This window comes from Streptomyces sp. NPDC004658 (assembly GCF_040609555.1).
In the GTDB taxonomy this organism is placed as follows: domain Bacteria; phylum Actinomycetota; class Actinomycetes; order Streptomycetales; family Streptomycetaceae; genus Streptomyces.
This window is the reverse complement of record NZ_JBEXKG010000001.1, coordinates 112893-222524: the sequence shown is the minus strand read 5'-3', so window position 1 is coordinate 222524 and position 109632 is coordinate 112893. Positions and strand designations below refer to the sequence as shown.

Genomic DNA, 109632 nt, shown 5'->3' with positions numbered 1-109632 from the left:
GGATGCGGACGACGACCGGCAGCTTGACCTTGCCCAGCGAGCGGGCGTGCATCTTGGCGAGCTGGGTGACGATCTGGTCGTAGGCCGGGAAGACGAAGCCGTCGAACTGGATCTCCACCACCGGCCGGTAGCCGCGCAGGGCCAGGCCGATGGCGGTGCCGACGATGCCGGACTCGGCGAGCGGGGTGTCGATGACCCGGCTGTCGCCGAAGTCCTTCTGGAGTCCGTCCGTCACCCGGAAGACGCCGCCGAGCTTGCCGACGTCCTCGCCCATGATCAGCACCTTGGGGTCGGTGTCCAGGGCACGGCGCAGCGACTCGTTGATGGCCTTGGCCATCGCCATCTTCTCGGCCATCTCAGTGACCCCCTTCATCGGCGAACGACGCCTGGTAGGCGGCGAACTGGGCGCGCTCCTCGTCGACGAGCGCGTGCCCGTCCGCGTACACGTTCTCGAAGATGGCGAAGTGGTCCGGGTCGGGCATGGCGCGGACCGCTTCGCGCACTCGTCTGCCCAACGCCTCGGACTCGGTCTCGAGTTCCGCGAAGAATCCCTCGTCCGCGTGGTGTGACGCCTCCAGGTACCGGCGGAGGCGCAGGATCGGGTCCTTGGCCTCCCAGGCCAGCCGCTCCTCGTCGCCCCGGTAGCGGGTGGGGTCGTCGGAGGTGGTGTGGGCGCCCATGCGGTAGGTGTAGGCCTCGACCAGGGTGGGGCCCTCGCCGTTGCGGGCGCGCTCCAGCGCCCACTTGGTGACCGCGAGGCAGGCCAGGACGTCGTTGCCGTCGACCCGGACACCGGGGAAGCCGTAGCCCTGCGCGCGCTGGTAGAGCGGGACGCGGGTCTGGCGCTCGGTCGGCTCGGAGATCGCCCACTGGTTGTTCTGGCAGAAGAACACCACGGGGGCGTTGTAGACCGCGGAGAAGGTGAACGATTCGGCGACGTCACCCTGGCTGGAGGCGCCGTCGCCGAAGTAGGCGATGACCGCCGAGTCCGCGCCGTCCTTGGCCACGCCCATCGCGTAGCCGGTGGCGTGCAGCGTCTGGGAGCCGATGACGATCGTGTACAGGTGGAAGTTGTTGCTGTTCGGGTCCCAGCCGCCGTTGTTCACGCCCCGGAACATGCCGAGCAGGTTGGTCGGGTCGACGCCGCGGCACCAGGCGACGCCGTGCTCGCGGTAGGTCGGGAAGACGTAGTCGTCCTCGCGGGTGGCCCGGCCGGAACCGATCTGGGCGGCCTCCTGACCCAGCAGGGAGGCCCACAGGCCCAGTTCGCCCTGGCGCTGCAGGGCGGTGGCCTCGGCGTCGAAGCGGCGGGTGAGCACCATGTCGCGGTACAGGCCGCGCAGCTCTTCGGGGGTGATGCCGGCGACGTAGGCGTCGTACTCGGCGTTCTTGACCCGCTTACCCTCGGGCGTCAGCAGCTGGACGAGCTCCGGCTCGGTGCTCTTCTTGACGGTGCTGCGGGTGGTACGGGTGGTGCGCTTGGTGCCGGTGGCCCCGGTCGCGGCGCCGGTGGTGCCGGTCTTGCCGCCGGTGGTGCCGGCCTTGCCTGCGGCGGTGCGTCGCGGCTTGCGCGCGGCACTGCTCTCCACGGTCACGTGTGCTCCTCCGTCGTTCCGGCCCCCGGGGTTGCCGGTAGGCCAGTGCGGCTCACCTGTTTCGACCACCGGGCACGGGGTGGGTGCCACTCGGCCGGGAACAGGCGTGACAGGTGCCCCGGCGAGCGCCCTGCAACCATCACGTTACCCAGTGCCCCACATTTCTGTGAAACCCCGTTTGACCTGCGATTTTGCTTGGATTTCCAAGTAAATCGAGGTGGTGTGAAAGCGCGCTGGTCACAGCCTTGCGGCAGTCCGGAGCACCCGCACGTTATCCCGCGCACCCAGGTCACGGGAAGAGTTTCATGTGAGACCGGCCTCGCACACGAAAGCGGAAAAGTCCCGCTATTTCTACTGCATACGGATGAGGGCTTCGGCCGTGCGCGGAGGAAGCCGGGGGCCGCACCGGGGGGGAGCCCTCGCCAGGGCTCCCCACACCGACAGAAAAGCCCATCTCGTGACCGAAAGCGACCACCGGCGACTGACTGTGACAAGCCCCAGCTCACAGGGTCCGCGCGTGCCCTAGCATCTGGCGCGTGCCGCGCTCATGTGTACCACCCCCCGTGCCCCACGCACTCCCCCTGGGCGCCCTGCTCCGCCTGTACGCCGCCGGCACCGCCCTCACCTGTGAGCCGGTCGACCAGGGCCTGCTCAACCGCGGCTACCGGCTGTGCACCACGAGCGGCCGTTACTTCCTCAAGCACCATTTCGACCCGGACACCGCCGACCCGGCCGCCATCGAACGCCGGCACCTGGCCACCCAGCGCCTCGCCGACCTCGGCGTCCCGGTCGCCGTACCGCTCGCGCACCGCGGGGGCCGCACCGTCGCCGTCGTCGGAGGCCACGCCTACGCCCTGCACCCCTGGATCGACGGCAGGCACCGGCACGGCGGCCAGCTCACCCGCGGGGAGAGCGGGCGCCTGGGGGCGCTGCTGGGCGCCGTGCACGCCTGCCTGGAACGCGTGATGCCCCCCAAAGGGCGCACGCGCCCGGCGACGAGCCCCCACCCGGTGGAGAGCGCGGACCCGGCCGACACCTTCGCCCTCATCGACGACCTGCTCGCCCATGTGCACCGCCACCGCCCCGCCGACGCCTTCGACGAACTCGCCCGGCACCGGCTGCTGGAACGCCGCGCGCTCCTGGAACAGCACGCGGACCGGCGCCCGCCGCGCGGGGGTTCGGTGGGCTGGGTGCACGGCGACTTCCACCCGTTCAACCTGCTCTACAAGGACGACGCCCCGGCCGCCATCGTGGACTGGGACCGGCTCGGTGTGCAGCCGCGCGCGGAAGAGGCCGTACGCGCCGCCGTGATCTTCTTCGTGGCGCCCGGGGGAACCCTGGACCTGTCGAAAGTGCGTGCCTACGCGCGCGCGTACCGGCGCGCGGCCGGCGCCACGCCCTCCGAGCTGGCGGCGGCCGTGCACCGGGTGTGGTGGGAACGGCTGAACGACTTCTGGATGCTGCGCTGGCACTACGAGCGCGGCGACACGCGCGCGGACACCCAGTTCCCGGCCGCGTCGGCCCTCGCGGTGTGGTGGACCCGCGAGTACGACGCGGTGTGCGACGCGTTCGTGCAATAGGCGCCGGGCCCGGAGTCCCCGACGGACGAGCAGCCCCGTGCGGGCGGTGTCACCTCAGGGGGACGCCGTCCCGGCCACCGTGGGTGTCCTTCAACCGGTGGTCGTACCGGTGCTGCCGTCCGTCGTGGTGCCCGCGTCCGTGCCGCCGACGTCACCGGTGCCCGCGTCCGTGCCGCCGGCGTCACCGGTGCCGGCATCCGTGCCACCGGTGTCACCGGTGCCCGCGTCCGTGCCGCCGTTCGTCGGGTCCGTCGGCTGCGACTGCGAGGTCTGCGGCTGCGACGGCTCGGTGCTCGGGGTGGAACTGGCCGTCTTCGACGGGGTGTACGACGGCGTGGTCGCCGGCGGCCAGCCGGAGCCGGTGCCCGTGCCGGAGCCGGTGCCCGTCTCGGGGTCCGAGGGGCCCTGGTCGGTCTTGTCGTCGGACGGGGTCGGGGTGGGCGACTCGTGCTTGGTGCTCTTGGAGTGCGTCTTCGTCGGCTGGACGTCGGTGTCGTCGCCGCCGCTGCCGCCCGCGCCCTTCACCGCCAGCGCCACGCCCGCCGCGATCGCGATGACCGCGAACACGGCGAGGAGCCACAGCTTGCCGCGCCCGCCGCCCTTGTTGCCGTGCCCCTCGAAGCCGCCGTCGTCACCGCTGCCGTAGCCCGCGGGCAGGACCGGCTGCGGGATCTGCGCGGTGCCCGAGGCGTCCGCCGGGTGCGGCATGACGGCCGTCCCGGCGAAGCCGCCCGCCGGGGTCTGCCGGCCGTCGTGCGTCTCCACCGGCCCGGTGTTCCAGGTGCCGGTGTGCCCGCCCTGGTCGTAGAGCATCTGCAGCCCGTACTGGACGAGCCCGCGCATCTCCTCGGCCGTCTGGAACCGGTCGTCGGGCTCCTTGGCGAGGGAGCGCATGACCAGGCCGTCCAGCTCCGGCGGGCAGGCCCCGTCGGACACCTGCGACGGCGGCACCGGCATGTCCTGGACGTGCTGGTAGACCACCGACAGCGGGGTCTCGCCGGTGAAGGGGGGCCGCAGCGCGAGGAGTTCGTACAGCAGGCAGCCGGTGGCGTACAGGTCGGAGCGGTGGTCGACGGCCTTGCCGAGCGCCTGCTCCGGGGAGAGGTACTGCGGGGTGCCCATGACCATGCCGGTCTGCGTCATCGTCGTCGACGCGCCGTGCAGGGCGCGGGCGATGCCGAAGTCCATCACCTTGACGGCACCGCTGTGCGTGATGATCACGTTCGCGGGCTTGATGTCCCGGTGGACGATGCCGTGCTGATGCGAGTAGGCGAGCGCCTCCAGCACGCCGGAGACGATGATCAGGGCCTGCTCGGGGCCCGGCGCCTCGGCGTTCATCAGCAGGTCGCGGATGGTGCGGCCCTCGACCAGCTCCATGACGATGTACGGCACGGACTGGCCGCCCACCGTGTCCTCGCCGGAGTCGTACACGGCGACGATCGCGTGGTGGTTGAGGCCGGCGACCGACTGTGCCTCGCGGGTGAAACGGGCCTTGGAGACCGGGTCCTCGGCCAGGTCCGCGCGGAGCAGCTTGACCGCGACCGTCCGGCCCAGACGGACGTCCTCGGCCGCGAACACCTCGGCCATGCCGCCCCGGCCCAGCCGGTGCGTGAGCCGGTAGCGGCCGTCGCCGACGAGCCCGCCGTTGCCCCACATCTCCGGCGCGTCTGACATGCCGCCGCCAGTCGCCTCGGGGTCGGACGGGCCCTGAGAGCGCTGCGTCTGTGCCATCAGTCCTCGCCGTCGTTTCTGCCCGCGGTGCGCGCGGTGTTGTTACGGTCTCCGTCCGCCACGCTACAGCCTCCGCGGGGGCCACCGGTTCGGAACGGCAACCGGGACCGACCCGAGACGGACCGGTCATGAAACCTCTAGCACGCGCTGTCGTGCAAATTCCGTGGGCCGGTCGTACGCCCGCTGTAACGCTTGCGCGACGCTTCTTGCGCGTACGGTCACGGAACGGGCACCGCGCTTGACGTGTCAGGGCCCTCGGGCAGACTTGGCCGGGAATGACACATTCGATCAAGGCCTGTTCGCCGGCTGACGGCGCCGCACGGCCGGTGGGGGACGCGGAGAGATGAGCCAGGACGGCGCACACGGCCGGTACGCGGGGCAGGCGCTGGCCGGGGGCCGCTACCAGCTGCGCGACTTGCTGGGCGAGGGCGGCATGGCCTCCGTGCACCTCGCGTACGACGCCGTCCTGGACCGCCCGGTCGCCATCAAGACGCTCCACACCGAACTCGGCCGGGAACAGGCGTTCCGCGAGCGCTTCCGCCGCGAGGCGCAGGCCGTGGCCAAGCTCACGCACACCAACATCGTCTCCGTCTTCGACACGGGCGAGGACGAGTTGAACGGCATGGCGACCCCGTACATCGTCATGGAGTACGTCGAGGGCCGGCCGCTGGGCTCGGTTCTTCAGGAGGACATCCGGCAGTACGGCGCGATGCCCGCCGACAAGGCCCTGAAGGTCACCGCCGACGTGCTCGCGGCCCTGGAGATCAGCCACGAGAAGGGGCTGGTGCACCGCGACATCAAGCCGGGCAACGTGATGGTGACCAAGCGGGGCGTGGTCAAGGTCATGGACTTCGGCATCGCCCGCGCCATGCAGTCCGGCGTCACCTCCATGACCCAGACCGGCATGGTCGTCGGCACCCCGCAGTACCTCTCGCCCGAGCAGGCCCTCGGCCGCGGCGTGGACGCCCGCTCCGACCTGTACTCGGTCGGCATCATGCTGTTCCAGCTGGTCACCGGGCGGCTGCCGTTCGACGCGGACTCGCCGCTGGCCATCGCCTACGCGCATGTGCAGGAGGAGCCGGTGGCGCCCTCCTCGGTCAACCGCGCGCTGCCGCCCGCCGTGGACGCGCTGGTCGCCCGCGCGCTCAAGAAGAACCCGAACGAGCGCTTCCCGACCGCCGAGTCCATGCGCGACGAGTGCCTGCGGGTCGCGGCCTCCGTCCAGCCGGCCCCGCCGAGCATCGTGCCGGGCGCCGGTCCGACGCAGAGCGGCTCGGGTGTCGGCTCCGCGGTGTTCCCGCCGGTCGACCAGGCGACCCCGGCGCCGCACGGACAGGTGCAGACGCCGTACCAGCCGGCTCCGGCACCGGTCCCGAACCCGTACGGCCGGCCGGCGCCCGCCCCGGGCTACGGCTATCCGCAGCAGGGCGGCTACCAGACGGCCCCCGTGGGCTACGGCACGGCTCCGACCCCGCCGCCGTACACGATGGCGCCCCAGCAGGCCGCGGGACCCGGCGGCGGCCGGAACAGGCGGCCGGTGGTCGTCGGCTCGGTCGCGGTGGCGGCCGTCGTGGCCGTAGGCCTGGCCGTCGCGCTCACGCTGAGGCACACCGGCGAGGACACCGAGGGCGGCAGCGGCGGATCGAGCGCCTCGGCGTCCGCGTCCCACCAGGCGGGCTACCGCGGCCCGGACCCCACCCGGCGGATCGACAAGACCAAGTGCACCGATCCGCAGGAGTCCTACAGCGACCCGGACAAGATCGAGCTGCCCGACTTCCGGTACAAGGACATCGGCTCCGTGAAGCAATGCCTCCAGGCCGCCGGCTGGAAGTGGAACATCAAGCACCAGGATGACAACACCTGGGGCGAGGGGACGGTCCTCAACCAGTTCCCCGCCCAGGGCACCGACGTCGACCAGGACGAGGTGGGCACCATCGAGCTGAGCGTGTCGACGGGCAACCCGCCGCAGTGAGCCGCCCGGCGGTTCGGCGTGACAGGCCGGGCCCGGCGGTCGCCCGCCGGGCCCTTGGTGTGTACGCCCGAATCCGGAGTGCTTACAGGTAGGGGCCGCCCGAGCGGCCGCCGGTGTGGTGGTCGTCGCCGCCCTCGTGGCCGGCCACGCCCGGCGGGAGCGCGCGGCGCATCTGCTCCAGCTGGGCCCGGGCGGCCATCTGCTGGGCGAACAGCGTCGTCTGGATCCCGTGGAAGAGGCCCTCCAGCCAGCCCACCAACTGCGCCTGCGCGATCCGCAGTTCCGCGTCGCTCGGAGTGGCGTCGTCGGTGAACGGCAGGGAGAGCCGTTCCAGTTCCTCGACCAGCTCGGGGGCCAGGCCGTCCTCCAGCTCCTTCACCGAGCTGGCGTGGATCTCCTTGAGCCGCACCCGGCTGGCCTCGTCGAGGGGAGCCGCCCGCACCTCCTCCAGCAGCTGCTTGATCATGCTGCCGATCCGCATGACCTTGGCCGGCTGTTCCACCTGCTCCGTCACCGGGGTCTCACGGGAGTCCTCGTGCCCGTCGCCACCGCCGAGCGCCATCCCGTCCTGACCCACGACAAGGATCTGGGGGTTCCCCGGCGACCGTTCGTTCCTCGGCATCTCCATGCCGCCATTCTCTCGCACGCCACCACCTCATCACCGTGGTGCCCCCTTGTGGGGCTGATCCACCGTTTAGACCCGACGGCCCAATCCGGAATGCCGTCCTTGGCATCGAATGTGAGGCTTGTTCCCGTCGGTTTTCCATCGGTCACGGCACCTGGGCCCCGGGAGGTCACCGACGTGACTGCACGCCCACGACTCACGCTGCGCTGTCTCCGGCTGCTCGTCGTCCTCACGGCGACGGCCCTGCCGGCGCACGGCACCGCCGTCGCGTACGGCGCCCCGTCCGTCCTCGCCGCTGAGCCGGACACCGCCCGCCCCTCCACCACCGGGCACCGGGCGCAGACCGGCACGCGGCAGGGAATCAGGCAGGGCGCGGCCCCGGAGCACGCGCCTCCTCTGACGGCCGTCCCGGAGCACGCGCCCCCCGAGGGCACGGCTCCCGAGCACGCCGCCCCGGACCGCGGCCGCCCGGACCAGGGCCCCCCGCAGGAGGCTTCCCCGGAGGAAGCGTCCTCGGACGAGTCGTCCCCGGACGAGACACCCTCGGAGGACGAGTCGTCCCCGGACGAGACACCCTCGAAGGACGCGTCCGCCGCCGTCCCGGTGCCGTCCGACTCCGCCTCGGCGTCGCTCCACCCCTCTCGTCCCCTCGCCTCCGTCGAGCCGTCCCGGGCGGGCAGCCGGGCCGGCGAGGGCCGGATGCGGCCGGGGCGGCCGGACGGGCCCGAGATCGAGGACCAGGACGACGACGACCCGCCTCCCGCCACCCCCGCCGCCCAGCCGGAGGAGCCGGAGACCGCGGAGGTGCCGAGCGTCTCCCCGTCACCCCTGGAGACCGGCCCGGACCCCACCGGATCCCCGCAGGGGCCCGCCGCCGAGCAGGCGGCCCAGCAGGCCGGGGCGCCCACGGAGCCGGTCTCGCGGGTCCTCCCGCTCGGCAGCGGCCTGGTCCTCGTCGGTCTCGGCCTGGGGCTGGCCCTCCTCGGCCTGAGACTCCGCAAGAGCTGACCGCCCCGGACCGCCCACGTCACTACGGCGCGACCAGCAGCACCTTGCCGACGTGACCGCTCGCCTCCACCAGCCGGTGCGCCTCGGCCGCCTCCGGCATCGGCAGCTCCCGGTCCACGACCGGGCGGACGTGCCCGCCGGCGAGCAACGGCCACACGTGCTCGCGTACGGCGGCGACGATGGCCGCCTTCTCCTCCAGCGGACGGGCGCGCAGCGAGGTCGCGCTGATCGCGGCCCGCTTGCTGAGCAGCGTGCCGATGTTCAGCTCGCCCTTCACACCGCCCTGCATGCCGATGATCGCGAGGCGTCCGTTGACGGCGAGCGCCTGGACGTTGCGGTCCAGGTACTTCGCGCCCATGTTGTCGAGGATGACGTCGGCGCCCGCGCCGTCGGTGGCCTGCTTGATCTCGGCGACGAAGTCCTGCTCGCGGTAGTTGATCAGGACGTCCGCGCCCAGTTCGGCGCAGCGGTCGAGCTTCTCCTTCGTCCCGGCGGTCACCGCGACCTTGGCGCCGACGGCCTTGGCGAGCTGGATCGCCATGGTGCCGATGCCGCTGGAGCCGCCGTGCACCAGCAGGGTCTCGCCCGGACGCAGATGGGCGACCATGAACACGTTGGACCAGACCGTGCAGACGACCTCGGGCAGTGCGGCGGCGCGCGTGAGCTCCACGCCCTCGGGCGCGGGCAGCAGCTGCCCGGCCGGTACGGCGACCTTCTCGGCGTAGCCGCCGCCCGCGAGCAGCGCGCACACCTGGTCGCCGACGGCCCAGCCGGAGACGCCGGGGCCGAGCGCGGCGATCCTGCCGGAGCACTCCAGGCCGGGGTAGGGGGAGGCGCCGGGCGGCGGGTTGTAGAAGCCCTGGCGCTGCAGGATGTCGGCGCGGTTGACAGCGCTGGCCGCCACCTCGACCAGCACCTCGCCCTCACCGGGCACCGGGTCGGGGACCTCGTCCCACACCAGCGCCTCGGGACCACCAGGTTCGGGAATCGTGATCGCATGCATGCCGGTGACGCTACTCCCCCAGGGATCGGTCATCCGGGTGGCAGGGGGCGGATGTCCGGGGTGACGCGGGTCTCGGGGGTGGCACGGACGATGGTGATGAGCCGGTCCGTCAGCTGGAGGGTGCCGACGGACGGATCGTCGTAGCCGAGCACCCGGTGCCCGCGGACGACGCTCACCACCAGGTCGTCCGTCTCGCGTGGCGTCTTGCCGACCTCGCCACGGATCACCGGCCGTTCGACGAGGTCCAGCCCGCTGCCCTGCTGGATCAGGTCCTCCATGACCATGCCGGCCGCGGGGCTGAGCACGGACAGGCCGAGCAGGCGGCCGGCCGCACCGGAGCTGGTGATGACGGCGTCGGCGCCGGACTGCCTGAGCAGCGGGGCGTTCTCCTCCTCACGGACCGCGGCCACGATCTTGGCGGTGCGGTTGAGCTGGCGGGCGGTCAGCGTGACGAGGACGGAGGTGTCGTCACGCTGTGGGGCGACGATGATCTGCCGGGCCTTGTGCACCTCGGCCCGTTTGAGCACGTCACTGCGGGTGGCGTCGCCTATGACGCCTGCGTAGCCCTCGGCGGTGGCCGCGTCGATCGCCTTGGAGCTGGGGTCGACCACGACCACCTGCTCCTTCTTCAGCCCGGTGACGCAGACGGTCTTGATGGCCGACCGTCCCTTCGTGCCGAAGCCGACGACGACGGTGTGGTCGCGCAAGGTGGACCTCCAGCGGTTCAGGCGCCATTCCTCACGGGTGCGTTCGGTGAGGACCTCCAGCGTGGTGCCGACCAGGATGATCAGGAACAGCACGCGCAGGGGCGTGATGACGAGGATGTTGGTGAGCCGGGCGCTGTCGCTGACCGGGGTGATGTCGCCGTATCCGGTGGTGGAGAGGGTGACGGTCGCGTAGTAGAACGCGTCGAGCAGGTCGACGGGGCCGTCGGAGCTGTCGCGGTAGCCCTCGCGGTCGGCGTAGACGACCAGCGCGGTGGCGACCAGCACCACCAGGGCCATGACGAGCCGCTTGACGACCTGGCGGATCGGACGCTCCACCACTTTTCTCGGGAGTTTCACCCGATGGGTCACCAGATGTTCGCCCGCTTGGCGGGCGATGGCGTCATGGCCCGGAAGTTTCACGTGAAACACACCCCGATTCCGGCGCTCGCCCATGGCAGGTCCAGCAGCTCGGCCTCCTCGCCCTGTAAGGCCCCACCCGGCGGTACGACGGCCAGCGCGTCGGCGGCGGCGATGCCCCGCAGCATGGCCGGACCGTTGTAGTGCAGCGGCATGGCGTGGTCACCGCGCAGCACCACGGGGATGAGCCGGGTGTCGTGCGGGTGCCCGTGCACCGCTTCCCTGAGCGGCAGCGTGTACGGCTCGGGGGCGGGGCGGGCGGCGAGGGTCCGTAGCAGCGGTTCGGCGAGGGTGAGCAGCCCGGAGACGGCCGCGAGGGGGTTGCCGGGCAGGCCGACGAGGTGCTGCTGGTCCTTGGTGCGGGCCAGGAGCATGGGATGGCCGGGGCGCACCTTGACGCCGTCGACGAGGAGTTCGGCGCCAACGCGTTCCAGGACGGGGTGGACGTGGTCGACGGGACCGGCCGCGGTACCGCCCGTGGTGATGATCAGGTCGGCGGTGGAGCGGGTGACCGCCTTCTGCAGGGCCTTGGCGTCGTCACCGATCCGGCGTACGGCGATGACGTCGGCACCGAGCGCGCGCAGCCAGGACGGCAGCATGGGGCCCAGGGCGTCCCGGATCAGCCCGTCGTGCGGCAGACCCTCGGTGAGCAACTCGTCGCCCAGGACGAGGACTTCGGCGCGGGGACGCGGCACGACGGTGACCGTGTCGTAGCCGGCCGCCGCGGCGAGGCCGAGGACGGCGGGGGTGACCAGGGTGCCGACCGGCAGCAACTGGTCGCCGCTGCGGCATTCCTGGCCGCGCGGGCGGATGTCCTGGCCGTGGAGCATGTCGCGGGTGGTGTGCAGACGGCCCTGGGCGTCGATCCGGCCGTGTTCGGTACGCAGGACGGCGGTGGTGTCGGCGGGGATGCGGGCGCCGGTGGCGATGCGCACCGCCTCGCCGTCGGTGAGCGGGTCGGGCTGCGCGTGCCCGGCGAGCACGCCCTCCTCGCGCACCTGCCAGGGTCCGGGCCCGGCGACCGCCCAGCCGTCCATCGCCGAGGTGTCGAAGGAGGGCAGGTCGGTGAGGGCGTCGAGGGGCGCGGCCAGGGCCAGCCCGAGGGCGTCGCCGAGCGGCACGGAGACGGGGGCGCGGCGGGCGCGGGAACGCCCGGCGCGCGCGGCGGTCTCCCGGGCCTGGGGCCAGGGAGTGGCCCGGTGCCGTCCTGCGGGCCGTCCACCGGGCGACCGGTCGGCCGGGACGGACGCCTGGCCCGCGCCGTCGTCGGCGCTGTCGTCCCTTGGCTCCCTGCGGGCATCCCTCACGAGCGCCAGAGCCTCCTCGACGTCGAGGTCGTCGGTGTCTTCGGCGGGTGCCTCGGACCGGGTGCCGGGGGCGGTCATCCGGCGTCCGGGGCGCTCGGGCCCCCGCTCCTGGCGTCCGTGCCGCCCCCACCGTTCTCTTCCTCCCAGCGCAGCGCCAGCGCGGCGGCCCTGCGCGCGGCCTCGGCGACGGCCTCGGGGCCGCCCTTGCCCTGGGCGGCGGCGTAACCGACGAGGAAGGTGGTCAGCGGGGCGGCGGGCCGGGCCACACCGTGCGCTGCGTCGCGGGCCAGATCGAGGAGGACGCCGGTGTCGACGTCCAGTTCGATGCCCAACTCGTCCTTGACTGCGGAGATCCATTCATCCAACACGGATCCATGCTCCCTGATGCGTGCCCTGGCCGTCGCGATGTCGTCCCAGGTGTCGCAGTCGAAGGAGGCGAGCGCGTCCGGGACACGGGTGAGGCGGAGGGCACCGGTCAGCCGGCGCAGGGGCAGCCCGGTGAGGCCGCCGTGCGTGGCGGCGAGGGCGCCCAGCTCGCGGCGCAGGGCGGCGGTGCGGTAGGCGGCGACAAGCGGCTGGTCGCGGCCGTCGGCGTCGGTGAGCAGCGCGCCGTCGGCCCCGGTGTCCTGCAGGGCGCTCAACAGGCGCCACAGCGTGGGCCGGCCGAGAAAGGGCAGGTCTGCGGAGAGGACGACGGTGTGCGCGGCGGTGGTGAGCCGCAGGCCGGCCTCCAGCGCGGCGACCGGTCCACCGCCGGGCGGCTCCTCGCGCGCCCAGCGCACCGGGCGGACGGTGGGCCGGGGCGCGGCCACGACGACGGTCGTCCCGGCGTCCGCACAGGCCCCGAGCACCCGGTCGAGCAGCGCGCGGCCACCGACCCGGAGCCCCGGCTTATCGGCCCCGCCGAGCCGCCGGGCGGCACCGCCGGCCAGCACGACGGCGTCGTACGGCGCGGGAGCCCGGGGGGTGCGGGTCCCGGGAGCGGCGGGGGCGGTGTCGGTCACCCTCCGAGTATGTCCTGCTGGTTCCTCCTTCCGAACCCGTGTCTCACGGGAAGCCCGTTCTCACAGGGTGCGCAGCAGCACCGCCGGCTGTTCCACGCAGTCCGCGACGTACCGCAGGAAGCCGCCCGCCGTACCGCCGTCGCACACCCGGTGGTCGAAGGTGAGCGAGAGCTGGACGACCTGGCGGACGGCCAGTTCGCCCTCGTGCACCCACGGCTTGGGGACGATGCGGCCGACGCCGAGCATGGCCGCCTCGGGGTGGTTGATGATCGGGGTGGAGCCGTCGACGCCGAAGACGCCGTAGTTGTTCAGCGTGAAGGTCCCGCCGGTGAGTTCCCCGGGGGTGAGCGTCCCGGTGCGGGCGGCCTCGGTGAGCCGGGCGAACTCGGCGGTCAGCGACTCCGCGTCGCGCGCGTGGGCGTCCCGCACGACGGGCACGACGAGGCCGCGCTCCGTCTGTGCGGCGAACCCGAGGTGGACCTGGTCGAGCCGGACGACCTCGCGGGCCTCGGTGTCGACGAAGGAGTTCAGCTCGGGGAACCGGGCGAGTCCGGCCGTGCAGATGCGGGCGAGCAGCGCCAGGAGGGAGATCTTCGGGCCTCCGGCCGCGTTCATCGCGGCACGCGCGCGCATGAGTTCCGTCGCGTCGGCGTCGACCCAGCAGGTGGCGTCCGGGATCTCCCGGCGGCTGCGGGAGAGCTTGTCGGCGACGGCACCGCGCACGCCCTTGAGCGGGATCCGGGTCCCGCCGCCCTGGGCCGCGGGTGCCGCGGTGGTCCGTGCGACCGGCTCCTCGGCCGTGCGGGCCGGTGCGGTCTCGGCCCGCAGCGCGTTCTCGACGTCCGCGCGCAGGATGAGCCCGTCCGGTCCCGACCCGGCCAACTGCCGCAGATCGACGCCGTTGTCCCGGGCCAGCCTGCGCACGAGGGGCGAGATCACGGGGACCGGCCCCTCGGCGTGCGTGGCGGGCGCGGCGGTGGGCGTGGCGGGTGCGGCGGCGGGTGCCTGCTCCACCGCCGGTGCGGCCGCACGCGCGGGGGTGTGGGCGTCGCCCGGGCGCCGGACGCCCTGTCCGTCGACCGCACCCGTACCCGCCCGGACCCGGCGCCGGCGTGCCGCCGGGGCCTGGGTGCCGTAGCCCACCAGGACGTTGCCGGAGCCCTCCGGTTCCGGTTCCGGTCCGCCCACGGCCACCGTCAGCAGCGGGGCGCCGACGGGCAGTTCGGTGCCCTCCTCTCCGTAGCGGGCGGTGACCACGCCGCCGTACGGGCAGGGCACCTCGACCATCGCCTTGGCCGTCTCGACCTCGACCACCGGCTGGTCGACGGCGACCACGTCACCGACCTGGACCAGCCAGCGGACGATCTCCGCCTCGGTGAGCCCTTCGCCGAGGTCGGGCAGCTTGAACTCCAGCACCTGAGCCATCAGCCCTCGGCCTCCCACTGCAGCCGGGCCACGGCGTCCAGGATGCGGTCGACGCCGGGCAGGTGGTGCCGCTCCAGCATGGGCGGCGGGTACGGGATGTCGAACCCGGCCACGCGCAGCACCGGCGCCTCCAGGTGGTGGAAACAGCGCTCGGTGACGCGGGCCGCGATCTCGCCGCCCGGTCCGCCGAATCCGGTGGACTCGTGGACGACGACGGCACGGCCGGTGCGCCGGACGGACGCGCAGACCGTCTCGTCGTCGAACGGCACCAGGGAGCGCAGGTCGACGACCTCCAGGTCCCAGCCCTCGGCCTGGGCGGCCTCGGCGGCCTCCAGGCAGACCGGCAGCGACGGGCCGTAGGTGATGAGCGTGGCGCTGCGGCCGGTCCGGCGGACCACGGCCCGGCCGATGGGCTCCACGTCCGTCGGCTGCTCAGGGTTCCAGCTGTCCTTCGACCAGTACAGCCGCTTGGGCTCCAGGAAGACGACCGGGTCGTCGGAGGCGATGGCCTGGCGCAGCAGGCCGTAGGCGTCGGCGACGGTGGCGGGGGTGACGACATGGAGGCCGGGCGTCGCCATGTAGTAGGCCTCGGAGGAGTCGCTGTGGTGCTCGACGCCGCCGATGCCGCCGCCGTAGGGGATGCGGACGGTGAGGGGCAGGGGCATCCTGCCGCGCGTGCGGTTGCGCATCCGGGAGACATGGCTGACCAGCTGCTCGAACGCCGGGTAGGCGAAGGCGTCGAACTGCATCTCCACCACGGGCCGGAGGCCGTACATCGCCATGCCGACGGCGGTGCCGAGGATGCCGGCCTCGGCGAGGGGGGTGTCGGTGCAGCGGTCCTCGCCGAACTCCTTGGCCAGCCCGTCGGTGACGCGGAAGACCCCGCCGAGGGTGCCGACGTCCTCGCCCATGACGTGCACGGTCGGGTCGGCGGCCATCGCGTCGCGCATCGCGCGCGTGAGGGCCTGCGCCATGGTGGCGGGCTTGACGGCGACGGTGGTCATCGGGCGCCGCCTTCCCGGGCGCCGGGCTCGCCGTGCTGCTCCTGCTCGGCCTCCAGCTCGGCCTCCAGCTCGGCCCGCAGCAGGGCGCGCTGTTCGCGCAGTTGGGCGGTGGTCTCGGCGTAGACGTGGTCGAAGAGGTCCATGCAGTCGAGTTCGGGGTCCTGGTTCATGCGTTCCCGCAAGGCTGCGGCCATCGTCTCGGCGTCCTGGCGGGCCGCCTCGATGCCGGCGTCGTCCAGCAGCCCGCGTGTGGTCAGTTCGCGTTCCAGCAGCTCGATGGGGTCGTGGGCGCGCCAGGCCGCGACCTCCGCGTCGCCCCGGTAGCGGGTGGCGTCGTCGGCGTTGGTGTGGGCGTCGACGCGGTACGTCACCGCTTCCACCAGGGTGGGGCCGCCGCCCGCGCGCGCGTGCCGCACGGCGTCGCTGAGGACCTCGTGCACGGCGGCGGCGTCGTTGCCGTCGACCAGCCGGCCCGGCATGCCGTACCCGACGGCCTTGTGGGCCAGGGAGGGTGCGGCGGTCTGCTTGGCGAGCGGGACGGAGATGGCGAAGCCGTTGTTCTGGACCAGGAAGACGACGGGTGCCTGCCAGACGGCGGCGAAGTTCAGTGCCTCGTGGAAGTCGCCCTCGCTGGTGCCGCCGTCGCCGACCATGGCCAGCGCGACCACGTCGTCGCCCTTGAGGCGGGCGGCGTGCGCGAGGCCGACGGCGTGGGGCAGCTGGGTGGCGAGCGGGGTGCTGAGGGGGGCCACCCGGTGGGCGTAGGGGTCGTAGCCGGTGTGCCAGTCACCGCGCAGCAGGGTGAGCGCCTCGACGGGGTCCACACCCCGGGCGACGACGGCGAGCGTGTCGCGGTAGCTGGGGAAGAGCCAGTCGCGCTCCTCCAGCGCCAGGGCGGCGGCGATCTCGCAGGCCTCCTGGCCGGTGCTGGACGGGTAGACGGCGAGCCGGCCCTGCTTGGTCAGCGCGGTGGCCTGCGTGTTGTACCGGCGCCCGCGCACCAGCTGGGCGTACAGCCGGCGCAGCAGGCCGGGGTCGGCCTTGCCGGCCGCCTCCGTTCCGAGGACGCGGTAGGGCTCGGCGTCGGGCAGCAGCGGCGCGGGGTCCATACGGGGCTGCCAGGCGGGCGGCGGCGATGGCCGGTACGCGCCCCGCTGCTCCAGAACCGTCATGACGGCACCTCCTCGTGGGAGTGGCTACGGGAGGCGTGTCGCCTGTGACCCGCCTCACCAACCGATTGTTCGGTCGTCGGCACATTTTGGCTACAGGTGCCTCCAGGCTGTGGACAAACGGTTCTCCACAGCCTGGAATGACCGCAGGACGTCCACGGCGAGGAAGCGGGAGGACATGGGAGCTGAACAAATGGCCGCCGGGCCGCAGGACGGCGCCGCGCTGCCGCCGCCGCGCCCGCTGGACGCCATCGACCAGGACATCCTGAAGATCCTCCAGGCGGACGGCCGGGCCTCGATACGGTCGGTGGCCGAGCGCGTGCACGTCTCGCGCGCCAACGCCTACGCGCGCATCAACCGGCTCGTCGAGGACGGCGTGATCCGGGGCTTCAGCGCCCGCGTGGACCATGAGCGGGCAGGTCACGGCACATCGGCGTACATCACGCTGAAGATCGTCCAGAACAGCTGGCGCACGGTCCGCGAGCAGCTCAGGCAGCTGCCCGGCGCCTCCCACATCGCTCTGGTGGGCGGCGACTTCGATGTGCTGCTGCTGGTGCACACGCCCGACAACCGGGCGCTGCGCGAACTGGTGCTGACCCGGCTCCAGGCGATCCCCGAGGTGCTCAGCACGCGCACCCTGCTGGTGTTCGAGGAGGAGGACCTGGAGCCGGACGGCTGAGGTCAGTCCCGGCGCAGTCCCGAGAACACCAGCCGGACGACGGCGTCGGCCACCTCACGGTCGCTCGCGCCCCGCACGTCCGGCCGGTACCACTCCACGATCGAGTTGATCATCCCGAAGACCAGCCGGGTGGCCAGGCGGACCTCCACGTCGCCGCGCACGTCCCCGTCGGCCGCCGCCGCCTTCAGCAGCTCGGCGACCCGGTGGTCGAAGTCGCGGCGCCGCTCCAGCGCCCAGCGCTCGGTCTCGGTGTTGCCGCGCACGCGCAGCAGCAGCGTCACATAGGGCAGCTCGGCCGTGAGCACCTCGACCATGCGGCGCACGACGTGCTCCAGCCGGTCGGCCGGACGCCCCACGCGCGCGTGCTCCTCGTCCAGGATCGCGAACAGGCCGTCCAGGGCGCGGCTGACGGCCCGGCGCAGCAGCTCCTCCTTGCCGCTGACATGGTGGTATATCGACGATTTGGAGATGCCGGCCGCCTTGGACAGGTGCTCCATGGAGGTGCCGTCGTAGCCGCGCTCGTTGAAGACGCGGACGGCGACGGAGAGCAGCGTCTCGGGGGTGTAGGTGTCGCGCTTGGCCGTGGTCATGAGGTGCCCTCCCGCTTGTCCTGGGCGTACGAGTGGCGGTAGAGCGCCAGGGAAGGCGCGTAGCGGCCGGAGGGGTCGCGCTCGTGCAGCTCGTCCAGCAGTTCGTGGGCCCAGGCGCGGGGCAGGCGGCGGCTCCACTCGAAGGGCCCGAGCGGGTAGTTGACGCCGAGGCGCATCGCGGTGTCGACGTCCTCCTCGGTGGCGACGCCCTTGGCGACGGCGTCGTGCGCGAGGTCGATGATCCGGGCGACCGTGCGGGCGACGATCATGCCGGGGATGTCGCCGATGACGCTGACCTGCTTGCCGAGCGCCTGGAAGAGGCCGGTGGCCTCGGCGAGGGTCTGCGGCAGGGTGTCCTGGGCGGTGGACAGGGCGATGCGGGTGGCCTGGCGGTAGTCCAGGGCGAGGTCGAAGAAGACGACGTCGCGGAACTCCACGGAGGTCTGGCCGTCGGCGAGGGCCAGCTGGCCGCCGCCGGGCAGCACCAGGCGGGTGCCGTTGTCCTCGTCCTCCTGGCGGACCTGGATGCCGGCCTCGCGGATCATCGCCAGCAGCTCGGCGGCCGGGCCCAGGTCCCCCTCGGCGATGACGTAGGCGGGCGGCTGCTCCTTGTCGGCGGTGTGCGGCTCGGGCCGCTCGGCTCCCTCGGCGTAGTCGTACCAGCCGCGCCCGCTCTTGCGGCCGAGCCGGCCGGACTCCACCAGCCGGCGCTGGGCCAGGGAGGGGGTGAAGCGCACGTCCTGGAAGAAGGACTGCCACACCGAGTGGGTGACGGACTCGTTGACGTCCTGGCCGATCAGGTCGGTCAACTCGAACGCGCCCATCCTGAAGCCGCCCGACTCGCGCAGGACCGCGTCGATGGTCGCGGGGTCGGCGGCCTGGGCCTCGTACACGGCGAACGCCTCGGCGTAGAACGGCCTGGCGATGCGGTTGACGATGAAGCCGGGAGTGTCCGCGCAGGCCACCGGGGTCTTGCCCCAGGCGCGGGCGGTCTCGTACGCGCGCGTGGCCGACGTGACGTCGGTGGCGAACCCGGAGACCACCTCGACCAGCGGCAGCAGCGGCGCCGGGTTGAAGAAGTGCAGGCCGACGAAGCGCCCGGGGTGGCGCAGGGCGCCGCCGATGGCCGTCACCGACAGCGAGGAGGTGTTGGTGGCGAGCAGGCAGTCCTCGGCGACGATCTCCTCCAGCTCGCCGAAGAGCCGCTGCTTGACGTCCAGCCGCTCCAGGACGGCCTCCACGACCAGCCCGCAGCCGGCCAGTTCCGCGAGGCTGTCCACGGGCGTCAGGCGGGCGCGGGCCGCCTCGCGGTCGGCTTCCGTGAGCCGGTCCTTGGCCACGAGCCGGTCGAGGCGGGCGCCGATCGCTTCGGCCGCGTCCCGGGCCCGCCCGGGTGCGGCGTCGTAGAGCCGCACGGGGTGCCCGGCGACCAGCGCGACCTGGGCGATTCCCTGGCCCATGGTGCCGGTGCCGACGACGGCCACGGGGCTGCTGAGGTCGAGTGCTGTCATGTGCGCGATCCTCCCGCACGGGGTTTTCCACAGATGCGGCGGACCCCCTTGAACCGACCGATCGTTCGGTTACTCTAGCTCTGACCGTCCCATCCCGCTGCTCTTTCTGCCAGGTCCGAACTCGACGACGAGTTCTCCAGACGAGGAGTTGGTCCCGCATGGCCGCCGAACTGACCGCACCCGGGCTGATCGAGAAACACCGGCCCACGCTCGACCAGGCCCTGGAGGCCATCCGCACCCGCGCGTACTGGTCCCCGCACCCCGAGCACCCCAAGGCCTACGGCGAGAACGGCAGCCTGGACGCCGCGGCGGGCAAGGCCGCCTTCGACGCCCTGCTGGGCACCCGCCTCGACCTCGGCCAGCCCGGCACGGACGACTGGGTGGGCGGCGAGGTCTCGCCGTACGGCATCGAGCTGGGCGTCACCTACCCGCACGCGGACGTCGACGTGCTGCTCCCGGCCATGCGGGCCGGGCAGCGGGCCTGGCGGGACGCGGGCCCGGAGGTCCGCGCGGTGGTCTGCCTGGAGATCCTCAAGCGGATCAGCGACCGGACGCACGAGTTCGCGCACGCCGTCATGCACACCAGCGGGCAGGCCTTCATGATGGCGTTCCAGGCGGGCGGCCCGCACGCCCAGGACCGCGGCCTGGAAGCGGTGGCGTACGCGTACGCGGAGCAGGTCCGCACCCCCGGAACGGCGGAGTGGACCAAGCCGCAGGGCAAGCGCGACCCGCTGGCGCTGACCAAGACCTTCACGCCGGTCCCGCGCGGGATCGGCCTGGTCATCGGCTGCAACACCTTCCCGACCTGGAACGGCTACCCGGGCCTGTTCGCCTCCCTGGCCACCGGCAACGCGGTCCTGGTCAAGCCGCACCCGCGCGCCGTGCTGCCGCTCGCGCTGACCGTCCAGGTCGCCCGGGACGTGCTGGCCGCCGCGGGCTTCGACCCGAACCTGGTGGCACTGGCCGCCGAGCGCCCCGGCGAGGGCATCGCGAAGACCCTCGCCACCCACCCCTCCATCAAGATCATCGACTACACGGGCTCGACGTCCTTCGGCGACTGGCTGGAGGCCAACGCCCGCCAGGCGCAGGTCTACACGGAGAAGGCCGGCGTCAACACGGTGCTCGTGCACTCCACGGACGACTACAAGGGCATGCTGTCCAACCTGGCGTTCTCGCTGTCCCTGTACAGCGGCCAGATGTGCACCACCCCGCAGAACCTGCTCATCCCCCGCGACGGCATCGGCACCGACCAGGGCCCCAAGACGTTCGACGAGGTCACCGCCGACCTCGCCCGCGCGGTCGACGGCCTGCTCGGCGACGACGCACGGGCGAACGCCCTGCTGGGCGCGATCGTCAACCCGGACGTCAAGGCCCGGCTGGAGGCCGCCGCCGGCCTCGGCGAGGTCGCCCTCGCCTCCCGCGAGGTCACCAACCCGGAGTTCCCGGGCGCGGTGGTCCGCACCCCGGTCATCGTCAAGCTGGACGGCGCCAAGCCGGACGACGAGGCGGCGTACATGAGCGAGTGCTTCGGCCCGGTCTCCTTCGCCGTCGCCGTCGACTCGGTGACGGACGCGGTGGAGCTGCTGCGCCGCACGGTCCGGGAGAAGGGCGCGATGACGGTCGGCGCGTACACCACGGACGCCGAGACCGAGAGGGCCGTCGAGGAGGTCTGCCTGGAGGAGGCGGCCCAGCTCTCCCTGAACCTGACCGGCGGGGTCTACGTCAACCAGACGGCCGCGTTCTCCGACTTCCACGGCTCGGGCGGCAACCCGGCGGCCAACGCGGCCCTCACCGACGGCGCCTTCGTCGCCAACCGCTTCCGGGTGGTGGAGGTGCGCCGGGAGGTCTGAGCGGCTACGCGCCCCCGGCGCTCCAGTGGTACAGCGTCATCGCCACGCTGGTGGCCAGGTTGTAACTGGAGACCTGCGGGCGCATCGGCAGGCGCAGCAGGTGATCGGCTCGGGCGCGGAGTTCCGGCGACAGGCCGGAGCGTTCCGAGCCGAAGGCCAGCACGGCGTCGTCGGGCAGCTTCGTGCCGCGGATGTCCTCGCCCTCCGGGTCGAGGGCGAACAGCGGCCCGGCGGGCAGCTCGTCGACGCCGAGGCGTTCGACGGCGGTCGCGAAGTGCAGACCCGCCCCGCCGCGCACCACCGTGGGGTGCCAGGGATCGAGCGTGCCCGTGGTGACCACACCGGTCGCCCCGAACCCGGCGGCGAGCCGGATCACGGCACCGGCGTTGCCCAGGTTGCGGGGGTTGTCCAGGACGACGACGGGCGCGGTGCGGGGCGTGCGGGCGAGCGCGCGCAGGTTGGCCTCGCGGGAGGGCCGTACCGCGAGGGCGGCCACACCGGTCGGATGGGGGCGCTGGACGAGGGAGGCGTACGCCTGGCCGCTCACCTCGACGAGGAGGGCGTCCAGGGTCTCGCGTACGTCCCCGGCCAGCTCCTCGGCGAGGGCCAGGGCGGCCCGCCGGTCGGTGGTGACCGCGACCGGCACCTCGGCCCCGAAGCGCAGCGCGTGCTTCAGGGCGTGGAAGCCGTCGAGGAGCACGGCGGTGTCCGCGTGCTCGCGCCAGCGGCTCAGCGGGTCGCTCATGCCGTGAACCCTACGTGGTCCGCCGCGTTCTCCTCCGGGGAGCGCGGCGCCGGGACCGTACGGCCGGCGCGCCGGGCGAGCCGCCCCCGCGCGCGCGCCGCCAGGTCGCCCAGCCGGCGCAGGAAGGACGTCGGCAGGAAGACCGCGTCGGCGGTGATCATGGCCAGCGAGAAGAACGGCAGCCCGAGGACGACCGCGATCACCGCGTGCTCGGTCATCATCAGCACCAGCAGGACGTTCTTGACCCGCCGGTTGAACAGGGTGAACGGGAAGGCGACCTGCACCATGACGGTGCCGTAGGCCACGATCATCATGATCGTGCCGCTGGACGACATCAGGTCGGCGAGGCCGGGCCAGGGCGAGAAGTAGTCCAGGTGGAGCGGGTAGTAGACGGCGGTGCCGTCCTGCCATCGCGAGCCCTGGATCTTGTACCAGCCGGCCGTGGCGTAGATCAGGCAGGCCTCCGCCATGATCACGACCAGGGCGCCGTTGTGCAGGATGTCGGCGATGACGTCCAGCAGCATCCGCGGCTGCTGCCAGGCCTCCCGGCGGCCGGCGACCCACCACAGCCCGAGCACCGCCCACACCGTCCACAGCAGCGCCGGGATCAGCCAGCCGTTGCCGAACAACCGGCCGGTCACCGCCGCCGTGCCCAGCGCGAGCCCGAGCACCGCCCACAGCACCGGCCCCACCCGGTCGGCGGGTGCCCGCTCGCCCCGCGCGCGTGCCGCCGCAGCGCGGGCCGCGCGCCGCGCGTCGAGGGACCAGACCTGCCCGCAGCGTGTGAACACCAGGTAGATGGCCATCAGGTGCAGGACGTTGTCGCCGCCGTCACCTATGAACACGCTGCGGTTCTGCAGCGACAGCACGCCCACCATGAAGAGCACGGAGGCCGTGCGGGTGCGCCAGCCGAGCATCAGGGCCGCACTGGCGAGGATGGCCAGCGTGTAGCAGCACTCGAACCAGAGCTGTCCGTCGGACCACAGCAGCGCCGTGAAGGCGTCGTTGTCCGCGGTGAGCTGCTTGGCGAGGTTCCAGCCCCACGGTCCGGAGGGGCCGTAGAGCTCCTGGCGGTGGGGGAACTCCCGCAGCAGGAACAGCATCCAGGTCCCGGCGAAGCCGATCCGGATCACGGCGCTCTGGTACGGCCCGAGGGCCGCCCCGGTGACCCGGGCGACACCGCGCGACAGCGTCAGGGAGAGACGGTTCACCGCACACCTCCGGCGGCCTCGTCGGCGGTCACGGACCACCAGGGCAGCAGGCGGTAGGCGGGCTTGTCGGACACCCGCTCACGGCTCCACGGCGGCGGCTGGACGTTGGTGGTGCGGGCACGGACCTGCACGCGCTGTATCACGCCGTCCCGTCTCGTCGGATCGTCCCGGTACAGGCGCATCACCACGATCCGGCGCATGTACTGCTCGGACAGGGAGCCGCGCAGGCCGACGGGCCGGTTGTCGGCGGCGTGCGTGGCGGTGAGGAAGTCCCAGGCCCGGCGCAGTTCGTTCTGCTGGGTGTGGCTGGGCGCCAGGTTGCCGTCGATGGCGGCGCCGTCCTGGGCGGACAGGTCGGTCCACCCGGTGGTGCGCAGGCCGCCGTCCCGCATCCGCACCTCGGCGCGGACCTGTACGGCGATGTTCTGCTGCAGCGGGTTGGGGGCGAACAGCTTCCAGTTCTGCTCGAACTCCGGGTACACCCACTCCTCTATCGCCTTGCCGTGCTGCTTCGTCACGGTGTTCGCGGGCGCGAGGCTGAGGAAGACCATCAGCAGGTGCACACACGCGGCCACGGCGACCACGGCGAGCGCCAGCGCCGCGCCGATCTGGTAGCCGGGGGAGAGCGCGGCGACGCCGGTGCGGGGCCGGGGCGCGTCGGCGGGCGGCGGGAGCTGCGCGGGTTCTTCCGGGAGACGCGTCCCGGCCGACCCGTCCGGGCCCTGTGGGCCCCGCGAGTCCTCGTCGTACGCGTCCATTCCGTCCCGTCCCCCGTTTCGGCTCATGTGGCTGGTCGGTCGCCGGTCCCGTGCGGTCGTGCGGCCCGTCGTGCGGCCCGGGGGCCGGCTGAGCGGGGCGGCGCGGGAGCGCACCACCAGACGCAAGGGTCTCGTCGTTCTCGAACGCCACGTCTCGGCGCTCGCACGGAACGGTACTCAGCCCCGGGCCCCGGGCGCAGCCCCGGGTACGGACCGACCGCGGTGGTCCTCGCCACGCGGTACGGCCAAGGGCGCGGGCCGCGGGCACGGCCTGCCGTGCCCTGTCCGCCTTGTCCACAGGCTGTGGGCGCAGTTTTCCACAGCGGTTGACACCCACCGCGGCCCGGCACACCATGGACTACGCACGGACCGAACGATCGGTCGGGGCGCTGGCCGGGACACTGGCCGGGACGTACCGACCGGACCGAGTTCACCGAGAGAGCCCGAGGTCAGGGGGATCGCATGGCCACAGCAGCCGCGCAGCGCACGGCCCACGCCGAGGCGCACGGCGCACCGGACACCGCCGACACGACGGCCTTCGAGCGCGCCTTCGACGCGGCCGTGGCCGCCGACGAACGCATCGAACCCCGCGACTGGATGCCCGACGCCTACCGCGCGACGCTCGTCCGGCAGATCGCCCAGCACGCGCACTCCGAGATCATCGGCATGCAGCCGGAGGCCAACTGGATCACCCGCGCGCCCTCCCTGCGCCGCAAGGCGATCCTGATGGCCAAGGTCCAGGACGAGGCCGGCCACGGCCTGTACCTGTACAGCGCGGCCGAGACCCTCGGCACCAGCCGCGACGAGCTGCTCGACAAGCTGCACAGCGGCCGCCAGAAGTACTCCTCGATCTTCAACTACCCGACCCTCACCTGGGCCGACGTCGGCGCGATCGGCTGGCTGGTGGACGGCGCCGCGATCACCAACCAGGTCCCCCTGTGCCGCTGCTCCTACGGCCCGTACGCCCGCGCGATGGTGCGGATCTGCAAGGAGGAGTCCTTCCACCAGCGCCAGGGCTACGAGCTGCTGCTGGCCCTCAGCAAGGGCACCCCCGAGCAGCACGCCATGGCCCAGGACGCCGTGGACCGCTGGTGGTGGCCGTCGCTGATGATGTTCGGCCCGCCCGACGACGAGTCCCAGCACTCCGCGCAGTCGATGCAGTGGAAGATCAAGCGCCACTCCAACGACGAGCTGCGCCAGCGCTTCGTGGACATCTGCGTCCCGCAGGCGGAGTCCCTGGGCCTCAGCCTCCCCGACCCGGAGCTGCGGTGGAACGAGGAGCGCGGGCACTACGACTTCGGCCCGATCGACTGGACGGAGTTCTGGGAGGTCCTCAAGGGCAACGGCCCATGCAACGAACAGCGGATCACCCAGCGCAGGCGCGCCCACGACGAGGGCGCGTGGGTACGGGAAGCGGCCGCGGCCTACGCGGCCAAGCACACCGGCGGCACCGGTGGGACAGGAGAGACGCGAGCATGAGCACCACCGACTGGCCCCTGTGGGAGGTCTTCGTGCGCTCCCGGCGCGGCCTCTCCCATACCCACGCCGGCAGCCTGCACGCGCCCGACGCCGAACTGGCCCTGCGCAACGCCCGCGATCTGTACACCCGGCGCGGTGAGGGCGTCTCCATCTGGGTCGTCCCGGCCGCCGCCATCACCGCGTCCTCGCCGGACGAGAAGGACCCGTTCTTCGAGCCGGCCGCCGACAAGCCCTACCGGCACCCGACCTTCTACGAGATCCCGGAAGGGGTGAAGCACCTGTGACCGCCACCGGCTCCGACGCCCGCCCCGCCCCCGGCTCCGCCGTCCCGGTGACCGCCGCGCTCGCCCTCGGCGACGACGCCCTCGTGCTCTCCCACCGCCTGGGGCAGTGGGCAGGGCACGCCCCCGTCCTGGAGGAGGAGGTCGCCCTCGCCAACATCGCCCTGGACCTGCTCGGGCAGGCCCGGGTGCTGCTGTCCCTGGCCGGCGACGAGGACGAACTGGCCTATCTGCGCGAGGAACGCGCCTTCTGCAACCTCCAGTTGGTCGAGCAGCCCAACGGCGACTTCGCGCACACCATCGCCCGCCAGCTCTACTTCTCCACCTACCAGCAGCTGCTCTACAGCGAACTCGCCGCGGGCGACGGCCCGTTCGCGCCGCTGGCCGCGAAGGCGGTGAAGGAGGTCGCCTACCACCGCGACCACGCCGAGCAGTGGACGCTGCGGCTGGGCGACGGCACCGAGACCAGCCACGAGCGGATGCGGCGGGCCTGCGAGGCGCTGTGGCGGTTCACCGGCGAGATGTTCCAGCCGGTGGAGGGTCTCACCGCCGACTGGGCCCGCCTGGAGGAGCACTGGCTGGACTCCGTGACCGACGTGCTCGGCCGGGCCACCCTCCCGGTCCCGGAGGGTCCGCGCACCGGAGCCTGGTCGGCGGGCGCCGGCCGGCAGGGTCTGCACACCGAGCCGTTCGGCCGGATGCTCGCCGAGATGCAGCACCTGCACCGCAGCCACCCAGGGGCGTCATGGTGACCGCCACCGCCCTGGAGGAGCGGCTGCTGGAGCTGGCCGGCGCGGTGCCCGACCCCGAACTGCCGGTGCTCACGCTCCGCGAGCTGGGCGTGCTCCGCGCGGTGCGTGTCCACGGCGCCGACGCCGTGGAGGTCGACCTGACCCCCACCTACACCGGCTGCCCGGCCATCGAGGCGATGAGCCTCGACATCGAGCGGGTGCTGCGCGCCCACGGCATGCGCGAGGTCACCGTCCGCACGGTGCTGAGCCCCGCCTGGTCCACCGACGACATCACCCCCGAAGGGCGGGAGAAGCTCCGGGAGTTCGGCATCGCCCCGCCACGCGTGCGCCATGACGACGGCCCGGTGCCGCTGGCCCTCGGCCCCACCCGCACGCGCGCCGCGGACACCGCAACCGAGCCGGTCCGCTGCCCGCACTGCGGATCGGCCGACACCGAACTGCTGAGCCGGTTCTCCTCCACCGCGTGCAACGCGCTGCGCCGCTGCCTGGCGTGCCGTGAACCGTTCGACCACTTCAAGGAGCTGTGATGGCCCGCTTCCACCCGCTCCCGGTGGCCGCGGTCGACCGGATCACCGACGACTCCGTCGCCCTCACCTTCTCCGTCCCGCCCGAGCTGCGCGAGGAGTTCCGGCACGCACCCGGCCAGCACCTGGCACTGCGCCGCCGGGTCGACGGCACGGAGATCCGGCGCACCTACTCGATCTGCTCCCCCGCCCCCGACCCGGCCGGCGAGGGCCCGGAGAGCCTGCGGGTGGGGGTGCGGCTGGTCGAGGGCGGGGCCTTCTCCGCGTACGCGCTGAAGGAGATCAACGTCGGGGACGTGCTGGAGGTGATGACCCCGGCGGGCCGCTTCACGCTGGAGCCGGCACCGGGCCTGTACGCGGCGGTCGTCGGTGGCAGCGGCATCACCCCGGTGCTGTCCATCGTCGCCACGCTGCTGGCGCGCGAGCCGGCGGCCCGGTTCTGTCTGGTACGCAGCGACCGTACGGCCGCCTCGACGATGTTCCTGGAGGAGGTCGCCGACCTGAAGGACCGCTACCCGGAGCGGCTTCAGCTGGTGACCGTGCTCTCCCGGGAGGAACAGCAGGCGGGCCTGCCGTCGGGCCGGCTCGACCGGGAGCGGCTCACCGGGCTGCTGCCCGCGCTGCTGCCCGTGGGCGAGGTGGCGGGCTGGTTCCTGTGCGGGCCGTACGGGCTGGTGCGGGGCGCGGAACAGGCGCTGCGCGAACTGGGCGTGCCCCGGGACCGGATCCACCAGGAGATCTTCCACGTGGACGCGGGCCCGGCCCGGACGGGCACGGCTCCGGCGCCCGCGCACAGCACCGTCACCGCGCGGCTCGACGGTCGCGGCGGCACCTGGCCGGTGCGGGAGGGCGAGTCACTGCTGGAGACGGTGCTGCGCAACCGGCCCGACGCGCCCTACGCCTGCAAGGGCGGGGTGTGCGGGACCTGCCGGGCCTTCCTGGTCGCGGGCGAGGTGCGCATGGACCGCAACTTCGCGCTGGAGACGGAGGAGACCGAAGCCGGGTACGTGCTGGCCTGCCAGTCCCATCCGCTGACGGAAAGAGTGGAGCTGGACTTCGACCGCTGAGGCCGCAGGACCGTTCCCTTCTCCTAGAACCTGTTCTGTCTTGACGGGCCGTCAGACGGACAGGCCGGCAACCCGGCAGCCACCGACCGCCGCCCCCGGACCGTCGGACGAACGCAGGCCGGCCGTCCTGACGAGCGGACGACCGGACGACGGATCACCGGGCCCGCCAGGAGGACAGGCCGTGGACTTCACCTTCAGCGAGGAGCAGCAGGCGGCGGCCGAGGCGGCACGCGGGGTGTTCGCCGGGGTCGCGCCGGACGCGGTGCCCAGCCCGGCGCTCACCCCCGGGCGCCGTGGCCGAGGGCTTCGACCGGGCGCTGTGGTCCCGGCTCGCCGACGCGGACCTGCTGAGCCTGCTGCTCGGCGAGGCACACGGCGGGGCGGGCCTGGACGCGATCGCGCTGTGCCTGGTGCTGCGCGAGGCCGGCCGGGTGCTCGCCCGGGTGCCGCTGCTGGAGCACTGCGCCGCCGCGGCGGCCGTGCAGGCCTACGGCGGCCCGGAGCAGGCGGACCGGATGCTGGTCCGGGCGGGCCGCGGCGAGCTGGTGCTGACCGTCGCGGCGCAGGGCCGTACCGGCCACGACCCGGCCGAGCTGGCCGTCACCGCACGGCGGGAGGGGCGGGCCTGGCTGCTGGACGGGGTGCAGACGGCGGTGCCGTGGGCGTTCGACGCGGACCTGGTCGTCGTACCGGCGCACGTCGAGGGCACGGCCGGCGACCGGACGCTGCTGGCGCTGGTGCCGCGTGCGGCGGACGGGCTGGTGCTCGCCGAGCAGGTCTCCACCAGCGGTGAGCGGCTGGCCGAGCTGCGGCTGCGGTCCGTGCGGGTCGGGCCCGGCGAGGTGATCGAGGCCGACGGCGCCTGGGAGTGGCTGCACGGGCTGCTGGTGACGGGCACGTGCGCGCCGGCGCTCGGACTGGGCGAGCGGGTGCTGCGGATGACCGGGGAGTACACCGGCAAGCGGGAGCAGTTCGGGTACCCGATCGCGACGTTCCAGGCGGTGGCCGTGCAGGCCGCGGACCGGTACATCGACCTGCGCGCCATGGAGGCCACCCTCTGGCAGGCCGCGTGGCGGATCGCCTCCGGGGCGCCGGGGGCGCTGCCCGCCGCCGGGGACATCGCCGTGGCGAAGATCTGGGCGGCGGAGGGGGTGCGGCGGGTGGTGCAGACGGCACAGCATCTGCACGGCGGGTTCGGCGCGGACACCGACTACCCGCTGCACCGCCATCACGCCTGGGCCGAGCACCTGGAGCTGGCGCTCGGCCCGGCGGCGGCGTACGAGGAGAGGCTGGGCGACCTGCTGGCCACCCACCCCCTCGGCTGACGGCAGCCGGGAGTCCGGTGGCCCGGAGTCCGGTGGCCCGGAGTCCGGTGGCCGGGAGTCCTGTGGCCGGTGGTTTTGCCCGGTGATCAGTAACCCGTCTCCAGGAAGACCCGGGACCGCTGACCAGAAGAGCCGGGCCGCCGGCCTAAACGGCCCCGCGCTACAGGACGAAGCCCGGCTTGCCGTCGTCGGTGACGACCGGGCGGCCGGCGGCCTGCCAGTGCTGCATGCCGCCGTCGACGTTCACCGCGTCGACGCCCTGCTGGACCAGGTACATGGCGACCTGCGCGGAGCGGGCGCCCGAGCGGCAGATGACGTGGACCCGTCCGTCCTGCGGGGCGGCCTCGGTCAGCTCGCCGTAGCGGGCCACGAACTCGCTGAGGGGGATGTGCAGGGACCCCTCGGCGTGGCCCGCCTGCCACTCGTCGTCCTCGCGGACGTCCAGCAGGAAGTCGCCGTCCTTGAGGTCCGTGACCTGGACCGTGGGCACACCAGCTCCGAAATTCATGGTTCCGACGCTACCCGAAGCGAGGGGTCGGTCAGGCCTGGCCCAGCAGGGCGGCCAGTTCGGCCTCCCGCTGGGCGATGTCGGCGCGCAGCCGGTCGGCGATCTCGTCGAGCAGCCCGTCGGGGTCGTCCGGGGCGAGGCGGAGCATGCCGGCGATCGCGCCCTCCTCCAGTTCGCGGGCGACGAAGGTGAGCAGCTCCTTGCGCTGGGCGAGCCATTCGAGGCGGGCGTACAGCTCCTCGGCGGGGCTCGGACGGCGCTCGGGCGGTACCGGCCCGGCGGCCCACTCCTCGGCCAGCTCCCTGAGCAGGGTCTCGTCGCCGCGGGCGTAGGCGGCGTTGACCCGGCTGAGGAACTCCTCGCGCCGCTTCTGCTCCGCTTCCTCCTGGGCCAGGTCCGGGTGGGCCTTGCGCGCGAGCTCGCGGTAGAGCTTGCGGGCCTCCTCGCTGGGCCGCACCCGCTGCGGCGGCCGTACCGGCTGGTCGGTGAGCATGGCGACGGCCTCCGGGAACAGGCCGTCGCCGTCCATCCAGCCGTGCAGCAGCTCCTCCACGCCCGGCATCGGCATCACCCGGGCACGAGCCTCGGCGGCGCGGCGGATGTCCTCCGGGTCACCGGAGCGGGCGGCCTTCGCCTCGGCGATCTCCGCGTCCAGCTCCTCGATGCGGGTGTAGAGCGGGCCGAGTCGCTGTTCGTGGAGGCGGGCGAAGTTCTCGACCTCGACGCGGAAGGTCTCCACGGCGATCTCGTACTCGATCAGCGCCTGCTCGGCGGTCCGTACGGCCTGCTCCAGCCGTTCCTCGGGGCGGGGGGCCTGGGACTGGTCGGCTTCCGGGGTCGTCACCCGCCCAGCGTAGCCGCCGGGCCGGGGCGACCGGACCGGGCCGGGCGGCAGCGGTCCGCGAGCGTTCCGGCCCGCTGCCGAGTACCCGGTGCGCCCGCTGCCGGGTGCCGGGTGCCCGTGCCCGTCAGTGCGGCTCCCCGCGCCCTGGCACACCGCAAGCCGGAAAGCCGCAAGCCGGAAAGCCGCATGCCAAGAAGCCGCAGACCGGGAAGCCGCCGGCCCGCGGAAGCCGACGCCGTCACACCCCCATCTCGGCCTCGATCCGCCCCGTCTTGATCCCCGCGACCAGCTCGGCGTGGTCCGCCTCCGTGCGGTCGGCGTAGGCGACGGCGAACGCGGCCATCGCCTCGTCCAGCTCCTCGTTCTTGCCGCAGTAACCGGCGATCAGGCGGGGGTCGGCACTGTGGGAGTGGGCGCGGGCCAGCAGGGCGCCGGTCATGCGGCCGTAGTCGTCGATCTGGTCGGCGGCGAGGGCGGCCGGGTCGACGCTGCCCTTGCGGTTGCGGAACTGCCGCACCTGGTACGGGCGCCCCTCGACGCTGGTCCAGCCCAGCAAGGCGTCGCTGACGACCTGCATCCGCTTCTGCCCGAGGACCACCCGGCGCCCCTCGTGCGGCACCGCGGGCGCCTCGAAACCGGCCGTGACCAGGTGCGGGACGAGCGCGGAGGGGCGGGCCTCCTTCACCTGGAGGACCAGGGGCTCGCCACGGTGGTCGAGGAGCAGGACGACGTAGGACCGGGTGCCGACGCTGCCGGTGCCGACGACCCGGAAGGCGACGTCGTGCACGGCGTGGCGGGCGAGCAGGGGGTGGCGGTCCTCGCCGAGGGTGTCGACGTACGACTCCAGGGACGCGGCGACCGCCGCGGCCTCCGCGTCCGGTACGCGGCGCAGCACCGGCGGCGCGGGCACGAACCGGCGTCCGCCGTCCGGCACCGGCTCGGTCGACTTCGCCGCGAACCGGCCGCTGGTGTTCGCCCGGGCCTTCTCCGAGACCCGCTGGAGCGTGCCGAGCAGGTCGTGGGCGTCGGTGTGGGAGACGAGTTCCTCGTCGGCGATGGCGTTCCAGGCGTCGAGCACGGGGAGCTTGGCGAGCAGGCGCATGGTGCGGCGGTAGGCGCCGGCCGCGTCCCGGGCCGCGGCGCGGCAGGTGTCCTCGTCGGCGCCCGCCTCGCGGCCGGCGAGCACCAGCGAGGCCGCGAGCCGCTTGAGGTCCCACTCCCAGGGGCCGTGCGCGGTCTCGTCGAAGTCGTTGAGGTCGATGACGAGGTCGCCGCGGGCGTCGCCGTACAGCCCGAAGTTCGCCGCGTGGGCGTCACCGCAGATCTGGGTGCCGATCCCGGTCGTGGGGGTGCGCGCGAGGTCGTACGCCATGAGTCCGGCGGAGCCGCGCAGGAAGGCGAAGGGGGTGGCCGCCATCCGGCCCACGCGCAGCGGGGTCAGTTCGGGGATACGGCCGGCGTTGGACGCGGCCACCGCGCTCACCGCGTCGGGGCGGGCGGCGTCCAGGTCCAGCGTGCGGTGGGCGGAGCGCGGCACGCTCGACCGCAGCGCCTTGCCCTCCTCCTTCGGCGATCCCTGCGGCGGCCATGCGGCGAACCCGCGCACCCGGGGCAGGCGGCGCCCGCCCCGGTCCGCCCCGTCCGTCACTCCCACATCGGTTCCGGTCACCGAGACCGCCTCCCCCGCACGGTCCGTCCGCCTTCGAGCAGGCGACGGTACGAACATCAACTCGGGGAGACCGTACAACCGGTGGCCGAAACGCGTCAGACCCTGTGGACAACTCCGCGGCGCCGCACCGGCCGACGGTCCCCGGCCGGTGCGCCGTCTGCCGTCGTGTCACGTGTCACACCACCGGGAGTCCGGCCGCGATCACGACCGGAACCGGACGGCGCTCCACACCCGCTCCCGGCCCTGAGAGCTTCCTCACACCGCGACGCGCCGCAATACGACTACGGGCCCACCGTTTTCACGATGGGCCCGTAGCCTCTGTGTGCGCGAGGGGGGAGTTGAACCCCCACGCCCTTGCGGGCACTGGAACCTGAATCCAGCGCGTCTGCCTATTCCGCCACCCGCGCATTGGGTGTGTCTTCCGGCTCCGGCCCCTTCGGCCCGGCCCCTTCCGACACCCAGAACATTAGCACGTCGTACGGGGTGGATTCACATCCCTTCCCGCCGGCCCCCGCCCCCGGCCACCAGCCCCGGCGCACGCGCCACCCGCATCAACGACGCGCCCGCCGAACGCCGCACGTATCAGGGAGGCGCGCTTCTCGTATCAACCTCGTACCGGTCCGGGCCATCTCCCCGGGAGGCGGACCGGGTCCACAGCCGGGTGCGGGACACTGGACTTCGCCCGCCTCTACGATCCATGCCAGCAGGACACGCACCCGGGAGTTCGAAGGGGAGCCGCTGGGGGAACCGGCTGATTGGCGGGCGCGTAGATACGATCAGTGAGCAGTACCAGCAGTACCCGGCAGGCAGCCGCCCGAGCAGCGGCCGAGCAGCGGCCAAGGCAGCGGCCAAGGCAGCGGCACAGAGCAGGCAAGACGACGGCAGGGACGGAGGAGGTGCCCCATGGGAGTCCTGAAGAAGTTCGAGCAGCGTCTCGAAGGTCTGGTGAACGGCACCTTCGCCAAGGTCTTCAAGTCCGAGGTCCAGCCCGTGGAGATCGCCGGAGCGCTCCAGCGGGAGTGCGACAACAACGCCACCATCTGGAACCGTGACCGGACCGTCGTGCCCAACGACTTCATCGTGGAGCTGAGCGCGCCGGACTACGAGCGCCTCAGCCCCTACTCCGGGCAGCTCGGCGACGAGCTGGCCGGCATGGTGCGCGACTACGCCAAGCAGCAGCGCTACACCTTCATGGGCCCGATCAAGGTCAACCTGGAGAAGGCCGACGACCTGGACACCGGCCTGTACCGGGTGCGCTCGCGCACCCTCGCCTCCTCCAGCAGCCAGCCCGGCCAGCCGGCTCCCGGCGCCCCGGCGGCCGGCCGCCCCGCGGCGGGCGCCCCCGGTGGCTACGGCTACCCGCCGGCCGCCCCGCCCGCGGGCGCGCCCCCGATGCCGTCCGCGCCGCCGCCCGGCACCCGCCCCGGCGGGTACGGCTACCCGCAGCCCGCCACACAGCGGCCGGCCGCGGCCCCGATGAGCGGCGCGCGCACCCGCTACTGGATCGAGATCAACGGCACCCGCCACCAGATCTCCCGCCCGACGCTGGTGCTGGGCCGCAGCACCGACGCCGACGTGCGGATCGACGACCCCGGCGTGTCCCGCCGGCACTGCGAGATCCGGACCGGAACGCCCTCGACGATCCAGGATCTCGGCTCCACCAACGGCATCGTGGTGGACGGGCAGCACACCACCCGCGCTACGCTCCGCGACGGCTCGCGGATCGTCGTGGGCAGCACCACCGTTATCTATAGGCAAGCCGAAGGGTGAAGCGGGGGCAATGTCAGAGCTGACCCTCACGGTCATGCGGCTGGGTTTCCTGGCCGTACTGTGGCTGTTCGTGATCGTGGCCGTGCAGGTCATCCGGAGCGACCTGTTCGGTACGCGCGTCACCCAGCGCGGATCGCGTAGGGAGGCGGCCCGGCCCCAGCAGTCGGGCCGGCAGCAGACCCGGCAGCAGGCCGCGCCTCCGCCGCAGCGCGGCCAGCAGGGCGGCGGCGGCCGGCGTGGCCGCAACGCCCCCACCAAGCTGGTCGTGACCGAGGGCACACTGACCGGCACCACCGTCGCGCTCCAGGGCCAGACGATCACCCTGGGCCGGGCGCACGACTCCACGATCGTGCTGGACGACGACTACGCCTCCAGCCGCCATGCCAGGATCTACCCGGACCGTGACGGCCAGTGGATCATCGAGGATCTCGGTTCCACGAACGGCACCTACCTGGACCGGTCCCGGCTGACGACCCCCACACCGATCCCGCTGGGCGCGCCGATCCGCATCGGCAAGACCGCAATCGAGCTGCGGAAGTAGTGCTACGTCATGAATGAGCGCGAGCGGAGCGAGCACGCAGCGGCAGGCCGCAACCCGGTCTCCGGCGCGCTCCCGACCGGAGGGTGGGCAGTGTGGCTCGACACGACCGGCTGCATTCGGAGCCGACGGGCGAGGTGCGCATGAGTCTGTCACTGCGCTTTGCCGCCGGATCGCACAAAGGCATGATCCGGGAGGGCAACGAGGACTCCGGTTACGCCGGTCCGCGCCTGCTCGCCATCGCCGACGGCATGGGCGGCCAGGCGGCGGGCGAGGTCGCCTCCTCCGAAGTGATCTCCACCCTGGTCACGCTCGACGACGACGTGCCCGGCTCCGACATCCTCACCTCCCTCGGCCAGGCCGTGCAGCGCGCCAACAACCAGCTGCGCGCCATGGTCGAGGAGGACCCCCAGCTCGAAGGCATGGGGACGACCCTCACCGCGCTGCTGTGGACCGGCCAGCGGCTCGGCCTCGTGCACGTCGGCGACTCGCGCGCGTACCTGCTCCGTGACGGTGTGCTCACCCAGATCACCCAGGACCACACCTGGGTGCAGCGGCTCGTGGACGAGGGCCGCATCACCGAGGAAGAGGCCACCACCCACCCGCAGCGCTCGCTGCTGATGCGCGCCCTCGGCAGCGGCGAGCACGTCGAGCCCGACCTGTCGATCCGCGAGGTCCGGGCCGGCGACCGCTATCTGATCTGCTCCGACGGCCTGTCCGGCGTGGTCTCCCACCAGACGATGGAGGAGACCCTCGCCAGCTACCAGGGCCCGCAGGAGACCGTGCAGGAACTGATCCAGCTCGCGCTGCGCGGCGGCGGCCCCGACAACATCACGGTCATCGTCGCCGACGTGCTCGACCTGGACACCGGTGACACCCTCGCCGGACAGCTGTCCGACCAGCCCGTCGTGGTCGGCGCCGTCGCCGAGAACCAGCACCACCTGCACGACAACGGCATCATGCAGACCCCGGCCGGCCGCGCCTCCCACCTGGGCCGTCAGGGCCAGGGGCACGGCGGCGGCGAGTTCGGCCCGCCCGGCTCCGGCGACACCACCGGCTACATCCCCGCCGACGGCTTCGGCGACTACGCCGACGACGACTTCACCAAGCCGCGCAAGCGGCGCAGATGGCTGAAGACCTCGTTCTACGGCGTCCTCGCCCTCGCCGTCGTCGGCGGCGGCCTGTACGGCGGCTACCGCTGGACACAGACCCAGTACTACGTCGGCGCCAAGGACGAGCACGTCGCGCTGTACCGCGGGATCAGCCAGGACCTGGCCTGGGTGTCGCTGTCGGAGGTGGAGAAGGACCACCCCGAGATCGAACTCAAGTACCTGCCGCCGTACCAGCAGAAGCAGGTGAAGGCGACGATCGCGGAGGGCGGCCTCCAGGCGGCCCAGACGAAGGTCCAGGAGCTGGCCGTACAGGCTTCCGCCTGCCGCAAGCAGGCCGAGCGCCAGGCGGCCGAGCGCGCCCGGAACGACGCCAAGAAGGGCCAGGGCAAGACCGGCGGCACCACCGGCACGTCCACGGGTACCGGCACGTCCACGGGTACCACCACGCAGACCGCCTTCGTCAAGGCCACCCCGACGCCGAACACGACCCCGAACCCGTCGGCCTCGAAGACGTCCCCGGCGTCCCCTTCGAAGTCTCCGTCCACGACCCCGTCCGCGACCCCCAGCCCCGGCCCCACTCTCTCGGAGGATGAGCAGAAGGTCGTCTCGCTGTGCGGTAAGCAGTAGGCAAGCCGTGAGAGGCCCTGTCACACGATGAGCAGTACTACGAACTCGCCGACGCACCACACGTCCACGATCGGCGCGATCGGCGCGCCGAGCCGCCGCAACACCGAGCTGGCCCTGCTGGTCTTCGCCGTGGCCATCCCCGTGTTCGCCTATGCGAACGTGGGCCTGGCCATCGACGGCCAGGTCCCCGCGGGCCTGCTGAGCTACGGTCTCGGCCTCGGTCTGCTGGCCGCCGTCGCCCATGTCGTCGTACGGAAGTTCGCCCCGTACGCCGACCCGCTGCTGCTGCCGCTCGCCACCCTGCTCAACGGGCTCGGGCTGGTGTGCATCTGGCGGCTGGACCAGTCCAAGCTGCTCCAGCAGATCCACGTCGCGGGCGGCAAGGCGACCAACCAGCTGATCTACACGGCGATGGGCATCGCGCTGTTCGTCGCGGTGCTGATCTTCCTCAAGGACCACCGCACGCTCCAGCGCTACACCTACATCTCCATGGTGGCCGCGCTGTTCCTGCTGCTCCTGCCGCTGGTCCCGGGCCTCGGCGCGGACGTGTACGGCGCCAAGATCTGGATCTCGATCGGCAGCTTCACCATCCAGCCCGGTGAGTTCGCCAAGATCGTGCTGGCGGTGTTTTTCGCCGGCTACCTGATGGTCAAGCGGGACGCGCTCGCGCTCGCCAGCCGCCGCTTCATGGGGCTGTACCTGCCGCGCGGACGCGACCTCGGCCCGATCCTCGTCGTCTGGGCGATCTCGATCCTCATCCTGGTCTTCGAGACCGACCTCGGTACGTCGCTGCTGTTCTTCGGCATGTTCGTGATCATGCTGTACGTCGCCACCGAGCGGACCAGCTGGATCGTCTTCGGTCTGCTGATGTCCGCCGCCGGCGCCATCGGCGTGGCCAGCTTCGAGCCGCACATCAAGGTCCGTGTGCAGGCCTGGCTCGACCCGATGCGCGAGTACACGCTCAGCCGCACCCCCGGCGTCGCCGGCGTCCACTCCGACCAGCTCCAGCAGGCCCTGTGGGCGTTCGGCTCCGGCGGCACCCTCGGCACCGGCTGGGGCCAGGGCCACTCCGAGCTGATCCGGTTCGCCGCCAACTCCGACTTCATCCTCGCCACCTTCGGCGAGGAGCTGGGCCTGGCCGGCATCATGGCGATCCTGTTGATCTACGGCCTGATCGTGGAGCGCGGCGTGCGCACCGCCCTCGCCGCCCGCGACCCGTTCGGCAAGCTGCTCGCCATCGGCCTGTCCGGCGCCTTCGCGCTCCAGGTCTTCGTCGTGTCCGGCGGTGTGATGGGGCTCATCCCGCTGACCGGTATGACGATGCCGTTCCTCGCCTACGGTGGTTCGTCGGTCATCGCCAACTGGGCGCTGATCGGCGTGCTGATCCGCATCAGCGACACCGCCCGCCGCCCGGCGCCCGCCCCCGCCGCCAACCCCGACGCCGAGATGACCCAGGTGGTCCGCCCGTCATGAACAAGCCCCTGCGCCGGATCGCGATCTTCTGCGGCCTCCTCGTCCTCACCCTGCTGCTGCGGGACAACTACCTCCAGTACGTCAGGGCCGACAAACTCAAGGACGACCCCAACAACCGCCGCGTCACGATCGCCCGCTACGCCACCCCGCGCGGCGACATCATCGTCGACGGCGACCCCATCACCGGGTCCGCCCTGACCAGCAAGACCGGTCTGAACGACCTGAAGTACAAGCGGACGTACAAGAACGGCGCCATGTGGGCGCCGGTCACCGGCTACGCCTCGCAGGCCTTCGGCGCCACCCAGCTGGAGTCCATCGAGGACGGCATCCTCACCGGCGACGACGACCGGCTGTTCTTCCGCAAGACGCTGGACATGATCACCGGCAAGGAGCAGCAGGGCGGCAACGTCGTCACCACGCTCAACGGCGCCGCGCAGAAGGCGGCGTACGAGGGTCTGAAGCAGCGCGGCGGCAAGGGCGCGGTCGTCGCCCTGGAGCCCTCCACCGGCAAGATCCTGGCGCTGGCGTCCTACCCGTCGTACGACCCCTCGTCGTTCGCGGGCAACACCAACGACGACGCCGCGGCCTGGAAGAAGCTCCAGAAGAAGTACGACCCCAACGACCCGATGCTGAACCGGGCGCTGCGCGAGACCTACCCGCCGGGCTCCACCTTCAAGGTGGTCACGGCCGCCGCGGCGCTGGAGAACGGCAAGTACACCTCGGCCGACGAGAAGACCGACTCGCCGCTGCCGTGGACCATGCCGGGCACCACGACCCAGCTGAAGAACGAGGGCAACATCCCGTGCGAGAACGCGACCATGCGGGTCGCGCTCCAGTACTCCTGCAACACCGTCTTCGGCAAGATCGGCGCCGACCTCGGCAACGACAAGATGCTCGCGGAAGCGAAGAAGTTCGGTTTCGACGCCGAGCAGTTCACCCCGGTCCGCTCCAGCGCCTCGGTGTTCTCGGACGACATGAACCAGTCGCAGACCGCGCTGTCCTCCATCGGCCAGTACAACACCGCCGCCACCCCGCTGCAGATGGCCATGGTCGCCTCCGCGGTCGCCAACGACGGCAAGCTGATGAAGCCGTACATGGTCGACTCGCTCCAGTCCTCCAACCTGGACCCGGTCGCCACGACCAAGCCGGAGGAGCTGAGCCGGCCGCTGTCGCCGAAGAACGCGCAGATCCTCCAGGACATGATGCAGACGGTGGTCGAGAAGGGCACCGGTACGCGGGCGAAGATCGACGGCGTCACGGTCGGCGGCAAGACCGGTACCGCCCAGCACGGCGTCGAGAACAGCGAGAACCCGTACGCCTGGTTCATCTCCTACGCCAAGCTCAGCGACGGCAGCTCGCCGGTCGCCGTGGCCGTGGTGATCGAGGACGAGAGCGCCAACCGCGACGACATCTCCGGTGGCGGCCTGGCCGCCCCGATCGCGAAGAACGTCATGGAGGCGGTCATCGACTCCAAGAAGTGACCGCCGTCGGCCACCGGAAGTGACGCCGCTCACACCTCCTTCACATCGCCGCACGTTGCGATACCGGTCCTGTATCGGGTTACGGGCTTGGCCAGGTCACACAGAGCGAGCCGGGTACGGTAGGCCCGGATGGCAGCCTCCGGTCGCGCACAGGGGTGCGCGGCCGAGACCGACGGAGAGGGCTGGTAGGTAGCTATGGAAGAGCCGCGTCGCCTCGGCGGCCGGTACGAGCTGGGCCAGGTGCTCGGCCGCGGTGGCATGGCGGAGGTCTACCTCGCGCATGACACCCGGCTCGGCCGCACCGTGGCGGTGAAGACGCTGCGCGCGGACCTCGCGCGCGATCCGTCCTTCCAGGCCCGGTTCCGCCGGGAGGCCCAGTCGGCCGCCTCGCTCAACCATCCCGCGATCGTCGCGGTCTACGACACGGGTGAGGACTACATCGACGGAGTCTCCATCCCGTACATCGTGATGGAGTACGTCGACGGCTCCACGCTCCGCGAGCTGCTGCACTCCGGCCGCAAGCTGCTGCCCGAGCGCGCCATGGAGATGACCATCGGCATCCTCCAGGGCCTGGAGTACGCGCACCGCAACGGCATCGTCCACCGCGACATCAAGCCGGCCAACGTCATGCTGACCCGCAACGGCCAGGTCAAGGTGATGGACTTCGGCATCGCCCGCGCCATGGGCGACGCCGGCATGACCATGACCCAGACCGCGGCCGTCATCGGCACCGCCCAGTACCTCTCCCCGGAGCAGGCCAAGGGCGAGCAGGTCGACGCCCGGTCGGACCTGTACTCCACCGGCTGTCTCCTGTACGAACTGCTGACCGTACGGCCGCCCTTCGTGGGCGACTCCCCGGTGGCCGTGGCCTACCAGCACGTCCGGGAGGAACCGCAGCCCCCCTCGGTCTTCGACCCCGAGATCACGCCCGAGATGGACGCGATCGTCCTCAAGGCACTGGTCAAGGACCCCAACTACCGCTACCAGTCGGCCGACGAGATGCGCGCCGACATCGAGGCGTGCCTGGACGGCCAGCCCGTGGCGGCCACCGCCGCGATGGGCGCGGTCGGCTACGCCGGCTACCCCGACGACCAGGCGACGACCGCCCTGCGCTCGGAGCCGGCGGGAGCGACCACCATGCTCCCGCCGATGAACCCCGACGACGGCGGCTACGGCTACGACGAACGCCCGGACCGCCGCCGCCAGCAGAAGAAGTCCAACAGCTCCACGATCCTGCTGGTGGTCGCGGGCCTGCTGGTCCTGGTCGGCGCGATCCTCATCGGCATGTACGCGTTCGGCGACAAGGGCGCGGGCGACGGCAAGGTGCCCGTGCCGTCGTTCGTGGGCCAGCCGGAGAAGACGGCCCGCAAGATGGCCGAGAACGTCGACCTCAAGGTGACCGTCACCAAGAAGGCCTGCGAGGACCAGGCCACGGGCAACGTGTGCTCCCAGAACCCGGATCCGGGCCAGAAGGTCGAGAAGAACAGCACGGTCGACCTGGTGGTCTCCACCGGCGCGCCGAAGGTCACCGTGCCGGACGTCCGCGGCATCCAGTTCGACCAGGCCGAGGCCCAGCTCAAGGAGAAGGGCTTCCAGGTCGAGAAGAAGACCCAGGTGTCGACCCAGACGCCTGATGTCGTCATCACCCAGGACCCGGCGGGCGGCAGCAGCAAGGAGAAGGGCACCACGATCACCCTCACGGTCGCCAAGCCGGAGGAGAAGGTCACCGTCCCCGACGTCACCGGCAAGTCCTGCGACGAGGCGAAGGCCGAACTCCAGGCCAAGGGCCTCGCCCCGACCTGCAACGACACCCCGGTCTCCGACCCGGCGCAGGACGGCAAGGTCCAGAACACCAACCCGCAGGCGGGCCAGCAGGTCTCCAAGAACACGCCGATCGCGGTCAACGTCGGCAAGGCGCAGGAGCAGCAGAAGACGCAGGTCCCGGACGTCCGTGGCCGCACGGTCGCCGTGGCCCGGCAGATGCTGAACGCCGCGGGCTTCACGAACATCCAGTTCGCCCCGGGCAGTGACGGCAGCGACACCGCCTTCGTCATCGGCCAGGACCCGAAGCAGAACGAGAAGGTCGACGACCCGGCCGCCACCACGATCACCCTGACGACCACGGGGATCAACGGGAACAACGGCGGCGGCAACAACAACAACGGCGGCGGCGGTTTCTTCGGCGGCAACAACGGCTGACGCGTCCCGCACACACGTGGGCCCCTGCCGGGACTTCCCGGCAGGGGCCCACGTGTCACGTCACCGCAGTTCCCTCGGCGGCGTCCGCCGGGCGTCCACCTTCTCCACCCGGACCAGCTCCCCCCACACCACGTACCGGTAGCGGGAGGTGTAGACGGGGGTGCAGGTCGTCAGGGTGATGTAGTGCCCCGGCTTCCTCCTGCCGGACTCCCTGGGGACGGCCGAGAGGACCTTGACGTTGTACTTCGAGGTCTCGGGGAGGACCGAGTAGACCTTGTAGACGTACCAGTCGTCCCGCGTCTCGAAGACGATCGGGTCGCCCTTCCTCAGCTTGTCGATGTTGTGGAACTTGGCGCCGTGGCCGTCCCGGTGGGCGGCGACGGAGAAGTTGCCGTCCTTGCCGGTGGTGGGCAGCGTGGCCTTGACCGGATCCGTGTAGTAGCCGGCCACACCGTCGTCGAGGACGTCCGTGCCCGTGCCCTTCTCGACCAGCACCTCGCCGTTGTGCATCGCCGGCACGTGCAGGAACCCGATGCCGTCCTTGGTGTCGAGCGCGCCGGGATGGGACTGCTGCTGCTCGGCCCAGTGTTCGCGCACCTTGTCGGCCTGCCGGTCCGCCTTGCGGTCCGCTATCACGTTCGTCCACCACAGCGAGTAGACGACGAACAGGCCGAGCAGCACGCCCGCCGTGATGAGGAGTTCCCCGAAGACGCTGACCGCCAGCGCGATCCGGCCGGGGCGCCGGCGCGGGGCCGGTTCCGGATCCGGTTCGGACGCGTCCGTGGTCTCTTCGGTCTCGTCGGCGGTCGCTGCCACTGTGTCCTCTGCCCTTACTCGATGAGCCCTACTCGATGAGCGCGTCCGGCTTGCCCTTGCTGCGCGGGCGTTCCTGGACCATCTTGCCCCAGACGATCAACCGGTACTTGCTGGTGAACTCCGGCGTGCAGGTGGTGAGGGTGATGTAGCGGCCGGGCCGGGTGAAGCCGGAGCCCCGCGGGACCGGGTCCAGCACGCTGGTGTTCGACGGCGGGGTCACCGGAAGCATCGAGGTCACCTTGTACACGAAGTAGGTGTCCTGCGTCTCGACCACGACCGCGTCGCCGGGCCTGAGCCTGTTGATGTACCGGAAGGGCTCACCGTGCGTGTTGCGGTGCGCGGCGAGGCCGAAGTTGCCGGTCCTGGCGTCGGGCATCGCCGTCTTCAGCGGGGCCTCGCCGTAGTGCCCGACCATGCCCTTGTCGAGCACCCTCTTGTTGCTGACGCCCTCCGCGATGGGCGCGACCACGTCCAGCTTCGGGATGTGCAGGATGGCGAAGCCCTGCCCCGGTTCGAAGACCCCCGGATTGCGCTTGCCGCTGGCCCAGTCGTCCTGGAGCTGGTGCGTCTCGCTGCCGGCCTGCGCGTGCGCACGGACATTGGTCCACCACAGCTGGTAGGTGACGAACAGCAGCATCAGGACGCCGGTGGTGATGAACACCTCGCCGATCGCCCGGCTCGCGACGGTCGCCGGGCTCGGCTTGCGCAGCCGGGCCTGCCGCCGGGCCTCCACCCGGCTCAGAGGCCGCTGCGGGTCCCGCCCCGCAGGAGACGCCGCGGCGTCCCGGGCATCCCGGGCATCCCTGGCCCCGCCGTGCCGCCCACCACGCCGCTTGGCGGCCTTTCTCCGGGCCGCACGGCCGCCGGGTGTGACTTGGGTGGCGGAAGCGGCCGACGAGGCCGCAGACGCCCTTGCACCCCTCCGTGCGGTGTCGCTCTGCGCGCCGTACCCCGCCGGCCGCGGGATCCGCAGCGCCATCGTCTCCTCGTCGACGGGAGGCAGGGGTGCCGTGAGGTCCTCACCGACCGGAGGCGGCGGCGCCGTGAGGTCATCCTCGGTCAGCCGGGGCATCGGAGCCGTCGGCGGATCCTGCCGCCGCCCGGCGTACGGCCGCGCACCGCCGGAGGACTCGTACGGTCTGCCGCCGTCGTACAAGTCCTCGCGCTCGGGGCGCAGCGCGGTCACGCCGTGGCCCTGCCCACCACCGGGGCGAGCCCCGCCGACCTCGCAACGGCACCTTGGTCGCCGCACTCCGCCAGCCAGTTCGCCAGCATCCGGTGCCCGTGCTCGGTCAGCACCGACTCCGGGTGGAACTGCACGCCCTCCACCGGGAGTTCACGGTGGCGCAGGCCCATGATGATGCCGTCGTGCGTGCGGGCGGTCACCTCCAGCTCGGCCGGGACCGTGGCCGGTTCGGCGGCCAGGGAGTGGTAGCGGGTCGCCGTGAAGGGGGAGGGCAGGCCCGCGAAGACGCCCTTGCCCTCGTGCTCGACCAGCGAGGTCTTGCCGTGCAGCAGCTCGGGCGCCCGGTCGACCACACCGCCGTACGCCACCTGCATCGACTGCATGCCCAGGCACACCCCGAAGACCGGCACGCCGGTGGCCGCGCAGTGCCGGACCATGTCCACGCACACGCCCGCCTCCTCCGGGGTCCCGGGACCCGGCGAGAGGAGGACGCCGTCGAAGCCGTCCTGGGCGTGCGAGGTCGACACCTCGTCGTTGCGCAGGACCTCACACTCCGCGCCCAGCTGGTACAGGTACTGGACGAGGTTGAAGACGAAGCTGTCGTAGTTGTCGACGACGAGAATCCGCGCACTCACTGGTTGTCCACCGTCACATCGTTGAAGGGCAGCAGCGGTTCGGCCCACGGGAAGACGTACTGGAAGAGGACGTAGACCACGGCCAGGATCAGTACGAGGGAGATGAGGGCCTTCACCCACGCGTTGCCCGGCAGATGCCGCCAGATCCAGCCGTACATGCCGTCCCTTGCCGTCCCTTCCGTATCCCTACGGCACCAGACCCACGCCGTACGTCACCAGACTAACGGCGCAGAGCGCTCGGTCAGCGTCAGATACCGGCCCGGACGCCTGTACCCGGACTTACGGGGGACAGGGTCGATCACCTCGACGTCGGTCGGAACTGTTTTGTATGGGCCTTTGTCGATCCGATACGTGAACCAGGTGGTCCCGTCCGTGAGCACCACGACGTCACCCGGCCGGAGCGGGGGGAAGTCCTTGAAGGGGTCGCCGTACGTCCGCCGGTCGCCCGGCCACCGCGAAATCACCCGTCTGGCCGAGCCGCGCGGTACGCGCGTAGTGGCCGAGCCCCTTCTTCAGGGTGCCGGTGCCCTCCAGCACCGGCTTGTTCCACGTGAAACCGAGCCGCGGGATATACATGATCGCGAAGGGTGCGCCGGATTCGTACCTCTGATCGGCCTGCACACCCGTCCAGAACAGCGCATGGACGACGAAGAGCACGATCAGGGTGCCGACGGTGACGCACAGCTCGCTGACGGTCCTGACGATCACGCGCACCGGCGGCTCCCGGACGGACGTCTATCCCACTGGCTTCGCGTAGTGCAGATCCACTGTGCCGGAGTAGCCGGGAAGAGTCACCGTCCCGTCGTCGGTGACCTTCCAGCCGAGGCCGTAGACGTTGACGTAGACCATGTAGGTCTGGATCGCCTTGCTCGCGGCGAGCGCCTGCTTCAGCCGGTCGGGGTCCCCGACCGCCGTGATCTTGTACGGCGGCGAGTAGACGCGGCCCTGGAGGATGAGGGTGTTGCCGACGCAGCGCACCGCGCTGGTGGAGATCAGCCGCTGGTCCATGACCTTGATGCCCCGGGCGCCGCCCTGCCACAGCGCGTTCACCACGGCCTGGAGGTCCTGCTGGTGGATCACCAGGTAGTCGGGCTGCGGCTCGGGGTAGCCGGGGAGCTTGGCGGTGGCGTTGGGCGGGGCGTCGTTCAGGGTGACGGTGACGGCCTCCCCGGTCAGTTTCCGGGTGCCCGCGCTCTTCTCCAGCCGGCCGAGGTTCTCGTCCTCGGCCCTGGTGCTGCCGTCGTCGCTCTCGGCCAGCGACTCCACGCTGTGGCGCAGGGTCGCGTTGGACTCGTCCAGCTCCTTGTTCTTGCGGCTGCGCTGCTGGATCAGGTCGGACAGCTTCAGCAGCGAGCCGTCCTGGCGGATGTCGGTGCCCTTGGCCGTGTTGAAGCTGGTGAAGAAGATCAGCCCGGCGAGCGCGAAGACGGCCGCCGTGAGGATCCGCACGGGCCGCACACGCGGTCGGCGGACAGGGCCCGCACCCGTTGATCCCGTCCCGGGGGAGTCGGCAGAATTGCTCAACGTACCCTTATCTCCTTCGGCGCCACGGAAGCACTACGCTAACGGACGCCCGGGGGAGCACACAGAGTCGTCATGTTGGCCCCTTGTACGCTGCCCCGAGCCCGACCCAGTTACCTGCGCGGCCACGCAGCGCATCGACAGGAGAGACCCTCGTGCCGAAGTCACGTATCCGCAAGAAGGCCGACTACACGCCGCCGCCGGCGAAGCAGGCACAGGCCATCAAACTCACCAACCGCGCGTGGGTCGCGCCCGTGATGCTGGCCATGTTCCTGATCGGCCTGGCCTGGATCGTCGTCTTCTACGTGACCGACGGCTCCCTGCCGGTCGACAGCCTGGACAACTGGAACATCGTCGTCGGCTTCGGCTTCATCGCCGCCGGCTTCGGTGTCTCCACGCAGTGGAAGTAGCTCTGCCCAGGGCTATCCACCGAGTTATCCACAGGCCAGGGGTGCTGTCCACAATCACCCTGGGGAAAAGAAACTACGATCTGTGGATAACTCATCGGGCGTTGACGCCGGTGTGACCGGCCAACCGATCCACAGACATCTGTTCGCCCCCTGTCCGACCTGCGGAAACACATCCGAGCGACAGGGGGCGCAGCTGTGTCCGCACGCCGTGCACAAGATCCGGCACAGCCTGTGGACAACGGTTCGGTCTCAGGTGAGCTGAGCGGTCCTGACCAGGGCCAGCGCCACCGACAGCACCAGGACGACGGCACAGGTGCCGTACTGCACCAGCGCCCGCTTCTCGCGCGGCGCGTGGACCATCGCGTACCCGGTGACGACACCGGCGACGAGCCCGCCGATGTGCGCCTGCCAGGCGATGTTGCTGAACCCGAAGGTGAAGATCAGGTTGATCACCAGCAGCGCGATGACCGGGCGCATGTCGTAGTTCAGCCGGCGCATCAGCACGGCGGTCGCGCCGAAGAGCCCGAAGATGGCGCCCGAGGCACCGAGCGACGAGGTCTGGGGGGAGGCGAGCAGATAGGTCAGCGCGCCGCCGGCCAGGCCGGAGACGAAGTAGACCGCCAGGTAGCGGGCGCGGCCGAGGGCCGCTTCGAGCGGGCCGCCGATCCACCACAGGCTCAGCATGTTGAAGCCGATGTGCCAGTACTCCTGGTGCGTGAACATCGACGTCACGAAGCGGTACCACTCGCCGCCGGCGACACCCGAGGTCGGCGTGAACGGCTTCGGGGGCCAGGCGCCGTAGAGCACCAGGTGGTCCAGCAGGGAGCTGTCGGCCTGGACGGCGATGAACACCGCGAGGTTGATCCCGATCAGGATCTTGGTGAGCAGGCGGGGGTCGGCCGTGACCGTGCCCCCGGCGACCGTGCGCGGCCGGGCCGCCGCCGGTGCGTGCCCCGTGCCCGAGCCCTCGCGGACGCACTCCGGGCACTGGAAGCCGACCGAGGCACTGATCATGCACTCCGGGCAGATGGGCCGGTCACAGCGCGTGCAGCGCACCCCGGTCTCGCGATCCGGGTGCCGGTAGCACACGGGGACGCTCCGGGCGGCGCCCTGCGCGCTCCCTGCGGCCTGGTCCATCAGATCCCCTTGTTCGTCTGTTCGTCGTGTCCGTCCCGACGGTACCGTCCCGCCTCGCCCATCCTTACGGACGAGCGGGGTGTTTGGTTCCCCTCAGGCGTCGCGCGTCTCCACCACCACCGTCTCCAGGACGACGGCGGCCAGCGGACGGTCGTTGCGGCCGGTCGGCACGCTCGCGATGGCGTCTACCACCTTCTGGGACGCCGGGTCGGTGACCTCGCCGAAGATGGTGCACTTACCGTTCAGCCAGGTGCTCGGGGTGACGGTGATGAAGAACTGCGAGCCGTTGGTGCCCGGTCCGGCGTTGGCCATGGCCATCAGGTACGGGGTGTCGAAGGCCAGGTCCGGATGGCACTCGTCCTCGAAGCCGTAGCCGGGCCCGCCGAGGCCGTTGCCCAGGGGATCGCCGCCCTGGATCATGAACCCGCTGATGACGGAGTGGAAGACCGTGCCGTCGTAGAGCGGGTTTCTGCTCTTCTCGCCGGTGCCCGGGTGTGTCCATTCGCGTTCGCCGCGGGCCAGCTCGACGAAGTTTCTGACCGTGACGGGGGCGTGGAGGGGGAAGAGCCGCACCTCGATGTCGCCGAGGGTGGTCTTCAAGGTGGCGTACAGCTGCTCGGCCACGATCTGCCTTCCGTCGTCGTCCGCCGCGACACTCCGATCCTTCCACGGTCCGCTCCGCGCGTCGCCGGGCGGCCGTGACTTCCGCCGGGTGAGCGGCGCGCGCCGGTGATTCGTGGCAATGTCGACCACAAGCCCCCTTGCCCTGAATCAGGGCCGGAGGGGTCGACGGGGCACCCATATGCCCGTCCGCACATGCCACACCGGCCGCGGACAGGCATGATCCGTAAAAGGGTGGAAAGTCGAAATACCGTACGCCACCGAGGAGGAGGAACCCGTGACCCGCATCGACAGCGTGCGCGCCGCGACCGGCTCGGCGAAGGACAGCGTGCTGCACGCCGCGGAAGTGGTGGCGCCCTACGCCGACACGGCCAAGGAGCGTGCCGCGTACTACGCGCAGGAGGCACGCGTACGGCTGGCGCCCGTGGTGTCGCAGGCCGCAGAACAGGCCCGCGTGCAGTACGACGCCCGGCTCGCCCCGCGTCTGGAGCAGGCCCGCACGCATGTACCGCCGAAGGTGGACCTGGCCGCTCAGGAAGCCGCCGTCCGTACCCGGAAGGCCGCCCGGCAGGCCGCCGCCTACTCACGTCCGAAGCTGGAGCACGCCGTGGCCGCGGCCGCTCCGGTCCGCGACGAGGCCGCAGCTCGCGGTGCGGCGGCGCTGGCCGCGCTGCGGGGCCAGGTCTCGGCCCAGGACATCCAGAAGCTGGCCCGGCGGAACGCCCGGCGCTCCCGGACCGGCCGCACCCTGAAGGTGGTGGCGGTGCTGACCGCTCTGGCGGGCGGCGCCTTCGCGGCCTGGAAGTGGTGGGACAAGCAGGCCAATCCGGACTGGCTGGTCGAGCCGCCGGCGGCGACGGAGGTGCCGGACGAGGGCCGCATCACGTCCGTGGACGGCAGCGACGCGTCGGCCCTGGATCCCGAGGTGCAGGCGAAACAGGCGCAGGACGACGCGGTGGACCGCGACGACGAGGTCTGAGCGCCTGGCAGGCACCGGGACGGACACGAGAAGACCCTCCGGCCGTGATCGCGGCCGGAGGGTCTCGTCGTGCGGGTGGCCGGGCGGTGCCGCGGGGGCCGGGCGCCCCGGCAGTGCCGGCCCGTGGCGGATCACCCGTCGGGGGCGTGGGCGCCCCAGACCTCGCGCAGCGCGTCGCAGACCTCACCGACCGTGGCAGCGGCGGCGGCCACTGCGTGTGCGCCACGTAGGTGCCGGCCTGCCGGCAGCACTCGGTGAGCAGCTGCGCGTCGTAGCGTGCCGTCGGGGTGTCCTGGTCCGGGAAGTACGGGTGCGACAGCGGCAGTTGGGCACCGATGACGCAGGTGTAGGACCACACCGGCCCCGGCACAGGCACCGTTTAGGCTCGTTAGCGGGTACCGACGAGCAGGGGGATCAGGTGACCACGCAGGAACAGCGGCGCGAACTCGCCCAGTTCATCCGCAGCCGGCGGGAGCGGCGCAGGCCCGAGGACGCCGGACTGCCCGTCGTGGGTCACCGGCGCACACCGGGGCTGCGGCGCGAGGAGGTCGCCACGCTCGCCGGCCTCAGCATCACCTGGTACACGTGGCTGGAGCAGGCCCGGGAGATCCGGGTCTCGCGGCAGGTCCTCGGCAGCCTCGCGACGGCACTCGGCCTGGAGCCGGTCGAGCGCGACCACCTCTTCCGGCTGGCCGGCGAGGTGCCGCCCGGCGACACGCCCTCCCGCCCCGAACTCCCCGAGCAGTACGAGCTGCTGCTCACCCACCTGAACCCGAACCCGGCGTTCATCGTCAACCGGCGCTTCGACATCCTGGCCTGGAACCAGGGCTGCGAGCTGCTCTACGGCGAACTGGGCGCGCTGCCCGCCGAGCGTCGGAACGTCCTGTGGCTCACCTTCACCTCTCCCGAGGTGCAGGCCATGTCGCTGAACTGGGAGGAGGAGGCCTCCCACACCCTCGCGCTGTTCCGGACCCAGGTCGGCGAGCGCATCCTCGACCCCGACGTCGTCGAACTCCTCGACGCCCTGGAGCAGGCCAGCCCGGACTTCACCCGGCTGTGGCAGCTCAAGGAGCTGGCACCGTTCGTCCCGAAGCCGCGCACGGTCAACCACCCGCGGCTGGGGGTGATCGAGCTGGAGTACATCAAGATGCATGTCGCGGACGACGACAAGACCCTCGTGTCGTACCTCGTGAAGCCGGGCTCGGACCTGGAGCAGCGCATGGCCGGCCTGCTCCGCGAACGCGACGGCTGATCCGGCGCCGTCCGCGGCGGACACGGCGACCGCGGGCACGGCGACCGCGAGCCCGCACTGGCGTCGCTCCGGCGGGAGTGCGCCACTTACCGGACCGAACGGGCGGAAGAACACGGCGCCCCGCCGGAGGAGTTCCGGTGGGCGCGTCCGGGCCCCGGGGGATGGGGCCCGACCCTCGGAGCGGTACGGGTCAGGCGACGGTGTAGCCTCCGTCGACCGGAAGGACCGTGCCGGTCACGTACTCCGCTCCGACCAGGTAGGCGATCGCGTCCGCCACCTCGCCGGGCTTGCCGACCCGCTTGATCGGCAGGTCCTGCGACATCGCGGCGAACTGTCCCTCGCGCGCCTCCTCGGGCACGAACGACCACCAGGGGGTGTCCACGGCACCCGGCGCCACCGCGTTGACGCGGACCGGCGCCAGCTCCGCCGCCAGCGGCGGGACGATGCGCTCGGTGGCGCCGTTGACCGCGGCGAACGTCACGGTGCCCGGGGCGGCGGCCCGCGCGGTGGCCGCGGACACCATCGTGACGGAACCGGTGACCTGCGCCTTCTGGAGGGCGTGCAGGTAGGCGAAGAGCTTGCCGTCGAAGGCGCCCCTGATGTCGGCGAGGCCCAGGGAGGCCAGCGGGCCGAGGCCGAGCGCGCCCGGGCTGAAGGCGAGCACCAGGTGGTCGAAGGCACCCGTCCGCTCGAAGAACCCGGTCACCGCCTGCTCGTCGGTGCCGTCCACCTGCTCGGCGGCGGCGACCCGGTCCTTCACCGCGGCGAGCTTCCCGGCGTCGCGTCCGGTGACGATCACCTCGGCGACGGCCGCGGTCAGCTTCTCCGCCGTCGCCAGGCCGATGCCGGACGTCCCGCCCATGATCACAACACGCATCACTGCCTCCCGTCGTTCACCGCTTGCCCGACCGATCCTGGGCGGCCCGCGAGGCACCAGCCAGATGCGCGTTGTGCTGGTGGTGTCGCCACCAGGCAGCGGCAGCCGTGGAAGTCGGCGTCCTGGTCCCCGGCATGACCGACCCCTCGGGCGCCCCGCACGCGAGGGCGGCGCCCCTGCTGTGAGGGCAAGAAAAGCCCCTCCGACCGCGTTTCCACAGGTCAGAGGGGCTCGTGAGAAGTGGAGCCTAGGGGAGTCGAACCCCTGACATCCGCCATGCAAAGACGGCGCTCTACCAACTGAGCTAAGGCCCCGGGAGGGTGCGACCGGCCGGAGGGATCACCTTCCGGCGGGCGCCGCAGACCAGAGTACCGGGTCACCCCCCGTATCCCGCAAAAAGATTGGGGGTCCCCGCGGATGACCACTCTCCGTAAGATGCTCGACGTGGTTCGCTACAGCGAACCGCGGTTTTCAGGGGAAGCGATGGGGAGACGCAATGGACGCCGCACAGCAGGAAGCCACCGCCAGAGCGCGGGAGCTGCAGCGGAACTGGTACGGGGAGCCGTTGGGGGCGCTCTTCCGTAAGCTGATCGACGATCTCGGGCTGAACCAGGCCCGGCTCGCGGCGGTCCTGGGCCTGTCCGCGCCGATGCTCTCGCAGCTGATGAGCGGCCAGCGCGCGAAGATCGGCAATCCGGCGGTGGTCCAGCGGGTGCAGCTGCTGCAGGAACTGGCGTCCCAGGTCGCGGACGGCAGCGTCAGTGCCGCCGAGGCGACCGAGCGGATGGACGAGATCAAGAAGTCGCAGGGGGGCTCCGTGCTCAGCAACACCACCCACACCACGAACAGCTCGGGTGCGCCCACGGTCAAGCGCGTGGTGCGTGAGATCCAGTCGCTGCTGCGCTCGGTGGCCGCCGCCGGTGACATCATCGACGCCGCCGACACCCTCGCCCCGAGCCACCCCGAACTCGCCGAGTTCCTGCGCGTGTACGGCGCCGGCCGCACCTCCGACGCGGTCGCGCACTACCAGTCCCACCAGAGCTGACCGGGCGGCCGGTTCGGGTGGGGGCCCGGGCCGGCCGGACGCGGGATGCGTACGGCGGGGGTACGGGGGGTTCGTCGGACCAGGGGAGGAGCGGCGGCTGCCATGGGTGAGGTCTTCGCCGGCCGGTACGAGCTGGCCGACCCGATCGGGCGCGGTGGTGTGGGCGCCGTGTGGCGTGCCTGGGACCACCGCCGCCGGCGGTACGTGGCCGCCAAGGTTCTCCAGCAGCGCGACGCCCACTCCCTGCTCCGCTTCGTCCGCGAGCAGGCGCTGCGCATCGATCACCCGCACGTCCTCGCCCCGGCCAGCTGGGCCGCCGACGACGACAAGGTGCTGTTCACCATGGATCTGGTGGCCGGCGGCTCCCTGGTCCACCTGGTCGGCGACTACGGCCCCCTGCCACCGGCGTTCGTGTGCACGCTGCTGGACCAGTTGCTGTCCGGGCTCGCCGCCGTCCACGCCGAAGACGTCGTCCACCGGGACATCAAGCCGGCCAACGTGCTCCTCGAAGCCACCGGCACCGGCCGGCCCCGGCTGCGGCTGTCCGACTTCGGCATCGCCATGCGGCTGGGCGAGCCCCGGCTGACGGAGACCAACCTCGTGGTGGGGACGCCCGGTTACCTCGCCCCCGAGCAGATGCTGGGCGCCGAACCCGACTTCCCGGCCGACCTGTTCGCGGTCGGCCTGGTCGCCCTCTATCTCCTGGAAGGCGCCAGGCCCGACGCCAAGGCGCTGGTGCGGTACTTCCTGGAGCACGGAACACCCGGCCCGCCCAAGGGAGTTCCGGAGCCGCTCTGGCAGGTCGTCGCGTCCCTGCTCCAGCCGGATCCCGCGGACCGGTTCCGCACCGCCACGGGGGCGCGCAAGGCGCTGGCCGCCGCCGCGGAACTCCTGCCGGAGCCCGGTCCGGACGACGAGCTCATCGAGATCTTCGACCAACTCGGGCCGCTGCCGCCCGGGTTCGGCCCCGACGGCCCGCTCGGGCGGGCCTCCGGTGTGGCGTCGGACCTGGTTCCCGACGGGACGGACGCGTCCGAGGCGGCGGGTGAAGCGCTGCGGGACGGGACGGTCGAGCGCCTCGACGGCGGGCCGGCCGGCCGGGTTCCGGGCTCCGCGGCGCGGGCGCGTACGACACCCACCTCCACCGGTTCCCTCTCGGACACCGGAAGCTTCCGCCTGCCCCCACCCCAGCCCCCGGTCCCCGTACCGGCCCCGGACCCCCGTGTCGACACCGCCACCGCCGCCTACACCGCCCGCGACCCCCAGACTCCGCCGCCCTCACCACCCCCTGGCACCCCCACCCGCGCCCGGGGACGCCGGGCACGGCGCGCGGCCCGGCGCCCCGGTCCCCCCGCCAGGGCCGCGATCCCCCTCCTGCTCCTCGCCCTCGCCTGCTACGCCGTCGGCTTCTGGGCCCTGGCCCGGGTGTGAGCCCGTCGGGCCGTCGCGGTCCAGCCGCCGAGGAGCAGCAGCAGTGCGGTGCCCGTGCCGATCCCGCCGACGGCGATCAGCCGCATCGCCCGGTGGTCGGCCCCGTCCCCGCCGGTCCCGGTCAGCGCGGCCTCCCGGTCCTCGTCGGTGACCGTGAAGACGTCGGGCGGCGTGGGCCGGCCGGCGTACGCGGGCGCCGCCTGTGCCCGTCCGCCCAGCCGGACCCGCAGGGTCACCCCGAACGGCCCCTGTCCGAAGGTGCCGGCCAGCTGTGTGCTCAGGTGCAGGACCAGGTAGTACTCGCCGGCGAAACGCACGGAGGTCACCCCGGCGGGAACGGCGTACCGGTTGGTGTACTCCACCGGCGGGAGCGGTGCGAGGGCGGCGGACCTCGGGGCGCCGGTGTAACCGAGGGAGGCGTCGTCGACGTACCCGCGGACGGGGTTGTAGAGGGTGAGGTCCAGGGCGCCGCCGACGTAGCCGTGGCCCGGGGCGCCGTCCAGGTCGGCGGAGGCGTGCAGGTGCCGGCCCCAGTCCAGCGGCACCTTGTAGAACCGGGTCTCGCCGGGGGTGAGACGGGTGCGCCAGATCCCTTGGCCCACCGGGCGCGCGGTGGCGAAACCGGTGCCACCGGAGCGGTCCCTGGGGGTGCCGGTGAGGGGTTCGGGTGTGGCGGAGTCCCAGGTCGGCGGCGCGGTGGCGGGCCCGGCCTTCGCGAGGCCGGGTTCGGTGGCGGGTGCGATCTCCAGGTCCCACGGGCGGGGCGAGGCCGCCGCGCCGGAGCCTTCGGCGTCGAGGCGTTCCACGAGCAGGTAGTACGTCCCGCCGCCCTGGCACAGTGCCTTGCCGGCCTCGCGCTGGGCCAGGGCCGTGACCGGACGCGGGCTGAGCCCGGCGCCGATGCGGGCGGAGGCGTAGGAGCAGGAGGTGCCGTCGGCGTCCCGGAGCGAGACGCGGATGCCGTCGGTGGCGGAGACGGTGGCGTCCGCCGGTGGTACGGCGGTGACGGGGACGTACGCCGTGTCCGTGGCGGTCAGACGCAGGCGGTAGTAGAGCCGGCCGTCGCGTGGCAGGGAGCTGCGGTAGGTGCGGCCGGGGTCGAGCGGGACGGCGTCCGTGGTGCCCTGTGTGCCCGCGACGGTCCGGGCTCCGGGGGTGAACGCGTACGCCCCCGGGCGCGGGTCGGCGCCGGCCGGCACGGCGAAGGCGGCGCAGAGTCCCAGCAGCAGCACGATCACGGCACCCCGGGCGGCGACGGCCCGCCGCCGCGGCCCCGCCCCCGCGGGACACGCCGCCGACCATCCGGCCGGCCCCGCCCCCGCCGCCGTACCGCCCGCTCGGCCCCGCACGCGCCGCACCCCCAGTCGTCGGACGGGCCCGCACCGGACCGGCGGACCGCAGGCCCCATCCTGCCCCGGCCGGCGCTGCGCCATCCGGGCAACGCGTACGCCCGTCCGAAACGCCCGGGACCGTCCGGCACCGTCCGCCCGGCGCGTCTACCCCACCCGCCGGGACCCCGCAACACGTAGCCCCGCGAGGTCCCCGCGCGACAGGGCCGGGAAACGCGAAACCCCGACCGCGCAGGCGGCCGGGGTCGGTACAGATCGGGTATCGGGACTCACGAACCCGTGGGCACGGAGTCAGTCGCCTCCGTCCACAGATCCTGCTCGGCGCGATCCGCCTGGATCTGGCGGTACACGAGGAGCCCGCCGATGGCGGCCAGTGCGACCAGGAGCAGCTTCTTCACCGCGCGACCTCGTCTTTCCTTGACGTAGGGGACCTCTGGCGCCCGACTATACACACCGACCGATATCGATCGGTGACCTGCGTCGGGGCCCAACTCCCGCCCCGGCAGCGGCAGAGGTTCTTCGCCCCCGTGCACCCGTCCGAGTGGTGTTGATCTGAACATCGACGCGCCACGGGCGTCGGTCCACCACTTCCCGGCCCACATACACATCATGAGGAAAGTACGCAAATCGCCCAACCCGAAAGTGAGGGGCCATGACCGCCCAGAACAAGGTCATGAAGCTGTGGACCGCCATCGTCACCGCCTTCCTCGCGCTGTGCACGGCGCTCGGACTCGTCTCCGCCAGCACCACGACCGCCGCCGCGGCCGCACCCCGGACCGAGACCCCCAGCACCGGCACCGGCACCGCGCAGCGCACCACCCCGACGATCCCGGCGATGCGCCACTGGGCCTGGTCCCGTGCCAGGGCCCTGCCCCCCACGATGAAGCAGCGGATCCGGGCCGAGGCCCACGGCAAGACGCCCAGCTGCCGCCACCGCCCCCTCGCCGAGACGCAGACGGACACGCAGACGGAGACGCAGGCGCGGGTACCGGAGCAGTCGACCAGGGCCCACGACCACCACCTCTCGGACTCCCTCGACTGCTGATCCCTCCCCCACCGCAGTACCGCAACGTCTCGACCGCACGGCGACTTGCGTACGCACCAGTCGACACGGAAACAGACCCCCGGCCGGGTTCGGCCGGGGGTCTCGCGCTTTTCCCGGTAGGTCATCCTCGTACGGCAACGACCCGCACCCCACGAAAGGTGGTGAGCGCTGCCGTGAACCGGCGCGTCACCGTAGTCACCGCTGTCCACGGCCCGTCCGCCCGGTTCCTGCCGGACGCGTACACGTCCCTGTGCGCGCAGCGGCTGCCCGCCGGCTGGGAGTGGGAGTGGGTCGTTCAGGAGGACGGCACGACGGACACCGTCCGCCCCCATGTCCCGGACGACGCCCGCGTGAGCTTCCGCCAGGGCCGGCCGGGCGGGCCCGGGGTCGCCCGGACGATCGCGCTGGCCCGCGCCGGGGGCGCGTACGTCAAGGTGCTGGACGCCGACGACCAGCTCCTGCCGGGTGCGCTCGCCCGCGACCTGGCCGTGCTGGAGGCGGACCACACCGTCGGCTGGACGACGTGCCGCGTCCTCGACCTGCTGCCCGACGGCTCCACGGCCGCCTTCCCCGGCGATCCCGCCGAGGGCCCGATCGAGCGCGGAACCGTCCTGGACCACTGGAAGCGGAACGACTTCCTGGCCCCGGTCCACCCGGCGAGCCTGTGCGTACGGCGGGAGCTGCTCACCGCGCTGGGCGGCTGGATGGCGCTGCCGGCCTCGGAGGACACCGGTCTGCTGCTGGCGCTGGACGCGGTGAGCCGCGGCTGGTTCTCGGCGGAGCCCGGTCTGCTGTACCGCAAGTGGGAGGGCCAGGTCACGGCACGGGCGGCCCATGTGGACCCCGCCGAACGCGAGGCCCGCATGGCCGTCGCGGAGGCCCGGGCGCGGGCGCTGGCCGCCTTCGGCTGGACCTATCCACCGGCACCCGCTGCCGCTCGCTGACGACGGCCGCGCTACTCGGTGAGCACGATCGCCTGCGAGGGGCACTTCTCGGCGGCCTCCAGGACCGCCTCCCGGGTCCGCGGGTCCTCGGCCGCGTCCGCTGCGCCGGGCCGTACGACGCCGTACCCGTCCTCGAACGCGAACACGGCCGGCGCCCGGTGCGCGCACTCGGCGGAGCCGTAGCACAGGGAGCGGTCGACGGCGACCTTCATCTGTCCTCCAGTCGTGGGCGGTGCCCTCCGGGTGACCTTCAGGACGTCACTGCCCGGCCGCGCCCCTGCCGAACCGGACCGCCCGGCCCACCGGGGGCTGTCGCGGTCCGCCCGCCGCCGCGAGCCAGTGGGCCACCCGGCGGACCGTCGGTTCGTCGAGCCGGTCGGCCAGGGCGCGGACCGCCTGTTCGTCCTCGGGGCCCAGGTCGTACAGACCCGCCTTGCCCAGCCCGGCCATGAGCACCTGGTGCGCCGGGCGGGTTCCGGGGGGCCGGGCGCGGGCCGCTCCGGGCGCGACCGCCACCTCGTCCCCGCGCGCCCGCGCGGTCCGGGTCATGTCGTCGACGGCGTACAGCACGGGAGCGCGGCAGGGGGACTCCGCGCCGACCGTCCAGGAGTCGCGGGCGGGCTCGTGGAACATCGCGACCCAGCGTGGTTCACCAGGCGGTCGCGGGCACCGGGGACGCTGCTTCTCCATGGCACTCACCCCTTCCGGAACGACGGGCGAGCGAACCGTAGCCGACGGACCGTCAGATTTCCAGGTTCCCGCCCGTCCGGCACCGGTCCCTCCCCTCGTGGGGACCGGTGCCGAACGGTGCGGGGCTGTCGACCCACGCCAAGTCGGCGGAGCGGCGCGGGTCGAAGGACGGGGACGGTTTCCGGGGGTACGCGGGGCGACTCGGGCGGGGCGGGCGTACGTGCGGGGTGTGCGGGAGGCTCACCCGGCGGGCGCGACGCGAGGTGGCCGACTTTGACCGAGAACGTTCGGTGCCATGGGCGGTCTCTCCGAGCGCTGAGCCGGTGGCCTGTCCGGACGGTGTGTGACGGATCCGATACCGGGTTCGGATCCTGCCATCTGTCGCCGCCGCAGAGGAGGTTCCGGTCTCCGGTCCGGCCCTTAACCGCAGGTCAGACGTATAAGGTGAGTTTTCCGGTCCGGACGTCGCACGCGGAGGAAGTAAGGGGTGGGACCTTGAGTTCCGACTCAGGGGCACGCACAGCCTTCGCCGAGCGCCTCGCGCTGCTGTACAAGGAGGCCGGAAACCCTCCCCTCAAGAGCGTCGCCGAGGCGGTCGTACGGCTGCAGCGGACCGATGAGCGCGGCCGGCCGGTACGGGTGTCCGCGCAGCGGATCAGCGACTGGCGCCGGGCCAGGAACGTGCCCGCCCAGTTCGCCGCCCTCGCGGCGGTCCTGCACATCCTGATCCCGGAGGCGCGGCGCCTGCGTCCCGCCCCGGTCTCCGCCGGCCTGTACGACCTCGCCCACTGGCAGCGGCTGTGGGAGCTGGCGGTGGCCGGACCCGCCGGCGACCGGCCCGCGCCGCCCCCGGAGGAGAACCGGCGGCCCCCGGCCCAGGCCCCGCCCGTCGCCGGTGGCGTGTGTCCGTACCGGGGGCTGGCCCCCTACCGGCGGGAGGACGCCCGGTGGTTCTTCGGCCGGGAACGGAGCACGAAGGCCCTCGTCGCCCAGCTCCGCGCGGCCGAGCGATCCGGTGGGCTGGTCATGCTGGTCGGCGCCTCGGGAGCCGGGAAGTCGTCCCTGCTGAACGCCGGCCTGGTCCCGGCGGTCCGGGGCGGGGCCCTGGGCGCGGCCGGCCGGGGCGGGGGCGCGGAGGGGACACCCACCGGAAGCACGGGAACGCCCGCCGGAGGTCTCCCAGGCCGGGTCCCGTCACCTCCGCCCCTGACCGCCCGCTCCGAGGAGCCCGCCGACCGCTCCGCCGACGCACACCCCGCCCCTCCCGGCGACCACTCCTCCGACCACCCCGGCGACCGCTCCCCGGACCACCCCGCCGATCCGCCCGGACCCGTCCTCCAGCTCGTCCCGGGTGCCGATCCGCTGGGCGAGCTGGTCCGCCGCATCCCCGGTCTCGCCGCCGTCGCCGCCGACGCCCGCAGGGCCGAGCGGGAAGCGGCACGGAACCCGGCGCTGCCGGGCTGCGACGCCCCGTACATCGCCCCGGCCGTGCGCGAGGCCGTCACGGCCTGGGCGGACCGCGCGACGGCCCCGGACGACAGGCCGGTCGTCATCGTGGACCAGTTCGAGGAGACGTTCACCCTCTGCCCCGACGAGGCGGACCGGCGCGTCTTCATCCACTTCCTGCACGCCGCCTGCACCCCGCCCGCCGGCTCCGCCGGGCCCGCGCCCGTCCGCGTCGTCCTCGGCATCCGCGCCGACTTCTACGAGCAGTGCCTCGGCTACCCGGAACTGGCCGACGCGCTCCAGCACCGGCACATGGTGCTCGGCCCGCTGACCAGCACCGAACTGCGCGAGGCGGTGACCGGTCCGGCCAAGGCGGTCGGGCTGGAGCTGGAGCCGGGGCTCGCCGAGCTGATCGTGCGCGAGGTGAGCGCCGACGGTCCGCGCGGCGCGCACGACGCGGGCGTGCTCCCGCTGCTCTCGCACGCGCTGCTCGCCACCTGGCAGCGCCGGAAGGCGGGCCGGCTGACGCTGGCCGGCTACCGCGCGGCGGGCGGCATCCAGGGCGCGGTCGCGGCGACCGCCGAGCGTGCCTGGTCCGGGCTGGACCCGGCGGCCCGGACCGCCGCCCGGCTGCTGCTGCTGCGGCTGGTCCGGCTGGGCGAGGACACCCAGGCCACGCGCCGGCGCGGCACCCGGCGGCAGCTGGCGGAGGAGTCGTCGGACCCCGGCAAGACGGAGGAGTCGCTGGAGGCCCTGGTGCGGGCCCGGCTGGTGACGCTGGACGCGGACACCGTCGAGATCACCCACGAGGCGCTGCTGCACGCCTGGCCCCGGCTGCGGCACTGGATCGACGAGGGCCGGGGCGACCATCTGCTGCGCCAGCGGCTGGAGGAGGACGGCCGGGCCTGGGAGGACTCGGGCCGGGACAGCTCGCTGCTGTACCGGGGGTCGCGGCTGGAGCAGGCCCGCAACTGGGCCCGGTCGGCCGGGGACACCTACCTGACCCGCAGCGCGGTGGAGTTCCTGGCCGCCTCGGTACGGCTGCGCAAGCGGTCGGTGTGGCTGAGCCGGGCCGCGGTGGCGGCGCTGGTGGCGCTGGCCGTGCTCGCGGCCGGTACCGCGGTGATCGCCTGGAAGCAGCGCGACGACGCCGTGTTCGAGCAGGTCCTCGCCGAGGCCGACCGGGTCCAGCACACCGACCCGTCCCTGGCCGCCCAGCTCGACCTGGTCGCGCACCAGCTGCGCCCCGGGGACGAGGGCACGTACAGCCGCCTGATCTCGATCGTGAACGCGCCGCTGGCCACCCCGCTGTCCGGCCACACCGGCGCCGTCTACCTCACCTCCTTCAGCCGGGACGGCGCCACCCTGGCGACGGCCAGCTTCGACCGCACGGTCCGGCTGTGGAACGTCACCGACCCGCACCACCCGGCGCCGCTCGGCGCCCCCCTGACCGGCCACACCAGCTGGGTGAGCAGTGCCGTCTTCAGCCCGGACGGCCGCACCCTGGCCAGCGCCGGCGACGACGGCACGGTCCGGCTGTGGGACGTCACCGACCCCGCGCACGCCCGCCCGCTCGGCAAGCCGCTCACCGGCCACCAGGGCACGATCTACCTGGTCGCCTTCAGTCCCGACGGGCGCACGCTGGCCACGGCCGGGGAGGACCGCACCGTGCGGCTGTGGGACGTCACCGACCCGCGCCGGCCCGGGACCCTCGCCACCCTGCGCGGGCACAGCGCCGCGGTGCGCTGCGTGGCGTTCGCCCCGGACGGGCGGACCCTCGCCACGGGCGGCGACGACGACACCATCCGGCTGTGGGACGTGTCCGCGCCGCGCCGGCCGGAGCCGGTCAGGACACTGCGCGGGCACACGGACCTCGTGCACTCGGTGGCCTTCAGCCCCGACGGGCGCACCCTGGCCAGCGGCAGCGCGGACGACACCATCCGGCTGTGGAACGTGGCCGACCCGGCCCGCGCCGCGGCGGTCGGCCAGCCGCTGACCGGCCACACCGGCCCCGTCTGGTCGGTGGCGTTCAGCCCGGACGGCGGCCGGCTCGCCGCCGCGAGCGCGGACAGCACGGCGAGCCTGTGGAACGTCAGCGATCCGGCCTCCCCGTCCCAGGTCGGCGAGCCGCTCGCGGGCAGCAGCGGCGAGATGTACGCCCTGGGGTTCCGCCCGGACGGCCGCACCCTCGCCACCGGCAGCGGGGACGGCAAGGTGCGTCTGTGGTCGGTCCCGACCTCCGACATGATCGGCCGGGGCGGGGCGTTCCGCCCGGACGGCCGGGTGCTCGCCACGGCCGCCCGGGACGGCAGGCTGCGGCTGTGGAACGTGACGCGGCCCGACCGGCCCGTCCTGCTCGGCGAGCCGTTCATGCGGGCCGACGGCGACCAGCGCTCCCTCGTGTTCTCCCCCGACGGCCGCACGCTCGCCGTCCTCACCGGCGTCCGGACGGTCCACCTGTGGGACGTCACCGACCCCGCCCACCCGGTCACCGCCGGCTCCCCGCTGCGTCTGCGCACCCGCTTCATGGGGCCCGACGCGCTGGCCTACAGCCCGGACGGCCGCACCCTGGCCACCGCCTACGACGACCGCACCGTCCAGCTGTGGGACGTACGGAACCCGCACCGCCCGGCCCCCCTCGGCACCCCCCTCACCGGACACCGGGGCTACATCAACAGCCTCGTCTTCAGCCCGGACGGCCACACCCTGGCCAGCGGCAGCGCGGACGGCACGATCCGGCTGTGGGACGTCACCGACCCCGCACGCGCCCGCCCGCTGGGCACGCCCCTCACCGAGCACTCCGGCCCGGTCAACGCGCTCGCCTTCGACCCGGACGGCCACACCCTGGCCAGCGGCAGCGACGACGACACGGTCCGCCTGTGGAACACCACCGACCCCGCCCAGGCCGGACCTCTGGGCAAGCCGCTCACCGGTCACACCGAGGCGGTCACGTCCCTGACGTTCAGCGCCGGCGGACGGACCCTGGCCAGCGGCGGCAACGACAACACGGTCCGCCTGTGGAACGTCGGCGATCCCGCCGCACCGACGGCCATCGGCCAGTCGATGAGCCCCAACGCCAAGACCGGCAACTTCCTCGTCTTCAGCCCCAACAGCCACGTCCTCGGCGTCTCCAGCGGCACCGACACGGTCCGCCTGTGGAGCCTGGACGCCGACACGGCGATCCGCCACATCTGCTCGGTGACGCGGGGCGTCCTCACCCCCCGGCGCTGGCACGAGTACCTGCCGCGCCTCGGCTACGACCCCCCGTGCGGTCGATGATCGGCCAACCTGCCCGATTCCCCCCGGACTTGCCCCCACACAACCGACAACCTTGTTACCCTTGGCCATAGCCCGATCGCTGGTGCATCCCCCGTCGCCAGCGGTCGGGCCTTTTCTCTTCCCCCGGCACCCCTCCTCGCCGGGCGGGGCCGACGCTCCAGGTGCGAAAGCCGGGGCTCACCGGTACGCGATACGAGAAGACCCCCGGTCCTCATGGACCGGGGGTCTTCTCGCTGGTGGGGCTAACAGGATTTGAACCTGTGGCCTCATCCTTATCAGGAATCAGGCCTATTCAATTGATCTTCGCAGGTCAGAAAGTGCGCAGCTCAGCGACGCGTCTACGTCCGTCTACACGGGCCGTACCCTGTGGACCCCTGTGCGGCACAACTACTTCCCGGGCTAGTTCCGGGCTAGCCCCGGGCTAGCTCACGCTGCGGTCACCACTCTCAGCCGCCCCGGCCTGCGCGGCGGAACGCCCGGCTTGCCCTCCTCAAGCGCGGCCAGCACCTGGCCCGCGTAGTCCGCCGCCGCATGCGTGTACAGCCACGTGACCTCGCCCGCGCGCTCGTGCCCGAGGATCTCCTGAGCGATCACCTCTGGCACGCCTCGGTTGTGCAGCCGTGAGGCGTAGGCATGCCGGATGTGGTGGAAGTCGGGCCACCAGTCCGTTCGCTCCTCCTCCACGGACCGGACCCTGCCGGCCTCCTCGTCCCAGCGCATGGCAGTGACCACCCGAACTGCCTTCCGCGCGACACCCGCCGCCTGGATCGCTGCGATCCACAGCCGGCGGAACGCGCTGCGACGGAGCGGCGCACGGTACGGCTCACCCTCGCCGCCGGCCTTCCGGGAACCCCGGCGAACCCTGTTCCGGCCGTGAAAGACCAGCTCGTCTTCGCACAGACCGTCTTTCGGCTCGGACACGACGCGGCTCGCGCCCGGCTCTGCCGCCCACAGCTCCCGCAGGGCGCGCGCCGCGAGCCCGGTCATCGGGACCGTGCGAAGGCCCGCGTCGCTCTTGGGGTACGCCTTCCGCTTGATCTTTCCGCGCGGCTCGATGAGCACCTCTCGGACGTGGATGCGGCGACCCTCGAAGTCCACGTTGCACCAGCGCAGTCCGGCCAGCTCCTGGAAGCGGAGACCGGTCTCCTGGGCGACGACGAGCAGGTTGTGGAAGTAGTCGGGGAGCTTGTGCCGGATCAGCCAGAGCTGGGCGTAGCTCGGGGGCCGGCGGTCTTCCGGGTGCTTCTTCTTCGCCGTCGGCAGCCGGACGCCTTCGGCTGGGTTGAAGGGGATGCGCCGGTCCAGCTTGGCCGCGGTGAGCATCCTGTCGAGCACCTGGAAGCACTTCGTCACCGAGCTGGCGGCGAGCGGGCCGCCGTTTGCGTCGTGCAGGCCGTTGACCCAGGTCTGGATCTCCAGCCAGGCCAGCTCGTACAGCTTGTAGCTGCCGAGCCGCGGGGCGATGTGGTTGCGCCACATGCCCTCGTCCCGCAGCTGCGACTGACTCCAGTGCTCGATGCGGTGCTCCCCCTTCGTCTGGGTCGGCCACCACAACGTCCACCAGGCGGAGAGGGTGATCTCACCGCGGGCCGGGTCGATCCAGGTCCGCTGCCGCATCTCGGTACGGGTCTGTTCCAGGAACTCGACGGCTTCGGTGTATGTCGGCTTGGTCTTGCTGCGCTCCTTCCCGGAAGGGTCGGTGTACCGGGCCTCCCATGTGCCGGTGTGTTCGTCGGCTGGGGGGCGGTCACCAGGGAACCGTTTCAGGCAGACCGGGCAGCCGCACCTCATCGACGGCTTCGGTCGGGGGTTGTTGCTGGGCCTGGCAGGGGCCTTCTTGCGCACCATCGGGTGTGCTCCTGATCAGAGAGTCAGTGCGCCGGGCGCGATACGGCGGAGGTGAGTGCGGGAGGCAGCTCAACGGGTTCGCCGCAGAAGCAGTGGAGGCCGGCGCCGGGAACGTCGGGTGCGCCGAGGTCGATCGTGAGGATCGCGTGCAGCTCTCTGATCAGATCGTGGGGGTGGGTGCCCCTGTCTACGAGGATGGTGACCTCGCGCGGGTCCCAGTGGGCGATCTCCGGGAGATCATCGACCACGGCGATGCGAATGCACACAGGTGTCCCCCATGGGTACGACGGCACATGACGTGATCCGCTCTGGGAGGACAGCGGGTGACTGATCGTACCTGTGTGTGAAGACGACTAGAAGATAATTTGGCATATTCGCCAGCGAGATGGTTCGCCGCTGAACGAGTCTCAAGCACCCCCCATGGCTCATCAAAAGTCACGGAAACTTAGGCAACCCTGTGTTCCTACTGTGGAGCGCGGCTGAGCCGCAGGGCCGCCTCGGCGTACCGGACGAGGTCGCGCTGGCTGTCCTCTGGAAGCTGCCGGTAGAGCTTGAGCAGGCGCTGCTCGCGTTCTTCGTTCGTCGGCCCTGGAACCCGCCGGCCGACGGAGCGGAACAGGTCCGCGGGTGAGACGTCCACCCCCCAGCGGCGCAGGGTGTCCGCCAGGCGTCGGAGCGTCTCCGGTTCGACCCGTGAGGTGCCGCGCGTCCTGTTCATCCAGGCGTTGAGGGTGACGTAGGTGACGTCAGCCTCAGCAGCCAGGTCCTTCTGCGTCTTGTCTGGCACCTCGGCCAGGAGACGCGTAAGTAGTGCCGCCAGGTCCTCGCCTTTCTGGGCGTGGTCCTCGGCGGGGCCTTGCTCGCCGGGGTGGTTCTGGTGGCTGTTCACGGTCAGAGGATCGGCCATGCGCATCTACATGCGCAAGTAGATCGCAGACCGTTGACCCATATCTGATGCTCACCAGGGGTGATCTACACAACCCTCGCACGCCCCTGTGCGCCCCTCCCACACCCTCGTGAACCCCTCTTGACGCCATACACATCTACTCGTAGATTGTAGATAGCGCAGGTCAGCCGGACCTGGGCGACCCGAATTCGGCCACAGGCCGGAGGTTCACCATGCGACGACTGGACAAAGGTGCCCCGCTGCGGGCCGCCATGGAGGCGGCCGGGCTGGACATCGGTCGACTCGCCGCCAAGACGAAGGAAGTCGACCCCGCGGGCGTCGGCCTGTCCCGGGCGATGGTTGGCTTCGTCGCGGGCAAGGGCAAGACGGCCCGCGAAGAATGCAGTGACCACACCGCCAACCTCATCGCCGAGGCTCTCGGCCGGGAGGTCGCAGAGCTGTTCGAGACGCCCGTACTCACATTCGCCGAATCTACATCTACACGGAGATCGAAGAGCGGCGAACGCCGGAAGTCCGACCTGCCGGAACGGCTGATGGACCAGCGGGAGCTCTCCGAGTTCCTCCGCAAGTCCATGAGCTGGATCGACAGTCAGATCCAGGAGGCGGCGGAGCGGGGCGAGTTGTGGCCCGGGCTCATCTACGTCGGCAAGTCACGGCGCTTCGACCCCTACGCCGTCCTCGACTCCATGCGGCGCCAGCGCGCCGCCTGAACCACACGGGGCCGCCCCGGATGCGACCCGGAACGGCCCCCACAGACCAAAACCCAACGTCAGGAGCTGGCTGTGTCTCTCAAGGCTACCGCCGCGATCTTTCCCCCGGCGGAGGTGGAGCTGGTGACGAAAGCCGTCGCCGGCGACCGCGACGCCTTCGCCACCCTCTACAACGACCACAAGCCCGAGGTGTATCGCTACCTCGTTGCGCGGACGAAGGACCGGACCCTCGCCGAGGACCTCACGCAGGAGACGTTTCTGCGGGCCTTTCGCCGGATCGACACCTTCCGGCCCCGTCCGACTACGGCTGGCTTCGTCGGCTGGCTGTGTGTCATCGCCCGCAACCTGTACCTCGACCACCTGAAGCTCCACCGCACGACGCGCGAGTTCCCCACCGCTGAGCCGGTCGACGGTGGTCACCTCGACCCGAGCGCCGAGGAGTCCGCCATGCGCCACCTGGACGCCGCCGAGGCGCGCCAGGCCGTGGCGGCCGCCATGCAGGCCCTCACGCCGTACCAGCGCGAGGCCATCCGGCTCCGCTACTTCGAGGACCTGTCGATCCCGGAGACGGCCGCCCGGATGGGCAAGGGCATCGGTTCCATGAAGACCGTCACGTTCCGCGCGATGAAGTCCATGCAGCGCACCCTGACCGCCCAGGGGGTGGCCGCGTGAACAGGAACCTTCCTCACGCCCTGCGTGTCATCCGCGCGGCCATCGCCGCCAACACCGGCGACCTGGCGACCTCGATCGGGTATGCGCTGGACGGTGAGCAGCTCCTGGTCGACCCGGAGCGGTCGTACGGGCCGGTTGCGGATCAGGCGCCCACCGCCGGCCGGGAGTTGACCGAGCTGGAGCAGCAGGCGCTCGCCTGGGATGCCTCCTGCGAGCGGGCCCGCCTGGTGGCCGCCGCCATCGAGCGGCACATCGGCGACCACCCCGAGTTCCAGAGCCTGCGCACCGACGGGGACCAGGTCCTGGTCGCGCTGCACGTCACGGACCAGGCGCAGTGGGCACAGTGGCGCCGCTGGTTCGGGATCACCCACGACAAGGAGCGGCCGTTGCCGTACGCGGTGGCCGGTGACGGCTACCGGGACGGTGTCCGGGTGAGTGTCGTGGTGTACGACCTTCCGCAGGTGCGGGCCCGGGCGGCGGAGACCGCCAGTCGTCCGTTCCACTTGGACGGCTTCGTGTACGACCTGGCGCGTCCGCATCGGGACTCGCAGGGCGGTGTCTGGTACTTCCAGGGCGAGCGGGCGAACGACGGTATGCCGCTGCTGGTGCTGGACGGCCGATCGGAGCGGTGCTCGTTGGCGAACCTCGTGCAGCAGGTTGGCCCGCTGACGCCCGTCCGGGACGTGGAGACGCCCGTCACCGCCAAGGGTGGGGAGGCCGCGTGACCCACTACCGGCGCAAGGCCACCTTTCAGATCATCACGACCGCTATCCAGAAGCTGATCCCGGGAGCGGCGCTCGCGGGCATGCAGGTCGAGATCACCGAGAAGTACGGCGAGACCCGGAACACTTGGTCCGGCAGCGTCATGGCCCTCGCTGAGCGCATCCACACCGCCCTCTACGGCACCACGGAGGAAGCGGAAGACCAGACCGCGCCCATGGCTCTGGATGCTTCAGCCGAGGACCTGCTGTCCACGACTCGCAAGCACCTGTGGACGGCGTGGTCCCTGTCGTCTGAGGAGATGGCGTCGCAGGCCGCCGAAACGCTGTACCGCCTCGGGATGCTCGTCCCCGAAGGCGGTGCCCAGGAGCTGGAACGGCTGCGCGCGAGGTACAGCGGCGCCCTGCCGAAGCTGTCGCCGGATCAGCGCGCCACGCTGGCCAAGCACATCGGCAACGCACTGCCCGCCCGGGACTCGCTCCTCCTGTCCCTGGGCGAGTCGATCCGCGGCCGTCGCGAGCACGAGCACCCCACCTGGGAGGACCTGTACTGCCTGAACCTGGTCTCCTACACGGGAGAGCGGATGGCTCCGGTGCTGCGCCGGCTCCTGGACGCCGAAGCACGGATCGCCGAACTGGAGAGCGCGCAGTCCGTAGCGACGATCCACTACCGGGCGTCGTGGGACTCCATCACCCTCGGCCGCTACACCACCGCCGACGCGGCACGCGCACACTGCGAGGCGCGCGCCCGTCGTGACCTGCCCACCGTCGCCCTCGACTGGATCGAGGACGAAGAGGACGGCATCGCCGAGCTGGTGGGACGCGTCGGCGAAGAGGAGCGACCGCTCGGCTACACCGTCACGGCTCTGGAGGTCGCCTCCGAGTACGACGAGGAGGCCGCCGAGTGAAGCGTCGCAAGCACCACGCCCGTGAGCAGACCCGCAACGAGCGCGCCTTCCGCGTCCGCTACACCTACCCGCTCGGCCCCGGCCTGGGCCGCAGGACCGCAGAGTTCCACACCAGCGACAAGGCGCAGGCCATGCGCAAGGCACGCGAGTACGCGGCGCGCGGCTGGCTGATCGCCCTCTCCCGTCACCTCGGCGAGGGCCGCTGGGAGGACGTCCCCGTCCAGAGCGCCCGGAAGGAGGCTGCCGCGTCGTGAGCGCGTACGCCAGCGCCTACAAGGCGCTCACCTCCGACAGGGCCCTGCGGCCCAACGAGGCCGCTCAACTCCTCGCTGAACTCCGCGTCGAGAACGGCAAGGAGCTGGCGGACGCCGTCGAGCGAGACCTGTCCGGCAAGTACCGGCGCACCGCGACCGACACCGAGGCCTCCTTCCGCCGCAAGCGGCGCGAGTACGGCGCGGCCATGCGCGTCGTCAACGCCTTCCGCCACCTGGCCGCAGCGCCCTTCCGTCCCGCCCTTCCGCCTCAGCGCAACCGGAGCACGTCATGACGACCTTCAGCTTCACCCCGGCGACCCGAGAGACCGCCCGGGCCCGGATCGGCATCCAGGGCCCGGCCGGCTCCGGCAAGACGAAGTCGGCCCTGCGTATCGCCGAGGGCCTCGCCCAGGGCGGCACCATCGGTCTGGTCGACACCGAGCGCCGCTCCGCCCTCAAGTACGCCCCGGTGCCCGGTCGGCCGGAGCTGGGCGGGCACGCGTTCGGCCACATGCCGATGGACACCCACGACCCGCGGAACCTCATCCAGGCCGTGCACGCCGCCGAGGCGGCAGGCATCGCGGTGCTGATCGTGGACTCCTGGAGCCACTTCTGGAACGGGCGCGGCGGTCTCCTGAGCATCGTTGAGGAGACCGGCGCGAAGGCCCGGGGCGGCACCTTCGGCGCCTGGAAGGACGCCAACCCGATCGAGCAGGACATGCTCGACGCGATGCTCAACTTCGCGGGCCACCTCATCGTGACGATGCGCACGAAGAACGACTACGTCATTGAGGGCAAGACCGTCACCAAGGTCGGCACCAAGGCCGTGCAGCGCGAGGGCGCGGAGTACGAGCTGGACGTCGTGATGGACATGGTCCAGGGGACGGCCACGATCACCAAGACGCGGTACGAGCCGCTGGAGGGCATGGTCATCCACCACCCCGGTGAGGACGTCGCTGAGCTGATCCTGGAGCAGCTCGGTCAGGGCGTGGACCCGGTACAGGTCATCGTGGACGAGCTGACCGGCGAGGGTCTGACGTACGAGCGGGCGCTGGAGCTGCATGCCCGGGCCAAGGCACGGAATCTGCTCGGTTCCGGGCACCTGCACCCGGTGACGGGCGCGCCGACGACCCTGGAGGCGCTGATCCGGGAGTACGGGCAGGCCGTCAAGCCCGTCACGACGGGCGTCACGGCTCCGTCGGCGCCGGCCGCCGACGCCGAGGCTGCCGCCGCCGCCTACTCCGGCGACCCGGAGCCGTCCGACGACATGCCGGCCGCTCCGGCTCACGCCCGACCCGCCGCGCAGGAGCCTCAGCAGGCGCCCGCACCGGTCACGGCCCCGCAGATGCGGATGATGCACGCCCTGTTCAACGCGCTCGGCGTCACGGGCCGCGACGCCCGTCTTCGTGCGACGTCGCTGATCGTGGGCCGCCGCGTCGGCTCCGCGAACGAGCTGCTGATCGGGGAGGCCAAGGACCTGCTCGACACCCTCTCGAACTACAGCGAGCGGGAGAACGCGCCGGACGAGTTCGCCGCGATGATCCAGGGCCTGGAGAACGACGCCCGGGCCACGGCCGCCAACCAGGCCGCCTGATTCACCACTGACCGCGGGCCCGCCCCGACTTCCCCCCATGCGGGGCGGGCCCGCCTCCCAGAAAGGAGGTGCACCACAGTGGTGAACCCCACCCACGAGCAGGCCGAAGCCATCGCCGCGTACGGCGACGGGCTCGACCTGGTCCTCCAGGCCGGCGCGGGATGCGGCAAGTCCTCAACCCTCAAGATGATCGCCCGGTCCGACCCACGGCGCCGGATGACGTACGTCGCCTACAACGCGTCCATCGCCGCCGACGCGCGCCGCTCCTTCCCCGGCACGGTCGTGTGCAAGACCGGTCACGGCCTGGCCTTCGACCCGAAGTACGGCGCGCGTCTCCAGCGGCCCCGCCAGACCGCGCACCAGGCCGCGCAGGCCCTCGACGTCCGGAAGATCCTCGGCATCATCGGGGCGACCCCGGCGATCCGCACGGACGTCGGCGGCCAGAAGGCGATGACGTCCAAGATCATCATGCGGATGGCGCTGGACACCGTCACCCGGTACTGCCACAGCGCCGACACCGAGATCAGCACCCGCCACATCCCGCACTACGACGGCCTGAAGAAGAGCCGCGCCGAGCTGGAGAAGCTCGTGCTCCCGGTCGCCCGGGCCGCGTGGGAGGACCTGAAGCGGGACGACAGCGTCCTGAACCTGTCCCACGACCACTACCTGAAGATGTGGGCCCTCTCGCAGCCCCGCATCCCCACAGACGTGGTCCTCCTCGATGAAGCACAGGACACCAACGACGTTCTCTCCGCCGTCCTGCTCGCCCAGGAGCACGCGCAGCGCATCGCTGTCGGCGACTCCGCCCAGCAGATCTACAGCTGGCGCGGCGCCAACGACGCCTTGACCAAGTTCGTCCGCGAACTCGGCTGCCCGGAACTCACCCTGTCGCAGAGCTTTCGGTTCGGCCCGGCCATCGCCGACTGCGCCAACGTCTGGCTACAGCTGATCGGCGCCCCGCTCCGACTCACCGGCTGGGAGGCCGCCGAGTCCAGCGTTGGACCGCTGGACGCCCCGGACGCGATCCTGTGCCGCACCAACGCGGGCGCGATGGGCATCGTCATGGAGGCCCTGGCCACCGGCCGGAAGGTCGCGCTGGTCGGCGGAGGCGGCGACATCAAGCGCCTCGCTTGGGCCGCGGAAGCCCTCCAGGGCGGCCAGCCCACCGACCACCCCGAGCTGATGGGGTTCGCGTCGTGGGACGACGTCCGCCAGTACGCCGCTGAGGAGGACGGCTCGCTGGAGGTCCTCGTCAAGCTCATCGACGAGCACGGCCCCGCGCGCATCGTGGCCGCCGCGGACGGACTGTGCTCGGAGGAGCAAGCCGAGCTGGTGGTGTCGACCGCGCACAGGTCGAAGGGCCGCGAGTGGCCGGCCGTGCGCATCCATGCGGACTTCCGGGCGCCGAAGCCGGACCAGAAGACGGGCCTGGTGATCCTGCCGCGCGAGGAAGGCCGTCTCGCGTACGTGGCCGTGACCCGGGCCCGCGAGCAGCTGGACGACACCGCGCTCGCGTGGGTCCGTGACGTGACGGCGGTGAGCGAATGACGACCTATGACGCCCGCGTCACCGGTGTCTTGTCCGGCCGTCACCGCGACTGGATCTCGGTCACCAAGCTGGCCGTGCCCACCGTCTGGATGGCCACGCCGGAGGGCCTGGTCCTGCTCGACCTGGTCGCTGTCGAGCTGGCCGCCAACGGGCTCCGCAAGGGCTGGACGCTCACCCCGGACGAGGCCCGCTACACCGCGAGCCTGCTCTTGGAGCGGGGTCTGCCGTACTCCGTGGTCGCCTCCCGAGTCGGGGCGAGCGGAACCACCTTGAAGCTCTGGTTCCCCGAGCAGGCCGTCCCCGCGGCTCCCGGGCTGGCGCGTGACGGCGTCCGGAAGTCCCGGCCGTCGTCCAGCGTCCGGTGTGGCACGCGCAGTGGGTACAGCCGGCACCACCGCCGGGGCGAGACACCGTGCCAGCCGTGCAAGGACGCCAACGCGGTCGCCGACCGCTACTACCGGCGGCACGGGACGTATGTGGGGGCTCCGGAGGTGTCCGCGTGACGCCCCGTCGACGGCTCGTCACCGCGACACCACTTCGAAAGCCGAACCGTTTTGATCATGCCTGGTCCGTCGAGGCCAGCGACCGGAAGGAGCCCTGATGGAACGGGAGTGGGAACTCCGAGCCATCTGCCGGCGCGAGGACCCGGAGGTCTGGTTCTCCAGGAGGACCGCGGCCCGTGCGAAGCAGCTCTGCCTCAAGGAGTGCCCGGTCCGGGAGGAGTGCCTGGAGGCGATCCTCGCCCGGGAGGCGAAGACGGCGAACAGCATGCGGGCCGGGATCATCGCCGGACTCACCGGCGCGGAGCGCGCCAAGCTGGCCGCCTCCCGAAGCGCGAAGGCGCCGGTGAAGAAGCCACAGGCCGCGCCCCCGGGCCCTGGGCGTCCGCAAGCGCCGTGCGGTACACGCTCCGCCTACCAGCGCCACCTGCGCAAGAAGGAGCCGGTGTGCGCGGCGTGCCGGGCCGCGAACGCCCGTAGCGGCGTCCAGTACCGCAGAACCGGTTCTTCGCAGGTGCCTGCCGCCCGATAGCCACCGGTGGCCCGGCGGATGAGGCCGGCCGCCGGGCCACCGGTCACCACCACCCCAAGGAGAGACAGCACGTGGGCAGCCGCCTGTACGTCGAGGTGCTCGACTACGCACCGACGACGCTGACACACCGCGAGAAGCTCGCGCTCGCGGTGCTGGCGGATGACGCCCGGGACTCCACGCGGATCACCTGGTCCAGCGTCGAGTCCGAGAAGATCCTCCGCCGCGCGCAGGTGTCGCGCGCCCAGATGTACGCAGTGATCAAGGCCCTCATCGAGAAGGGCGTCCTGGAGAAGGTCACGGCCGGCCAGAAGCACGGCAAGGCCAAGTACAGGATCCTGCCGCTTCAGTGTCCGGAACTCCCTGACACTGACGACGATCCTCAGGGTCCGGATTCGCCTGACACTGACGAGTCTCAGCGTCCCGGAACTCCGGACCCTACAGCCGGGGTTGAGGGTCCGGGAATCCCTGACACTGACCCGCCTCAGGGTCCGGAAAACCCTGACACTGACGCCGAATCCCAGTGTCCGGAAAACGCGGACACTGACGAGTCTCAGTGTCAGGGAATCCCGGACGTCAGTGTCAGGGAATCCCGGACGCCTACTCTCTCTACTCTCTCTACAAGACCTCACTCTGTGGGGAACCCCCCGTCGTCGGCTGACGCTCAAGACGACGCACCAGAAGACGAGGTCATCGACGCTGAACCCGTCGATGAGGCTGAGGCCGCCGAGACACCCGCTGTCACCGCGCAGACGATCGTCGCCGAGTGGCTGGAGCGCTGCACAACGCGCCCACCGTCCCGCGTCATCGGCCAGCTCTCCCGAGAGATCCGCGTCCTCCTCGATGAGGACCACATCCACCCCGACTGGATCCGGCGCGGCATCGCCCGCTGGATGCAGCGCGACCTTCACCCCTCGACGCTCCCCAGCATCGTCAACGGGGTCATGAACACCGGTGCCGGAGCCGGACCCGCCGCCTCGTCCAGCGACGCCCAGTCCGCCGGCGGAACCGTCTTCGACCGCGCCCGTGCCCGCGCTGCCGCCCGCGCCGCCGCACGCCAGGAAGGACAGACCCAGTGACCGAAGAAGAAGCCGTCCAGATCGCCGAGTACGTCGCCGCGGCCTGCCCCGCCCAGAAGTTCGGCGAGTACACCCCCGACGTCTGGGGCGAAATCCTCGCCCCGTACGACGTCAACGAGGCCCGCTCCGCCGTCATCGCCATCGCTCGCCGCCAGCCGTTCATCTCGCCCGCCGAGATCGTCACCGAGATCCGCGCACGCCGCGCCGAACGCATCGAGCAGGCGAACCTGGTCTACGACGGCGACCCGGACGAGACCGGCGCCGAGTCCGCCGCCGCCCTCCGCGAGATCATCCGAGCCGCTGGAGACGGCCTCACAGGCCCCAGCAGCATCCGGGCCTCCCTGGGGGCCGGTGATCGCCTCGCACTGCCTCCAGGTGCCGATCATGGCCCGTACAGCGGCCGTGCAGCCGCCGTCCGCGCCGCCATCGGCAAGATGCCCAGCGACCGCGACGCCTCCAGCGACCCTCGCTCGCGCCCCTGCCGCAGGTGCGGAGCCGCCCCGGGCGCCAGCTGCACCACCGGCGGCCGCCGACGCCGCGACGTCCACCCGATCCGCCTGGAGGACACCAAGCGCACGGCCGCCGGCCTCCCGCTGATCGACCCGGACGCCGCGGAGGCCCGCATCAAGGCCGCCGCAGCCGCTGCTCTTGCCCGCACCAACGACCAGGAGCAGGAGGCCCAGGCGTCATGACGACCCCCATCCCCCGTCAGCGCAGGCCGTACCGGTTCGCGGCGATGGCCGTCCAGTGCACCTGGTGCCGCGCGCGTCCCGGCGAGTTGTGCACGAACCAGCGCGGCACGCAGGACCGGCGCCGCGACGTGCACTCCGCCCGCCAGATCGACTGGCTGAAGGTCCTGTCCACCCGGTGCCCCGAGCGGATCTGCCAGGCCGCCCCCAACCAGCCCTGCACCCTCGCCCCCGACGTCCACCACGCCCGCACCACAGCGGCCCACACCCCAACCGTCACGCCATGAAGCGACTCATCCCATGCCGCGACTGCCGCCGCCCCGTCCTCTGGACCACCACCGAGGCCGGGAAGCGCCTCGCCGTCGACCCCGACCCGGACCCCGCCGGCAACACGGCCATCTGGCGCGACGGCACCGGCGCCTGGCGCTCCCGCCGCCCCACCGCGGACCTCCCGATCACCGGCTGGGAGCGACTCCACAAGCCGCACGTCGCTACCTGTCCCAGCCACACGCAGCAGCTCGCGCTCCCCACCGGCGTGACCAGCCTGGCCGAGCACCGCCGAAGGAGACACCGCCCATGAAGTGCCGGTACTGCCCGCGGACCCTCCGCACGAAGGAGTCCAAGGCCCGCGGCTACGGCCGGATCTGCGGCGAAAAACTCGGCCTGATCCCCAAGTCGACGCCCCGTCACAGCCGGACGCTGACGCAGGTTACGGCCGTCACGACACCTGATGTCCACCCGGGGCAGACCGCCATCCCCATTCAGCCCCAACTCCCCGAGGACGCAACGTGGACTTGATCTTCAAGCCGTGTGAGACGGAGGACTCGCCCGACGAGCCGGACGAGCCCGCCCGGGACGAGTGCCCGTGCCCGAAGCCGGACGGCCAGTACCTCTTGGAAATCGACGCTGGCTCCGTGTTCCTCACCCACAGAGCGTGCGGCAAGCCGCCTCGTGACTCCAACGAGATGGTTGAGAACCTCCATCTTGCCCCCGTCCTCGTGCAGATCCAGCCGGAGAACAACTGCACCGGCTGGCACTACGAGTACTCCTGCGACTGCGACTTCTGGGCGCAGGCGACCATCCCCGGCCTGCCTACACAGGCCAACACCCCGAAGGAGAACTGACCTTGTTGCCCACCCTGACCGGCGTCGGCCGACTCACCGCCGACCCCGAACTCCGCTTCACCCAGTCCCAGAAGGCCGTCGTCAGCGTCCCGCTCGCCTTCAACTCCCGCCGCTTGAACAAGCAGACGAATGAGTGGGAGGACGGCGACGTCTTCTACATCCGCGGCACCGCCTGGGAGCGCCTCGCCGAGAACGTCGCCGAGACCCTCGCCAGGGGCATGGAGGTCATGGTCACGGGCGAGATCCGCACGGAGTCCTGGGAGAAGGACGGCGTCAAGCACGAGCGGCCGGCGCTGCTCATCCGCTCCATCGCGCCGAACCTCGCCTACGCCGTGGCCACCGTGTCCAAGGACGCTGCGGGCCAGCAGAACGGCCAGAACAGCGGACAGCGCAGCGCACACCCCCAGCAGGGCCAGGTCCAGCGTTCCCGACCGTCCAGCCCGCCCCAGGACGACCCGTGGGCCGTCGACCAGCAGGCCGGATACAACGAGCCCCCGTTCTGATGGCCGCCCTCCTCACCCTCCCCGGCGGACCAGACGACGCCGGCGAACTCGTAGAAGCCTTACTCGTCGCCGCCGACACCCGAGACCAGCACGCGCCCGCCCAGGCCGCACGCTGGCGGGAACTCGCCCACGACATCGGCGACGCACTCGACCAGCTACCGTCTCCCACCCAGTAACCCCTCGCGGACAGGGGCCCCACGCAGGGCCCCGCCCCGGCCACCACACCGGAGCAACATGTCCACGACAGCAAAACCCCCCAACAGGAACCAGGCTTCGGAACCGGTTCCTACCCTCTTCGCGCGCCTGTTCCGCCGCCGCTCGATCCCGGCCGTCGTGCCGACGCCGACCCGGATCGATCTCGTCCTCCGTCTCACCCAGGACCTCACCGCGGCCCTGTCCGAGACTGCTCGCTGGAAACGCCACGCCGACTCGTACGAGCGGGAGCGCGACGGTGCGTACCGCGAACGGGCACAGCTGCTCGCCTGGCTCGCCGCCCTCCACCCCGCCACTGCCGTGATCACCCCGGCCGCCGACATCGACGGCGAGGACGGCTGGCAGCTGCTGTACCTGGTGGCCGGCGGCTGGCAGATGTCCTGGCACATCCACCCCCGTGACGCCGACCTGTTCCGGCACGTGACGGCCGTCGAGCCGAGCGACCCCCGGGCGCAGTGGGACGGGCACAGCACCGAGCAGAAGTACGAGCGGATCCGCGGACACGTGCGGCTGCTGGCCCAGGAGAGTCTTGCGGGTGACGGGTCGTCGTCGGGCGTCACCGCCGAGGCGCGCGCGGCCGTGCTGGAGGAGGCCGCGGATCATCTGGTGCGGCAAGCAGCCGAGCTGTGGGCGCCGGGGACGAAGGCACACACCGTGATGCTCGCCGACGCTGCCGAACTTCGGACGGTCGCTCGCCGGCGGCCGACGCAGGGCACCGCGGCGGCGCGCGGCGTCCAGGACCACGGGGCGCGCCGATGATGCCCGTCCCGTCGCTGCCCGGGCTCCTGGTCCTGGCCGCCCTCGCCTGCCTCGCCCTGGGCCTCGTCTCGTTCGCCGCCGCCGGCGTGCTCTGTCTGCACGCCGCCATCCGCCGCAGCCGAGCCGTCCGCCGGGTGCACGCATCCCTCCTGGAGCGCCCGTGACCACCATCGCCTTCGTGGACTGCGAGACGACCCACCTCGACGCCGAGATCGGCGAGGCCTGGGAGGTCGCCGTCATCCTCCGCCGGCAGGACGACGACCGGACCACGGACACCGAGTACGTCTGGCAGTTCGCCATCAACCGTGACGCCGTCGACCCCGAGGCCCTGCGCATCGGCCGCTTCCACGAGCGCCACGTCGTGGACCCCACCTGGGGCGCCGCGTTCACCGGCCCGGGCCCCATCCTCCCGTGCAGCCGTGCCAGCGCCGTCGAGGCCATCATCGGCGTCCTGTCCGGCGCCGTCCTGGTCGGCTCCAACCCGGCCTTCGATGACCGCTTCTTGCGGAAGCTCGTCGGCCCCGGGTGCGCCCGGTGGCACTACCGGCCGTACGACATCGTCCAGCTCGCCGCCGCGAAGGTCGGCGCGCAGGCGGCCGGCCCACTTCCCTGGCGCGCGCACACGCTGTCCCGGGCGGTCGGGGTGGAACCACCGACCGCGGACGCCGCGCACACCGCGCTGGGGGACGCCCGCTGGGCCCGCGACGTCTACGACGCAGTCCTCCGGCCGAGCCCATTCCGCCACCCATCCGGCGCACCGTGCGCTTCCTGACCCGCCGCTGGCGCCGCCCGTGACCGCTGCGGCCCGCGCCCATACCCCTGGCGCGGGCCGCAGCGCGTACCCGGTCGACCAGTTCGAACCGTTGAACCAGTGCCCCACCTGGAAGGACCCCCATGAGCTACCCCGCCCTGTTCACCACCCCCGGCATGCGGAACTTCGCCGAGGCCGTCGACACCGAGCGCCAGCGACAGCTGGAAAAGTTCGGCGACCAGCACCACCCCATCCTGCGCGGGCCGAGCAACCAGGAGCTGTTCGAGCGGCTCGCCCATGGCCTGCGGGAGGCGAACGCTGACTCGGCGCAGCGCTGCTGGATGACGATCCTCCTGGAGGAGGCGTACGAGGCCGGCGCCGAACGGAACCTGGCGAAGTTCCGCGAGGAGATCGTGCAGATCGCTGCCGTCTGCCAGGCGATTCTCACCGACCTGGACAGGCCGGAGGCACGCCGATGAGCGCCTTGAGCCATGACGCGAAGGCCGTCGTCCGCGCCGCCGAAGCGATGACGACGCAGCTCCGACGCATCGCGGACGCCCTCGCGACGCCCACCGTCGGCATCACCGGCGACCGGCCGACGACACCCGACGACGGGCGTCGTCCTAAGCCGATGGACCCGGCGCACATCCTCGGCATCGAGGCCGACACCGCGCGCGCCGTCGCCGCCGGGAATCTGCGGCCCGTCCAGGTCCAGCACGCCGATGTGGAGCGACAGAACGCCGAGCTGAAGCAGGCGCAGCCCCTCCAGGGCCACGCCGGACACGGCAGCCCTTGCGAGCAGCGGCCGGACGGGACCTGCGCCAGCCCCGCCGAGTCCCCGCTGCGCGACCAGATCGCCGACGCCATCGGCAGCACCAACCTGAACGTCTGGGCCAAGGGCCTGCGCTACAGGGCCGCCGACGCGGTGCTGGCTGCCATCCAGCCCGGCGCCCGCGCCACTGCCACGCTCGCCCGCATGGCCGATGCCGACATGCAGCGCGTGATCGCCCTGTACGAGCGGTGGGTGAAGGCCGGGCCGCCACCGCTCGGCGCGTCCATCACCCGCTGGTGGGACACCCGGCTCGCCGAGCTGCATGCTGCGATCCTGCGGCCCGAGGAGCACGAGGAGACCGACCGCTGCCGCGAACCTTCCGTCGTAGAGGAGATCACCCGGGTCGGCGCCGCGCATCCAGACCAGCGCGAACCCGCCTACGCCGCTGTACGGGCGCACATTGGCGGTCTCGGCGAGTACCTGCCGCCCGACCTGGTGCATCGCAACGCGATCATCTGGCGGGCCGTCCAGGCCGCGCTCGACGCAACCCCAGTGGGCCGCTGTGTCTCCTCGCACTGCGTTGAAGGGGACCACATCCTGCCCGTCGAGCCGGCCGGGGACCCGTCATGACGGCCCGCCTGGAGATCCTCGGCCAGGACGACGCGTGGCACGAGGCGCCCGGCATCGCCGCCGTCGAGCTGCACGAGGAGACTCCGCTCGACCTCAACGAGGCAGTCCTCGTCTCTGCCGTGGACTTCGCCCGGATGCAGATCGCCGAGTACGAGCGCCAGCTCCACCAGCCCTGCGCTCGACCGCGCCCTAGCCGCCCCGCCTGGCAGTCGCCGTACGGACCACAGCCGAGGAGGCGGTAACCATGACCGAGCGCTGTCAGGCCGGCTCGCTGCTCTCCTCGCCTGCTTGCGCACACAGACGCTCTGAGGCCTCATCCACCCATTCCGGCCCTTTGACCAGCCGACGACGGGGTGAGGACGCAAACGCCTTCAGGGCGTCTCCGTCCGGCAGGTCCTCACCCGGATACCGACTCAGCTCTTCCACACCTCGCGAACGAACCGGGCCTGACCGACGTCACCAGGCGTCACCTGACAGCACCAACGGCCCGCACCGTCCCTGAGCATGCGGAAGGGGTGCGTCCCCAACCTCCCCAGGCCGGACGCACCCCAGGCAGTGATCACCGTACCGCCCGAGTCAGACACAGGAGCAGCACCGTGACCGCAGCCGACGACCTCGACACCATCACCGAACGCTGGACCACCCTCCAAGAGCGCGCCGGCACCCGCCCCACCACCGCCTGGCCCCCGGCCATGGGCATCACCCGCCTCCTGACCGACGAGGAACGCGCGGAGCACGCCGCGGAGCGCGCGGACACCAACCCGGACGCCCCCGGGCCCCGGCCGGCACCCGTCGACATCGACGTCCTGGACGTCATGACGACCATTGAGACGGGTCTCGTCACGGCCGCTGACTGGCTTGCGAGCCGAGTGCAGCGGCCCCTCTTCAAGGCGCCGACCGGGCAGGGGTGGAGCGACGACGTCCACCGCGCCGCTGTCCTGCTGGCTGCGAAGGACGCGGCCGACCCGCGCCGTTGGCGCTTCACCGGGCAGCGCAGCGCTCCGGAGGCGGCCGAGTGGCTCGCGCTCCGGCTCCGCGACCAGCCCGGCCCGTTTCGGAAGCTGGACGAGGGCGAGCGCCAGGCCGTCGCCGAGGTCGCCGCGTCCGGGGCCGAGCTGCTGCGAAAGACCCTGGGTGACGCCCGTCGACGGGAGGCCGTTCCTCAGCCGTGCCCGGTGCCATGCGGCGGCCAGCTGGTCGTGGAGGGCGGGGACGGCGCGCCTCCGGTCGTACTCTGCGAGGACTGCGGGCGAACCTGGACCGAGGCACCCAGCGATGCGGCCTGACGACGAGGCGGTGTGCGACGTTCCCCAGGGTGAGCACGCGCCCGGACCTGCCCGCCCGTACCCGTGCGGCTGGCGCTGCGACCTGCATTCGCCATGGGCGCTCGCTGGCCAGCCCGAACCACAGCCCGGTCCGGGCTGGCCGCCCACAGCCTGGACTACGCCGAGCCCGATCAACGACAGTCGCGTCCACGATGCTCGGGCGGTCGCCTCAGGGAAGCGGCGCTCCAGCCCGGCCGCGTACCGGGCCGCGCAGGCCACGACCGGGCGGTGATCAGTCGATGAGGCCCAGCGCCGTGTCGGGACGGCAGTGAGGGCATGCGGGGACCTGCTGCCGGAGGGCCTCGATCGCTTGCTCTCGGACGACGGGCCGGCACCGTCCGCTCTTCTTGGCCGCCCAGCAGTCACCGTCGTGCACCATGTCGATGTTCATGCGGTTGAGACCGTACTGGATCAGCCACTGGGGCGCCGGTGGCCTTCGCTGTCCGCCTTGGCGGCGCTCAGCCTCCCGTCGTTCCTCGTCTGCAATCCATCGGTCGATGAGCGCCAGCTGGCGTACGGCCTGCTGCTCTACGACTCGCCGGGCGAAGCGCAGCGCGTCGAGGCGGGTCAGCGGGCGCGGTTCGTTCACACGTTCGATATTAGGGGGTACGCTGCCCACCAGCACCACAAGGGGGGCGAGCGAAAGGACCGCAGGCATGCCCAATGACCTGCACGTACTCGCGGCCCTCGGCATCGACCCAGCTCACCTGGATCCGGCCCCGGACGGACCCCTGCGCTACTCCGGCGACCGCGACCGCATCCCCCCGGCCGGCCACTACCCGTGCTCCTCATGCGGCGCCCCAGCCGTCGCCACCTGCCGCCGCTCCATCCCCGGCCTCGGCCTGCGCTGGCAGGACTCCTGCCGCAACTGCATGATCGCCGGATGGTCGGTATGAGCCCGGGCCGCTATCACCTCACCCTGACCTCCGACAGCCGCACGATGATGCACGGCTGGTGGCACAGCGAGCAGACTGCCCGCCGCAAGTTCACCACCTGGATCGGCGAGCGCGGCAGCATGCCCAACGTTCGGATCACCCTCATTGACAAGGAGACGCACACCGTGCTGACGACATGGCCGGAGGAGCAGTAGCGCTCTGCCATGCTGAGGATCATGGCCCACCGCCCATACCCGAGCATCCACCGTGCCCGCCGACAACTGGATCGGCACAGATTCGAGGTACCGCCGGCGCCCCTGCCTACCACGGCCGAAGCAGAGACACGCTCGACCACTGGACTCGGCACACTGCCCGCAGTCGGGGACTACCGACTTTCGACTCGCTGACCGAGCAGCACCGACGCCCGTCGACACCCCGTCAGCACTCGTTCGTTGAACCCGTGGAACCACCCGCGCCCAGCGCGGTACCGTCATGGACGGCCAGATGCCCCCCGTAGGGCGTCACCCTCCAGAACCAGTGCGAGCCCCGGCCGGTGTGTGGTAGCCCGGCCGAGGCTCTGACCACAGGAGAGTGACCTCCTATGGCTGAGCTGCACCCTAGTGCGCCCACGCCCACCAGCACCATCCACCCGCGCGCCGTCATGGCCCTCGCCATCACCGCCGCAGCCCTGATCTTCCTCCTCACCGGCGTCTCCCTCTGGCTCTCCTACGAGCACCTCCACGACGTCGGATCCCGTCACGGCTTCCGTGACGACCCGATCCGCGCCTGGGCATGGCCCGCCACCCTCGACCTGTTCTACGCCGCCGGCGAGGTCCTCATCCTGCGCGCCGCCCTGGCCCGCCGCATCGACTGGTGGGCGATCAGCCTGGTCGTCTTCGGTGCCGGCGGATCGATCGCCCTGAACATCGCCGGGGTCGGCCCGGGCGCCCAGCCCCTGGACTACGTGGTCGCGGCCGTGCCGCCCGTCGCCTCGCTGCTGGCCTTCGGCGCGCTGATGAACCAGCTGTACCGCCTGCTCCGCGAGCCCGCCAGCGCACCCGTCGACGGCACTCCGAAGCCCGTCATGAAGCCGGAGACGGCACCCGTTGCCCCGGCCCCGTCGACCGCCCCGGTGCTTGTTCCGCCCGCGCCGACCGCGCGCCCGGCCGCGCCCGCCGCGCGCGTGCCGATCCCCTTCAGCAACTGGGACCAGGCCGTGCCGCCCGGCGTACGCCTCCTCCCGATCGTCCCCCGGCCCGTCCCGGCCGCGCCGACCACACCCACGCCGATCAAGTACAGCGACCCCCGGTGTGCGGTGATTCGCCCGCTGTACGACACCGTGCCGCCCACGAGGCCGGGCACCAAAGCCATGCGCGAAGCCATCGTCCGCGCCGGGTACGTGGCGCCGTCCGACGGCGTCATCCGCGGCACCCTCCGCACCGAGGTGGAGGCACGTGAGCCGCACCTCGCGCAGCTGCCGCCCGCCCCGGTCGCCATCACCGCCTGACCACCCGCAGCCCATGCTCACCGCCGCCTTCGGCGTGTTCTGTGCTGCGTGCGCGCTGCTCGCGCTCGCTGGTCTGGCCCTCCTGGTGCCCTCCGACGTCCCGCGCATCACCGGGACGGTCGCGCTCATCCTGACTTTCGCCGCGCTCGGCGTGGCCGTTCTCCGCTGAAGGACCCCTCATGCCCTACACCGTCATCACCTTGGGCGGCGTCGCCCTCGGCGTCGGTATCGACCTCATGTTCCTCATCCGCTGGTGGTTCAAGGAGAAGCGGGACTTGACCGCCCTCGTGCCCTACCTGGTCGCCAAGCTCTACGGGATGCTCGCCGCGCTCGCCGCGGGCAGCAGCGTCTCCGCCCTCAGCGTCGCCACCTGGATCACCATCTGGGCCGCAAACGTCGGCGGCTACGCCGGTCTCGTCTGGGGAGTCGGCGGCTCCTCCTCGGACGTCACCCGCGGCAATCCGCTGGTGCTCGACCCCGGGGGCTACGTGGTCATCTTCCTGTTCACCCTGGTCTTCATCGCCCTGTGGAAGTGGGCGCCGAGGGTTTCGAACGGCAAGCTCGGAGCCGGGGCGTTCTCCGGCGTTGCAGAGGCTCTGTCCGGGACGGTCGCTGGAGCCGCCGCCATCCCGCTGGGCACCGCCGTGAATCTGCTGGGCGTGTGGTTCACGAAGGCCACGGGATGAACGCGGTGGAGCCAGCACCAGGCACGGAGCCCACGGCGGGGGAGCAGAACGAGCCGGGCGGGATGAGCGAGCGCACCGCCCGCCTGATCCTGAGCGCTGTCGCCGTGCTCGTCATGTGGGGGATCGTGGCCACGGTCCCCGAGATGGCCTACGTGGTCGTCGGGATCATTGCCACCCTCGGCTGGCAGAAGGCGGCGGCGTGGCGTGCCGGCCGCCGCCAGCCGGACGGTGAGGGGGAGCGGCAGGCTGAGCCGCCGGACGTGGGCGCGGCCCTGCGTCGCCTCGTCGGCGACGACCGCGGTGTGCTCCTCACCCGGCTCCGCGACGACCTCGGCGCGGCCGACACCAAGGCCGTCCGCGCGCTGCTCGACTCGGCCGGCATCCGGGTCCGTGCCGGTGTGCGTACGGCCGCAGGCAACGGTCCGGGCGTGCACGCGGACGACATCCCGCCCGCTCCCCCGACCCCTGAAGACGGTTGTTGTTGCAGGTCAGGCGCCAACGCCAACGGCAACAACGAGTCCGGGACCAGCGGCCGAGAGGGGTTGCGTGTAGAGCGCATCGGCCAGTCCGGCTACATCCTCCGCGACCCCGCCGACCAAGTCCGCCACCACCAGGTGCGCGGCCACTGAACCCCGGGGCGGCCCGCGCCTGCCAGCTACCGGCCGCCCCGGTCCCCATCCCACGAAGAGACAGGAGCGCCATCATGGCACCCCTCGGATTCCCGCAGCCGATCGAGCCGGACGACCCGCGTCTACAGGGTCACGAGACCGTCTACCAGGCGTCCCGTGGCGGGCACTTCCCTGCCCCCGAGAGGCCTGTCGCGGGCACCCCGAAGAAGGAGGAGAGCAACTGATGAGTGAGCGTCTGAAGGCCCGAGTTCTGCTGCTGGTCGGCGACCAGGCGGAGATCACGACGCCGCACCGGGACCACAGGGATCCGGAGCGCGTGCCGGTCGAGCGGCTGGTCAGGGAGACCGGTATTCCGCGTGAGGAGCTGGCCGGCGCCGAGCTGGTGGCGGTTGTGAGTGCGGCCGGCGAGCTGGAGCGGTTCGAGCGAGCCTGAGCTGACGGGTTGGGGCGGTCTTCGGATCGCCCCTTTCCCCCACCGAGGGTGTTGCAAAGCGATGCATCACTGCTGTAAAGTTAGATACGTCAGGGCGGGGGGTGAGAGCCCCGCACCGGACACCAGTTGAAAACTCCAGAGAGGACGGCCGCATGGCTGAACACGAGAACGAGATCCTGCGGGTGCTCGCCCACTCGATCTCGATGACGTACTCGCTGCTGGTCGACGTTTGCGAGGCACTTCCCGTGCCGATCGCACTGCCGACCGACCGGCACATCCCGGCGACCAACGCGGTGCCCGCGATCCAGCGGGCGGCCGCACTGGCGAAGGATCAGCCGATGGGCGAGACCCAGGAGGCGCAGCTGTTCAGCGGCTGCATTCACCTCCTGGCGGCCATCGACCTCTACGCACTGTGTGCGGCGAGGTACGAGGAGACCCGGGCTGAGGGCGTCGGCGCGAACCTGCTCTACAGCGACGAAGCCCTGAGGAACCTGCTGGCCTGGCTCCTCATCAACAAGGTCGACTAACCCGACACGCGCCCTCCGGCAGCCAGCCGGAGGGCGCTTCGGTTTCCCCCTCGAAGGGTGTTGCAATTCTAGACGCAAGTGCTGTAATATTAGTGATGTCAGGGCGGGGGGTGAGAGCCCCGGACCTGACAGCCAGTTGAAAATTCCAGAGAGGAGATGTCGTGGCAGATCACGACAACCACAGGGAGCGTCTCCTGACGCTGATGGAAGCCCTCATCGGTGCCTTCGCCTACGTGCAGGCCCTGCTGAAGGACCTCCCCCTCCCGGTCGTCATCCCGGACTTCGCACCGGGTGACGACGACGAAGCCCCCACCACGGCGCTTCTGAGTCTCGACCGGGCACGGCAGCTCATCCAGGACGAGCCGATCTCGGAACGCGACAAGCGAGCCTACGAGCACCTGGTGCTCGACTGGTTCACCGCGTACGAACTCCTCGTCATCACTCGGATGGCAGGTCCCGCTCCCTGGCGACTCGACGCGGCAGAGTTCGCGCTCAACCGGGTCGTCACCTGGATCGAAGTGATTGAGGACGACGAGCCGGACGACGACGAGTCGTAACCCTCGCCCCGTCCCCGGGCAGCCAGTCCGGGGGCGGGGTGCCCCTCTCCTCCTGGACCTGGACGCCCCGACTCTCACAGGACAGCAAACGGGGCCGACGCGATCCCCCGGCACGCCGGGGGGTGAGAGAGCGCCGGCCCCACCAGTTGAAAACTCCGCAAAGGAGAGTTCCCCACCATGGTAGACCGACCCGGGCTGATCACCCCCGAGATCGCCGAGCGGTACGGGGTGAGCACTCACACCGTCCGCAACACCTGGGTGCCGCATCCGGCCTGGCCCGCACCAGCTGGGAAGCGCGGCCGGTACAAGGAGTACGACGCCCAGGCCGTGGCTGACTTCGTTCGGAGGTACATCGAGCGCCAAGCCGTGGAGCTGGAGCCCCGCCGCCTGTACACGGCCCAGCAGCTGGAGGACGCCGGGATCGGCATCAAGGCCGGCACCATCCGGGCCGACCTCACCCGGGGCCGCTGGCCCGAGCCGGACGACACCGAGCACGGGGTGAACCGCTGGTACGGGCAGACCGCCATGACGGCCATGACGGGCCGTCGCAGCTATCGACGCGGCGCAGACAGCTGACTAAGGCGGTGTGGTCATTGGTGGCGTAGGCCGGTAGCTTCTCGTGCGGGTGACAGCATTGGGGGGTAGGCGGCAGCATGGTGAGCGACCGCATACAGTGGCGCATACTGTCTGGCTGGCTGGTGGGAGGTGCGGAGCATGGCCCTTGAGCTGCACCTTAAGCTGCGGGGACCACATGCTGGCATGGACGCCCGCGATTCCCTGCGCACACTTCAGAACATGCTCAGCCTCCTGAACGAGTTGGAGAACACCGAGACAGCTCGTTCAAGCCGCGATGGCACGCGATGGGCTTTCAGCGAACTCGGCCTCGGCAGTGTGGCATGCACACTGGAACCGCTTCGTATCGCCGAGTACTCCGACTACACGGTTGTCGAGCGGGTTCTACGAACCGCGGTGACCGGTCTCAGCGAAGCCGAGTCCGCGCCTCGTATCCCCACTGGCTGGTCATCCCGGGCTGCCAATCTCGGTCGAAGGGTGGCCCGCTCGCTCGGTGCTTCTCCAGACGTCGGCATGTCGATCATGGTCCGGTCTGACGGCGAAGTCCTACGCCAAACCGAGGTCACACAGCGCGCCGCACTCAACCTCGACGCTGCCACGAACGCTCGCTTCCGTACCTTCGGCTCTCGACGTGGGCGCCTAAGTGGGCTGACAGAGAGCCGACAGCAAAGTCCGCGCGCGCTTCTCCGCACTGAGGTGGGCGGAGAGGTCATCCCGGTCTTCTTCGCTGAGGAACTTGACTCCGAGCTGAGAGCTGCCTGGAGACGGAACCGGGTCGAGGTCACGGGGGAGATTACCGAGAATGCACTGGGCCAGGCTGTGATGATGCAGGCGAGGGCCATCGAGCTACTCCCGACGGAGCCGACGCTGTCGGATGATGATCTGAGGGCTGGCTTCTGGCCGGACATGACGGGTGGCCGAGACGCAGTGGAGCATGTGGAGGCGTTGCGTGGGGGAAACTGACCGCCCCGGGTCGGTGTATCTGGACAGCAACTGCTTCATCGACTGGGCTCAGGGGACCCACAGCCATCGTGAGGCGGAGAGCATGTTGCGCGCCGGTAAGGCGGGCAAGGTACGGCTGTACACGTCGACGCTGACCTTTGCGGAAGCCCGAGGCACGGCCGACAGTGAACACCGCCAGCGCATCAGGGACCTTCTTCAGCAGCCCTTCATGACGCTGGTCGAGGTCACTCGGCGGGTCGGCCTTTTGGCCAACGACATCACTGCCTTGCATCCCACGATCAAGGGCGCGGACGCCGTCCACATCGCCTGCGCTTCTTTCGCAGGAGCTGAGGTATTTATGACGCGCAACTTCCGTGACTTTAGGCCCGGCGACGTCTGTAAGGGCGTCCTGCTCAGGTCCCCCTTTGAGTTCGGAGGTGACGGCATTTTCTCGGAGTACGAGGTGCGCTAGGAGCTGTCTCCTCGATCTTGGGAGTCTCTCGGGATCGAGGGTGTGCAACACCTACCCGAATTACTCCGCTGACGGTGGGTTGCCCGGCTGCTGCGTTGTCGGCTGAAGGTCGCCGCGGGCGTCCACCACCCACCGGGTCCCGTTCTGGTCAGTGAAGTACAGCTTGGGCGGGTTGTTGTGGACCATCGCTGCCGAGTATCGCTGGGACATGAAGATCACGGCTCGGCCCGGCCCCACCAACTCCACCAGCTGCATAAGTCGCTGAAACCGCACGGGCTCCGACCACAACTCGTACACGTCCGCCGAGTTGTAGGCCGTGCCGAAGCGCACCTCCACGTTCCTCACCGGTGCATCGCTTTCGTTCCGTACCTCCACTCTCCAGTGGGTCGCTTGCATGTCCGCGCCCTGGTCGTTCGTCGTGGCACCTTCCTTACGTGCCACCATGCGCACGCGCCGAGCCTGCGCCACCCTCCGATCCTCCGCTGCGGCACGCAGCTCCGACCGCTCTAGCTCAAGGTTCTGCCGCTGTTCGTCCATGAAGCGTGTCTGCTCGGCCATGAACTGTGACTGCTCTGCGATGAACTCCTGCTGCTCGCCGATCTGCTGCCGCTGACTCCTGATCGTCTGGTACGCGAACAGCGCTGCCGCGCCGGCGAATGCCGATGCCACCCAAGTCGGTACGTCGCCCCACTGCACAGGCCCCATGCACCCCTCCTCGCCGCGTCGTCTCACCCGACTCTGACGCCGGCTTCTCCCAGCCAGTTCCCCCCAGCGCCTTCACCCCGCCTTCACGAGCGGCATGATGGCCCTTCAGCCACAGCCGTCCATGGGGGGATCCATGAACACCCGCATCACCAGCGCCGCGCTGCTCGCGGCCTCCGCCCTCGCGCTCACCGCCTGCTCCTCGGGCAGCGACTCCACCCAGCCTGGCAAGCCGAAGCACTCCGCGACGCCCAGCATCGACTGGAGCGCCGCCGAAAAGGCCGCCGGCATGCCGCCCAAGCCCACCGGCGCCAAGCGTGCCGAGCTGCTCCGCGCTCTGGCGGCGGCCAACCCGGACATCGTGAAGTACGAGGACAAGGCCATCGAAGCAGCCCGCAACCAGTGCCAATCGCTGAACGACACTGGCGTCAAGCGGATCGACTGGATGGCGTCGCAGCGCTTCACGTACAAGGACGTCACGACCACCGAGGCCCAGGGCAAGCAGATCAACCAGGCACTGAAGGGTCTCGGCTTCTGCAAGGTGTGACCTGCTTGCATCTCAGGACGACATGATCCATCCTGGGGCCAAGTCCGGCATGCCCGGACACAGAAGCTTCGAAGGCCCGCCACCGCGCGGGCCTTCGCCATGTCCAGGGGGTGACCGCCATGGGCAAGGCCAAGCCGGTCACCGACAAAGACCGGGAGCGCGTCCGCCAGCTCCACGCTGAGGGCAAAGGCCGCAACGAGATCGCCGAGACCCTCGGGCGGTCCGGCCGAACGATCAGCGAGATCGCCAAGGGCCTCGGCCTGTCCTTCGCCCGAGCGGCCCAGGTCCGGCAGGCGACCGAGATCAGGCAGGCCGACCTCGCCGCCCGCCGCGCCGCTCTCGCCCAACGCCTCCAGGACGTCGCCGAGCGTGAGCTGGAGAAAGTCCACCAGCCGCACACGTACTTCGACTGGGGCGGCAAGGACCACGACTTCGACACGTACGAGGCCCCCGAACCGACACCGTCCGACAAACGCGCCCTGCTGGGCGTCGTGGCCACGGCCGTGGACCGCTCGTTGAAGCTCGCCCCACCGAAGGAGGAGGGCGGCGCCGACAAGGTCGGCTCGCTGCTCACGAGCCTCTTCGATCAGCTCCGCGAACGCCATGGAGACCACTGAGCTACGGCTGTCCGACAAGCAGGAACGCTCGATCGCCCACTCCACGGCCTGGCTCAACGTCTGGGAAGGCTCGGTCCGGTCGGGCAAGACCATCGCCAGCCTCCTGCGCTGGCTGATGTACGTCGTGACAGCCCCCCAGGGCGGGCAGCTGGTCGTCGTCGGCAAGACCTACGACACCGTCGCCCGCAACGTCTTCGGGCCCCTGCAAGACCCGAGCATCGTCGGCCCCGAGATCGCCAAGCTGGTCACCTACACGCGCGGCTCCAGCGTCGCCTGGATCCTCGGCCGGCAGATCGAGGTCATCACCGCCAACGACGCCAAGGCCGAAGCACGGCTCCGCGGCCTCACCGGCGCCGGCGCGTACGTAGACGAGCTGACACTGCTCCCGAAGGAGTTCTTCAAGCGCCTGGTCGACCGCATGAGCGTGCCCGGCGCGCTGATCTTCGCAACGACCAACCCAGACAATCCGGGCCACTGGGCGAAGAAGGAGTGGCTGAACCGAGCCGACGAGCTGGGCATCCGCACCTGGCACTTCGTCATGGACGACAACCCCGCGCTCAGCGAGGACTACAAGGCCCGGATGAAGCGGAACTTCACCGGCCTTTGGTACCGGCGGTACATCCTCGGCCACTGGGTCCAGAGCGAAGGCGCGATCTACGAGCAGTTCGACGTGAAGAGGCACGTCGTCTCCACGCTGCCCCGGATCGACCGGTGGTTGTGCGACGCGATCGACTACGGCACCGTCAACCCCTACGCCGACCTCCTGATCGGCCTCGGCGCGGACCGGCGCCTGTACGTCGTCTCCGAATACCGGCACGACTCAAGGCGCGAGCGGAAGCAGATGACCGACGCCGAGTACTCGCGGGCGCGTCGGCAGTGGCTCGCGGCTGTGCCACAACCCGGCACGAACGTGATCGGCGTCGCACCAGAGTGGACGATCGTGGACCCGTCCGCGTCGTCGTACATCGAGCAGCTGCACCGCGACGGCGTGGCCGGCGTGACAGCCGCGGACAACGCCGTGTTGGACGGGATCCGCACCGTGTCCTCCCTGCTCTCGGCAGGAGACCTGCTGATCCACGAGTCCGCCGCCGGCCTGATCGATGAACTCCCCGGCTACAGCTGGGACGACGAAGCCGCCGAACGCGGCGAGGACAAGCCGATCAAGGAGAACGACCACAGCTGCGACGCGCTCCGCTACGGAGTGCGCACGACCGAGTCCCTGTGGCGTCCATACCTACCGACCAGATTGGAGGTGGCCGCATGAACGGCTCGATCGTGCGCCTGCCCGTCTACCTCCAAGTCGGCAGCAACGCCGAGCCCCTCGAAGCCGGGTGGGTTGAGGTCGAAGTAGGCAAGGACACGGAGGGCGACGTCAGGGTAGCTGTGGCCGCTGTGCTGCGCGCAACCGCCGACGGACTGGAGAGTCTGCCCGCGGACGACGAGGAGGTGCCGGATGCCACTGCCCACGGGTGACATCGCCTGGCCGCCTCCGTACCTCGCTCCGGCCCTCGACGCCATGCACACCTGGGATACCTGGTGGAGCGGCGACCCCGACCGCCTGGAGCAGCTGTACGGCGGCAGCACCGGCGGCGGCCCCGATCCGAAGCGGCTCCAGTACGCCGGCGGCGTCGTCGGACGCATCGCCCGCTGGTGGTGGGGCACCCCCACCGCCCCCGGCGAGCGCCGCACCAAGCTCCACGTGCCGATCGCCGGTGACCTGTGCGGCGGCTCGGCCGACCTGCTGTTCAGCGAGCCACCAAAGTTCGTCGTGGATGACAAGGACACCCAGGACCGACTGGACCAGCTGACCGACGATGGCCTGCTCGCTACCCTCCAGACCGCCGCGGAAGTCGGGGCCGCGCTCGGCGGCGTGTACCTCCGGCCGGTCTACGACACCGACATCGCCGACCGGCCGTGGATCGACGCCGTTCACGCCGACCGCGCAGTCCCGGAGTTCCGATGGGGCAGGCTCGCCGCTGTCACCTTCTGGCGCATTGTCGGCGAGGAGGACGGCCAGGTCTGGCGGCACCTGGAACGGCACGAGTCCGGCGTCATCCTGCACGGCCTCTACCAGGGGACCGGGGACAGCCTCGGCCGGCCCGTCCCGCTGGAGGACAACCCGGCCACTGCGCCCTTCGCCGCCGACGTCAACGAGGACGGCGCGATCCCGACCGGGTATGACGGCCTCGACGTTGCCTACATCCCGAACCAGTCCTCTCGCCGCTGGCGCTCCAAGAGCAGGCTTCAGGACCTCGGCCGCAGCGACCTGGACGGCGTCGAGCCGCTCATGGACGCACTGGACGAGACCTACTCCAGCTGGATGCGGGACATCCGCCTCGGCAAGGGACGCATCATCGTCCCGAACGCCTACCTCCAGTCCAACGGGCCCGGGCGCGGCGCCTCATGGAACCCCGACCAGGAGGCGTACGCCGGGCTGGACATGCTGGCCCGGGCCGACGCCAGCAGCCAGCTCACCGCAGTCCAGTTCGCCATCCGCGTGCAGGAGCACCGGGACACGGCCGAGGACCTGGTGAACCAGATCCTGCGGTCTGCCGGCTACTCGGGGCAGACCTTCGGCATCGGCGGCGACGTCGCGGTGACGGCCACCGAGGTCAACGCCCGCGAGCGCCGGTCGATGACGACGCGCGGCCGGAAGGTCCTGCGGTGGCGGCCAGCGCTGGCCCACGTGATCGAGGCGCTGCTGGCCGTCGACCAGGCCGTGTTCGGCACCGGGGTGACGCCGCAGCGGCCGTCGGTCGAGTTCGAGGACTCCGTCCAGGAGGATCCGCTGTCGCTGGCGAACACGGCGGACGTGCTGCGCCGGGCGCAGGCCGCGTCCACGGACACGCTGGTGCGGATGGCACATCCGGAGTGGGACGACACGCAGGTGACGGCAGAGGTGCAGCGGATCCAGCAGGAGAACGGCACCGCGGTGCCGGACCCGATGCAGACCGGCGCGCTGCCGTAGAAGGTGGTGGTCGGTTGTGCCCGTCTCCCCGGCGCTCGCGGAGGACCTGGCCGCCGCCGTCGCCGACCTGTACGAGGCCGCCGAGGGCGTCCTGATCGAACGAATCCGGCAGGCCCTGGCCGAGGGCATCGACTCGCCCGCCTGGGTACAGCTGAAGCTGGCCGCTCTCGGCAACCTCCAGACCGCCATCGAAGCAGTCATCGCCGCCCTCCAGGCCGACGCCACCGGGGCGATCCACCAGGCGGTTGCGGAGGCATACGACCGCGGGCAGCAGGCGGCCGTCGCGGAACTCGGCGCGCTGGGTGCCGCCCAGACTCTCAGGGCTGCGGAGGTCGTCCCGACCGCGCCGGTCGTGGACCGGCTCGCCCGCGCAGCCGTGGACGACACCGGCCCCGTCTACCTACGGCTTCTGCGCACCACGCTGGACGCGTACCGGACCGTCGTCGCCCGCACGGCGGCCGGCCCGGCCCTGGGCGCGCAGACCCGTCGGCAGGCCGCGCAGTCCGCGCTGGACGAGTTCGCGAACCGGGGGATCACCGGGTTCATCGACCGGTCTGGCCGGGCGTGGGACATGCGGACGTACGTCGAGATGGCCACGCGGTCCGTACTGGGCCGGGCCGCGATCGAGGCGCACACCGAGCGGCTCGGCGCGGCCGGGGTGGACCTGGTGATCGTGTCGCAGGCTCCCGAGGAGTGCCCGGTGTGCCGGCCGTGGGAGCGGAAGATCCTCGCCCGCACCGGTGCGCCGGGCGCGCGCGAGGTCCGGATCGAGCACGCCGCCGAGGACAGCCGCGAGGTCACGGTGCGGGTGGCGGGCTCGCTGCCGGAGGCGCGCGCGGCGGGGCTGATGCATCCGAACTGCCGCCACAGCGTTTCGGCGTACCTACCCGGGGTTTCCCGGGTCCCGGAGCCGCAGCCGTCGCGCGGCACGTACGAGGACACGCAGAAGCAGCGGTACCTGGAGCGGCAGATCCGACGGTGGAAGCGGCGGGAGGCCGCGGCGATGGACGACGCCGCTCGCACGGCCGCCCGCGCGCGGGCGCGTGCGTATCAGGCGAGGGTGCGTGAACTGGTCGCAGAGACGGGCCTGCCCCGTAAGTCGCACCGCGAGCAGCTCACGACCGCTCGGTGACTATGCCTCCGCCTCCTGGCCATGCTCGCGGTCCCAAGCGTCCAGCTCCTGCTTGCTACACGAAGGGCAGTACGGCTCGGATCGATCTGTCCGGACCGCGCGCTGGCCGAAGGCGTCGAAGGTCCTGACACGACGGACCAGTTGCCCCTGGCATCTACGGCAGGCACCCGGGGCGCTCTCTATGTGAGTGGTCATCCCCCGACGGTAGCGGGTGCTGCTGACACTGCCATACGACTTCCGCCCGCCTGGCGCGGGCCGGATCGCACAATCCCCGCCAGGCGCGGGGCCGAACATTCCGACGCGCACCAGGAGTGCACGCATGCAGAAGCGAACCCTTCCCAGGCTCCAGCTCGCCGGCGGCGGTTGGGCGCACCCCTACGCCAACGGCCCTTTCGACCCGTTTCTGTACGCCGACGGCGGGGACGGAGGCGACTCCGGATCCGACAGCGGCGACAGCGGTGACGACGGTGGCACGGACGACTCCGACGCTGGCGACGACAACGCTGGCGGGACCGGCGACGACGGCCAGGACGACGGGGCCAAGGACGACGGGGCCAAGGACGACAAGCACAAGCCGAAGCCGCCTGCGAAGAAGGGCGCCGAGGAGGACCCGGCCGCCACGATCGCCCGGCTCCAGAAGGAGCTGAAGACGGCGAACGCGGACGCTGCGAAGGCCCGCACCAACGCGAAGAAGGCCGCCGCCGATGAGGCGCGCACGCAGATCGTGCAGGAGCTGGGCAAGGCCCTCGGCCTGATCAAGGACGACAAGGACGCCCCGCCGGACCCGGCCGCGCTCACCGCGCAGATCGAGAAGGCCACGGCCGCCCACCGGGAGACGGCGATCGAGCTGGCGGTGTACCGCGGCGCGTCCAAGCACGGCGCGGACCCCGAGGCCCTCACCGACTCCCGGGCGTTCCTGCGCTCCATCGCAGACCTCGACCCGGCCGACGAGGACTTCACGAAGAAGGTCACCGCCGCCATCAAAGCCGCGGTCGCCGACAACCCCAAGCTCAAGGCCGCAAGCGCCCCCGCGCGCAGCAGCAGCGACTTCTCCGGAAGCTCGGAGAAGCCCAAGTCCAAGAACACCATCGAGGCGCAGCGCGAGGCGTTCCGCAAGGGACGCCGCTGAGCCTCCGAACCTGATGGGAGGCCCTTGTGGCCAACACCTTCCTCACCCCCGAGCAGATCGCCACGAGGGCGCTCGCCACGCTGTACGAGACGACCACCATGGCGCAGCTCGTTCACCGCGACTTCGAGCCGGACTTCCAGGGCCGGCAGGGCGACACGATCACCGTGCGCAAGCCCGCAGTGTTCACGGCGAACGAGTTCAACCGAGCCACGGGCATCGTCACGCAGAACGCGACCGAGACCGGCATCCCGGTCACGCTGAACCACTTCGCCGACGTCAGCGTCCCGGTCACGACGGAGCAGCTCACCCTGGAGATCAACGACTTCGGCCAGCAGCTGCTGGATCCGATGATGAAGGCGATCAGCGAGAAGATCGACCGCGATCTCCTCGCCCTGCGCGACGACATCACCCAGGAAGTGGGCGCGGTCGCCGAGAACGCGGACGGCGAGAATCACAACTACACCGACGGGCACTACCCGTGGTCGGACTCCCGCGTCCTCATCGAGGCCGGCGCGATCCTCGACACGAAGAACGTCCCGCAGGACGAGCGGCGCGTCGTCGTCGGCCCGCGCACCAAGGCCCGCTGGATGGCGGAGAAGATCTGGCGCGCAGCCAACGAGCGCGGTTCCACGGTGGGTCTGACCCAGGCACAGTTCGGCGCTCAGGCCTCCGGCTTCGACCCGTACATGTCGCAGAACATCGCCGGGCCGGCGGCCAACCCGGCCACCGGCCAGCCGACCACCGAGGTGGACGTCGCCTTCCACCGCACCGCTTTCGCGCTGGTCACGCGGACGCTGGAGATCCCGCCGGGCGCGCAGGACGCCGCAATCATGAACTTCGAGGGGTTCGCGCTGCGCGTGGTCTACGACTACGACATCAAGTACAAGCAGACCGTCGTCTCCGTCGACTGCCTGTACGGCACCAAGACCCTCGACGCCAACCGGGCCGTCCTGATCAAGGGAGCTGACCAGGCATGATCCGCTACCGCAACGAGAACACCGGCGACGTGGTCGAGCGGGAGAACGAGGACGCCCGGCTGGAGGGCCTCGCGAACTGGGAACGCCTCCGCGACGACGAGACGCCCGGCCCGGGCCGCCCCGAGGGTGTGCTGTCCCGGCCGCAGGCCTCGCCGGGCACCGCCCCGACCGACCCGAGCAGCCCCCGCGCGCAGGAGCAGGCGAAGGCCGAGGAGCAGCAGGAGGAGGCCGGTGATCCGCCGGCCAAGTCCGCGTCCAAGGGCGAGTGGGTGGAGTACGCCCTGAAGCGGGCGGTCTCCGACGAGGAGCGGCAGGAGATCCCGCAGCTCACCAAGGAGCTGCTCATCGCCAAGTACGGCGGCGAGGAGGCGTAGCTGATGGGGCTCTCCAGCACCCTCGCCGTCAGCGCGTTCACCGAGCTGACCGGCTCCTCCGGGCTCGGTACCGCCCGGCTCCCGGCCGGCCTGTCGCGGGCGGTCACGCTCGCCTCGGGCACCGGGGCCGGGAAGGCCGACAAGGCGTACACCGCGCGCCGCACGATCGCGGCGAACGGCACGGACGACCTCGACCTGGCCGGCGTGCTCACCGACGCCTTCGGCAACACGATCACCTACGCCAAGGTCAAGGGCCTGGTCATCGCTGCGGCTGCGGCGAACACGAACAACGTGGTCATCGGCAATGCCGCGTCGAGCGCGTGGGCCACGCTGCTGAATGCCACCGGCACGCTCACCCTGCGGCCCGGTGCGGTGTTCGCCGCCATCGCCGGGTCGGTGGACGCCACGGCCTACAGCGTGACCGCGTCTACCGGTGACGTCCTCCGCCTGGCCAACTCGGGCGGCGGCAGCACGGTCACCTACGACATCTGCATCGTGGGCACCTCCGCATAGCAGGCCACCGGGAAGGAGGACCAGCCCATGGCGAGCCACGTCTACGCGACGGTCACGCAGTACGAGGAGTACACCGGGACGTCCCCGGCCCCGGCCGACACGGCCGCCCGGCTGGGTACGGCGTCACGGATGTTGGAGCGGCTGGTCCTCCGCTACTGCCAGTACGACGTCGACCAGGCGGGTATGCCAACCCACCCGCTGGTCGTCGCCGCGGTCCGGGACGCGGTCTGTGCCCAGGTCGGCTGGTGGGACCAGGTCGGCGACCCTTCCGGCGCGGACGCGGTCGGTTGGGGCTCGGTCGCCATCGGCTCCGTCCAGCTCGGCCGCTCCGTGACGGCGGTGTCCGGCGGGGACGCACCGGCCCGGCAGCTCGCGCCGGAAGCCTGGGACGCGCTGCTCAGCCCGGAATTGACCCCGGACATCTTCCGTATGGGCGCGGTGACGTCGTGCTGATCCCGCGCTTCCTGATGCGGCACCGGATCACGGTTGAGCCGTACCTGGGCGACACCAGCAAGGGCCCCAGGTACGGGCCGGCCGTGGTGGTGCGCTGCTTCCTGGACGAGCAGACCCGCGGTGTCCGCAACCCGGCCGGCGAGCAGGTCACCTCGACATCCACTGCCTACGCCGACCCGGGCATCGTCGCGCCGCCGTTCTCGCGGGTGACGCTGCCCGACGGCCGGGTCACCAAGGTCATCCAGACCAAGAACAGGGACGGCGGCGGGCTGCCCGTCCCGGACCACGTGGAGATCCAACTCGAATAGGAGGCCGCCGTGCCGCAGAGCTTCCGACTCCGCTTCAACGCCGGACCTGCGGCACAGGCACTCCGCACCGGTGCAGCCCGCGGGCTGTACCTCGCCGCCGAGCACGTTCTGGGCGAGTCGAACCAGGTGGTGCCGCTGGACGAGGCGGCGCTCCAGCGGTCCGGGACGGCGAGCGTTGACCCGCCGTCGCTGACCGCCATGGTCAGCTACGACACCCCGTACGCCGTCGTCCAGCACGAGCGACTCGACTACCGGCACGCACCGGGCCGGACCGCGAAGTACCTGGAGAACAGCCTCAACGGCGCCCGCCAGGAGGTCGCCGCGCTCATCGCCGCCGAGATCCGGCGGGCCCTGCGGTGAGTGCCACCCATGACGTCGACCTGCTGACGGGGATCGCGGCTCTCCTCGCCACCGAGGGCGTCGGCGTCTACTCACCCGACGACGTGCTACCGGCGGATGCCACCGCAGTGGTCCTCGGCCGCACCCCGGACGGCCCGGACCGAGTGCTCTGCCTGACCCCGTACCCGGTGGCGGACGACGACACCACGGACGCGATCACCGCCATCCAGGTGCGTATGCGCGCCGGCACGGACCCGACGGACCTGGTGCAGCTCGCCAACGACGTGTTCTCCGTGCTGCACAACCGACAGCACTACGAGGCCGGCGGCGTCCACGTGGAGCTGTCGTGGCGGCAGTCCCAGGCCTGGATCGGCCAGGACGACCGGGGCCGCATGGAGCTGACCAGCAACTACTACTTCCGGACCGTGCGGTCCGGGCCGAACCTGATCGACTAGGAGGACCTCATGTCCACCCCCACCCCGGTCACCGCACTCGCCCGCCGCTGGCGACTGGAGATCGACATGTCCGCGGAGAAGGACGGATCGGACTGGCAGATGGTGCCGGGTATCACCGCCTTCACCCCGGCCGCCGAGCCGAACATCGAGGACAGCAGCTCCTACGACTCGGACGGCTGGGCCGAGAACACCAAGACCGGCCAGAGCTTCGAGCTGTCCGTCACGATCAACCGGAAGATCAACGACCTGGCCAAGACCTACCACCCCACGCACGAGGCGATCCGGCGGGCCGCGTTCGGCTGGGGCTCGTCCTCCGAGGTGCACCTGCGGTACATGGACCGCACCGGCCTGCCGGAGGCGTACGAGGGCACCGCCCTGGTCACCTGGGCACCGTCCGGCGGCGAGTACACCGCTCTGGACCAGGTGGAGCTGACCTTCACCGGCACCGGTCCGCTGCTGCTCATTGACAACCCGATGGCGGGCAGCTGATGGCCACCGAAGATTTCGAGGCCCTCGACCGCTTCCTTGAGGACTACCTCGAACTGCCGGTGCCCGGGCGGGACGGCACGGTGCGGGTCTACCGCATCGATGAGCCCTCCGCCGAGGACGGCATCCGCATCGAGCGGATCACGACCCTCGCGGCCCGGCTCGCCGCCGGCGGGAAGGCACCGAACTCCCCGCTCCTCGGCGATGACGAGGAGCTGGACCTGTACCGGATGTGCCTCGGCGACGCCTACGACCGAATGAAGGCCGAGCTGAGCTGGAGCGCCTTCAAGCACTGCTCGCTCACCGCGATGTTCTGGATCACCACCGACCGCGAGACGGCCCAGCAGTTCTGGAGGACAGGCCAAACGGGAAAAGCGAACAGGGCGGCCCGTCGGCAGGCGTCGCGCGGCTCCTCGGCGTCGGCCACGGCGAGCGAGACCCGATCACCGGCCTCTACGAGTGGTACGAGGGCGGCATCCCGGCCTCGAAGAAGGGCCAAGCGGCCTCGTCAGAACTGACCTGGGACCGCCTGCTCGCCCAGTGGGCCCTGATCGAAGCCGACCTCCACCAGGTCTACGGCATCGATGTGGAGTCCGGCATCCTCCAGCGGCGCACCTGGCGCTGGCTCCAGATGCGCATCCTCGGCCTGCTCTCCGCCGACTCCCGCCTCGCACGGCACTTCGCGCCACCTCCCGAACCACCCCGTACCCCCAGGAGGTGACCGGCCGTGGCCCTGACGATCGGCGAGCTCAACGGCATCATCTCGATCGATGACCGCGCCGTTGACCCGGCGCTGCGCCGCGTCGAGCAGGCCATGCGGTCCACCGCCGACCGGCTCGGGCAGACCGCCGAGGACGCCGGACAGCAGGCCGGCGAGCAGCTCGGCGGTGGCTTCGTGCGTGGCGCTGACGGCCAGTGGCGCAACATGCGCGGCGAGCTGGTCGATGCGGTACGCGCCGCCGCGCTGGAAGCCGAGGCTGTCGCGCACCGCGGCGGCCAGCAGGCAGGGCAGGCCCTCGGGGACGGCCTCACGGACGGCGCAGCGGACGGTGGAGAACAGGCTGCGGGGGAAGCCGAGTCCGGGCTGTCCAAGCTGAAGGCGGCGGCTCTGGGCATTGGCGCGGCGGCCGGCGCGTACCTCATGGACTCCCTTGTCCAGGCGATGGATCAGCAGCAGATCACCGCCGTCATGGGCACGCAGCTGGGCGCGACGGGACCCGAGGCCGCCCGGTACGGGAGGCTGGCAGGCGCCCTCTTCAAGGACGCCGTGGTCGGCAGCTTTGAAGAGGGCGCCGACACCATCAAGGCGATCGCCTCGGCTGGTCTGTTCCCACCGAACGCGACGAACCGACAGATGCTGTCTATCGCCACGAACGCCGCTGACGTTGCGAAGCTACTCGAAGTGGACGTCTCGCAGGCTGCGGGCGCTGCGGCGACGATGATCCGTAACGGGCTGGCGAAGAACGCGACCGAGGCCTTCGACCTGATCGTTGCTGGCTCGAAGGGTCTGGGGACCGCCAGCGAGGACCTCCTGGAGACCTTCACCGAGTACGGCCCCATCTTCAAGGCGGCTGGCATCTCCGGGCAGACCGCGATGGGTCTCATTCGGCAGGCCATCCAGGGCGGCTGGGGCAAAGACACCGACAAGATCGCCGACGCGTTCAAGGAATTCGGCCTCCGCGCCACCTCAGGCGCCCAGGGAGTGAAGGACGCCTTCAAGTCCCTGGGCCTGAACGCCAAGCAGACCGGCGACGACATCGCGGCCGGCGGCAAGCGCGGTGAGAAGGCGATGGACAAGGTCCTCGACCGGCTGCGCGACCTGGGCCCGAACAGCCAGGAGGCCAAACAGATCGTCTCCACGCTGTTCGGCGGCCCGGGCGAGGATCTGGGAGCGGCCCTTTTCGCCCTAGACGTCGACAAGGCCTCCGCGGCGATGGACGGCGCGAAGGGCTCGGCGGACAAGCTGGGCGACGGCATGCGCGACAACGCGGCGTCCAAGGTCACCGCCTTCAAGAACACCCTTCAGCAGAACGTGGTGGAGTTCCTCGGCACCAGCGTCGTCCCGGCGATGCAGAACATGTTCAGCTTCATCAGCGACCACCAGACCGAGTTCACCACGGCCGGCATCGTGATCGGCGCGGCTTTCGCCGCGATCGGCGCTGCCGCACTGCTGGCGGGCGCGCAGATGGCGTACGCCTGGATCGTCGGCCTCGGCCCGGTCGGCTGGGTGGCGATGGCCATCGGTGCCGTGGTCGTCCTGGTGATCGCGTACTGGGACCAGATCAAGGCCGGCACGCTCGCCGCCTGGGACTGGATCGTGGCCAAGGTGTCGTCCGCGAAGGACGGCGTCCTCGGCGCGCTCTCGTACTTGGGGCAGATCCCAGGCCAGGTCAGCGCCTGGTTCGGTAAGGCCAAGGACTGGGCCGTGCAGAAGATGCTGGCGCTCGTCTCGTGGCTGTCTGGCTTGCCCGGCCGCGCCAATGCGGCACTCGGATCGCTCGGCCTGACGCTCGTCGCGCGTGCGTCGGGCGCGTTCCAGAGCATGCGGAACGCCGCGGTGACCAAGGCGCTCGCGCTCGTGTCGTGGGTGGCCGGCCTGCCAGCCCGCATTTCAAAGGGGATCGGCGACCTGGGAAGTCTGCTGTACTCCAAGGGCGTCAATGTCGTGCAGGGCCTGTGGAACGGCATCAAGTCCATGGGCGGCTGGATCAAGTCCCAGCTGATCAGCTGGGCCAAGTCCACGATTCCCGGCCCGATCGCCAAGGCCCTGGGCATCCACAGCCCGAGCCGTGTGACGGCGGCTCAGGGGCGGTGGATCGCGCGCGGTCTGATTGAGGGGTTGACCGGCTCGGAGAAGCAGGTCAAGGCGGCCTCGGCGAAGCTGGCCGACATCATCGCGGACGCGATGAAGCCGGGGAAGGCTCGATCGCGGGCGCTCGGCACGGTCTCGTCGGGCACGAAGCAGCTCCTGGCCCTGGCGCGGCAGGAAGAGAAGGTCGCCGGGCAGCTGAAGGCGGCGCAGAAGAAGCTCGCCGATCAGATCGCCGCCCGGGACAAGTTGGCCGCCGACGTGAAGAAGGGCATTCTCGACTCCGCCGGCATCACCGGCCAGAGCGGGAGCCAGAGCCCCGAGGGAATCCTGGCCCGCCTCCAGCGGGACCGGAAGGCCGCCGAGCTGTTCACGAAGAACCTCGCCGCGCTGCGGAAGAAGGGCGTGCGCGCGGATCTGATCTCGCAGATCGCCCAGGCCGGAGTCGATCAGGGCGCTGCTGTGGCGGCCTCGCTGGCGTCGGCGACGCCGGCGCAGATTAAGGCCATCAACAAGGAGCAGGGCGCGCTCGTCACGGCTGCCGGTAAGGCGGGCAGCGCCGCCGGTGACGCCATGTACGGGGCGGGCATCCGCGCCGGGCAGGGCCTGGTCGACGGCCTGAAGAAGCAACAGAAGAGCATCGAGCAGCAGATGCTGACGATCGCGAAGGCGATGTCGAAGAGCATCCGCAAGGCCCTCGGGATCAAGAGCCCCTCGCGGGTGATGGCCCGGGTCGGCGCGTACACCGCGGAGGGCCTGCGCCGGGGCATCGACTCCGGTCGTAAGGCCGTCAACCGGTCGATGGCCTCCCTGGTGGACACCCCCGCCCCGGCCCAGCTGGCAGCGGCCAGTGCCGTCGCGGGGGCGGGCCGCCGGGTGGTGAACAACACCACGAACACCACCTACAACCTGACGCACCGAGAGATGACCATCCGCGACCTGGAGACGCTCCAGCGCCGCCAGGACGCGCTCGCGCGAGTGGGGAGGCCCCGGTAGATGCCGCTCATCGCCGCCCCCGTCACCACCCCGCCGGACACCGGCCAACCACCCGCGGGAGGGGGCGGTGGCGGTATTCATCTGCCGGACCTCGGCCGGGCCACGGTCACCTACTACGACCCGGCCGGCGGGGTGTGGCCGCTGACGATGCGGTCCCTGGGCTGGAAGACCCTCGCCGAGGGCGTCTCCGGGCTGGGGGCGGTGCCGTACGAGCTGACGACCGACCCGCGGGCGCGCGGCGGTGCGACCCTGCGGCACGCCCAGGCGCAGGCCCGGCAGATCGTGTGGCCGCTCCAGGTGCAGGGTGACACGCACATGGAGTTCGTCGGCCGCTGGCGCGCGTTGGCCACCGCGTTCACCCGCACCCTGCGGGATGGCCCGGGCGTGCTGGAGATCGCCCGCCCGGACGGCTCCCGCAGGCAGATCGATGTCCTCTATCAGGAGGGCTGGGAGGGCCGGGGCACGAAGGGGTCCGGCTGGATCGTGGACGTCGCGGTCATGACGCTGCTGTGCGAGGACCCGTACTGGATCGACCCGGTGCCGGTCGTCGTGCACCGCGAGCAGGCCGCGTCGAGCAGCTTCTTCACGCCGTACCCGACCGTGTCCTCCTCCCAGGTGCTGGGCGCCACCACGGTCACCAACCCTGGCGACGTCACCGTGTGGCCGACGTGGACGATCACCGGCCCTGCCACGCTGATCACCTTCAGCGTGACCCGGACGACCCCGGCCGGGCCGGTCACCGAGTCCTTCACCCTCAACCCGGCGACCGTCGGGCACGGCAACCTGCTTCCCGGGGAGACGGTCACCGTGCGCACCGACCCGCCGCAGGTCCGCTTCCAGGACGGCACGAACTGGGTCGGCGCACTGAACTGGCCGGCGGCCACCCTGTGGGGTCTGGAGCCGGGCGACAACGCGGTGAGCTTCACCCTGGCTGGCTCCGGCCCCGCAAGCGCGGTCGACCTTTCCTTCAACCCGCGGTACGAGACCGCCTGAGAGGAGGTGGGCGTGGCCGTCCAGCTCCTCGTCACCGACCGGAACCTTGTCGTGCAGGGAGACCCGCTCGCGGACTGGTCCAACCTGGACGCCACGCTCTCCTTCAACGAGCCGGGCTCCGGCTCCGTGGACCTGGTGGCGCACGCCGAGGTGATGGCGCAGCTCCAGCCCGGCAACCGCATGCTCGTGATCCGCGACGGCGCCGTGTGGATGAGCGGGCCGATGGAGATCCCGCAGGACTACAGCTGGGGGATCGCCGGGGAGGGCGAGCCGCCGCCGGGCAAGGTGAGCGTGAACTTCGCCGACGACCTCGCGGTGCCCGCCGGGTACCTGACGTGGCCGGCGCCCGGCTCGGCGTGGTCGGCGCAGCCGGACACCTCCCGGAAGATCACCGCCACGAACGCGGAGACGGTCATCCGGACGCTGGTCAGCGAGAACTGCGGGCCCGGCGCGATCGCCGCCCGCCGCATCCCGAACTTCGCTCTCGGCGCGGTGGCCGGGGTGGGCACCACGGTGAGCGTCGACACCCGCCTGGAGCGGCTCCTCGACGTCTGCCGGCGCGTGGCCACCGACGGCGGCGGCCTGGGCATCCGCACCCGGCAGGTGGGCAGCCAGATCCTCTTCGAGGTCTACCAGCCCGCCGACCGCACCGCGACGGCCCGGTTCTCCGCCGGTCTGGGCAACCTGCGCGCCTTCACCTTCAAGCGGTCCGCGCCGACCGTCACCCACGCCCTGGTCACCGGCGCCGAGCAGGCTTTCCCGCGCCCGTACGTCGAGGTCGCCGACACCGCGGCCGCGTCCGCCTGGTGGCGGGTGGAGCAGCTGGTCGACTCCAGCGCCGACAGCAACGACAACGGTCAGCTGACCCAGGAGGGCAAGCAGGCGATCTCCGAGGGCGCGGCCCCGGTGGAGCTGGCCACGGTGACCGTCGACACCGAGGACCTCAAGGCGGGCCGGGACTTCGGCCTCGGCGACCGCGTGACCGTCGCGCTGCCGACCGGCCTGGAAGTGCGCGACCTGGTGCGCTCCATCCGTCTCCAGGCGTCCCCGGGCACCGGCGAGGTGGTCACGTCGCTGATCGGCTCGCCGGACGCCACCACAGACCCGCAGATGGTGCGGCTGGTACGTGAGCTGGGCCGCAGGCTCGGCCGACTGGAAGCGAGGTAACCGATGGCCGACGACTCCTGGCCGTCCCCAGCCCACAACGGGCGGGCCGTCACCGACGTCGAGTACGAGAAGATCGCGGCACGGTTCTCCGACAACGGGGTGTACGGCTCGCCGCTGGACGCCGCGGTGGTCTCGGCGGGGACCGGCCTGACGGTGACGATTCGCCCCGACGTGTACGCCAGCGTGCGCGGGCACGCCTGGTACTCCGGTACCTCGACCGTGACCCTGCCGATCGCGGCCAACAGCTCCGGACAGACCCGCAGGGACCGGGTTGTCCTGCGTCTCGACCGCTCCACCTGGACCGTCCGCGCGGCCGTCCGGCAGGGCGCCAGCAGCATCGCTCCGGACCCCGTCCAGCAGACCGGGGACACTGGGATCTACGAGATCCCGCTCGCCACCGTGGTGATCCAGAACGCGGCCGGCACCGTCACCGTGACCCGGTCCGAGCTGTACGCGGGCGCCCGCGTCCGCCCGTGCACGGCGACCACGCTGAACCCGAACCCGGTCCCCGGCGAGGTGGCCGTGGAGACCGACACAGGCCGCGTCCGCCTGTGGAACGGCACCCAGTGGGTCCTGATCTACAACAGCAGCAGCGTCATCACGGTCGACCAGCCCGTCCCGAAGTGGGACATCAACGTCTCAAGCACGCTGGAGGTCCGCTCGGGGACCGTGCACCTGCGCATGGGGTCCTTCGAGCGCACCGGAGACGCGGTGGCAGGGACCACCCCCAGCCGCCTGCCGGTGATCATCCCCTCGGACTACCAGCACCCCACGCGAGCCATCTACGCCCTCGCCTACATCACCGGCGCGCAGCTCGGCCGCATCACCATCTACGCCGCCAACTCCGACACCCCAGGGCAGGTCATCCTGACGCAGCACCCCACCATCGACAAGGGCGAGTTTGTCCTGCCCCAGTCCGTCAGCTGGGCGGTGAGCGGCTGATGGCCCGCTATGAGTTCGGCGGCGGCATCGCCGACTACGTGGTCCGCCCGGCCGATGGCCTGTGGGGCGTGGCCGTCGGCCAGGACGTGACCTTTTGGGATGCCTCGGACGCCGGCACCCAGTACACCGACCTCCTGGACGCCACCGGCACGCCGACAACCTCCGTCCGCACCAACGAGTACGGCGCCCTGCCACGCATCCTCGGCCCGGATGGGGTGACCGGGATGTGGGCGGACGCCGCCGGACCCTCGCGGGTCTGGGTGCAGGCCCGCAACGTCACCGCCGGGGGCGGCCCGAGCGAGAAGTCCCTGGACTGGCTGAACGTCGTCCGCGACTTCGGCGCGAAAGGCGACGGTGTCACGGACGACACCGCGGCGATCCAGGCCGCGGTCAACGCCGCCGCGGTGGCAGGCGGGACCCTGTACATCCCGGCGGGCCGGTACATCCTGACCGCCGCGCTCACCTGGGCCAGCGGCGTCAACGCCATCGGAGCCGGCCCCCGGGCGTCCATCCTTCAGTCCACCGACCAGAACAAGGACTGCATCACCGCCACCGACGTCGGCGGCATCACGCTGGAACGGCTGCAACTGTCCGGGCCCGGCCGCGGCTTCGGCTCCGCCGTCCGCTTCACCCGGTACTCCGCGCCGTCGACCCCGGGCGTCACCCTGCGGGACGTGCTGATCCAGTCCTGGGGCGGTGACGGGGTCTTCTGCCACCAGCTGGCCAACACGGTCTTGCACCGCGTTCGGGTGCGCACCTGCGGCGGCGTCGGCGTCCACGTCCAAGCCCCGCAGGACACCGTCCTCGGCGGCGCGTCCGTGTCCCTGACCGCCGTGTCCGTCGAGGGCTGCGTTACCGGCGGCATCTGGCTGGAGGGCATGGCCTACAGCAGCCTGTCCGCGTGCGCCGTCCAGCAGGCCCCGGTCGGCTACCGGCTCGACAGCTGCACCGGTGTCAGCCTGAGCAGCTGCGGCGCCGAGCAGTGCACGACCGGACTGGAGGTGTACGGCGGCAAGGGCATCACGGCGCAGGGGTTCGTGACGAAGGCCTCCGACGGCACGTCCGTCTGGCTGACCAACAACGCGGCCGGCGTCGTCCTCGCCGGGGTGACCGAGGTGTCCCCGGGCTCGGGTGCGACGACGTGCCTGCGCACGGACACCGGCACCATCTCGACCGTGCTCGGCCTGACCGCCGTGAAGACGAACGCGCTGTCCGGGACGGTCAACAGGATCGACCCGGGCGACGCATCGGTGGTCCTGGCCGGTCGGTCGGTCGTCCCCAGCGGCGGTGCCGGGGCCCGGATGGGGACCGCGGTCCTGGCGGCCGGCACCGTCACCGTGAACACCACCGCGGTGACCGCGAACAGCGTGATCGTGCTGACGATCCAGACGCCGGGCGGCACGGTCGGCGCCCCGTATGTCAACGCCCGCACGGCCGGGACCAGCTTCACGATCAAATCCACATCCGCCTCCGACACATCCACGGTCGGCTGGCGGATCCTCGACCCGTCCTGAGGGAGGTCACATGGTTGCCGCGATCGCCCCCCAGACGCTGATCGAGCTGGGCACGCAGGAAGCCGCGATCCACTACCAGGAGGACAAACAGGGCTCCACCTGGACGAACATCAACAAGTACGCCAACGAAACACCCGGCATGTCCCCCTACCAGGGGCAGTCCTGGTGCGTCATCGGCCTGCTGTGGCTCGCGCACCGGGCCGGGGACATCACGATCATGCCGCAGACCCCGGCCTGCGACGTCGCCGTCACCACCTACCAGTCGTGGAACCGGTGGTCCTGGTACCCGGCCATCGGCGCGCAGGTGATGCTCGGCACGTCCGGACAGGACCACACCGGGCTCGTATACCGGTACGACAACGCCCAAATCTGGACGATTGAATTCAATAGCAACATCAACGGCAGCAGTGAGGGCGACGGCGTCTACCTGCGGGTGCGCAACAGGTCCGACGCCAACGTGTACGGCTACGGCTACCCGAAGTACTGCTCGCCGATGGTGACCGCGGACACCTCGTGGGTGGACGACCCGTCCCTGATCAAGACCTCCAGCGGCACGGCCGCCGCGTACGCGCCCTACCCCGGCCCCGACTGGTTCAAGGTCGGCCGCACCTCCCCGCTTGTCCTCGCCGCAGCCAAGCGCCTCGTGGCCGTCGGCGCCGGTTCTTACACCCCGTCCGCCGACATCGGCACCGCCGACCTCAACGCCTGGGGCAACTGGCATGTGACGTGTGGCTCGCCGGGCGGTGCCTACGCCGGATACCCCAACGAGACGATCTGGCGAGCCCTTCAGATCCCCCACAGCCACTGATCCCGCGCCACTGTTTGGCCCCCCCCAACCACGCCCCGTGCCGCCCGGCCGGGGCGTTCGTCATGTCTGGAGCAGCACATGCCACAGCCCTCCCCGAGCGACCTCGGGCTCATCGCCTACCTCGCGTACAGCGAGGCCACCAGTGGCGTCACCCACGACAAGCGGCCGATGCCCGCGTGGGACGACCTCGGCGACACCGTCCAGGGCGCCTGGATCGCCGCCGCCGCGGCCGTCGCCGAGCACGCCACCGCGGACCAGGCCCCCGTCGGGGCAGAGCAGGAGAACGCGCGATGAAGCTCGTCACCCGGGCCGCGCTGGGCTGGCCGGCGTCGGCCGCGCCGCTCCAGGCCACCACCGAGGGGACCAAGGTCCACTACGAGGGCACGTTCGTGAGCACCAAGCTGCTCACCGACCACGCCGCGTGCATCGCGGAGTGGAAGGCGATCCGCAAGTCCCACCTGGCGAACACCAAGGAGAACTACTCCGACATCGCCTACAACTACGGGGCCTGCCCGCACGGCTACCTCCTCGAGGGCCGCGGCATCGGCCGGCGGACCGGCGCCAACGGCAACCAGCCGCTGAACCGCGCGCACTACGCGATCGTCGGCCTGGTCGGCGACGAGGGCCTGACCGAGCCGACCGACGAGATGCTGGGCGCGATCCGCGACGGCATCGAGCTGCTGCGCGCGCACGGCGCCGGAACCGAGATCAAGGGGCACCGGGACGGCTATGCGACCGAGTGCCCGGGCGGACCGCTGTACGCGTGGGTGAAGAAGGGCGCGCCGCGCCCGGCCGGGACAGGCAGCGGGCCCGCGCCCGCGCCGAAGTACGAGCCGTTCCCGGGCGCGCAGCTGTTCATGGCCGGCAGCAAGCCCGCCATCGGCCGCTCCTCGAAGATCTTCACCGCGATGGGGAAGCGGCTCATCGCCAAGGGGTTCGGCCGGTACTACCGGGTCGGTGCCGGGCCCAAGCTCGGCGAGGCCGACGTCAAGGCCTACGAGGCGTACCAGCGGTCCCTCGGCTACACCGGCGCGGACGCGAAGTGGCCGCCCGGCCCGACGTCCTGGTCCAAGCTCCACGTCCCCAACGTCTGACCGAGAGGAACGATCCGCCATGTCCCAGCTCCACCTGCCCGGCGCCGAGACCGTCGTGAAGACGGCCAAGACCTACGCCCGCGACCTCGCCGAGCGCACCATCTGGACGTTCCTCGGGGCGTCCGGCGCAGTCGCCCTCGCTGGCGGCCCGGCCGACATGCTGCATCTCAGCTTCTGGGAGGGCGCCGGCACCGCCGGACTCGCCGCGGCCATCACCCTGCTGAAGGGCATCGCCGCGCGCGCCATCGGCCAGAAGAACAGCGCGTCCACGATCCCGGGCGTCTGATGCGCGCGGCGGCCCGGCGGCTCCGGCAGCAGCTGGGCCGCCGCGGAGCACTCCTCAGCCTCAAGGGCGTCATCGCCAGCCTCTACGGCTACGCCCAGATCGGCCAGCCGCCCGCGAACCCGCGCGGCCTGTGCTTGCTGCTCAAGGCCATGCCCTTGGCGGCCTGGGGCGGGGTGTGGGTGGCGGCCGGTGTCATCGCACTGGTCTGCGCCTGGCTGCCACCGCGCCGGGACTGGCCCGGCTTCCTGGCCGTCTGGGGCGTCACCGCGCCCTGGTCGATGTCCTACCTGGTGGCCTGGTGGCCGCTCGGCGAGTACCCCCGGGGCTGGGTGGCGGCCCTGATCTTCGGCGCGTTCGGGGCCGTGTGCCTGGTGGCGATCGGCTGGGAGGAAGCGCCCCGCGCACGATCGGAGCCGCCGCGTGAGACCTGAAATGCTGACCGCGCTGAGCGCCCTGGCCGTCGCCCTCGTCACGGCGGCCGGCGGTGTGGTCACCGCGGTCATCGGCCGTCGCCAGCCCCGCCGGCCGCGGGGCGCGGAGAGGCGAGATGACTTCACCGCGGTGACGGACAAGCTCGGCGAGCAC

General features: G+C 71.6%; 127 protein-coding genes, 2 tRNA genes and 2 pseudogenes (2 of these 131 running past the window's edge). 91 read left to right on the top strand and 40 right to left on the bottom strand.

The annotated features are described in order from the left end of the window. Together ABZV94_RS01175 and pdhA (ABZV94_RS01170) are read right to left on the bottom strand one after the other, a co-directional pair. A protein-coding gene (locus tag ABZV94_RS01175; RefSeq protein WP_356335897.1) for an alpha-ketoacid dehydrogenase subunit beta crosses the window boundary here: on the bottom strand, positions 1-355 show its start. Its footprint begins 623 nt before the window's first position; only the first 355 of its 978 coding nucleotides appear in the window; its start codon is at positions 353-355; the stop codon falls past the left edge of the window. A 1-nt stretch (position 356) separates the two neighbouring features. Next, a complete protein-coding gene (pdhA, locus tag ABZV94_RS01170; RefSeq protein ID WP_356335895.1) occupies positions 357-1595 on the bottom strand; it encodes a pyruvate dehydrogenase (acetyl-transferring) E1 component subunit alpha in 1239 nt (412 codons plus the stop codon). 563 nt (positions 1596-2158) lie between these two features. Between pdhA (ABZV94_RS01170) and ABZV94_RS01165 the strand changes: the two genes are divergently transcribed. Next, entirely contained in the window at positions 2159-3175 is a 1017-nt protein-coding gene (locus ABZV94_RS01165) for a phosphotransferase (protein WP_356335893.1), read from the top strand. Positions 3176-3265: 90 nt separating this feature from the next. Here ABZV94_RS01165 and ABZV94_RS01160 read toward each other — a convergent pair whose 3' ends face one another. Next, positions 3266-4906, bottom strand: coding sequence for a protein kinase (locus ABZV94_RS01160; RefSeq protein ID WP_356335891.1), 1641 nt, complete (start codon positions 4904-4906; stop codon positions 3266-3268). Positions 4907-5249: 343 nt separating this feature from the next. On the opposite strand from ABZV94_RS01160, the gene ABZV94_RS01155 reads away from it, so the two are divergent. After that, positions 5250-6878: a protein kinase gene (locus ABZV94_RS01155; RefSeq protein WP_356335889.1), complete on the top strand. Its 1629-nt coding sequence runs from the start codon at positions 5250-5252 to the stop codon at positions 6876-6878. 82 nt (positions 6879-6960) lie between these two features. Here the strand turns inward: ABZV94_RS01155 and ABZV94_RS01150 are convergent, their stop codons facing one another. Next, a complete protein-coding gene (locus tag ABZV94_RS01150; RefSeq protein WP_356335887.1) occupies positions 6961-7506 on the bottom strand; it encodes a bacterial proteasome activator family protein in 546 nt (181 codons plus the stop codon). 174 nt (positions 7507-7680) lie between these two features. On the opposite strand from ABZV94_RS01150, the gene ABZV94_RS01145 reads away from it, so the two are divergent. Beyond that, positions 7681-8511 carry a hypothetical protein gene (locus ABZV94_RS01145; RefSeq protein ID WP_356335885.1) on the top strand — a complete coding sequence of 277 codons (831 nt, stop codon included), beginning with the start codon at positions 7681-7683 and terminating at the stop codon, positions 8509-8511. Positions 8512-8533: 22 nt separating this feature from the next. On the opposite strand, the gene ABZV94_RS01140 is transcribed toward ABZV94_RS01145, so the two are convergent. Genes ABZV94_RS01140 through pdhA (ABZV94_RS01110) form a run of 7 tightly spaced genes read right to left on the bottom strand, consistent with a single transcriptional unit; the run spans position 8534 to position 16550 of the window. Continuing rightward, the gene (locus tag ABZV94_RS01140; protein WP_356335884.1) at positions 8534-9514 is read right to left on the bottom strand and encodes an NAD(P)H-quinone oxidoreductase; all 981 of its coding nucleotides are present in this window, start codon (positions 9512-9514) and stop codon (positions 8534-8536) included. A gap of 29 nt (positions 9515-9543) precedes the next feature. After that, positions 9544-10641: a potassium channel family protein gene (locus ABZV94_RS01135; protein WP_356335882.1), complete on the bottom strand. Its 1098-nt coding sequence runs from the start codon at positions 10639-10641 to the stop codon at positions 9544-9546. Further along, on the bottom strand, positions 10638-12023 hold the full coding sequence (locus ABZV94_RS01130; RefSeq protein WP_356335880.1) for a molybdopterin molybdotransferase MoeA: 1386 nt from the start codon (positions 12021-12023) through the stop codon (positions 10638-10640). The genes ABZV94_RS01135 and ABZV94_RS01130 overlap by 4 nt, the downstream gene beginning before the upstream one ends. After that, entirely contained in the window at positions 12020-12949 is a 930-nt protein-coding gene (locus tag ABZV94_RS01125; RefSeq protein WP_356335878.1) for an NTP transferase domain-containing protein, read from the bottom strand. The genes ABZV94_RS01130 and ABZV94_RS01125 overlap by 4 nt, the downstream gene beginning before the upstream one ends. A 60-nt stretch (positions 12950-13009) precedes the next feature. After that, the gene (locus ABZV94_RS01120; protein WP_356335876.1) at positions 13010-14374 is read right to left on the bottom strand and encodes a dihydrolipoamide acetyltransferase family protein; all 1365 of its coding nucleotides are present in this window, start codon (positions 14372-14374) and stop codon (positions 13010-13012) included. Beyond that, positions 14374-15378 carry an alpha-ketoacid dehydrogenase subunit beta gene (locus ABZV94_RS01115; RefSeq protein ID WP_356335874.1) on the bottom strand — a complete coding sequence of 335 codons (1005 nt, stop codon included), beginning with the start codon at positions 15376-15378 and terminating at the stop codon, positions 14374-14376. The genes ABZV94_RS01120 and ABZV94_RS01115 overlap by 1 nt, the downstream gene beginning before the upstream one ends. Then, on the bottom strand, positions 15375-16550 hold the full coding sequence (pdhA, locus tag ABZV94_RS01110; RefSeq protein ID WP_356335872.1) for a pyruvate dehydrogenase (acetyl-transferring) E1 component subunit alpha: 1176 nt from the start codon (positions 16548-16550) through the stop codon (positions 15375-15377). Before pdhA (ABZV94_RS01110) ends, ABZV94_RS01115 begins: the two co-directional genes overlap by 4 nt. Positions 16551-16740: 190 nt before the next feature. Between pdhA (ABZV94_RS01110) and ABZV94_RS01105 the strand changes: the two genes are divergently transcribed. Further along, positions 16741-17226, top strand: a complete 486-nt coding sequence (locus tag ABZV94_RS01105; RefSeq protein WP_356335963.1) for an Lrp/AsnC family transcriptional regulator — start codon at positions 16741-16743, stop codon at positions 17224-17226. Between the two features lie 2 nt (positions 17227-17228). On the opposite strand, the gene ABZV94_RS01100 is transcribed toward ABZV94_RS01105, so the two are convergent. Continuing rightward, the gene (locus ABZV94_RS01100) at positions 17229-17816 is read right to left on the bottom strand and encodes a TetR/AcrR family transcriptional regulator (RefSeq protein ID WP_356335871.1); all 588 of its coding nucleotides are present in this window, start codon (positions 17814-17816) and stop codon (positions 17229-17231) included. Next, on the bottom strand, positions 17813-19327 hold the full coding sequence (locus tag ABZV94_RS01095) for a 3-hydroxyacyl-CoA dehydrogenase (protein WP_356335869.1): 1515 nt from the start codon (positions 19325-19327) through the stop codon (positions 17813-17815). The genes ABZV94_RS01100 and ABZV94_RS01095 overlap by 4 nt, the downstream gene beginning before the upstream one ends. A 158-nt stretch (positions 19328-19485) precedes the next feature. Between ABZV94_RS01095 and paaN the strand changes: the two genes are divergently transcribed. Beyond that, positions 19486-21177 carry a phenylacetic acid degradation protein PaaN gene (paaN, locus tag ABZV94_RS01090; protein WP_356335867.1) on the top strand — a complete coding sequence of 564 codons (1692 nt, stop codon included), beginning with the start codon at positions 19486-19488 and terminating at the stop codon, positions 21175-21177. A gap of 4 nt (positions 21178-21181) precedes the next feature. On the opposite strand, the gene ABZV94_RS01085 is transcribed toward paaN, so the two are convergent. The 3 genes from ABZV94_RS01085 to ABZV94_RS01075 are packed head-to-tail and all read right to left on the bottom strand — an operon-like array spanning position 21182 to position 23891. After that, the gene (locus ABZV94_RS01085; protein ID WP_356335865.1) at positions 21182-21922 is read right to left on the bottom strand and encodes a TrmH family RNA methyltransferase; all 741 of its coding nucleotides are present in this window, start codon (positions 21920-21922) and stop codon (positions 21182-21184) included. Continuing rightward, complete coding sequence (locus tag ABZV94_RS01080) at positions 21919-23133, bottom strand: HTTM domain-containing protein (RefSeq protein WP_356335864.1); 1215 nt, start codon at positions 23131-23133, stop codon at positions 21919-21921. Before ABZV94_RS01080 ends, ABZV94_RS01085 begins: the two co-directional genes overlap by 4 nt. After that, on the bottom strand, positions 23130-23891 hold the full coding sequence (locus ABZV94_RS01075) for a DUF5819 family protein (RefSeq protein ID WP_356335862.1): 762 nt from the start codon (positions 23889-23891) through the stop codon (positions 23130-23132). Before ABZV94_RS01075 ends, ABZV94_RS01080 begins: the two co-directional genes overlap by 4 nt. A 462-nt stretch (positions 23892-24353) precedes the next feature. Here ABZV94_RS01075 and paaA point away from each other — a divergent pair, with 462 nt between their 5' ends. The 6 genes and pseudogenes from paaA to ABZV94_RS01045 all read left to right on the top strand — a co-directional run bounded on the left by paaA (position 24354) and on the right by ABZV94_RS01045 (position 29319). After that, entirely contained in the window at positions 24354-25370 is a 1017-nt protein-coding gene (paaA, locus tag ABZV94_RS01070; protein WP_356335860.1) for a 1,2-phenylacetyl-CoA epoxidase subunit PaaA, read from the top strand. Further along, positions 25367-25654 carry a 1,2-phenylacetyl-CoA epoxidase subunit PaaB gene (gene paaB / locus ABZV94_RS01065; RefSeq protein ID WP_014673816.1) on the top strand — a complete coding sequence of 96 codons (288 nt, stop codon included), beginning with the start codon at positions 25367-25369 and terminating at the stop codon, positions 25652-25654. Before paaA ends, paaB begins: the two co-directional genes overlap by 4 nt. Further along, entirely contained in the window at positions 25651-26403 is a 753-nt protein-coding gene (paaC, locus tag ABZV94_RS01060) for a 1,2-phenylacetyl-CoA epoxidase subunit PaaC (RefSeq protein ID WP_356335858.1), read from the top strand. The genes paaB and paaC overlap by 4 nt, the downstream gene beginning before the upstream one ends. Further along, on the top strand, positions 26397-26930 hold the full coding sequence (gene paaD / locus ABZV94_RS01055; RefSeq protein ID WP_356335856.1) for a 1,2-phenylacetyl-CoA epoxidase subunit PaaD: 534 nt from the start codon (positions 26397-26399) through the stop codon (positions 26928-26930). The genes paaC and paaD overlap by 7 nt, the downstream gene beginning before the upstream one ends. Next, positions 26930-27994, top strand: a complete 1065-nt coding sequence (locus ABZV94_RS01050; protein WP_356335855.1) for a 2Fe-2S iron-sulfur cluster-binding protein — start codon at positions 26930-26932, stop codon at positions 27992-27994. Before paaD ends, ABZV94_RS01050 begins: the two co-directional genes overlap by 1 nt. Before the next feature lie 181 nt (positions 27995-28175). Continuing rightward, positions 28176-29319: pseudogene (locus tag ABZV94_RS01045) on the top strand (acyl-CoA dehydrogenase family protein). Positions 29320-29479: 160 nt separating this feature from the next. Here ABZV94_RS01045 and ABZV94_RS01040 read toward each other — a convergent pair. The 4 genes from ABZV94_RS01040 to ABZV94_RS01025 form a co-directional block, all read right to left on the bottom strand. Further along, the gene (locus tag ABZV94_RS01040; RefSeq protein ID WP_356335961.1) at positions 29480-29809 is read right to left on the bottom strand and encodes a rhodanese-like domain-containing protein; all 330 of its coding nucleotides are present in this window, start codon (positions 29807-29809) and stop codon (positions 29480-29482) included. A 49-nt stretch (positions 29810-29858) separates the two neighbouring features. After that, on the bottom strand, positions 29859-30671 hold the full coding sequence (locus ABZV94_RS01035; protein WP_356335853.1) for a hypothetical protein: 813 nt from the start codon (positions 30669-30671) through the stop codon (positions 29859-29861). 238 nt (positions 30672-30909) lie between these two features. Beyond that, positions 30910-32340 (bottom strand): DUF2252 domain-containing protein, encoded by a 1431-nt coding sequence (locus ABZV94_RS01030; protein ID WP_356335851.1) that lies wholly within the window; start codon positions 32338-32340, stop codon positions 30910-30912. A 323-nt stretch (positions 32341-32663) separates the two neighbouring features. Continuing rightward, a tRNA-Leu gene (locus ABZV94_RS01025) sits at positions 32664-32747 on the bottom strand. A 496-nt stretch (positions 32748-33243) separates the two neighbouring features. Between ABZV94_RS01025 and ABZV94_RS01020 the strand changes: the two genes are divergently transcribed. From ABZV94_RS01020 to pknB, 6 genes are all read left to right on the top strand, one after another. Beyond that, a complete protein-coding gene (locus tag ABZV94_RS01020; protein ID WP_356335849.1) occupies positions 33244-34110 on the top strand; it encodes a DUF3662 and FHA domain-containing protein in 867 nt (288 codons plus the stop codon). 10 nt (positions 34111-34120) lie between these two features. Next, positions 34121-34651 carry an FHA domain-containing protein gene (locus tag ABZV94_RS01015; RefSeq protein WP_356335847.1) on the top strand — a complete coding sequence of 177 codons (531 nt, stop codon included), beginning with the start codon at positions 34121-34123 and terminating at the stop codon, positions 34649-34651. A 140-nt stretch (positions 34652-34791) separates the two neighbouring features. After that, entirely contained in the window at positions 34792-36387 is a 1596-nt protein-coding gene (locus tag ABZV94_RS01010) for a Stp1/IreP family PP2C-type Ser/Thr phosphatase (RefSeq protein ID WP_356335845.1), read from the top strand. Positions 36388-36414: 27 nt separating this feature from the next. Then, positions 36415-37860, top strand: coding sequence for an FtsW/RodA/SpoVE family cell cycle protein (locus tag ABZV94_RS01005; protein WP_356335843.1), 1446 nt, complete (start codon positions 36415-36417; stop codon positions 37858-37860). Further along, positions 37857-39341 carry a penicillin-binding protein 2 gene (locus ABZV94_RS01000; RefSeq protein ID WP_356335841.1) on the top strand — a complete coding sequence of 495 codons (1485 nt, stop codon included), beginning with the start codon at positions 37857-37859 and terminating at the stop codon, positions 39339-39341. Before ABZV94_RS01005 ends, ABZV94_RS01000 begins: the two co-directional genes overlap by 4 nt. A gap of 195 nt (positions 39342-39536) precedes the next feature. Next, complete coding sequence (pknB, locus tag ABZV94_RS00995; protein ID WP_356335839.1) at positions 39537-41540, top strand: Stk1 family PASTA domain-containing Ser/Thr kinase; 2004 nt, start codon at positions 39537-39539, stop codon at positions 41538-41540. Between the two features lie 60 nt (positions 41541-41600). On the opposite strand, the gene ABZV94_RS00990 is transcribed toward pknB, so the two are convergent. The 6 genes and pseudogenes from ABZV94_RS00990 to ABZV94_RS00965 all read right to left on the bottom strand — a co-directional run bounded on the left by ABZV94_RS00990 (position 41601) and on the right by ABZV94_RS00965 (position 45701). After that, positions 41601-42356 carry a class E sortase gene (locus ABZV94_RS00990; protein WP_356335837.1) on the bottom strand — a complete coding sequence of 252 codons (756 nt, stop codon included), beginning with the start codon at positions 42354-42356 and terminating at the stop codon, positions 41601-41603. A gap of 28 nt (positions 42357-42384) precedes the next feature. After that, positions 42385-43542: a class E sortase gene (locus tag ABZV94_RS00985; protein WP_356335835.1), complete on the bottom strand. Its 1158-nt coding sequence runs from the start codon at positions 43540-43542 to the stop codon at positions 42385-42387. Further along, positions 43539-44177: an aminodeoxychorismate/anthranilate synthase component II gene (locus ABZV94_RS00980; protein WP_356335833.1), complete on the bottom strand. Its 639-nt coding sequence runs from the start codon at positions 44175-44177 to the stop codon at positions 43539-43541. The genes ABZV94_RS00985 and ABZV94_RS00980 overlap by 4 nt, the downstream gene beginning before the upstream one ends. Continuing rightward, positions 44174-44335 carry a hypothetical protein gene (locus ABZV94_RS00975; protein ID WP_030609287.1) on the bottom strand — a complete coding sequence of 54 codons (162 nt, stop codon included), beginning with the start codon at positions 44333-44335 and terminating at the stop codon, positions 44174-44176. The genes ABZV94_RS00980 and ABZV94_RS00975 overlap by 4 nt, the downstream gene beginning before the upstream one ends. A gap of 81 nt (positions 44336-44416) precedes the next feature. Continuing rightward, positions 44417-44891 (bottom strand): annotated as a pseudogene (locus tag ABZV94_RS00970) (class E sortase); the annotation flags it as partial. Between the two features lie 21 nt (positions 44892-44912). Next, entirely contained in the window at positions 44913-45701 is a 789-nt protein-coding gene (locus tag ABZV94_RS00965) for a DUF881 domain-containing protein (RefSeq protein ID WP_356335832.1), read from the bottom strand. 152 nt (positions 45702-45853) lie between these two features. On the opposite strand from ABZV94_RS00965, the gene crgA reads away from it, so the two are divergent. Beyond that, entirely contained in the window at positions 45854-46108 is a 255-nt protein-coding gene (gene crgA, locus ABZV94_RS00960; RefSeq protein WP_059250060.1) for a cell division protein CrgA, read from the top strand. A gap of 249 nt (positions 46109-46357) precedes the next feature. Here the strand turns inward: crgA and ABZV94_RS00955 are convergent, their stop codons facing one another. Beyond that, positions 46358-47245, bottom strand: a complete 888-nt coding sequence (locus tag ABZV94_RS00955) for a rhomboid family intramembrane serine protease (protein ID WP_356335830.1) — start codon at positions 47243-47245, stop codon at positions 46358-46360. Between the two features lie 93 nt (positions 47246-47338). Beyond that, on the bottom strand, positions 47339-47869 hold the full coding sequence (locus ABZV94_RS00950) for a peptidylprolyl isomerase (RefSeq protein WP_356335828.1): 531 nt from the start codon (positions 47867-47869) through the stop codon (positions 47339-47341). Positions 47870-48143: 274 nt separating this feature from the next. Here ABZV94_RS00950 and ABZV94_RS00945 point away from each other — a divergent pair, with 274 nt between their 5' ends. After that, entirely contained in the window at positions 48144-48845 is a 702-nt protein-coding gene (locus ABZV94_RS00945) for a DUF5324 family protein (RefSeq protein WP_356335826.1), read from the top strand. Here ABZV94_RS00945 and ABZV94_RS00940 read toward each other — a convergent pair. Beyond that, positions 48748-49203 (bottom strand): AfsA-related hotdog domain-containing protein, encoded by a 456-nt coding sequence (locus tag ABZV94_RS00940; RefSeq protein ID WP_356335959.1) that lies wholly within the window; start codon positions 49201-49203, stop codon positions 48748-48750. The two genes, ABZV94_RS00945 and ABZV94_RS00940, sit on opposite strands and share 98 nt — an antisense overlap. A gap of 60 nt (positions 49204-49263) precedes the next feature. Between ABZV94_RS00940 and ABZV94_RS00935 the strand changes: the two genes are divergently transcribed. Beyond that, a complete protein-coding gene (locus ABZV94_RS00935; RefSeq protein WP_356335824.1) occupies positions 49264-50097 on the top strand; it encodes a helix-turn-helix transcriptional regulator in 834 nt (277 codons plus the stop codon). A 190-nt stretch (positions 50098-50287) separates the two neighbouring features. Here the strand turns inward: ABZV94_RS00935 and ABZV94_RS00930 are convergent, their stop codons facing one another. Both ABZV94_RS00930 and ABZV94_RS00925 read right to left on the bottom strand, forming a co-directional pair. Beyond that, the gene (locus ABZV94_RS00930; RefSeq protein WP_356335822.1) at positions 50288-50974 is read right to left on the bottom strand and encodes an SDR family oxidoreductase; all 687 of its coding nucleotides are present in this window, start codon (positions 50972-50974) and stop codon (positions 50288-50290) included. Between the two features lie 241 nt (positions 50975-51215). Next, positions 51216-51288, bottom strand: a tRNA-Ala gene (locus ABZV94_RS00925). A 182-nt stretch (positions 51289-51470) separates the two neighbouring features. Between ABZV94_RS00925 and ABZV94_RS00920 the strand changes: the two genes are divergently transcribed. Together ABZV94_RS00920 and ABZV94_RS00915 are read left to right on the top strand one after the other, a co-directional pair. After that, complete coding sequence (locus tag ABZV94_RS00920) at positions 51471-52019, top strand: DNA-binding protein (protein ID WP_356335820.1); 549 nt, start codon at positions 51471-51473, stop codon at positions 52017-52019. A 102-nt stretch (positions 52020-52121) separates the two neighbouring features. Then, positions 52122-53450, top strand: coding sequence for a serine/threonine-protein kinase (locus tag ABZV94_RS00915; protein ID WP_356335818.1), 1329 nt, complete (start codon positions 52122-52124; stop codon positions 53448-53450). Here ABZV94_RS00915 and ABZV94_RS00910 read toward each other — a convergent pair. Both ABZV94_RS00910 and ABZV94_RS00905 read right to left on the bottom strand, forming a co-directional pair. Next, on the bottom strand, positions 53414-54688 hold the full coding sequence (locus ABZV94_RS00910; RefSeq protein ID WP_356335816.1) for a hypothetical protein: 1275 nt from the start codon (positions 54686-54688) through the stop codon (positions 53414-53416). The two genes, ABZV94_RS00915 and ABZV94_RS00910, sit on opposite strands and share 37 nt — an antisense overlap. A 380-nt stretch (positions 54689-55068) precedes the next feature. Beyond that, positions 55069-55197 (bottom strand): DLW-39 family protein, encoded by a 129-nt coding sequence (locus tag ABZV94_RS00905; RefSeq protein WP_003999697.1) that lies wholly within the window; start codon positions 55195-55197, stop codon positions 55069-55071. 254 nt (positions 55198-55451) lie between these two features. Here ABZV94_RS00905 and ABZV94_RS00900 point away from each other — a divergent pair, with 254 nt between their 5' ends. Together ABZV94_RS00900 and ABZV94_RS00895 are read left to right on the top strand one after the other, a co-directional pair. Next, positions 55452-55844, top strand: coding sequence for a DUF6344 domain-containing protein (locus tag ABZV94_RS00900; protein ID WP_356335814.1), 393 nt, complete (start codon positions 55452-55454; stop codon positions 55842-55844). Positions 55845-56005: 161 nt separating this feature from the next. Beyond that, positions 56006-56788 (top strand): glycosyltransferase, encoded by a 783-nt coding sequence (locus ABZV94_RS00895; protein WP_356335812.1) that lies wholly within the window; start codon positions 56006-56008, stop codon positions 56786-56788. Between the two features lie 11 nt (positions 56789-56799). Here ABZV94_RS00895 and ABZV94_RS00890 read toward each other — a convergent pair whose 3' ends face one another. Together ABZV94_RS00890 and ABZV94_RS00885 are read right to left on the bottom strand one after the other, a co-directional pair. Next, entirely contained in the window at positions 56800-57000 is a 201-nt protein-coding gene (locus ABZV94_RS00890; protein WP_356335810.1) for a ferredoxin, read from the bottom strand. A gap of 46 nt (positions 57001-57046) precedes the next feature. Then, positions 57047-57421, bottom strand: a complete 375-nt coding sequence (locus ABZV94_RS00885; protein ID WP_356335808.1) for a hypothetical protein — start codon at positions 57419-57421, stop codon at positions 57047-57049. A gap of 552 nt (positions 57422-57973) precedes the next feature. On the opposite strand from ABZV94_RS00885, the gene ABZV94_RS00880 reads away from it, so the two are divergent. Further along, positions 57974-62203, top strand: coding sequence for a WD40 repeat domain-containing protein (locus ABZV94_RS00880; protein WP_356335806.1), 4230 nt, complete (start codon positions 57974-57976; stop codon positions 62201-62203). Between the two features lie 426 nt (positions 62204-62629). Here the strand turns inward: ABZV94_RS00880 and ABZV94_RS00875 are convergent, their stop codons facing one another. The 3 genes from ABZV94_RS00875 to ABZV94_RS00865 form a co-directional block, all read right to left on the bottom strand. Then, positions 62630-64051 (bottom strand): site-specific integrase, encoded by a 1422-nt coding sequence (locus tag ABZV94_RS00875; protein WP_356335804.1) that lies wholly within the window; start codon positions 64049-64051, stop codon positions 62630-62632. Between the two features lie 23 nt (positions 64052-64074). After that, complete coding sequence (locus ABZV94_RS00870) at positions 64075-64299, bottom strand: hypothetical protein (protein ID WP_356335802.1); 225 nt, start codon at positions 64297-64299, stop codon at positions 64075-64077. Between the two features lie 215 nt (positions 64300-64514). After that, positions 64515-64958 (bottom strand): helix-turn-helix transcriptional regulator, encoded by a 444-nt coding sequence (locus ABZV94_RS00865; protein ID WP_356335800.1) that lies wholly within the window; start codon positions 64956-64958, stop codon positions 64515-64517. A gap of 212 nt (positions 64959-65170) precedes the next feature. Here ABZV94_RS00865 and ABZV94_RS00860 point away from each other — a divergent pair, with 212 nt between their 5' ends. The 25 genes from ABZV94_RS00860 to ABZV94_RS00740 all read left to right on the top strand — a co-directional run bounded on the left by ABZV94_RS00860 (position 65171) and on the right by ABZV94_RS00740 (position 80198). Beyond that, positions 65171-65668 (top strand): hypothetical protein, encoded by a 498-nt coding sequence (locus ABZV94_RS00860; RefSeq protein ID WP_356335798.1) that lies wholly within the window; start codon positions 65171-65173, stop codon positions 65666-65668. Positions 65669-65740: 72 nt separating this feature from the next. Then, the gene (locus tag ABZV94_RS00855) at positions 65741-66340 is read left to right on the top strand and encodes an RNA polymerase sigma factor (RefSeq protein WP_356335796.1); all 600 of its coding nucleotides are present in this window, start codon (positions 65741-65743) and stop codon (positions 66338-66340) included. Then, positions 66337-67065: a BN159_2729 family protein gene (locus ABZV94_RS00850; protein ID WP_356335795.1), complete on the top strand. Its 729-nt coding sequence runs from the start codon at positions 66337-66339 to the stop codon at positions 67063-67065. The genes ABZV94_RS00855 and ABZV94_RS00850 overlap by 4 nt, the downstream gene beginning before the upstream one ends. After that, positions 67062-67967 (top strand): hypothetical protein, encoded by a 906-nt coding sequence (locus ABZV94_RS00845; protein ID WP_356335793.1) that lies wholly within the window; start codon positions 67062-67064, stop codon positions 67965-67967. The genes ABZV94_RS00850 and ABZV94_RS00845 overlap by 4 nt, the downstream gene beginning before the upstream one ends. Next, positions 67964-68221: a hypothetical protein gene (locus tag ABZV94_RS00840; protein WP_356335791.1), complete on the top strand. Its 258-nt coding sequence runs from the start codon at positions 67964-67966 to the stop codon at positions 68219-68221. The genes ABZV94_RS00845 and ABZV94_RS00840 overlap by 4 nt, the downstream gene beginning before the upstream one ends. Continuing rightward, positions 68218-68514 carry a hypothetical protein gene (locus ABZV94_RS00835; protein WP_356335789.1) on the top strand — a complete coding sequence of 99 codons (297 nt, stop codon included), beginning with the start codon at positions 68218-68220 and terminating at the stop codon, positions 68512-68514. The genes ABZV94_RS00840 and ABZV94_RS00835 overlap by 4 nt, the downstream gene beginning before the upstream one ends. After that, positions 68511-69815: an AAA family ATPase gene (locus tag ABZV94_RS00830; RefSeq protein ID WP_356335787.1), complete on the top strand. Its 1305-nt coding sequence runs from the start codon at positions 68511-68513 to the stop codon at positions 69813-69815. Before ABZV94_RS00835 ends, ABZV94_RS00830 begins: the two co-directional genes overlap by 4 nt. 78 nt (positions 69816-69893) lie before the next feature. After that, positions 69894-71363 (top strand): UvrD-helicase domain-containing protein, encoded by a 1470-nt coding sequence (locus ABZV94_RS00825; RefSeq protein WP_356335785.1) that lies wholly within the window; start codon positions 69894-69896, stop codon positions 71361-71363. After that, on the top strand, positions 71360-71866 hold the full coding sequence (locus ABZV94_RS00820; RefSeq protein ID WP_356335784.1) for a hypothetical protein: 507 nt from the start codon (positions 71360-71362) through the stop codon (positions 71864-71866). The genes ABZV94_RS00825 and ABZV94_RS00820 overlap by 4 nt, the downstream gene beginning before the upstream one ends. A gap of 97 nt (positions 71867-71963) precedes the next feature. Next, entirely contained in the window at positions 71964-72395 is a 432-nt protein-coding gene (locus tag ABZV94_RS00815; RefSeq protein ID WP_356335782.1) for a WhiB family transcriptional regulator, read from the top strand. Between the two features lie 71 nt (positions 72396-72466). Beyond that, entirely contained in the window at positions 72467-73471 is a 1005-nt protein-coding gene (locus ABZV94_RS00810) for a hypothetical protein (protein WP_356335780.1), read from the top strand. Continuing rightward, a complete protein-coding gene (locus ABZV94_RS00805) occupies positions 73468-74163 on the top strand; it encodes a hypothetical protein (protein WP_356335779.1) in 696 nt (231 codons plus the stop codon). The genes ABZV94_RS00810 and ABZV94_RS00805 overlap by 4 nt, the downstream gene beginning before the upstream one ends. Continuing rightward, complete coding sequence (locus tag ABZV94_RS00800) at positions 74160-74447, top strand: hypothetical protein (protein ID WP_356335777.1); 288 nt, start codon at positions 74160-74162, stop codon at positions 74445-74447. Before ABZV94_RS00805 ends, ABZV94_RS00800 begins: the two co-directional genes overlap by 4 nt. Beyond that, positions 74444-74740, top strand: coding sequence for a hypothetical protein (locus ABZV94_RS00795; RefSeq protein ID WP_356335775.1), 297 nt, complete (start codon positions 74444-74446; stop codon positions 74738-74740). The genes ABZV94_RS00800 and ABZV94_RS00795 overlap by 4 nt, the downstream gene beginning before the upstream one ends. Beyond that, positions 74737-74958: a DUF6011 domain-containing protein gene (locus ABZV94_RS00790; protein ID WP_356335773.1), complete on the top strand. Its 222-nt coding sequence runs from the start codon at positions 74737-74739 to the stop codon at positions 74956-74958. Before ABZV94_RS00795 ends, ABZV94_RS00790 begins: the two co-directional genes overlap by 4 nt. Continuing rightward, on the top strand, positions 74949-75284 hold the full coding sequence (locus ABZV94_RS00785) for a hypothetical protein (protein WP_356335771.1): 336 nt from the start codon (positions 74949-74951) through the stop codon (positions 75282-75284). The genes ABZV94_RS00790 and ABZV94_RS00785 overlap by 10 nt, the downstream gene beginning before the upstream one ends. 5 nt (positions 75285-75289) lie before the next feature. Next, positions 75290-75787 carry a single-stranded DNA-binding protein gene (gene ssb / locus ABZV94_RS00780; RefSeq protein WP_356335769.1) on the top strand — a complete coding sequence of 166 codons (498 nt, stop codon included), beginning with the start codon at positions 75290-75292 and terminating at the stop codon, positions 75785-75787. Further along, positions 75787-75963 (top strand): hypothetical protein, encoded by a 177-nt coding sequence (locus tag ABZV94_RS00775; protein ID WP_356335767.1) that lies wholly within the window; start codon positions 75787-75789, stop codon positions 75961-75963. The genes ssb and ABZV94_RS00775 overlap by 1 nt, the downstream gene beginning before the upstream one ends. 157 nt (positions 75964-76120) lie before the next feature. Further along, the gene (locus ABZV94_RS00770) at positions 76121-76759 is read left to right on the top strand and encodes a hypothetical protein (protein WP_356335766.1); all 639 of its coding nucleotides are present in this window, start codon (positions 76121-76123) and stop codon (positions 76757-76759) included. Next, a complete protein-coding gene (locus ABZV94_RS00765) occupies positions 76756-76923 on the top strand; it encodes a hypothetical protein (RefSeq protein ID WP_356335764.1) in 168 nt (55 codons plus the stop codon). Before ABZV94_RS00770 ends, ABZV94_RS00765 begins: the two co-directional genes overlap by 4 nt. Then, positions 76920-77531: a hypothetical protein gene (locus ABZV94_RS00760; RefSeq protein ID WP_356335762.1), complete on the top strand. Its 612-nt coding sequence runs from the start codon at positions 76920-76922 to the stop codon at positions 77529-77531. The genes ABZV94_RS00765 and ABZV94_RS00760 overlap by 4 nt, the downstream gene beginning before the upstream one ends. 122 nt (positions 77532-77653) lie before the next feature. Continuing rightward, a complete protein-coding gene (locus ABZV94_RS00755; RefSeq protein WP_356335760.1) occupies positions 77654-77989 on the top strand; it encodes a hypothetical protein in 336 nt (111 codons plus the stop codon). After that, positions 77986-78912 carry a hypothetical protein gene (locus ABZV94_RS00750; RefSeq protein ID WP_356335759.1) on the top strand — a complete coding sequence of 309 codons (927 nt, stop codon included), beginning with the start codon at positions 77986-77988 and terminating at the stop codon, positions 78910-78912. The genes ABZV94_RS00755 and ABZV94_RS00750 overlap by 4 nt, the downstream gene beginning before the upstream one ends. After that, positions 78909-79154, top strand: coding sequence for a hypothetical protein (locus tag ABZV94_RS00745; protein WP_356335757.1), 246 nt, complete (start codon positions 78909-78911; stop codon positions 79152-79154). Before ABZV94_RS00750 ends, ABZV94_RS00745 begins: the two co-directional genes overlap by 4 nt. 354 nt (positions 79155-79508) lie before the next feature. Then, positions 79509-80198: a hypothetical protein gene (locus tag ABZV94_RS00740; protein WP_356335754.1), complete on the top strand. Its 690-nt coding sequence runs from the start codon at positions 79509-79511 to the stop codon at positions 80196-80198. A gap of 271 nt (positions 80199-80469) precedes the next feature. Here ABZV94_RS00740 and ABZV94_RS00735 read toward each other — a convergent pair whose 3' ends face one another. Next, the gene (locus ABZV94_RS00735; RefSeq protein ID WP_356335752.1) at positions 80470-80826 is read right to left on the bottom strand and encodes a DUF6233 domain-containing protein; all 357 of its coding nucleotides are present in this window, start codon (positions 80824-80826) and stop codon (positions 80470-80472) included. Positions 80827-80893: 67 nt separating this feature from the next. Between ABZV94_RS00735 and ABZV94_RS00730 the strand changes: the two genes are divergently transcribed. The 13 genes from ABZV94_RS00730 to ABZV94_RS00670 all read left to right on the top strand — a co-directional run bounded on the left by ABZV94_RS00730 (position 80894) and on the right by ABZV94_RS00670 (position 87438). Beyond that, positions 80894-81133: a hypothetical protein gene (locus ABZV94_RS00730; protein ID WP_356335750.1), complete on the top strand. Its 240-nt coding sequence runs from the start codon at positions 80894-80896 to the stop codon at positions 81131-81133. After that, a complete protein-coding gene (locus ABZV94_RS00725) occupies positions 81121-81327 on the top strand; it encodes a hypothetical protein (protein ID WP_356335748.1) in 207 nt (68 codons plus the stop codon). The genes ABZV94_RS00730 and ABZV94_RS00725 overlap by 13 nt, the downstream gene beginning before the upstream one ends. A 386-nt stretch (positions 81328-81713) precedes the next feature. Then, positions 81714-82619, top strand: coding sequence for a DUF2637 domain-containing protein (locus tag ABZV94_RS00720; protein WP_356335745.1), 906 nt, complete (start codon positions 81714-81716; stop codon positions 82617-82619). Positions 82620-82632: 13 nt separating this feature from the next. Continuing rightward, positions 82633-82788, top strand: a complete 156-nt coding sequence (locus ABZV94_RS00715) for a hypothetical protein (RefSeq protein ID WP_356335743.1) — start codon at positions 82633-82635, stop codon at positions 82786-82788. A 10-nt stretch (positions 82789-82798) separates the two neighbouring features. Then, on the top strand, positions 82799-83305 hold the full coding sequence (locus ABZV94_RS00710) for a hypothetical protein (protein ID WP_356335742.1): 507 nt from the start codon (positions 82799-82801) through the stop codon (positions 83303-83305). Positions 83306-83367: 62 nt separating this feature from the next. Further along, a complete protein-coding gene (locus ABZV94_RS00705) occupies positions 83368-83934 on the top strand; it encodes a hypothetical protein (protein WP_356335740.1) in 567 nt (188 codons plus the stop codon). 74 nt (positions 83935-84008) lie between these two features. Further along, complete coding sequence (locus tag ABZV94_RS00700) at positions 84009-84158, top strand: hypothetical protein (RefSeq protein ID WP_356335738.1); 150 nt, start codon at positions 84009-84011, stop codon at positions 84156-84158. Continuing rightward, positions 84158-84367, top strand: a complete 210-nt coding sequence (locus ABZV94_RS00695; protein WP_356335735.1) for a hypothetical protein — start codon at positions 84158-84160, stop codon at positions 84365-84367. The genes ABZV94_RS00700 and ABZV94_RS00695 overlap by 1 nt, the downstream gene beginning before the upstream one ends. Before the next feature lie 152 nt (positions 84368-84519). Next, a complete protein-coding gene (locus tag ABZV94_RS00690; protein ID WP_356335734.1) occupies positions 84520-84894 on the top strand; it encodes a hypothetical protein in 375 nt (124 codons plus the stop codon). A 161-nt stretch (positions 84895-85055) separates the two neighbouring features. Next, the gene (locus ABZV94_RS00685; protein WP_356335732.1) at positions 85056-85451 is read left to right on the top strand and encodes a hypothetical protein; all 396 of its coding nucleotides are present in this window, start codon (positions 85056-85058) and stop codon (positions 85449-85451) included. A 177-nt stretch (positions 85452-85628) separates the two neighbouring features. After that, positions 85629-86027, top strand: a complete 399-nt coding sequence (locus tag ABZV94_RS00680; protein ID WP_356335730.1) for a hypothetical protein — start codon at positions 85629-85631, stop codon at positions 86025-86027. A 138-nt stretch (positions 86028-86165) separates the two neighbouring features. Continuing rightward, a complete protein-coding gene (locus tag ABZV94_RS00675) occupies positions 86166-86987 on the top strand; it encodes a hypothetical protein (RefSeq protein WP_356335728.1) in 822 nt (273 codons plus the stop codon). Beyond that, entirely contained in the window at positions 86974-87438 is a 465-nt protein-coding gene (locus tag ABZV94_RS00670; RefSeq protein ID WP_356335726.1) for a PIN domain-containing protein, read from the top strand. The genes ABZV94_RS00675 and ABZV94_RS00670 overlap by 14 nt, the downstream gene beginning before the upstream one ends. 60 nt (positions 87439-87498) lie before the next feature. On the opposite strand, the gene ABZV94_RS00665 is transcribed toward ABZV94_RS00670, so the two are convergent. Continuing rightward, on the bottom strand, positions 87499-88143 hold the full coding sequence (locus ABZV94_RS00665; protein WP_356335724.1) for a hypothetical protein: 645 nt from the start codon (positions 88141-88143) through the stop codon (positions 87499-87501). Between the two features lie 133 nt (positions 88144-88276). Here ABZV94_RS00665 and ABZV94_RS00660 point away from each other — a divergent pair, with 133 nt between their 5' ends. From ABZV94_RS00660 to ABZV94_RS00525, 28 genes are all read left to right on the top strand, one after another. Then, positions 88277-88687, top strand: coding sequence for a hypothetical protein (locus ABZV94_RS00660; protein WP_356335723.1), 411 nt, complete (start codon positions 88277-88279; stop codon positions 88685-88687). A gap of 119 nt (positions 88688-88806) precedes the next feature. Further along, positions 88807-89304, top strand: a complete 498-nt coding sequence (locus ABZV94_RS00655; protein ID WP_356335720.1) for a helix-turn-helix domain-containing protein — start codon at positions 88807-88809, stop codon at positions 89302-89304. Further along, complete coding sequence (locus tag ABZV94_RS00650; RefSeq protein WP_356335718.1) at positions 89291-90568, top strand: PBSX family phage terminase large subunit; 1278 nt, start codon at positions 89291-89293, stop codon at positions 90566-90568. Before ABZV94_RS00655 ends, ABZV94_RS00650 begins: the two co-directional genes overlap by 14 nt. Then, positions 90565-90777, top strand: a complete 213-nt coding sequence (locus ABZV94_RS00645) for a hypothetical protein (RefSeq protein WP_356335716.1) — start codon at positions 90565-90567, stop codon at positions 90775-90777. The genes ABZV94_RS00650 and ABZV94_RS00645 overlap by 4 nt, the downstream gene beginning before the upstream one ends. Next, a complete protein-coding gene (locus tag ABZV94_RS00640; RefSeq protein ID WP_356335714.1) occupies positions 90758-92272 on the top strand; it encodes a phage portal protein in 1515 nt (504 codons plus the stop codon). Before ABZV94_RS00645 ends, ABZV94_RS00640 begins: the two co-directional genes overlap by 20 nt. A 16-nt stretch (positions 92273-92288) precedes the next feature. After that, complete coding sequence (locus tag ABZV94_RS00635) at positions 92289-93404, top strand: phage minor capsid protein (RefSeq protein WP_356335711.1); 1116 nt, start codon at positions 92289-92291, stop codon at positions 93402-93404. Positions 93405-93723: 319 nt separating this feature from the next. Further along, on the top strand, positions 93724-94533 hold the full coding sequence (locus ABZV94_RS00630) for a hypothetical protein (RefSeq protein WP_356335710.1): 810 nt from the start codon (positions 93724-93726) through the stop codon (positions 94531-94533). 26 nt (positions 94534-94559) lie between these two features. After that, positions 94560-95510, top strand: coding sequence for a P22 phage major capsid protein family protein (locus tag ABZV94_RS00625; protein WP_356335708.1), 951 nt, complete (start codon positions 94560-94562; stop codon positions 95508-95510). Continuing rightward, positions 95507-95884: a hypothetical protein gene (locus ABZV94_RS00620; RefSeq protein ID WP_356335706.1), complete on the top strand. Its 378-nt coding sequence runs from the start codon at positions 95507-95509 to the stop codon at positions 95882-95884. The genes ABZV94_RS00625 and ABZV94_RS00620 overlap by 4 nt, the downstream gene beginning before the upstream one ends. A gap of 3 nt (positions 95885-95887) precedes the next feature. Further along, positions 95888-96397 carry a hypothetical protein gene (locus ABZV94_RS00615; protein ID WP_356335704.1) on the top strand — a complete coding sequence of 170 codons (510 nt, stop codon included), beginning with the start codon at positions 95888-95890 and terminating at the stop codon, positions 96395-96397. Positions 96398-96424: 27 nt separating this feature from the next. Continuing rightward, on the top strand, positions 96425-96850 hold the full coding sequence (locus ABZV94_RS00610) for a hypothetical protein (RefSeq protein ID WP_356335703.1): 426 nt from the start codon (positions 96425-96427) through the stop codon (positions 96848-96850). Further along, positions 96844-97158 carry a hypothetical protein gene (locus ABZV94_RS00605; RefSeq protein ID WP_356335701.1) on the top strand — a complete coding sequence of 105 codons (315 nt, stop codon included), beginning with the start codon at positions 96844-96846 and terminating at the stop codon, positions 97156-97158. The genes ABZV94_RS00610 and ABZV94_RS00605 overlap by 7 nt, the downstream gene beginning before the upstream one ends. A gap of 9 nt (positions 97159-97167) precedes the next feature. Beyond that, positions 97168-97518 (top strand): hypothetical protein, encoded by a 351-nt coding sequence (locus ABZV94_RS00600; RefSeq protein ID WP_356335699.1) that lies wholly within the window; start codon positions 97168-97170, stop codon positions 97516-97518. Next, positions 97515-97952 carry a minor capsid protein gene (locus ABZV94_RS00595; RefSeq protein WP_356335697.1) on the top strand — a complete coding sequence of 146 codons (438 nt, stop codon included), beginning with the start codon at positions 97515-97517 and terminating at the stop codon, positions 97950-97952. Before ABZV94_RS00600 ends, ABZV94_RS00595 begins: the two co-directional genes overlap by 4 nt. 9 nt (positions 97953-97961) lie before the next feature. Further along, positions 97962-98441 carry a phage tail tube protein gene (locus ABZV94_RS00590; protein WP_356335695.1) on the top strand — a complete coding sequence of 160 codons (480 nt, stop codon included), beginning with the start codon at positions 97962-97964 and terminating at the stop codon, positions 98439-98441. Continuing rightward, positions 98441-98956 carry a hypothetical protein gene (locus tag ABZV94_RS00585; protein ID WP_356335693.1) on the top strand — a complete coding sequence of 172 codons (516 nt, stop codon included), beginning with the start codon at positions 98441-98443 and terminating at the stop codon, positions 98954-98956. The genes ABZV94_RS00590 and ABZV94_RS00585 overlap by 1 nt, the downstream gene beginning before the upstream one ends. A gap of 68 nt (positions 98957-99024) precedes the next feature. Beyond that, positions 99025-99159, top strand: coding sequence for a hypothetical protein (locus tag ABZV94_RS00580; RefSeq protein ID WP_356335691.1), 135 nt, complete (start codon positions 99025-99027; stop codon positions 99157-99159). A gap of 6 nt (positions 99160-99165) precedes the next feature. After that, positions 99166-102243 (top strand): phage tail tape measure protein, encoded by a 3078-nt coding sequence (locus ABZV94_RS00575; RefSeq protein WP_356335688.1) that lies wholly within the window; start codon positions 99166-99168, stop codon positions 102241-102243. Continuing rightward, a complete protein-coding gene (locus tag ABZV94_RS00570) occupies positions 102244-103236 on the top strand; it encodes a phage tail protein (RefSeq protein ID WP_356335686.1) in 993 nt (330 codons plus the stop codon). Positions 103237-103248: 12 nt separating this feature from the next. After that, the gene (locus tag ABZV94_RS00565; RefSeq protein WP_356335683.1) at positions 103249-104403 is read left to right on the top strand and encodes a siphovirus ReqiPepy6 Gp37-like family protein; all 1155 of its coding nucleotides are present in this window, start codon (positions 103249-103251) and stop codon (positions 104401-104403) included. Positions 104404-104406: 3 nt separating this feature from the next. Continuing rightward, positions 104407-105345: a hypothetical protein gene (locus ABZV94_RS00560; RefSeq protein ID WP_356335681.1), complete on the top strand. Its 939-nt coding sequence runs from the start codon at positions 104407-104409 to the stop codon at positions 105343-105345. Then, positions 105345-106859: a glycosyl hydrolase family 28-related protein gene (locus ABZV94_RS00555; protein WP_356335679.1), complete on the top strand. Its 1515-nt coding sequence runs from the start codon at positions 105345-105347 to the stop codon at positions 106857-106859. Before ABZV94_RS00560 ends, ABZV94_RS00555 begins: the two co-directional genes overlap by 1 nt. A 10-nt stretch (positions 106860-106869) precedes the next feature. Then, positions 106870-107667 carry a hypothetical protein gene (locus ABZV94_RS00550; RefSeq protein ID WP_356335677.1) on the top strand — a complete coding sequence of 266 codons (798 nt, stop codon included), beginning with the start codon at positions 106870-106872 and terminating at the stop codon, positions 107665-107667. Positions 107668-107745: 78 nt separating this feature from the next. Further along, positions 107746-107961, top strand: a complete 216-nt coding sequence (locus tag ABZV94_RS00545; RefSeq protein WP_356335675.1) for a hypothetical protein — start codon at positions 107746-107748, stop codon at positions 107959-107961. After that, entirely contained in the window at positions 107958-108761 is an 804-nt protein-coding gene (locus ABZV94_RS00540; RefSeq protein ID WP_356335672.1) for a peptidoglycan-binding protein, read from the top strand. Before ABZV94_RS00545 ends, ABZV94_RS00540 begins: the two co-directional genes overlap by 4 nt. 19 nt (positions 108762-108780) lie before the next feature. After that, positions 108781-109047: a hypothetical protein gene (locus ABZV94_RS00535; RefSeq protein WP_356335670.1), complete on the top strand. Its 267-nt coding sequence runs from the start codon at positions 108781-108783 to the stop codon at positions 109045-109047. Continuing rightward, a complete protein-coding gene (locus ABZV94_RS00530) occupies positions 109047-109478 on the top strand; it encodes a hypothetical protein (RefSeq protein ID WP_356335669.1) in 432 nt (143 codons plus the stop codon). Before ABZV94_RS00535 ends, ABZV94_RS00530 begins: the two co-directional genes overlap by 1 nt. Further along, positions 109468-109632 carry the start of a hypothetical protein gene (locus ABZV94_RS00525; RefSeq protein WP_356335668.1) on the top strand. 213 nt of this gene lie beyond the right edge of the window, so only the first 165 of its 378 coding nucleotides appear in the window; it begins with the start codon at positions 109468-109470; its stop codon lies beyond the right edge, outside the window. The genes ABZV94_RS00530 and ABZV94_RS00525 overlap by 11 nt, the downstream gene beginning before the upstream one ends.

Coding starts and splice junctions, on each gene's coding strand:
- ABZV94_RS00610 (WP_356335703.1), top strand. CDS start 96,425: ATGGCGAGCCACGTCTACGCGACGGTCACGCAGTACGAGGAGTACACC.
- ABZV94_RS00615 (WP_356335704.1), top strand. CDS start 95,888: ATGGGGCTCTCCAGCACCCTCGCCGTCAGCGCGTTCACCGAGCTGACC.
- ABZV94_RS00665 (WP_356335724.1), bottom strand. CDS start 88,143: ATGGGGCCTGTGCAGTGGGGCGACGTACCGACTTGGGTGGCATCGGCA.
- ABZV94_RS00715 (WP_356335743.1), top strand. CDS start 82,633: ATGCTCACCGCCGCCTTCGGCGTGTTCTGTGCTGCGTGCGCGCTGCTC.
- ABZV94_RS00890 (WP_356335810.1), bottom strand. CDS start 57,000: ATGAAGGTCGCCGTCGACCGCTCCCTGTGCTACGGCTCCGCCGAGTGC.
- ABZV94_RS01050 (WP_356335855.1), top strand. CDS start 26,930: ATGGCCCGCTTCCACCCGCTCCCGGTGGCCGCGGTCGACCGGATCACC.
- ABZV94_RS00680 (WP_356335730.1), top strand. CDS start 85,629: ATGGTAGACCGACCCGGGCTGATCACCCCCGAGATCGCCGAGCGGTAC.
- ABZV94_RS00795 (WP_356335775.1), top strand. CDS start 74,444: ATGAAGCGACTCATCCCATGCCGCGACTGCCGCCGCCCCGTCCTCTGG.
- ABZV94_RS00765 (WP_356335764.1), top strand. CDS start 76,756: ATGATGCCCGTCCCGTCGCTGCCCGGGCTCCTGGTCCTGGCCGCCCTC.
- ABZV94_RS00630 (WP_356335710.1), top strand. CDS start 93,724: ATGCAGAAGCGAACCCTTCCCAGGCTCCAGCTCGCCGGCGGCGGTTGG.
- ABZV94_RS01150 (WP_356335887.1), bottom strand. CDS start 7,506: ATGGAGATGCCGAGGAACGAACGGTCGCCGGGGAACCCCCAGATCCTT.
- ABZV94_RS00650 (WP_356335718.1), top strand. CDS start 89,291: ATGGAGACCACTGAGCTACGGCTGTCCGACAAGCAGGAACGCTCGATC.
- ABZV94_RS00750 (WP_356335759.1), top strand. CDS start 77,986: ATGAGCGCCTTGAGCCATGACGCGAAGGCCGTCGTCCGCGCCGCCGAA.
- ABZV94_RS01010 (WP_356335845.1), top strand. CDS start 34,792: ATGAGTCTGTCACTGCGCTTTGCCGCCGGATCGCACAAAGGCATGATC.
- ABZV94_RS00700 (WP_356335738.1), top strand. CDS start 84,009: ATGGCACCCCTCGGATTCCCGCAGCCGATCGAGCCGGACGACCCGCGT.
- paaN (WP_356335867.1), top strand. CDS start 19,486: ATGGCCGCCGAACTGACCGCACCCGGGCTGATCGAGAAACACCGGCCC.
- ABZV94_RS01085 (WP_356335865.1), bottom strand. CDS start 21,922: ATGAGCGACCCGCTGAGCCGCTGGCGCGAGCACGCGGACACCGCCGTG.
- ABZV94_RS00730 (WP_356335750.1), top strand. CDS start 80,894: ATGCCCAATGACCTGCACGTACTCGCGGCCCTCGGCATCGACCCAGCT.
- ABZV94_RS00920 (WP_356335820.1), top strand. CDS start 51,471: ATGGACGCCGCACAGCAGGAAGCCACCGCCAGAGCGCGGGAGCTGCAG.
- ABZV94_RS01015 (WP_356335847.1), top strand. CDS start 34,121: ATGTCAGAGCTGACCCTCACGGTCATGCGGCTGGGTTTCCTGGCCGTA.
- ABZV94_RS01075 (WP_356335862.1), bottom strand. CDS start 23,891: ATGGACGCGTACGACGAGGACTCGCGGGGCCCACAGGGCCCGGACGGG.
- ABZV94_RS00560 (WP_356335681.1), top strand. CDS start 104,407: ATGGCCGACGACTCCTGGCCGTCCCCAGCCCACAACGGGCGGGCCGTC.
- ABZV94_RS00955 (WP_356335830.1), bottom strand. CDS start 47,245: ATGGACCAGGCCGCAGGGAGCGCGCAGGGCGCCGCCCGGAGCGTCCCC.
- ABZV94_RS00865 (WP_356335800.1), bottom strand. CDS start 64,958: ATGGCCGATCCTCTGACCGTGAACAGCCACCAGAACCACCCCGGCGAG.
- ABZV94_RS00885 (WP_356335808.1), bottom strand. CDS start 57,421: ATGTTCCACGAGCCCGCCCGCGACTCCTGGACGGTCGGCGCGGAGTCC.
- ABZV94_RS00640 (WP_356335714.1), top strand. CDS start 90,758: ATGCCACTGCCCACGGGTGACATCGCCTGGCCGCCTCCGTACCTCGCT.
- ABZV94_RS00570 (WP_356335686.1), top strand. CDS start 102,244: ATGCCGCTCATCGCCGCCCCCGTCACCACCCCGCCGGACACCGGCCAA.
- ABZV94_RS00755 (WP_356335760.1), top strand. CDS start 77,654: ATGAGCTACCCCGCCCTGTTCACCACCCCCGGCATGCGGAACTTCGCC.
- ABZV94_RS01105 (WP_356335963.1), top strand. CDS start 16,741: ATGGCCGCCGGGCCGCAGGACGGCGCCGCGCTGCCGCCGCCGCGCCCG.
- ABZV94_RS00645 (WP_356335716.1), top strand. CDS start 90,565: ATGAACGGCTCGATCGTGCGCCTGCCCGTCTACCTCCAAGTCGGCAGC.
- ABZV94_RS00675 (WP_356335728.1), top strand. CDS start 86,166: ATGGCCCTTGAGCTGCACCTTAAGCTGCGGGGACCACATGCTGGCATG.
- ABZV94_RS00720 (WP_356335745.1), top strand. CDS start 81,714: ATGGCTGAGCTGCACCCTAGTGCGCCCACGCCCACCAGCACCATCCAC.
- ABZV94_RS00830 (WP_356335787.1), top strand. CDS start 68,511: ATGACGACCTTCAGCTTCACCCCGGCGACCCGAGAGACCGCCCGGGCC.
- ABZV94_RS00775 (WP_356335767.1), top strand. CDS start 75,787: ATGGCCGCCCTCCTCACCCTCCCCGGCGGACCAGACGACGCCGGCGAA.
- ABZV94_RS00655 (WP_356335720.1), top strand. CDS start 88,807: ATGGGCAAGGCCAAGCCGGTCACCGACAAAGACCGGGAGCGCGTCCGC.
- pknB (WP_356335839.1), top strand. CDS start 39,537: ATGGAAGAGCCGCGTCGCCTCGGCGGCCGGTACGAGCTGGGCCAGGTG.
- ABZV94_RS00690 (WP_356335734.1), top strand. CDS start 84,520: ATGGCTGAACACGAGAACGAGATCCTGCGGGTGCTCGCCCACTCGATC.
- ABZV94_RS00710 (WP_356335742.1), top strand. CDS start 82,799: ATGCCCTACACCGTCATCACCTTGGGCGGCGTCGCCCTCGGCGTCGGT.
- ABZV94_RS01000 (WP_356335841.1), top strand. CDS start 37,857: ATGAACAAGCCCCTGCGCCGGATCGCGATCTTCTGCGGCCTCCTCGTC.
- ABZV94_RS00705 (WP_356335740.1), top strand. CDS start 83,368: ATGAGCGAGCGCACCGCCCGCCTGATCCTGAGCGCTGTCGCCGTGCTC.
- ABZV94_RS00555 (WP_356335679.1), top strand. CDS start 105,345: ATGGCCCGCTATGAGTTCGGCGGCGGCATCGCCGACTACGTGGTCCGC.
- ABZV94_RS00530 (WP_356335669.1), top strand. CDS start 109,047: ATGCGCGCGGCGGCCCGGCGGCTCCGGCAGCAGCTGGGCCGCCGCGGA.
- ABZV94_RS01100 (WP_356335871.1), bottom strand. CDS start 17,816: ATGACCACGGCCAAGCGCGACACCTACACCCCCGAGACGCTGCTCTCC.
- ABZV94_RS01160 (WP_356335891.1), bottom strand. CDS start 4,906: ATGGCACAGACGCAGCGCTCTCAGGGCCCGTCCGACCCCGAGGCGACT.
- ABZV94_RS00590 (WP_356335695.1), top strand. CDS start 97,962: ATGTCCACCCCCACCCCGGTCACCGCACTCGCCCGCCGCTGGCGACTG.
- ABZV94_RS00820 (WP_356335784.1), top strand. CDS start 71,360: ATGACGACCTATGACGCCCGCGTCACCGGTGTCTTGTCCGGCCGTCAC.
- ABZV94_RS01155 (WP_356335889.1), top strand. CDS start 5,250: ATGAGCCAGGACGGCGCACACGGCCGGTACGCGGGGCAGGCGCTGGCC.
- ABZV94_RS01005 (WP_356335843.1), top strand. CDS start 36,415: ATGAGCAGTACTACGAACTCGCCGACGCACCACACGTCCACGATCGGC.
- ABZV94_RS01020 (WP_356335849.1), top strand. CDS start 33,244: ATGGGAGTCCTGAAGAAGTTCGAGCAGCGTCTCGAAGGTCTGGTGAAC.
- ABZV94_RS00540 (WP_356335672.1), top strand. CDS start 107,958: ATGAAGCTCGTCACCCGGGCCGCGCTGGGCTGGCCGGCGTCGGCCGCG.
- ABZV94_RS00930 (WP_356335822.1), bottom strand. CDS start 50,974: ATGCGTGTTGTGATCATGGGCGGGACGTCCGGCATCGGCCTGGCGACG.
- ABZV94_RS00545 (WP_356335675.1), top strand. CDS start 107,746: ATGCCACAGCCCTCCCCGAGCGACCTCGGGCTCATCGCCTACCTCGCG.
- ABZV94_RS00585 (WP_356335693.1), top strand. CDS start 98,441: ATGGCCACCGAAGATTTCGAGGCCCTCGACCGCTTCCTTGAGGACTAC.
- ABZV94_RS00815 (WP_356335782.1), top strand. CDS start 71,964: ATGGAACGGGAGTGGGAACTCCGAGCCATCTGCCGGCGCGAGGACCCG.
- ABZV94_RS00915 (WP_356335818.1), top strand. CDS start 52,122: ATGGGTGAGGTCTTCGCCGGCCGGTACGAGCTGGCCGACCCGATCGGG.
- pdhA (WP_356335872.1), bottom strand. CDS start 16,550: ATGACGGTTCTGGAGCAGCGGGGCGCGTACCGGCCATCGCCGCCGCCC.
- ABZV94_RS01095 (WP_356335869.1), bottom strand. CDS start 19,327: ATGACAGCACTCGACCTCAGCAGCCCCGTGGCCGTCGTCGGCACCGGC.
- ABZV94_RS01120 (WP_356335876.1), bottom strand. CDS start 14,374: ATGGCTCAGGTGCTGGAGTTCAAGCTGCCCGACCTCGGCGAAGGGCTC.
- paaD (WP_356335856.1), top strand. CDS start 26,397: ATGGTGACCGCCACCGCCCTGGAGGAGCGGCTGCTGGAGCTGGCCGGC.
- ABZV94_RS00790 (WP_356335773.1), top strand. CDS start 74,737: ATGAAGTGCCGGTACTGCCCGCGGACCCTCCGCACGAAGGAGTCCAAG.
- paaA (WP_356335860.1), top strand. CDS start 24,354: ATGGCCACAGCAGCCGCGCAGCGCACGGCCCACGCCGAGGCGCACGGC.
- ABZV94_RS00900 (WP_356335814.1), top strand. CDS start 55,452: ATGACCGCCCAGAACAAGGTCATGAAGCTGTGGACCGCCATCGTCACC.
- ABZV94_RS00620 (WP_356335706.1), top strand. CDS start 95,507: ATGATCCGCTACCGCAACGAGAACACCGGCGACGTGGTCGAGCGGGAG.
- ABZV94_RS00745 (WP_356335757.1), top strand. CDS start 78,909: ATGACGGCCCGCCTGGAGATCCTCGGCCAGGACGACGCGTGGCACGAG.
- ABZV94_RS00975 (WP_030609287.1), bottom strand. CDS start 44,335: ATGTACGGCTGGATCTGGCGGCATCTGCCGGGCAACGCGTGGGTGAAG.
- ABZV94_RS00660 (WP_356335723.1), top strand. CDS start 88,277: ATGAACACCCGCATCACCAGCGCCGCGCTGCTCGCGGCCTCCGCCCTC.
- ABZV94_RS00800 (WP_356335777.1), top strand. CDS start 74,160: ATGACGACCCCCATCCCCCGTCAGCGCAGGCCGTACCGGTTCGCGGCG.
- ABZV94_RS00695 (WP_356335735.1), top strand. CDS start 84,158: ATGAGTGAGCGTCTGAAGGCCCGAGTTCTGCTGCTGGTCGGCGACCAG.
- ABZV94_RS00725 (WP_356335748.1), top strand. CDS start 81,121: ATGGTCGGTATGAGCCCGGGCCGCTATCACCTCACCCTGACCTCCGAC.
- ABZV94_RS00535 (WP_356335670.1), top strand. CDS start 108,781: ATGTCCCAGCTCCACCTGCCCGGCGCCGAGACCGTCGTGAAGACGGCC.
- ABZV94_RS01140 (WP_356335884.1), bottom strand. CDS start 9,514: ATGCATGCGATCACGATTCCCGAACCTGGTGGTCCCGAGGCGCTGGTG.
- ABZV94_RS01130 (WP_356335880.1), bottom strand. CDS start 12,023: ATGACCGCCCCCGGCACCCGGTCCGAGGCACCCGCCGAAGACACCGAC.
- ABZV94_RS00860 (WP_356335798.1), top strand. CDS start 65,171: ATGCGACGACTGGACAAAGGTGCCCCGCTGCGGGCCGCCATGGAGGCG.
- ABZV94_RS00550 (WP_356335677.1), top strand. CDS start 106,870: ATGGTTGCCGCGATCGCCCCCCAGACGCTGATCGAGCTGGGCACGCAG.
- paaB (WP_014673816.1), top strand. CDS start 25,367: ATGAGCACCACCGACTGGCCCCTGTGGGAGGTCTTCGTGCGCTCCCGG.
- ABZV94_RS00875 (WP_356335804.1), bottom strand. CDS start 64,051: ATGGTGCGCAAGAAGGCCCCTGCCAGGCCCAGCAACAACCCCCGACCG.
- ABZV94_RS01115 (WP_356335874.1), bottom strand. CDS start 15,378: ATGACCACCGTCGCCGTCAAGCCCGCCACCATGGCGCAGGCCCTCACG.